General features: G+C 72.0%; 98 protein-coding genes, 1 tRNA gene, 1 other RNA gene and 6 pseudogenes (1 of these 106 only partly in view). 53 read left to right on the plus strand and 53 right to left on the minus strand.

The genetic code is table 11. From position 1 onward, the window contains the following. Positions 1–188: 188 nt before the first annotated feature. On the minus strand, positions 189–2,936 hold the full coding sequence (aceE, locus tag ACZ4NT_RS01870; protein ID WP_121403254.1) for a pyruvate dehydrogenase (acetyl-transferring), homodimeric type: 2,748 nt from the start codon (positions 2,934–2,936) through the stop codon (positions 189–191). Positions 2,937–3,405: 469 nt separating this feature from the next. Here aceE and ACZ4NT_RS01875 point away from each other — a divergent pair, with 469 nt between their 5' ends. The 6 genes from ACZ4NT_RS01875 to ACZ4NT_RS01900 all read left to right on the plus strand — a co-directional run bounded on the left by ACZ4NT_RS01875 (position 3,406) and on the right by ACZ4NT_RS01900 (position 8,086). Continuing rightward, positions 3,406–3,843 carry a DUF3052 domain-containing protein gene (locus ACZ4NT_RS01875; protein WP_183116860.1) on the plus strand — a complete coding sequence of 146 codons (438 nt, stop codon included), beginning with the start codon at positions 3,406–3,408 and terminating at the stop codon, positions 3,841–3,843. Between the two features lie 183 nt (positions 3,844–4,026). After that, positions 4,027–4,485: a peroxiredoxin gene (locus ACZ4NT_RS01880; RefSeq protein ID WP_121403256.1), complete on the plus strand. Its 459-nt coding sequence runs from the start codon at positions 4,027–4,029 to the stop codon at positions 4,483–4,485. 113 nt (positions 4,486–4,598) lie between these two features. Further along, complete coding sequence (locus ACZ4NT_RS01885) at positions 4,599–5,174, plus strand: TerD family protein (protein ID WP_121403257.1); 576 nt, start codon at positions 4,599–4,601, stop codon at positions 5,172–5,174. Between the two features lie 134 nt (positions 5,175–5,308). Further along, entirely contained in the window at positions 5,309–5,884 is a 576-nt protein-coding gene (locus tag ACZ4NT_RS01890; protein WP_121403258.1) for a TerD family protein, read from the plus strand. Positions 5,885–6,002: 118 nt separating this feature from the next. Beyond that, positions 6,003–7,151, plus strand: coding sequence for a DUF475 domain-containing protein (locus ACZ4NT_RS01895; RefSeq protein WP_121403259.1), 1,149 nt, complete (start codon positions 6,003–6,005; stop codon positions 7,149–7,151). Positions 7,152–7,348: 197 nt separating this feature from the next. Then, positions 7,349–8,086 carry a Tellurium resistance gene (locus ACZ4NT_RS01900; RefSeq protein WP_121403260.1) on the plus strand — a complete coding sequence of 246 codons (738 nt, stop codon included), beginning with the start codon at positions 7,349–7,351 and terminating at the stop codon, positions 8,084–8,086. A gap of 100 nt (positions 8,087–8,186) precedes the next feature. On the opposite strand, the gene ACZ4NT_RS01905 is transcribed toward ACZ4NT_RS01900, so the two are convergent. Then, positions 8,187–9,086 carry a TerD family protein gene (locus ACZ4NT_RS01905; RefSeq protein ID WP_121403261.1) on the minus strand — a complete coding sequence of 300 codons (900 nt, stop codon included), beginning with the start codon at positions 9,084–9,086 and terminating at the stop codon, positions 8,187–8,189. 189 nt (positions 9,087–9,275) lie between these two features. On the opposite strand from ACZ4NT_RS01905, the gene ACZ4NT_RS01910 reads away from it, so the two are divergent. From ACZ4NT_RS01910 to ACZ4NT_RS01920, 3 genes are read left to right on the plus strand one after another with little or no spacing between them, the layout of a single operon-like run. Further along, on the plus strand, positions 9,276–10,439 hold the full coding sequence (locus tag ACZ4NT_RS01910) for an HpcH/HpaI aldolase/citrate lyase family protein (RefSeq protein WP_467722697.1): 1,164 nt from the start codon (positions 9,276–9,278) through the stop codon (positions 10,437–10,439). A gap of 58 nt (positions 10,440–10,497) precedes the next feature. Further along, positions 10,498–13,065: a phosphoribosyltransferase gene (locus ACZ4NT_RS01915; RefSeq protein WP_467722699.1), complete on the plus strand. Its 2,568-nt coding sequence runs from the start codon at positions 10,498–10,500 to the stop codon at positions 13,063–13,065. After that, positions 13,065–13,892, plus strand: coding sequence for an HAD family hydrolase (locus tag ACZ4NT_RS01920; protein WP_467722701.1), 828 nt, complete (start codon positions 13,065–13,067; stop codon positions 13,890–13,892). The genes ACZ4NT_RS01915 and ACZ4NT_RS01920 overlap by 1 nt, the downstream gene beginning before the upstream one ends. Here ACZ4NT_RS01920 and ACZ4NT_RS01925 read toward each other — a convergent pair. The 5 genes from ACZ4NT_RS01925 to ACZ4NT_RS01945 all read right to left on the minus strand — a co-directional run bounded on the left by ACZ4NT_RS01925 (position 13,804) and on the right by ACZ4NT_RS01945 (position 18,671). After that, on the minus strand, positions 13,804–14,523 hold the full coding sequence (locus ACZ4NT_RS01925; protein ID WP_467722702.1) for a DedA family protein: 720 nt from the start codon (positions 14,521–14,523) through the stop codon (positions 13,804–13,806). The two genes, ACZ4NT_RS01920 and ACZ4NT_RS01925, sit on opposite strands and share 89 nt — an antisense overlap. 519 nt (positions 14,524–15,042) lie before the next feature. Next, the gene (locus tag ACZ4NT_RS01930; protein ID WP_467722704.1) at positions 15,043–15,267 is read right to left on the minus strand and encodes an FmdB family zinc ribbon protein; all 225 of its coding nucleotides are present in this window, start codon (positions 15,265–15,267) and stop codon (positions 15,043–15,045) included. Positions 15,268–15,442: 175 nt separating this feature from the next. Further along, positions 15,443–16,081 carry a DUF4383 domain-containing protein gene (locus ACZ4NT_RS01935; RefSeq protein WP_121403267.1) on the minus strand — a complete coding sequence of 213 codons (639 nt, stop codon included), beginning with the start codon at positions 16,079–16,081 and terminating at the stop codon, positions 15,443–15,445. A gap of 260 nt (positions 16,082–16,341) precedes the next feature. Next, positions 16,342–17,787, minus strand: coding sequence for a hypothetical protein (locus ACZ4NT_RS01940; RefSeq protein ID WP_467722706.1), 1,446 nt, complete (start codon positions 17,785–17,787; stop codon positions 16,342–16,344). 74 nt (positions 17,788–17,861) lie between these two features. After that, positions 17,862–18,671: a DUF4097 family beta strand repeat-containing protein gene (locus tag ACZ4NT_RS01945; protein ID WP_467722707.1), complete on the minus strand. Its 810-nt coding sequence runs from the start codon at positions 18,669–18,671 to the stop codon at positions 17,862–17,864. A 201-nt stretch (positions 18,672–18,872) separates the two neighbouring features. Here ACZ4NT_RS01945 and ACZ4NT_RS01950 point away from each other — a divergent pair. Then, positions 18,873–18,947, plus strand: a tRNA-Val gene (locus ACZ4NT_RS01950). 67 nt (positions 18,948–19,014) lie between these two features. Here ACZ4NT_RS01950 and ACZ4NT_RS01955 read toward each other — a convergent pair. Then, positions 19,015–19,649: pseudogene (locus ACZ4NT_RS01955) on the minus strand (tyrosine-type recombinase/integrase); the annotation flags it as partial. Between the two features lie 495 nt (positions 19,650–20,144). After that, positions 20,145–20,291 (minus strand): hypothetical protein, encoded by a 147-nt coding sequence (locus tag ACZ4NT_RS01960; RefSeq protein WP_467722709.1) that lies wholly within the window; start codon positions 20,289–20,291, stop codon positions 20,145–20,147. 647 nt (positions 20,292–20,938) lie between these two features. Between ACZ4NT_RS01960 and ACZ4NT_RS01965 the strand changes: the two genes are divergently transcribed. The 6 genes and pseudogenes from ACZ4NT_RS01965 to ACZ4NT_RS01990 all read left to right on the plus strand — a co-directional run. Then, positions 20,939–22,084 carry an SRA domain-containing endonuclease gene (locus ACZ4NT_RS01965; protein WP_467722711.1) on the plus strand — a complete coding sequence of 382 codons (1,146 nt, stop codon included), beginning with the start codon at positions 20,939–20,941 and terminating at the stop codon, positions 22,082–22,084. Positions 22,085–22,179: 95 nt separating this feature from the next. Further along, positions 22,180–23,076: a DUF4365 domain-containing protein gene (locus ACZ4NT_RS01970; protein ID WP_467722713.1), complete on the plus strand. Its 897-nt coding sequence runs from the start codon at positions 22,180–22,182 to the stop codon at positions 23,074–23,076. 184 nt (positions 23,077–23,260) lie between these two features. Continuing rightward, positions 23,261–23,677 carry a hypothetical protein gene (locus ACZ4NT_RS01975; protein WP_467722715.1) on the plus strand — a complete coding sequence of 139 codons (417 nt, stop codon included), beginning with the start codon at positions 23,261–23,263 and terminating at the stop codon, positions 23,675–23,677. Positions 23,678–24,311: 634 nt separating this feature from the next. Further along, positions 24,312–24,405, plus strand: a pseudogene (locus ACZ4NT_RS01980) (IS5/IS1182 family transposase); the annotation flags it as partial. A gap of 515 nt (positions 24,406–24,920) precedes the next feature. After that, on the plus strand, positions 24,921–26,252 hold the full coding sequence (locus ACZ4NT_RS01985) for a hypothetical protein (protein WP_467722717.1): 1,332 nt from the start codon (positions 24,921–24,923) through the stop codon (positions 26,250–26,252). Positions 26,253–26,293: 41 nt separating this feature from the next. After that, positions 26,294–26,441 (plus strand): annotated as a pseudogene (locus ACZ4NT_RS01990) (GntR family transcriptional regulator); the annotation flags it as partial. 766 nt (positions 26,442–27,207) lie between these two features. Here ACZ4NT_RS01990 and ACZ4NT_RS01995 read toward each other — a convergent pair. The 3 genes from ACZ4NT_RS01995 to ACZ4NT_RS02005 all read right to left on the minus strand — a co-directional run bounded on the left by ACZ4NT_RS01995 (position 27,208) and on the right by ACZ4NT_RS02005 (position 29,081). Continuing rightward, positions 27,208–27,744: a hypothetical protein gene (locus ACZ4NT_RS01995; protein ID WP_467722719.1), complete on the minus strand. Its 537-nt coding sequence runs from the start codon at positions 27,742–27,744 to the stop codon at positions 27,208–27,210. A 112-nt stretch (positions 27,745–27,856) separates the two neighbouring features. Then, a complete protein-coding gene (locus tag ACZ4NT_RS02000; RefSeq protein ID WP_467722720.1) occupies positions 27,857–27,961 on the minus strand; it encodes a hypothetical protein in 105 nt (34 codons plus the stop codon). 361 nt (positions 27,962–28,322) lie between these two features. Beyond that, positions 28,323–29,081, minus strand: coding sequence for a DUF6928 family protein (locus ACZ4NT_RS02005; protein ID WP_467722722.1), 759 nt, complete (start codon positions 29,079–29,081; stop codon positions 28,323–28,325). A gap of 237 nt (positions 29,082–29,318) precedes the next feature. On the opposite strand from ACZ4NT_RS02005, the gene ACZ4NT_RS02010 reads away from it, so the two are divergent. Beyond that, complete coding sequence (locus tag ACZ4NT_RS02010; protein ID WP_121403290.1) at positions 29,319–29,792, plus strand: GNAT family N-acetyltransferase; 474 nt, start codon at positions 29,319–29,321, stop codon at positions 29,790–29,792. 187 nt (positions 29,793–29,979) lie between these two features. On the opposite strand, the gene ACZ4NT_RS02015 is transcribed toward ACZ4NT_RS02010, so the two are convergent. After that, entirely contained in the window at positions 29,980–30,321 is a 342-nt protein-coding gene (locus tag ACZ4NT_RS02015) for a hypothetical protein (RefSeq protein ID WP_121403291.1), read from the minus strand. A gap of 305 nt (positions 30,322–30,626) precedes the next feature. On the opposite strand from ACZ4NT_RS02015, the pseudogene ACZ4NT_RS02020 reads away from it, so the two are divergent. Beyond that, positions 30,627–30,815, plus strand: a pseudogene (locus ACZ4NT_RS02020) (isochorismatase family protein); the annotation flags it as partial. 84 nt (positions 30,816–30,899) lie between these two features. Here ACZ4NT_RS02020 and ACZ4NT_RS02025 read toward each other — a convergent pair. Both ACZ4NT_RS02025 and ACZ4NT_RS02030 read right to left on the minus strand, forming a co-directional pair. Further along, on the minus strand, positions 30,900–31,871 hold the full coding sequence (locus ACZ4NT_RS02025; protein WP_121403292.1) for a 2-dehydropantoate 2-reductase: 972 nt from the start codon (positions 31,869–31,871) through the stop codon (positions 30,900–30,902). A gap of 66 nt (positions 31,872–31,937) precedes the next feature. Continuing rightward, entirely contained in the window at positions 31,938–32,708 is a 771-nt protein-coding gene (locus tag ACZ4NT_RS02030; RefSeq protein WP_467722724.1) for an MBL fold metallo-hydrolase, read from the minus strand. A 72-nt stretch (positions 32,709–32,780) separates the two neighbouring features. On the opposite strand from ACZ4NT_RS02030, the gene ACZ4NT_RS02035 reads away from it, so the two are divergent. Continuing rightward, the gene (locus ACZ4NT_RS02035) at positions 32,781–33,005 is read left to right on the plus strand and encodes a DUF2277 domain-containing protein (protein WP_121403294.1); all 225 of its coding nucleotides are present in this window, start codon (positions 32,781–32,783) and stop codon (positions 33,003–33,005) included. Positions 33,006–33,094: 89 nt separating this feature from the next. On the opposite strand, the gene ACZ4NT_RS02040 is transcribed toward ACZ4NT_RS02035, so the two are convergent. The 5 genes from ACZ4NT_RS02040 to ACZ4NT_RS02060 all read right to left on the minus strand — a co-directional run bounded on the left by ACZ4NT_RS02040 (position 33,095) and on the right by ACZ4NT_RS02060 (position 38,946). Then, the gene (locus ACZ4NT_RS02040; protein ID WP_467722726.1) at positions 33,095–33,709 is read right to left on the minus strand and encodes a DedA family protein; all 615 of its coding nucleotides are present in this window, start codon (positions 33,707–33,709) and stop codon (positions 33,095–33,097) included. A 219-nt stretch (positions 33,710–33,928) separates the two neighbouring features. Beyond that, positions 33,929–34,384 (minus strand): DoxX family protein, encoded by a 456-nt coding sequence (locus ACZ4NT_RS02045; RefSeq protein ID WP_467722728.1) that lies wholly within the window; start codon positions 34,382–34,384, stop codon positions 33,929–33,931. Positions 34,385–34,467: 83 nt separating this feature from the next. Beyond that, positions 34,468–36,390: an FAD/NAD(P)-binding protein gene (locus tag ACZ4NT_RS02050; RefSeq protein WP_467722730.1), complete on the minus strand. Its 1,923-nt coding sequence runs from the start codon at positions 36,388–36,390 to the stop codon at positions 34,468–34,470. A 181-nt stretch (positions 36,391–36,571) separates the two neighbouring features. Next, a complete protein-coding gene (locus ACZ4NT_RS02055; RefSeq protein ID WP_121404754.1) occupies positions 36,572–38,221 on the minus strand; it encodes an alkaline phosphatase D family protein in 1,650 nt (549 codons plus the stop codon). An 80-nt stretch (positions 38,222–38,301) separates the two neighbouring features. Then, a complete protein-coding gene (locus tag ACZ4NT_RS02060; RefSeq protein ID WP_121403298.1) occupies positions 38,302–38,946 on the minus strand; it encodes an HNH endonuclease family protein in 645 nt (214 codons plus the stop codon). Between the two features lie 401 nt (positions 38,947–39,347). Here ACZ4NT_RS02060 and ACZ4NT_RS02065 point away from each other — a divergent pair, with 401 nt between their 5' ends. Continuing rightward, the gene (locus tag ACZ4NT_RS02065; protein WP_121403299.1) at positions 39,348–39,929 is read left to right on the plus strand and encodes a TMEM165/GDT1 family protein; all 582 of its coding nucleotides are present in this window, start codon (positions 39,348–39,350) and stop codon (positions 39,927–39,929) included. Between the two features lie 217 nt (positions 39,930–40,146). Continuing rightward, on the plus strand, positions 40,147–40,812 hold the full coding sequence (locus ACZ4NT_RS02070; protein WP_467722733.1) for an HAD-IA family hydrolase: 666 nt from the start codon (positions 40,147–40,149) through the stop codon (positions 40,810–40,812). A 123-nt stretch (positions 40,813–40,935) separates the two neighbouring features. On the opposite strand, the gene ACZ4NT_RS02075 is transcribed toward ACZ4NT_RS02070, so the two are convergent. Then, positions 40,936–41,922 carry a peptidoglycan-binding domain-containing protein gene (locus ACZ4NT_RS02075; RefSeq protein ID WP_467722735.1) on the minus strand — a complete coding sequence of 329 codons (987 nt, stop codon included), beginning with the start codon at positions 41,920–41,922 and terminating at the stop codon, positions 40,936–40,938. Between the two features lie 168 nt (positions 41,923–42,090). Between ACZ4NT_RS02075 and ACZ4NT_RS02080 the strand changes: the two genes are divergently transcribed. Next, positions 42,091–44,157 (plus strand): DHA2 family efflux MFS transporter permease subunit, encoded by a 2,067-nt coding sequence (locus ACZ4NT_RS02080; RefSeq protein ID WP_467722737.1) that lies wholly within the window; start codon positions 42,091–42,093, stop codon positions 44,155–44,157. A gap of 45 nt (positions 44,158–44,202) precedes the next feature. On the opposite strand, the gene ACZ4NT_RS02085 is transcribed toward ACZ4NT_RS02080, so the two are convergent. Next, positions 44,203–44,712: a GNAT family N-acetyltransferase gene (locus tag ACZ4NT_RS02085; protein ID WP_121404755.1), complete on the minus strand. Its 510-nt coding sequence runs from the start codon at positions 44,710–44,712 to the stop codon at positions 44,203–44,205. A gap of 213 nt (positions 44,713–44,925) precedes the next feature. Here ACZ4NT_RS02085 and ACZ4NT_RS02090 point away from each other — a divergent pair, with 213 nt between their 5' ends. Continuing rightward, positions 44,926–45,630: a hypothetical protein gene (locus tag ACZ4NT_RS02090; RefSeq protein WP_121403303.1), complete on the plus strand. Its 705-nt coding sequence runs from the start codon at positions 44,926–44,928 to the stop codon at positions 45,628–45,630. Positions 45,631–45,635: 5 nt separating this feature from the next. Then, entirely contained in the window at positions 45,636–46,496 is an 861-nt protein-coding gene (locus tag ACZ4NT_RS02095; RefSeq protein WP_467722739.1) for a hypothetical protein, read from the plus strand. An 81-nt stretch (positions 46,497–46,577) separates the two neighbouring features. Here the strand turns inward: ACZ4NT_RS02095 and ACZ4NT_RS02100 are convergent, their stop codons facing one another. Beyond that, entirely contained in the window at positions 46,578–46,982 is a 405-nt protein-coding gene (locus ACZ4NT_RS02100; protein WP_467722741.1) for a DnaJ family domain-containing protein, read from the minus strand. Positions 46,983–47,101: 119 nt separating this feature from the next. Here ACZ4NT_RS02100 and ACZ4NT_RS02105 point away from each other — a divergent pair, with 119 nt between their 5' ends. Continuing rightward, positions 47,102–47,497, plus strand: a complete 396-nt coding sequence (locus ACZ4NT_RS02105; RefSeq protein ID WP_121403305.1) for an FHA domain-containing protein — start codon at positions 47,102–47,104, stop codon at positions 47,495–47,497. Positions 47,498–47,502: 5 nt separating this feature from the next. On the opposite strand, the gene ACZ4NT_RS02110 is transcribed toward ACZ4NT_RS02105, so the two are convergent. Both ACZ4NT_RS02110 and proP read right to left on the minus strand, forming a co-directional pair. Next, on the minus strand, positions 47,503–48,174 hold the full coding sequence (locus ACZ4NT_RS02110; RefSeq protein ID WP_121403306.1) for an O-methyltransferase: 672 nt from the start codon (positions 48,172–48,174) through the stop codon (positions 47,503–47,505). A 215-nt stretch (positions 48,175–48,389) separates the two neighbouring features. Beyond that, on the minus strand, positions 48,390–49,781 hold the full coding sequence (proP, locus tag ACZ4NT_RS02115; RefSeq protein WP_467722743.1) for a glycine betaine/L-proline transporter ProP: 1,392 nt from the start codon (positions 49,779–49,781) through the stop codon (positions 48,390–48,392). A 367-nt stretch (positions 49,782–50,148) separates the two neighbouring features. On the opposite strand from proP, the gene ACZ4NT_RS02120 reads away from it, so the two are divergent. Both ACZ4NT_RS02120 and ACZ4NT_RS02125 read left to right on the plus strand, forming a co-directional pair. Next, complete coding sequence (locus tag ACZ4NT_RS02120) at positions 50,149–52,215, plus strand: bifunctional glycosyltransferase 87/phosphatase PAP2 family protein (protein WP_467722745.1); 2,067 nt, start codon at positions 50,149–50,151, stop codon at positions 52,213–52,215. 154 nt (positions 52,216–52,369) lie between these two features. Beyond that, positions 52,370–53,926 (plus strand): glycosyltransferase family 39 protein, encoded by a 1,557-nt coding sequence (locus tag ACZ4NT_RS02125; RefSeq protein ID WP_467722747.1) that lies wholly within the window; start codon positions 52,370–52,372, stop codon positions 53,924–53,926. 154 nt (positions 53,927–54,080) lie between these two features. Here ACZ4NT_RS02125 and ACZ4NT_RS02130 read toward each other — a convergent pair whose 3' ends face one another. Continuing rightward, complete coding sequence (locus ACZ4NT_RS02130; protein ID WP_467722749.1) at positions 54,081–55,325, minus strand: cytochrome P450; 1,245 nt, start codon at positions 55,323–55,325, stop codon at positions 54,081–54,083. A 317-nt stretch (positions 55,326–55,642) separates the two neighbouring features. Between ACZ4NT_RS02130 and ACZ4NT_RS02135 the strand changes: the two genes are divergently transcribed. Then, on the plus strand, positions 55,643–56,812 hold the full coding sequence (locus ACZ4NT_RS02135) for a steroid 3-ketoacyl-CoA thiolase (RefSeq protein ID WP_467722751.1): 1,170 nt from the start codon (positions 55,643–55,645) through the stop codon (positions 56,810–56,812). A 371-nt stretch (positions 56,813–57,183) separates the two neighbouring features. Here ACZ4NT_RS02135 and ACZ4NT_RS02140 read toward each other — a convergent pair whose 3' ends face one another. The 6 genes from ACZ4NT_RS02140 to ACZ4NT_RS02165 all read right to left on the minus strand — a co-directional run bounded on the left by ACZ4NT_RS02140 (position 57,184) and on the right by ACZ4NT_RS02165 (position 63,826). After that, positions 57,184–57,597, minus strand: coding sequence for an aggregation-promoting factor C-terminal-like domain-containing protein (locus ACZ4NT_RS02140; protein WP_121403311.1), 414 nt, complete (start codon positions 57,595–57,597; stop codon positions 57,184–57,186). A gap of 373 nt (positions 57,598–57,970) precedes the next feature. Beyond that, positions 57,971–58,801, minus strand: a complete 831-nt coding sequence (locus ACZ4NT_RS02145) for an ECF transporter S component (protein ID WP_467722753.1) — start codon at positions 58,799–58,801, stop codon at positions 57,971–57,973. Continuing rightward, positions 58,798–60,486: an ABC transporter ATP-binding protein gene (locus ACZ4NT_RS02150; RefSeq protein ID WP_467722755.1), complete on the minus strand. Its 1,689-nt coding sequence runs from the start codon at positions 60,484–60,486 to the stop codon at positions 58,798–58,800. The genes ACZ4NT_RS02145 and ACZ4NT_RS02150 overlap by 4 nt, the downstream gene beginning before the upstream one ends. Beyond that, complete coding sequence (locus ACZ4NT_RS02155) at positions 60,483–61,592, minus strand: CbiQ family ECF transporter T component (protein ID WP_121404757.1); 1,110 nt, start codon at positions 61,590–61,592, stop codon at positions 60,483–60,485. Before ACZ4NT_RS02155 ends, ACZ4NT_RS02150 begins: the two co-directional genes overlap by 4 nt. A gap of 348 nt (positions 61,593–61,940) precedes the next feature. Next, positions 61,941–62,594: an SCO2322 family protein gene (locus tag ACZ4NT_RS02160; RefSeq protein WP_121403314.1), complete on the minus strand. Its 654-nt coding sequence runs from the start codon at positions 62,592–62,594 to the stop codon at positions 61,941–61,943. Beyond that, positions 62,591–63,826 (minus strand): prenyltransferase/squalene oxidase repeat-containing protein, encoded by a 1,236-nt coding sequence (locus tag ACZ4NT_RS02165; protein WP_467722758.1) that lies wholly within the window; start codon positions 63,824–63,826, stop codon positions 62,591–62,593. The genes ACZ4NT_RS02160 and ACZ4NT_RS02165 overlap by 4 nt, the downstream gene beginning before the upstream one ends. 636 nt (positions 63,827–64,462) lie before the next feature. On the opposite strand from ACZ4NT_RS02165, the gene ACZ4NT_RS02170 reads away from it, so the two are divergent. Beyond that, positions 64,463–64,681 (plus strand): phosphotransferase, encoded by a 219-nt coding sequence (locus ACZ4NT_RS02170; protein WP_183116864.1) that lies wholly within the window; start codon positions 64,463–64,465, stop codon positions 64,679–64,681. A 193-nt stretch (positions 64,682–64,874) separates the two neighbouring features. Here ACZ4NT_RS02170 and ACZ4NT_RS02175 read toward each other — a convergent pair whose 3' ends face one another. After that, positions 64,875–65,900: an MBL fold metallo-hydrolase gene (locus ACZ4NT_RS02175; RefSeq protein ID WP_467722760.1), complete on the minus strand. Its 1,026-nt coding sequence runs from the start codon at positions 65,898–65,900 to the stop codon at positions 64,875–64,877. Between the two features lie 201 nt (positions 65,901–66,101). Here ACZ4NT_RS02175 and ACZ4NT_RS02180 point away from each other — a divergent pair, with 201 nt between their 5' ends. Together ACZ4NT_RS02180 and ACZ4NT_RS02185 are read left to right on the plus strand one after the other, a co-directional pair. Then, positions 66,102–67,559, plus strand: coding sequence for an aldehyde dehydrogenase (locus tag ACZ4NT_RS02180; RefSeq protein ID WP_467722762.1), 1,458 nt, complete (start codon positions 66,102–66,104; stop codon positions 67,557–67,559). Positions 67,560–67,561: 2 nt separating this feature from the next. Then, a complete protein-coding gene (locus ACZ4NT_RS02185) occupies positions 67,562–67,795 on the plus strand; it encodes a ferredoxin (RefSeq protein ID WP_121403318.1) in 234 nt (77 codons plus the stop codon). Between the two features lie 41 nt (positions 67,796–67,836). Here the strand turns inward: ACZ4NT_RS02185 and ACZ4NT_RS02190 are convergent, their stop codons facing one another. Next, positions 67,837–68,508 (minus strand): TetR family transcriptional regulator, encoded by a 672-nt coding sequence (locus ACZ4NT_RS02190; protein WP_121403319.1) that lies wholly within the window; start codon positions 68,506–68,508, stop codon positions 67,837–67,839. A 280-nt stretch (positions 68,509–68,788) separates the two neighbouring features. On the opposite strand from ACZ4NT_RS02190, the gene ACZ4NT_RS02195 reads away from it, so the two are divergent. The 3 genes from ACZ4NT_RS02195 to ACZ4NT_RS02205 are packed head-to-tail and all read left to right on the plus strand — an operon-like array spanning position 68,789 to position 72,023. Next, complete coding sequence (locus ACZ4NT_RS02195) at positions 68,789–70,216, plus strand: glycosyltransferase family 4 protein (protein WP_467722764.1); 1,428 nt, start codon at positions 68,789–68,791, stop codon at positions 70,214–70,216. Continuing rightward, positions 70,210–70,956, plus strand: a complete 747-nt coding sequence (locus tag ACZ4NT_RS02200; protein WP_121403321.1) for a class I SAM-dependent methyltransferase — start codon at positions 70,210–70,212, stop codon at positions 70,954–70,956. Before ACZ4NT_RS02195 ends, ACZ4NT_RS02200 begins: the two co-directional genes overlap by 7 nt. Then, positions 70,953–72,023 (plus strand): prenyltransferase/squalene oxidase repeat-containing protein, encoded by a 1,071-nt coding sequence (locus ACZ4NT_RS02205; protein ID WP_121403322.1) that lies wholly within the window; start codon positions 70,953–70,955, stop codon positions 72,021–72,023. Before ACZ4NT_RS02200 ends, ACZ4NT_RS02205 begins: the two co-directional genes overlap by 4 nt. 86 nt (positions 72,024–72,109) lie before the next feature. Here the strand turns inward: ACZ4NT_RS02205 and ACZ4NT_RS02210 are convergent, their stop codons facing one another. Then, entirely contained in the window at positions 72,110–72,403 is a 294-nt protein-coding gene (locus ACZ4NT_RS02210; RefSeq protein ID WP_121403323.1) for a hypothetical protein, read from the minus strand. A 160-nt stretch (positions 72,404–72,563) separates the two neighbouring features. Here ACZ4NT_RS02210 and ACZ4NT_RS02215 point away from each other — a divergent pair, with 160 nt between their 5' ends. After that, complete coding sequence (locus tag ACZ4NT_RS02215; protein ID WP_121403324.1) at positions 72,564–73,112, plus strand: hypothetical protein; 549 nt, start codon at positions 72,564–72,566, stop codon at positions 73,110–73,112. Positions 73,113–73,151: 39 nt separating this feature from the next. On the opposite strand, the gene ACZ4NT_RS02220 is transcribed toward ACZ4NT_RS02215, so the two are convergent. The 5 genes from ACZ4NT_RS02220 to ACZ4NT_RS02240 form a co-directional block, all read right to left on the minus strand. Next, on the minus strand, positions 73,152–74,162 hold the full coding sequence (locus tag ACZ4NT_RS02220) for an LLM class F420-dependent oxidoreductase (RefSeq protein ID WP_121403325.1): 1,011 nt from the start codon (positions 74,160–74,162) through the stop codon (positions 73,152–73,154). A 145-nt stretch (positions 74,163–74,307) separates the two neighbouring features. Further along, entirely contained in the window at positions 74,308–75,132 is an 825-nt protein-coding gene (locus ACZ4NT_RS02225) for a hypothetical protein (protein WP_467722767.1), read from the minus strand. Positions 75,133–75,292: 160 nt separating this feature from the next. Then, positions 75,293–76,279 (minus strand): N-acetylmuramoyl-L-alanine amidase, encoded by a 987-nt coding sequence (locus ACZ4NT_RS02230; RefSeq protein ID WP_467722769.1) that lies wholly within the window; start codon positions 76,277–76,279, stop codon positions 75,293–75,295. A gap of 21 nt (positions 76,280–76,300) precedes the next feature. Further along, positions 76,301–76,951, minus strand: coding sequence for a class I SAM-dependent methyltransferase (locus ACZ4NT_RS02235; protein WP_121403328.1), 651 nt, complete (start codon positions 76,949–76,951; stop codon positions 76,301–76,303). Between the two features lie 141 nt (positions 76,952–77,092). Next, the gene (locus ACZ4NT_RS02240) at positions 77,093–78,838 is read right to left on the minus strand and encodes an MFS transporter (RefSeq protein ID WP_467722772.1); all 1,746 of its coding nucleotides are present in this window, start codon (positions 78,836–78,838) and stop codon (positions 77,093–77,095) included. Positions 78,839–79,082: 244 nt separating this feature from the next. Here ACZ4NT_RS02240 and ACZ4NT_RS02245 point away from each other — a divergent pair, with 244 nt between their 5' ends. The 4 genes from ACZ4NT_RS02245 to ACZ4NT_RS02260 all read left to right on the plus strand — a co-directional run bounded on the left by ACZ4NT_RS02245 (position 79,083) and on the right by ACZ4NT_RS02260 (position 83,279). Then, entirely contained in the window at positions 79,083–80,276 is a 1,194-nt protein-coding gene (locus ACZ4NT_RS02245) for a thiolase C-terminal domain-containing protein (protein ID WP_467722774.1), read from the plus strand. Between the two features lie 137 nt (positions 80,277–80,413). After that, positions 80,414–81,841, plus strand: a complete 1,428-nt coding sequence (locus ACZ4NT_RS02250) for an MFS transporter (protein ID WP_467722775.1) — start codon at positions 80,414–80,416, stop codon at positions 81,839–81,841. An 86-nt stretch (positions 81,842–81,927) separates the two neighbouring features. Beyond that, positions 81,928–82,467 carry a SigE family RNA polymerase sigma factor gene (locus tag ACZ4NT_RS02255; protein WP_121403332.1) on the plus strand — a complete coding sequence of 180 codons (540 nt, stop codon included), beginning with the start codon at positions 81,928–81,930 and terminating at the stop codon, positions 82,465–82,467. 29 nt (positions 82,468–82,496) lie between these two features. Beyond that, the gene (locus ACZ4NT_RS02260; RefSeq protein ID WP_467722777.1) at positions 82,497–83,279 is read left to right on the plus strand and encodes a hypothetical protein; all 783 of its coding nucleotides are present in this window, start codon (positions 82,497–82,499) and stop codon (positions 83,277–83,279) included. 62 nt (positions 83,280–83,341) lie between these two features. Here ACZ4NT_RS02260 and ACZ4NT_RS02265 read toward each other — a convergent pair whose 3' ends face one another. After that, positions 83,342–83,974 (minus strand): response regulator transcription factor, encoded by a 633-nt coding sequence (locus ACZ4NT_RS02265; RefSeq protein WP_121403334.1) that lies wholly within the window; start codon positions 83,972–83,974, stop codon positions 83,342–83,344. 77 nt (positions 83,975–84,051) lie between these two features. Beyond that, positions 84,052–85,323: a sensor histidine kinase gene (locus tag ACZ4NT_RS02270; protein ID WP_467722779.1), complete on the minus strand. Its 1,272-nt coding sequence runs from the start codon at positions 85,321–85,323 to the stop codon at positions 84,052–84,054. A 291-nt stretch (positions 85,324–85,614) separates the two neighbouring features. Here ACZ4NT_RS02270 and ACZ4NT_RS02275 point away from each other — a divergent pair, with 291 nt between their 5' ends. The 3 genes from ACZ4NT_RS02275 to ACZ4NT_RS02285 all read left to right on the plus strand — a co-directional run bounded on the left by ACZ4NT_RS02275 (position 85,615) and on the right by ACZ4NT_RS02285 (position 88,658). Further along, on the plus strand, positions 85,615–86,505 hold the full coding sequence (locus ACZ4NT_RS02275; protein WP_467722781.1) for a MaoC/PaaZ C-terminal domain-containing protein: 891 nt from the start codon (positions 85,615–85,617) through the stop codon (positions 86,503–86,505). A gap of 103 nt (positions 86,506–86,608) precedes the next feature. Then, positions 86,609–87,685, plus strand: a complete 1,077-nt coding sequence (locus tag ACZ4NT_RS02280; protein WP_467722782.1) for a Zn-dependent alcohol dehydrogenase — start codon at positions 86,609–86,611, stop codon at positions 87,683–87,685. Between the two features lie 28 nt (positions 87,686–87,713). Then, positions 87,714–88,658, plus strand: coding sequence for a 3-oxoacyl-ACP reductase (locus ACZ4NT_RS02285; protein ID WP_467722784.1), 945 nt, complete (start codon positions 87,714–87,716; stop codon positions 88,656–88,658). Positions 88,659–88,814: 156 nt separating this feature from the next. Here the strand turns inward: ACZ4NT_RS02285 and ACZ4NT_RS02290 are convergent, their stop codons facing one another. Together ACZ4NT_RS02290 and ACZ4NT_RS02295 are read right to left on the minus strand one after the other, a co-directional pair. Continuing rightward, the gene (locus tag ACZ4NT_RS02290; RefSeq protein ID WP_183116954.1) at positions 88,815–88,985 is read right to left on the minus strand and encodes a hypothetical protein; all 171 of its coding nucleotides are present in this window, start codon (positions 88,983–88,985) and stop codon (positions 88,815–88,817) included. Positions 88,986–90,324: 1,339 nt separating this feature from the next. Then, positions 90,325–91,539, minus strand: a pseudogene (locus ACZ4NT_RS02295) (hypothetical protein); the annotation flags it as partial. A 597-nt stretch (positions 91,540–92,136) separates the two neighbouring features. Between ACZ4NT_RS02295 and ACZ4NT_RS02300 the strand changes: the two are divergent. From ACZ4NT_RS02300 to ACZ4NT_RS02310, 3 genes are read left to right on the plus strand one after another with little or no spacing between them, the layout of a single operon-like run. Next, complete coding sequence (locus ACZ4NT_RS02300) at positions 92,137–92,997, plus strand: Nif3-like dinuclear metal center hexameric protein (protein WP_121403339.1); 861 nt, start codon at positions 92,137–92,139, stop codon at positions 92,995–92,997. Further along, entirely contained in the window at positions 92,994–93,737 is a 744-nt protein-coding gene (locus tag ACZ4NT_RS02305) for a CT398-like coiled coil hairpin domain-containing protein (RefSeq protein ID WP_183116943.1), read from the plus strand. Before ACZ4NT_RS02300 ends, ACZ4NT_RS02305 begins: the two co-directional genes overlap by 4 nt. Positions 93,738–93,747: 10 nt before the next feature. Continuing rightward, entirely contained in the window at positions 93,748–95,379 is a 1,632-nt protein-coding gene (locus ACZ4NT_RS02310; protein ID WP_467722787.1) for a bifunctional RNase H/acid phosphatase, read from the plus strand. A gap of 21 nt (positions 95,380–95,400) precedes the next feature. On the opposite strand, the gene eda is transcribed toward ACZ4NT_RS02310, so the two are convergent. Both eda and yaaA read right to left on the minus strand, forming a co-directional pair. Then, on the minus strand, positions 95,401–96,072 hold the full coding sequence (gene eda / locus ACZ4NT_RS02315) for a bifunctional 4-hydroxy-2-oxoglutarate aldolase/2-dehydro-3-deoxy-phosphogluconate aldolase (RefSeq protein ID WP_467722788.1): 672 nt from the start codon (positions 96,070–96,072) through the stop codon (positions 95,401–95,403). A gap of 69 nt (positions 96,073–96,141) precedes the next feature. Next, positions 96,142–96,942, minus strand: coding sequence for a peroxide stress protein YaaA (gene yaaA / locus ACZ4NT_RS02320; protein ID WP_467722790.1), 801 nt, complete (start codon positions 96,940–96,942; stop codon positions 96,142–96,144). Positions 96,943–97,265: 323 nt separating this feature from the next. Between yaaA and ACZ4NT_RS02325 the strand changes: the two genes are divergently transcribed. The 4 genes and pseudogenes from ACZ4NT_RS02325 (at position 97,266) to rnpB (ending at position 101,016) form a co-directional block, all read left to right on the plus strand. Then, positions 97,266–98,705, plus strand: coding sequence for an RNB domain-containing ribonuclease (locus ACZ4NT_RS02325; RefSeq protein WP_467722792.1), 1,440 nt, complete (start codon positions 97,266–97,268; stop codon positions 98,703–98,705). 115 nt (positions 98,706–98,820) lie between these two features. Beyond that, entirely contained in the window at positions 98,821–99,720 is a 900-nt protein-coding gene (locus ACZ4NT_RS02330) for an AraC family transcriptional regulator (protein ID WP_467722794.1), read from the plus strand. Positions 99,721–99,779: 59 nt separating this feature from the next. Then, positions 99,780–100,496: pseudogene (locus ACZ4NT_RS02335) on the plus strand (DMT family transporter); the annotation flags it as partial. A gap of 118 nt (positions 100,497–100,614) precedes the next feature. Then, positions 100,615–101,016, plus strand: an RNA gene (gene rnpB / locus ACZ4NT_RS02340) — RNase P RNA component class A. 328 nt (positions 101,017–101,344) lie between these two features. On the opposite strand, the gene ACZ4NT_RS02345 is transcribed toward rnpB, so the two are convergent. From ACZ4NT_RS02345 to ACZ4NT_RS02370, 6 genes are all read right to left on the minus strand, one after another. After that, the gene (locus ACZ4NT_RS02345) at positions 101,345–103,249 is read right to left on the minus strand and encodes a DNA/RNA helicase domain-containing protein (protein ID WP_467722796.1); all 1,905 of its coding nucleotides are present in this window, start codon (positions 103,247–103,249) and stop codon (positions 101,345–101,347) included. 135 nt (positions 103,250–103,384) lie between these two features. Beyond that, positions 103,385–105,340, minus strand: a complete 1,956-nt coding sequence (locus ACZ4NT_RS02350; RefSeq protein ID WP_467722798.1) for a DNA/RNA helicase domain-containing protein — start codon at positions 105,338–105,340, stop codon at positions 103,385–103,387. 415 nt (positions 105,341–105,755) lie between these two features. Further along, complete coding sequence (locus ACZ4NT_RS02355) at positions 105,756–106,091, minus strand: hypothetical protein (RefSeq protein ID WP_467722800.1); 336 nt, start codon at positions 106,089–106,091, stop codon at positions 105,756–105,758. A 417-nt stretch (positions 106,092–106,508) separates the two neighbouring features. Continuing rightward, positions 106,509–107,489 carry a DUF3800 domain-containing protein gene (locus ACZ4NT_RS02360; RefSeq protein WP_467722801.1) on the minus strand — a complete coding sequence of 327 codons (981 nt, stop codon included), beginning with the start codon at positions 107,487–107,489 and terminating at the stop codon, positions 106,509–106,511. A gap of 598 nt (positions 107,490–108,087) precedes the next feature. Then, on the minus strand, positions 108,088–108,420 hold the full coding sequence (locus ACZ4NT_RS02365; RefSeq protein WP_121403346.1) for a MazG-like family protein: 333 nt from the start codon (positions 108,418–108,420) through the stop codon (positions 108,088–108,090). A gap of 36 nt (positions 108,421–108,456) precedes the next feature. After that, positions 108,457–109,002: a DoxX family membrane protein gene (locus ACZ4NT_RS02370; protein ID WP_121404758.1), complete on the minus strand. Its 546-nt coding sequence runs from the start codon at positions 109,000–109,002 to the stop codon at positions 108,457–108,459. A gap of 131 nt (positions 109,003–109,133) precedes the next feature. Here ACZ4NT_RS02370 and ACZ4NT_RS02375 point away from each other — a divergent pair, with 131 nt between their 5' ends. From ACZ4NT_RS02375 to ACZ4NT_RS02385, 3 genes are all read left to right on the plus strand, one after another. Further along, the gene (locus ACZ4NT_RS02375; protein WP_121403347.1) at positions 109,134–109,457 is read left to right on the plus strand and encodes a nuclear transport factor 2 family protein; all 324 of its coding nucleotides are present in this window, start codon (positions 109,134–109,136) and stop codon (positions 109,455–109,457) included. Between the two features lie 245 nt (positions 109,458–109,702). Continuing rightward, positions 109,703–109,975, plus strand: coding sequence for a hypothetical protein (locus tag ACZ4NT_RS02380; RefSeq protein WP_467722803.1), 273 nt, complete (start codon positions 109,703–109,705; stop codon positions 109,973–109,975). 335 nt (positions 109,976–110,310) lie between these two features. Then, positions 110,311–111,477 carry a D-alanyl-D-alanine carboxypeptidase family protein gene (locus ACZ4NT_RS02385; protein ID WP_467722805.1) on the plus strand — a complete coding sequence of 389 codons (1,167 nt, stop codon included), beginning with the start codon at positions 110,311–110,313 and terminating at the stop codon, positions 111,475–111,477. Positions 111,478–111,720: 243 nt separating this feature from the next. On the opposite strand, the gene ACZ4NT_RS02390 is transcribed toward ACZ4NT_RS02385, so the two are convergent. Next, positions 111,721–112,479: an SDR family oxidoreductase gene (locus ACZ4NT_RS02390; protein ID WP_121404759.1), complete on the minus strand. Its 759-nt coding sequence runs from the start codon at positions 112,477–112,479 to the stop codon at positions 111,721–111,723. Positions 112,480–112,612: 133 nt separating this feature from the next. Between ACZ4NT_RS02390 and ACZ4NT_RS02395 the strand changes: the two genes are divergently transcribed. Further along, positions 112,613–112,757, plus strand: partial view of an alkaline phosphatase D family protein gene (locus ACZ4NT_RS02395; RefSeq protein ID WP_467722807.1) — the 5' portion only. Its footprint extends 1,511 nt past the window's final position; only the first 145 of its 1,656 coding nucleotides appear in the window; its start codon is at positions 112,613–112,615; the stop codon falls past the right edge of the window.

Below are 112,757 nucleotides of genomic sequence, written 5' to 3' on the forward strand. Positions count from 1 at the left end.
AAGAGAGAACGAAGAGGGTGTTGTTGGGGTGCGCCTCCCCGCGGGACCTGGCGCCATTTTTTCCTGCGTGCCCACGCGGGAAAAAAGGGGGGGGGGGGGGGGCCCCCCCCCCCCCCCCCCCCGCCCGGTCACACCTCGGTCCCCGAACCCGCGGCCCGGCCGCGGGGGAGCGCCGAAGGACGTCCGCCCTACGCGTCGCCCCCGGCCGGCCCCGGGTCCGCCGCGGTGACGTCGAGCAGCTGGTAGCGGTCGATCGCCTGCTTCAGGACCGACCGGTCGACCTTGCCCTCGCGGGCCAGCTCGGTCAGGACGGCCACCACGACCGACTCCGCGTCGATGTGGAAGAAGCGCCGGGCCGCACCCCGCGTGTCCGCGAAGCCGAAGCCGTCCGCGCCCAGCGACTGGTAGGTCCCCGGCACCCAGCGGGCGATCTGGTCCGGCACCGAGCGCATCCAGTCGGAGACCGCCACGAAGGGCCCCTCGGCGCCCGACAGCTTCCGTGTCACGTACGGGACGCGCTGCTCCTCCTCGGGGTGCAGCAGGTTGTGCCGCTCCACCTCGACGGCCTCGCGGCGCAGCTCGTTCCAGGAGGTCGCCGACCAGACGTCCGCCCGGACGTTCCACTCCTCGGCCAGGATCCGCTGCGCCTCCACGGCCCACGGCACGGCGACGCCGGACGCCATGATCTGCGCCGGGATCGAGCCCGCGGTGCCCTCGCTGAAGCGGTGGATGCCCTTGAGGATGCCCTCGACGTCCACGTTCTCCGGCTCGGCCGGGTGCTGGATCGGCTCGTTGTAGACGGTGAGGTAGTAGAAGACGTCCTCGCCGTGCGGGTGCTCCTCGGACGAGCCGTACATCCGGCGCAGACCGTCCTGCACGATGTGCGCGATCTCGAAGCCGTACGCCGGGTCGTACGCCACACAGCCCGGGTTGGTCGAGGCGAGCAGCTGCGAGTGGCCGTCCGCGTGCTGCAGGCCCTCACCGGTCAGCGTCGTCCGGCCCGCGGTCGCGCCCAGCACGAAACCGCGCGCCAGCTGGTCCGCCATCTGCCAGAACTGGTCGCCGGTGCGCTGGAAACCGAACATCGAGTAGAAGACGTAGACCGGGATCAGCGGTTCGCCATGGGTCGCGTACGCCGATCCCGCGGCGATCAGCGAGGCCGTGCAGCCCGCCTCGGAGATGCCGTCGTGCAGCATCTGACCGGTCGGCGACTCCTTGTAGGCGAGGAGCAGCTCCCGGTCCACGGCTTCGTACTGCTGGCCGAGCGGGTTGTAGATCTTCGCGCTCGGGAAGAACGAGTCCATGCCGAAAGTGCGGTACTCGTCGGGCGCGATCAGCACGAACCGCTTGCCGATCTCCTTGTCCCGCATGAGGTCCTTCAGCAGCCGCACGAACGCCATGGTCGTGGCGATCGACTGCTGTCCGGAACCCTTCTTCACACTCGCGTAGGTCTTGTCCTCGGGGAGCTGCAGCGGCTTCGACCGCACCACACGGGTCGGGACGTAACCGCCCAGGCCCTTGCGGCGGTCGTGCATGTACTGGATCTCCTCCGAGTCGCGGCCCGGGTGGTAGTACGGCGGCGCGCCGGACTCCAGCTCCTTGTCGGAGATCGGGATGTGCAGCCGGTCGCGGAAGCCCTTGAGGTCGGCCACCGTCAGCTTCTTCATCTGGTGGGTGGCGTTGCGGCCCTCGAAGTTCGGGCCCAGCGTCCAGCCCTTCACGGTCTGGGCGAGGACCACGGTCGGCTGGCCCTTGTGCGCCTTGGCCGCCGCGAAGGCCGCGTAGACCTTCCGGTGGTCGTGGCCGCCGCGGCCCAGGTGCAGGATCTGGTCGTCCGTCATGTTCTCGACCATGGCGCGCAGCCGGTGGTCGTGACCGAAGAAGTGCTCGCGGATGTAGGCGCCGGTCTCGGTCGCGTACGTCTGGAACTGCCCGTCCGGCGTGGTGTTGAGCTGGTTGACCAGCACGCCGTCGCGGTCCCGCGCCAGCAGCGGGTCCCAGGTGCGGTCCCAGACCAGCTTGATCACGTTCCAGCCGGCGCCCCGGAACTGCGACTCCAGCTCCTGAATGATCTTGCCGTTGCCGCGCACCGGGCCGTCGAGCCGCTGGAGGTTGCAGTTGACGACGAACGTCAGGTTGTCCAGGCCCTCGCGCGCCGCGATCGACAGCTGGCCGAGCGACTCCGGCTCGTCCATCTCGCCGTCCCCGAGGAACGCCCAGACGTGCGACTTGGAGGTCTCCGCGATGCCGCGCGCCTCCATGTAGCGGTTCATGCGCGCCTGGAAGATCGCGCCGAGCGGGCCGAGACCCATGGAGACGGTCGGGAACTCCCAGAAGTCCGGCATCAGCCGCGGGTGGGGGTACGAGGACAGCCCGTACGGAGCCTTCGACTTCTCCTGCCGGAACGCGTCGAGCTGCTGCTCGCTCAGCCGGTCGAGCAGGAAGGCGCGGGCGTAGATGCCCGGGGAGGCGTGCCCCTGGAAGAAGATCTGGTCGCCGCCGTCGCCCTCGTCCTTGCCGCGGAAGAAGTGGTTGAAGCCGACGTCGTAGAGCGAGGCGGAGGACGCGAAGGTGGCGATGTGGCCGCCGACGCCGATGCCCGGACGCTGGGCCCGGGACACCATCACGGCCGCGTTCCAGCGGGTGGCGTTGAGGACTTTGCGCTCGATCTCCTCGTTGCCGGGGAAGAACGGCTCGTCCTTGGTGGCGATGGTGTTGACGTAGTCCGTGCTGCGCATCTCGGGCACGGCCACGCGCTTCTCACGGGCCCGCTCGATCAGCCGCAGCATCAGATAGCGGGCCCGCTCCCGGCCGCGCTCGTCCACGGCGGCGTCGAGGGAGTCGAGCCACTCCTGGGTCTCTTCGGGATCGAAGTCAGGTACCTGACTCGGAAGGCCGCCAATGATGATCGGGTTGCGATCGGATCCGGAAGCCACGCTGTTCCTTCACTGTCAGAGGGCCATTTTTCCCTGGGTTTCCAGGTGTCTGCACCGTTCCCCATCGTGTACCTCGGGAACGCGATCGTCATCTCTACCGAGAGGTAACCATCACGTCTGTCCAGCCCGGTCGGGGCGGGGCGGGTCAAATCGCAACGATACGCCCGGCCCGTCACGCGTTCCGCAAAGCCATTCGACTCCCGTACCCTCGGAGGGTCCCGAAGTCCGCAAACCGGGCAGAAGGGTGTGGTGTGCGTCACCCGGGTCTGTGATTCCATGCCAGGAGTTGCGTCGACACGGCCAGGATCGTCACCGTTTCGGCGGTCTCGGCGGCCGGGTACTTGCGCGATCCGCCCCGCCCGTGTGGACTACGGCCAATGCTTCGCGCACGCGCGTGGCTGAAGACTTCTCCCAGCTCCTGACCGAGCAGGGGGGAGACCCCGACCGAAACATGATCAGGAGGCAACCCGTGAGCGCGACCGCGGACCACGCGGAGGAGAGGACGAACCCTGCCGCCAGGCTGGGGTTCCAGCCCGAGCAGGTGGTCCAGGAGATCGGCTACGACGACGACGTCGACCAGGAGCTCCGCGAGGCCATTGAGGAAGTCATCGGCAGCGAGCTCGTGGATGAGGAGTACGACGACGTCGCCGATGCCGTGGTGCTGTGGTTCCGCGACGAGGACGGCGACCTGACGGATGCGCTGGTGGACGCCACCACGTACATCGAAGAGGGCGGCACGATCCTGCTGCTGACGCCGAAGACGGGCCGTGACGGCTACGTCGAGGCGAGCGACATCGCCGAAGCCGCGACGACCGCGGGTCTGTCCCAGACCAAGACCGTCAGCGTGGGCAAGGACTGGAGCGGCAGCCGGCTGGCCACGCCGAAGGCGGCCAAGTCGAAGCGCTGAACTCCGCTTTTCTCTTCCTCAAGGCAGTACTCGTGCTGCCCGCAGCAACGTGAGTGGGGCCCCCGCCGATCCGAGCCGACGGCGGGGGCCCCATCCATGGGCGGACCGCACCGGGCTCCCCGGTGGATCTCTGCGTAGGCTGGTCGTCACCCGAACAGCCCCCTGGAAGGGATGCGTGTGACTATGGCGATCGAGGTCGGCACCAAGGCCCCGGACTTCGCACTCAAGGACAACCACGGCGCCACCGTGAAGCTGTCCGACTTCCGCGGTGAGAAGAACGTGGTGCTGCTCTTCTACCCATTCGCTTTCACCGGCGTGTGCACCGGCGAGCTGTGCGCCCTGCGCGACGAGCTCCCCCGGTTCACGGACCGCGACACCCAGCTGCTGGCCGTCTCCAACGACTCCATCCACACCCTGCGCGTCTTCGCCGAGCAGGAGGGCCTGGAGTACCCGCTGCTGTCGGACTTCTGGCCGCACGGCGAGGTCTCCCGCGCCTACGGCGTCTTCGACGAGGACAAGGGCTGTGCGGTGCGCGGCACCTTCGTCATCGACAAGGACGGAGTCGTCCAGTGGACCGTCGTCAACGGCCTGCCCGACGCGCGTGACCTGAACGAGTACGTCACGGCGCTCGACACCCTGTGATTCTTCGGTCGCAAGGCCTGCAGGGTACGGGAACCCGTCACTAGGATCGACACGTTGATCCGATACCGAGCACGACGGGGCTCCCCGCCCCTGGACATCATTTGGGAGGAATCGTGGGAGTCAGCCTCAGCAAGGGCGGCAACGTTTCGCTGTCGAAGGAGGCACCCGGCCTGACCGCGGTCATCATCGGTCTGGGGTGGGACGTCCGTACCACCACCGGCACCGACTTCGACCTCGACGCCAGCGCCATCCTGACGAACGCGGAGGGCAAGGTCAGCAGTGACGCCAACTTCGTGTTCTTCAACAACCTGAAGAGCCCGGACGGCTCCGTGGAGCACACCGGCGACAACATCACCGGTGAGGGCGAGGGCGACGACGAGCAGATCAAGGTCAACCTCGCCGCCGTCCCGGCCGACGTGGAGAAGATCGTGTTCCCGGTCTCGATCTACGACGCCGAGAACCGCCAGCAGTCGTTCGGCCAGGTCCGCAACGCGTTCATCCGCGTCGTGAACCAGGCGGGCGAGGCGGAGATCGCGCGCTACGACCTCTCCGAGGACGCCTCGACGGAGACCGCGATGGTCTTCGGCGAGCTCTACCGTCACGGCGCGGAGTGGAAGTTCCGTGCCATCGGCCAGGGGTACGCCTCGGGCCTGCGCGGCATCGCGCAGGACTTCGGCGTGAACGTCTGAGCCGTGCACCGGCCCCTCGGGGCCATGGGCTCACCCGTCCGGCGCCGCACACTTCGAGTGCGGCGCCGGACGCGCTCGACAGCGGCGCCGGACCGCTGGACAACTGAAGTTCGACCTCGGGGAGGACCAGCATCATGGGCGTCACGCTCGCCAAGGGAGGCAATGTCTCCCTCTCCAAGGCCGCACCCAACCTCACGCAGGTGATGGTCGGGCTCGGCTGGGACGCGCGCTCCACCACCGGAGCCCCCTTCGACCTCGACGCCAGCGCGCTGCTGTGCAACGCGGGCCGGGTGCTGGGCGACGAGTGGTTCATCTTCTACAACCAGCTCAAGAGCCCCGACGGCTCGGTGGAGCACACCGGTGACAACCTCACGGGCGAGGGCGAGGGGGACGACGAGTCGATCCTGATCAACCTCTCCAAGGTTCCCGCCACGGTGGACAAGATCGTCTTCCCGGTCTCGATCCACGAGGCGGACAACCGCGGCCAGACCTTCGGCCAGGTCAGCAACGCGTTCATCCGCGTCGTCAACCAGGCCGACGGCCAGGAACTGGCGCGCTACGACCTGAGCGAGGACGCCTCCACGGAGACCGCGATGATCTTCGGCGAGGTCTACCGCTACAACGACGAGTGGAAGTTCCGCGCCGTCGGTCAGGGATACGCGTCCGGTCTGCGGGGCATCGCTCTGGACTTCGGGGTCAACGTCTCCTAGGCGGTAGCGGGGCCCGCCCGCGCCGGCCGCGAGTATGGCGCTCTACACTGCGTGGTCAACGTTAGGTAAAGCCGAGTACGGCGCGGGGGAGACCCGTACATACACGATTGGGTAGCCAGTGCTTCTGAAAACCTTCGGCTGGTCGTTTGCGGTCACCGCACTCGGCCTGGTCGCAGCGGTGCTCTACGGGGGGTGGACCGGCTTCGGCATCGTGGCGATCCTGTCCGTCCTCGAGATCTCGCTGTCCTTCGACAACGCGGTGGTCAACGCCGGGATCCTGAAGAAGATGAGTGCCTTCTGGCAGAAGATCTTCCTCACGGTCGGTGTGCTGATCGCCGTCTTCGGTATGCGACTGGTGTTCCCTGTCGTCATCGTGGCGGTGACCGCCAAGAAGAGCCCGATCGAAGCGGTCAACCTCGCGTTGACCGACAAGGACCAGTACCAGCAGCTGGTCACGGACGCCCACCCGGCGATCGCGGCCTTCGGCGGCATGTTCCTGCTGATGATCTTCCTCGACTTCATCTTCGAGGACCGGGACATCAAGTGGCTGTCCTGGCTCGAGCGGCCGCTGTCCAAGCTCGGCAAGGTCGACATGCTCTCGGTCTGCATCGCGCTGGTCGCCCTGCTGATCACGTCCATGACCTTCGCCGCCCACGCCCACCAGCACGGCGGGGCGCACGCCGACAAGGCGGAGACGGTCCTGATCTCCGGCATCGCCGGCCTGATCACGTACATGGTGGTCGGCGGCCTCTCCGGCTACTTCGAGGACAAGCTCGAAGAAGAGGAGGAGCGCGAGCACGAGGCCGAGGAAGAGGCCCGCAAGACCGGCAAGAAGCCGTCGGCGGTGGTCCTCGCCGGCAAGGCCGCGTTCTTCATGTTCCTCTACCTCGAAGTGCTGGACGCGTCCTTCTCCTTCGACGGTGTGATCGGCGCCTTCGCCATCACCAACGACATCGTGCTGATGGCCCTCGGCCTCGGTATCGGCGCCATGTACGTCCGGTCGCTGACGGTCTACCTGGTCCGCCAGGGCACCCTCGACGACTACGTCTACCTGGAGCACGGCGCGCACTACGCGATCGGCGCCCTCGCCGTGATCCTCCTCGTCACCATCCAGTACGAGATCAACGAGGTCATCACCGGCCTCGTCGGCGTCATCCTGATCGCCTGGTCCTTCTGGTCCTCCGTGCGCCGCAACAAGGCGATCGCCGCGGCCGAGGGAAAAGGCCAGACCTCGGACGAGAAGACTGAGGTCTCGTCCGGGGTGTGACACACACCGGGCCGGGGGATTGGCACCCCGCCCGATGAGGAACGCTCTGTGCGGGGCGGCTTTCGAGGACGGGTCCTCGGTGCCGCCCCGCACGGCATTCACCGTACGGACGGCAGCCGCCCGCACGGAAGCCGTGCCGCGCGGGGCGGCGGACGTCGGGGGCACGGCGTACGAATCAGGCACAGTGGGGGGCGGACATGAGCTTCTGGGAAGACCTGTGGCGCGGACGGTCGACGGACTTCGACTCCGGCAGCGCCTCGACCAACGCCATCGAACTGACCAAACGGCACCGCCAGGTCTCGCTCACCAAACAGGGCGCGGCCACCGGCAACCTGCGCATCAACCTGTCCTGGCGGATGCGCACCTCCGACATCGGCGGGCCCGAGCGCGGCAGCCTGCTGCGCCACCCCTTCCAGGCGTTCAAGCCGGAAGTGGTCCAGGCGCACACCCAGAGCATGGTCAACGTGGACCTCGACCTCGGCTGCATGTACGAGCTCACGGACGGCTCCAAGGGCGTCGTCCAGCCGCTGGGCGGCTTCTTCGGCGAACTCAACGCCCCGCCGTACGTGAAGCTCAGCGGCGACGACCGGTTCGGCTCGGGATCCGGCGAGACGATCTTCGTCAATCTCGACCACCGCGACGACATCAGGCGGCTGCTCGTCTTCGTCTACATCTACGACCAGACGCCCGCCTTCGACCGTACGCATGCCGTCGTCACCCTGTATCCGAGCAACGGTCCCCGGATCGAGATCGGCCTCGACGAACGCCACCCGCAGGCCCGGTCCTGCGCGGTGGTGATGATCGAGAACAACAAGGGCGAGCTGACCGTGCGCCGCGAGGTGAAGTTCGTGTACGGCTTCCAGGCCGAACTGGACCGCCTGTACGGCTGGGGCCTGCAGTGGGGGCGAGGCTACAAGTCGAAGGTCGACCGCTGACCCGCACCGGCCGCCCCGCGCCCGGCCCCGGCGTCCGCCGGGCGAGGGGCACGCCGCGCCGTACCGTGCCGGAGCGGGGCGCGGCCCCTCGGGGCCGGGCTCAGCGCCCGATGAACTGGGGACCCTGCGGAGGCAGCTCGAAATCCGGGTCCGCCACCGGACCCACGGCCTGTGGATAGCCGTACGCGGGCGGCTCGGCGGCCGGGATCTGCGGCTGCGGATACCCGTACCCCGACGGGTCCGTCGGCCGGGCGGCCTGCGGATAGCCGTACGCGGGCTGCCGCGGGGGCTCCGGCGGATAGCCGTAGGCGGGCTGAGACGCCTGCTGGGGCACCGGAGCCGGCTGCTCGGGCGGCAGCGGCACCGACGTCTCGGGCGGGCCGGCCGGTGCCGCCCAGGTCTCGTCCGTGGCGCTCGGGGGCGCCGCCCAGGTGCCCTCGGGCGTGCTCTCCGGCTCCGACTCGTCCACCGAGATCCCGAAATCGGTCGCCAGCCCCTGCAGGCCGTTCGAATAGCCCTCGCCGAGCGCCCGGAACTTCCACCCCTCGCCGCGCCGGTACAGCTCACCGCAGATCAGCGCCGTCTCCGCGCCCGTCTCCGGCTTGATGTCGAAGTACGCCAGCGGCTCGCCGTCCGCGACCGACGCGTCGTACAGCAGGATGCGCAGGTCCCGTACGCGGTCGAAGGTGACGCCGTCCGCCGAGGCGACCAGCAGAATCTGGCCGACCGCGGACTCGACGCCCGCCAGATCCGTCTGGATCGTGTCGGTGAGGCCCTCGGCGACCCGCTTCTTGCCGAGCCGCCAGACCTTGGCCGACGGGTGCCGGGGCTGGTTGTAGAAGACGAAATCCTCGTCGGATCGCACACGACCGTCGGGGCCGAGGAGCAGCGCCGAGGCGTCGACGTCCGGAACGCCCTGCCCGGGCGCCCAGCGCAGCACGGCTCGTACCGCCGTGGCGTCCAGCGGGACGTTCGACCCCTTCAGCATCGCGTGCGTCATGCGGTCATCCTGCCCTCTCGGGCCTGGTCACGACAACGCGGGGTACTCGGCTCCCGCACAGGAACAGTAGGTGCCGGACACAGCTGAGTTACCAGAACTTCATGCTCGCCGGGAACTGTTGACATGGATCTCTACGTACTATTACCGGCCACATCATGTCAGGCCGTCTAGCCGCCACGGGGGAGTCTCATGCGTCATTTCGGGCACGTCGCTCCTCAGGAGCGCCAACGCCTCTTCCACCGGGAGCCGTGCGCCTTCAGCGCCCAGTCCCCGGCCCACGTCCTCGCCGCGGCCCTCGGCGCCACGCTCTACAGCCCCGCCACCCGGCCCCACCTCGCCGACGACATCGTGAAACAGTCCGGGCGCGGTGTGGTCTCCATGGTGCTGTGCCTGGAGGACTCGATCGACGACGCGGAGGTCGCGGACGCCGAGGAGAACCTGGTCAGGCAGTTCACCGACCTCGCCGGACGGCCCGAAGCGGAGGTCCCGCTGCTGTTCGTGCGGGTCCGCGCCCCCGAGCAGATCCCGGACCTCGTCCACCGCCTCGGCCCCGCCGTCCGGCTGCTGTCCGGATTCGTCCTGCCGAAATTCACCGAGGAGCGGGGCACCCCGTTCCTGGAGGCCCTCACCGCCGCCGAGACGGCGAGCGGACGGCGCCTGTTCGCCATGCCCGTCCTGGAATCGCCCGGCCTGCTGCATCTGGAGTCCCGCCGCGAGACCCTGGAAGGCATCTACCGCACGGTCGACAAATACCGCGACAGAGTCCTCGCCCTGCGCCTCGGCGTCACCGACTTCTGCTCCGCCTACGGACTGCGCCGTGCCCCGGACATGACAGCCTACGACGTGCAGATCGTCGCCTCTGTCATCGCCGACGTGGTGAACGTCCTCGGCCGCGCCGACGGCACCGGGTTCACCGTGACCGGGCCCGTCTGGGAGTACTTCCGGCTCCAGGAGCGCATGTTCAAGCCGCAGCTGCGCCGCAGTCCCTTCACCCCCGAGGCCGAGGACCTGCGCACCCTGCTCATCGAGCACGACATGGACGGCCTGCTGCGCGAGATCGCCCTCGACCGCGCCAACGGTCTGCTCGGCAAGACCTGCATCCACCCCTCGCACGTCCTGCCCGTGCACGCGCTGTCCGTCGTCAGTCACGAGGAGTACACGGACGCCCAGGACATCCTGCGGCCCGATCGATGCGGTGGCGGCGTGCTCCGCTCCGCCTACACGAACAAGATGAACGAGGTGAAGCCGCACCGCGCCTGGGCCGAACGCACCCTCCAGCGTGCCGAGGTCTTCGGCGTCGCGAACGAGGACATCGGCTTCGTGGAGCTGCTCGCCGCCGGACTGACCTCCTGACCCGACCGGACCGACCGGACCGACCGGACCGATCCGATCAGCAACCAGCAAGGAATCGATGAACAACGTGGTGTGGACGGGAACCTGGGTCGCGGAGCGGCTCGGGGTCGAACTCGTCGGGGACGAGAAGCTGCACGACCTGCTGGGTCTCGCGCTGCGGCGCAACCCCAAGCGGGCGCACCTCCTCGTGTCCAACGTGCTCGGCAAGCACGTCCCGCAGTCGCCCTCCGTGGTCTACGGGTACGGGTTCGCCCTCGGCCGGCGCGTCCGCGAACTGCTGGGCGAACAGGCGGGCACCTCCGTCGTCCTCGGCTACGCGGAGACCGCCACCGGCCTCGGCCACAGCGTCGCCGACGGCATCGGCGTCGCCCCCTACCTGCACTCCACCCGGCGCTCCGTGCCCGGCGTCGCCCAGGCCGGCGGCTTCGAGGAGTCCCACTCCCACGCCACCTCCCACCTGCTGCTCCCCGAGGACCCGCGCCTGCTGGCCGGCCCCGGACCGCTGGTCCTCGTCGACGACGAGTTCTCCACCGGCAACACCGTGCTCAACACCGTGCGCGCCCTGCACGCGCGCTACCCGCGTGAGCGGTACGTCGTCGTGGCCCTCGTCGACATGCGCTCCGCCGCCGACCTCGGGCGCCTGGAGGACTTCGCCCGCGAGATCGGCGCCCGCGTCGACCTGGTCGCGGCCGCCTCCGGCACCGTCGTCCTCCCGGAGGGCGTCCTGGAGAAGGGGCAGGCACTCGTCGCCGCCCACGAGACGTCCGCCGACGAGTCCGCCGCGGTCGGTTCCGCCGCACCAGGCTCTGCAGCCCCCGGCTCCGGCGCACCAGGCTCTGCCGCACCAGGCTCTGCCGCCCCCGGCTCCGCCGCCCCGGAGCAGGCCCGCGACGCAGTCCGCGTCCCGCTCGACTGGCCGCACGGCGTGCCCGACGGCGGCCGGCACGGATTCACCCCAGAGCACCGAATACGCCTGGAGACCGCGCTGCCCGCCCTGGCCGCCCGGGTCGCCGACGCCCTGCCCGCCGGGGCGCGACGCGTCCTCGTCCTCGGCTTCGAGGAACTGATGTACGCGCCGCTGCGACTCGCCCGCGAGCTGGAACAGATCGTGGACGCCGACGTGCGGTACTCCACCACCACGCGCTCACCGGTCCTCGCCCTCGACGACCCCGGCTACGCGATACGCAGCCGGATCGTCTTCCCCGCCCACGACCACCCGGACGACGGCCCCGGCCCCCGCTACGCCTACAACGTCGCCGGCGCCGGCTTCGACGCCGTCGTCGCGGTCGTCGACTCCACCGCCGACACCCCCGAGCTGCACGCCCCCGACGGACTCCTGGCACAGCTCGCCGCGCACACCCCGGCCGTCCTGCTCGCCGTCGTGCCCTCCCACGTCCCGTCGCGGGCGCCCGGCTCCGGAGCCGCGCCGCACGCGGCCCCGCGGCCGACCGCCACCGAAAGGCCCCTCATGCTCCCCGAGCCCCTCCGCGGCCCCGCCTTCTCCTCGTACCCGCCCGAAGACGTCGGCTGGCTGCTCCAGGACCTCTCGGACGTCCGCCTGGAGGCACCGACCGAGGAGCGCGAGGAGGCCATCCAGAGCGGCGGCGCCCACTACGCGGAGTCGCTGCCCGTGGAGTACCAGCCGAGCGACGCGTACCAGGAGCTCTTCCACGCGGCCCTCGGCACCTCGGCCGCCCGCATCGCCCAGGCCGTCGGCGCCGTCACCGAGCTGGTGCTCGCCGAACGCTCGCCCAGACCCGTCCTGGTCTCCCTCGCCCGCGCCGGCACACCCGTCGGCGTCCTCATGCGCCGCTGGGCCCGGCACCGCCACGGACTCGACCTCCCGCACTACGCCGTCTCCATCGTGCGCGGCCGCGGCATCGACGCCAACGCCCTGCGCTGGCTCGCCGCCCACCACGACCCGGCCGACGTCGTCTTCGTCGACGGCTGGACCGGCAAGGGCGCCATCACCCGCGAACTCGCCCAGGCCATCGAGGAGTTCGAGGCGTCCGACGGCATCACCGGCTTCGACCCGGAGATCGCCGTGCTCGCCGACCCCGGCTCCTGCGTACGCACCTACGGCACCCGCGAGGACTTCCTCATCCCCTCCGCCTGCCTCAACTCGACCGTCTCCGGCCTGATCTCCCGCACGGTCCTGCGCGCCGACCTCGTCGGCGAACACGACTACCACGGCGCGAAGTTCTACCGCGAACTCGCCGGCGCCGACGTCTCCGTCGACTTCCTCGACGCCGTCTCCGCCCACTTCGACCAGGTCACCGAGGCCGTCGACACCCAGGCCAAGGACCTCCTCTCCGCCGACCGCGCGCCCTCCTGGGAAGGCTGGGCCGCCGTCGAGCGGATCAGCGAGGAGTACGGCATCCACGACGTGAACCTCGTCAAGCCAGGCGTCGGCGAGACCACCCGGGTCCTGCTGCGCCGCGTGCCCTGGAAGATCCTGGCCCGCGCCGGGGCGGGCGCCGACCTCGACCATGTGCGCCTGCTCGCCGAACAGCGCGGTGTCCCCGTCGAGGAGGTCGCCGAACTCCCCTACACCTGCGTCGGGTTGATCCACCCCAAGTTCACCCGCGGGGCGACCGGCGCCGACGGCCGGGCGGTGACCTCCTGATGACCTCTCCCCAGGTGCTCGTCGCCAGCGACCTCGACCGCACGCTCATCTACTCCTCGGCCGCCCTGGCCCTCGCCATGCCCGACGCCGAGGCCCCCCGGCTGCTCTGCGTCGAGGTCCACGAGAGCAAGCCGCTGTCGTACCTGACCGAGACCGCCGCCGGCCTCCTCACCGAACTCGGCGAGACCGCGGTCTTCGTCCCCACCACGACCCGCACCCGCAAGCAGTACCAGCGCATCAGCCTGCCCGGCCCCGCCCCGAAGTACGCGATCTGCGCCAACGGCGGCCACCTGCTCGTCGACGGCATCTCCGACCGCGACTGGCACGCGCGGGTCACCGACCGCCTGGCCGACGAGTGCGCCTCCCTCGCCGAGGTGCGCGAACACATGGCCGCCACGTCCGACCCGCTCTGGGTCCGCAAGCACCGCGTCGCCGAGGACCTCTTCGCCTACCTCGTCGTCGAGCGCGAACTGCTCCCCGAGGACTGGGTGAAGGAACTCGCCGTATGGGCCGAGAACCGCGGCTGGACCGTCTCCCTCCAGGGCCGCAAGATCTACGCCGTCCCCAAACCGCTCACCAAGAGCGCGGCGATGCGTGAAGTCGCCCGCCGCACCGGCGCCGACCTCACCCTCGCCGCGGGGGACTCGCTCCTCGACGCCGATCTGCTGCTCGCCGCCGACCGGGGCTGGCGTCCCGGCCACGGCGAACTCGCCGAGGCCGGCTGGACGGGCCCCTCGATCACCGCTCTTCCGGAACTCGGGGTCGCCGCGGGGGAGCGGATTCTCCGGGAGTTCCTCGACGCCTGCGACCGCCCCGGCCGGACCTGAGCAGCCGCAGCCCGACGAAGACGAGCACCGCGAGCGCGGCCGCCGCCAGCACCGCCTTCGAGTACGCGGAGACGACACCCGTGACCTTGGTCCAGTTGTCGCCGAGCAGATAGCCCGCGAGCACGAAGGCGGTGTTCCAGATCGCGCTGCCCAGCGTCGTCAGCCCGAGAAACACGGGCAGCGGCATGCGCTCCACGCCCGCGGGCACGGAGATCAGGCTGCGGAAGACGGGGACCATCCGCCCGAAGAACACGGCCTTCGTGCCGTGCCGCAGGAACCAGGCCTCGGTCCGCTCGACGTCCGCCGCCTTCACCAGCGGCAACCGGGCCGCCATCGCGAGCGTGCGGTCCCGGCCGAGCAGGGCGCCCACGCCGTAGAGGGCGAGCGCGCCGACGACCGAGCCCAGCGTCGTCCACACCAGCACGCCGAGCAGGCTCATCCTGCCGCTGCTCGCCGCGAAACCGGCGAGGGGCAGGATCACCTCGCTGGGCAGCGGTGGGAAGAGGTTCTCCAGCGCGATGGCGAGGCCCGCGCCGGGTGCTCCGAGCGTGGCCATGAGGTCACTGACCCACGAGGGCGCGCCGCCCTGCGCGCGCTCGGCTGCCGTGGTCGCCGCTGCGATGGCTGTCATGGGCCCCACGCTAGGCAACCGAAGCTGAAGAGAGGCTGAGGGCGGTGGGGGTGCGGGGGTGGCCTACGGGTGTTGGCCTGCGGGCGTTGGCCTGCGGGTCTGGGGCAACCGGCGTTGGCCCCACGTCTGTACGTCTACTGGTGTTGGCCTACGGCTGTATGCCTACGCCTGTATGCCTACCGGTGTTGGCTTACGGCTGTACGCCTGTACGCCTGTACGCCTACAAGCCCACCGGCGTTGGCCTACGGTTGTCGGCTGACGCGCGGGGGCTCGTCGCGGGCGGCTCTCAGCGCGCCGGCGTCGGCCCACAGGTGTTGGCCGGGTGGCCTTGGTCAATGGACGTTGGCCTACGGGTGTGGGTCAACCGGCGCTGGCCCGCAAATGTTGACCCGCCGACGCAGGCCCCCGCGAGCCGGTGTTTGCCAATCGGCGCTTGCCAACAGGCGTTTGCCAACCCGTGTTCGCCAACCGGTGTTTGCCGACGTGGGCCTACCGGCGTTGGTCAGCGAGTCGTCCCGATCAGCCGCAGCAACCGCCGCCGCAGCATCCACCGCCACCGCCGCCGCCCGCCCGGGGCGCCGCCGCAGGGGCCGAGGCCGCGCCGCCGACCGCGACGGTCGACAGAAGCTTCACCGTGTCGTCGTGGCCGCCGGGGCAGGCCGCGGGGGCGCCGGACTCCGCCATCGGCCGGCTCAGCTCAAAGGTGTCACCGCAGGTCCGGCAGCGGTATTCGTAGCGAGGCATGCGGACAGGTTAACGGGCTCCGAGTCCCACCGGGAGGCTTACCCGGACCAGGAACCGGGCCCGGGCCCCGGGTGGGTCAAGCGACCCGCACCCGGGCCCCGTACCGGAAGAGAGGCCGGACCGTGGGGAGGCCGCGCCCCACGGGAAGAAGCCGGGCCTCGGGGCCGGCTGGGCCTCAGCCCTTGTGAGGACCGGGGCCGGGGCCCGTGAGGCGCGGGCCGGAGCCGTCCCGGTGGCTGCCGCCCGGCCCGGCGATCCCGCGGGCCCGCTCGGCCGCCTGAATCCGCGACTGCACCCGCTCCTCGGTCTCCGCCTGTTCGGGGTGACGGGAACGCCAGTACGGATTGTCGTGTGGCAGGGCGGAGCCGACTCTCCCGTACATGCCGAAGAACATCAGCATCACGCCCACCACGAAGCTGAACAGCACGTTCGGGATGCGGAAGGCGAGGAAGTTGTTGTCGGTGTCGAGCAGTGCCAGATTCACGAAGCCGCTCAGGATGAACAGGACGCCGACGACCATGTTGAGCGTCGAGGCGAAGTTCCCGCCGATCACCATGCCGACGAAGAGCAGCAGGCCGACGCAGATCGAGATGACACTGAGCGCGCCGTTCGTGCTCAGACCGGCGACCTCGTCCCCGCGGGTGTCGAAGAAGCCGACCTTGTCGATCAGGCCCAGGATGCCGAAAGCGAGCAGCACCAGGCCCATCAGACCGGCGCCGACCCGGTAGAACTTGCTCAGGTGGTGGTCGACCGGAAGGTGTTCGTCGAACCGGATGCGACGCTTGGGCCCGGACTGCACTGCGTGCGTGGCCATGTTCGCCTCCCTCTGCCACTAGCGGAGGTACTGGTAGTCCCCAGGATCCGCCCGGACGGCCGGGACCGGCAACATCAAGCGGCGCGGGCCGCCCGGGACCGGGCCGCGGATCCCAGCGCCCGCAAGGGAAAATCCGGTCATCACTTCCGCACGGGAGGAGTACGACCAGGTCCCCGCCACCGGGACCCTCCACACCGCGCGGCCGGGCCCCCTCACGCCCTGCCAGCGGGACTCCTTACGCCCCGCCAGTGAGAAGCTCCTCACGCTCCGCCGCTGCCCCGCTCCTCACGGATCTGTCCGACCACCGTGGCCACCGTCCGCCGTACGGCCTCCGTCTCGGTGAGGAAGTGCCAGTAGTCGGGATGGCGGCCCTCCAGCTCGCCGACGGCGCGGTCGAGCCGGGCCACCGAGTCGTCGAGGGGGCGGGCGTGGCGCGGATCGGGCGTGTTGCGGCCGGTCATGGCGAGCCGCTGGGCGTCACGGATCGCGAAACGGGTGCGGTCGATCTCGTGCTGGGGGTCCTTCGCGACGGCGTTGAGCCGCTGGAGCCGGTCACCGGCCGCGGAGACGGCCTCGTCGGTATGGTTCAGCAGCGCCCGCACCGTGGACAGCAGCGAGGTCGCGTCCGGCCAGCGCTGGTCGTCGCGTGCCGCCTGCGCCTCCTTCAGCTTCAACTCGGCCTGCCGTACGTTCTCGGCGGCGTGGTCCGGTACGTGCTGCAGGTCCTGCCAGCAGGCGGCCACGAAACGGCGCCGCAGCTCGCTCAGAACCGGTTCGACCTGCCCGGACCGGGTGGTCAGCGCTTCGGCACGGGTCCGCAGCGAGACGAGCCGGTGGTCGATCTCGGCGGCCCGCTCGGGCAGCCGCTGCGCCTCGGCCCGTACGGCCTCGGCCTCGCGTGCGACCCGCTCGGCGCGCTCCAGGGTCTCCGGCACGCCGTGCTGTCCAGCGCCCTGGTTCAGCTTGGTCAGCTCGGGTGCGAGGGTGGCGAGCCGGGCCGCGAGGTCGTCGGCCCTCAGCCGGGTGGCCCGGACGGCGTCCAGGGCGTTGGAGGCCGCGAGCAGGGCCTGGCGGGCGCGCTCGACGGCCGGGGCGAGCCGGGCGAGCTGCGTCTCCGCCTTGCCGAGCAGCGGTTCGAGCCCCCGGGTGAAACGGTCCAGCTCCTGCTTCACCCGGCCCAGTTCGTCCTTGGCGGCGGTCAGTTGGGTGCGGGCCTGGGCGGCGGCGGACGCCTCCAGGTCGTCCCGGTCCAGGTCGTGGGCGTCGACGGCGTTGATGTACTGGTGGCTGGCCTCGTCGATGCGCCGGCCGAGCGCCTCGAAGTCGGACACGGCCCGGCGGGCGGCGGGGGAGTCGTCGACGGCGCGGATGGTCTCTATCGAGATCCGCAGGTCGCGCTGGGCGGTGTCGAGCTCGTAGAAGGCGGCGGCGGCCGCGTCCTTCGCGGCCTGGGCCTCGGCGCGCTGGCCCTCGGAGCGGCCGCCGAACCAGCGCCGGGTCCCGCCGCCCGCGAAGGCGGCGGGCAGGGCGAGAACGGCGAGCAGCGGCAGCGCGACCAGGGTCAGCGCGTCACGCGCGGCCCGGGAGGCGCCGACGGCGCGTGCGGGACCGGCGGCGCGGCCGACCCGGGGACTCGGAGGGCGACGACGTGTCTGCTCCGCACATGGCACAAACGGCGTGTACGGCTGCGAAGGTGTCGCCGTCACATCCCTCTCCCGTGCTGTCATCCGCCCTACCCGGTGTCATTCTCCCACCCGATAGGGACGAACACACGGGCTCATCAGTTCGCGGTTCGTACCGTGACCTTCCCGTCACTGGTGCGGGCGGAGACGACGTGGGCGCTGTCGTCCGCGCGGGGCACCGACACGTGGACGGATCCGTCGTCGCTCTCGGTCGTCACCCGGTAGGTCTCGCGGGGCAGTCCGATCGTGATGGAACCGTCCTGGCTGCGGGACTCCACCAGCTGCGGTACGACGCCCAGTTCGAGCCGTACGGAACCGTCCTCGGTGGTGGCACGCACGCGGCGCGAGTCGACGCCGAGGGCGCTGATGGAACCGTCGGCGCTGTGCAGGTCCAGCGGACCGCTGGAATCCGTCACCCGCACGGAACCGTCGGCCGTACGGATGCTGAGCGGCTTCTCGAAGCCCCGCGCCGTCACGCCACCGTCGCCGTCCTGGACGTCGACCGCGATGCCGCGCGGCACCTCGATCCGGTGCTTGGCGGAGCAGTCGGCGACGACGCCGGAGCACTTCATCCGCAGGACGAGCCGGTCGCCCTTCATGGACCAGGTCACCCTGGGCTCCCCACCCACGACGACGCTCCCCTTGAACCACCGCGTGACCTCGACCCGGTCGGCCTCACCTGAGTCGGCGACCACGAGCTCCAGCGCGGAGTCGTCCGAGTCGACGGTGAGGGTACGGCCGGGCAGGGCGAACGAGCGGTGTTCGGGCTTCTGGTCGTCCTCGGCGTTCGCGCCGCAGGCCGTGGCCGTGGCGACGAGCGCGACGACGGCGGCGACCCCGACCGCCGTCCGGACGCGGCCGGTGCTTCCCGTACTCCGGACACGTGCTGTGCGAACCATGCGGACCATGTGGATCTCCCCCTGCGCGGAACGTCGGCGTGCGCCGGGCCCCTCGGGCACGCTCTTCCGACGCCCTTCGACCGTACGGATCCGGGGCCCCCGGGAGGATCCGGGCCGCTCCCGGATCAGGGGTGGGGATAACCCCCGTCCGGCACCGGATACGGGTTTGCGGGACAGGCCCTCGGGCAATGTAGGCTGTCGACTCGTCCTGGGCGCGTAGCTCAGCGGTAGAGCGCCGCCCTTACAAGGCGGATGTCGGCGGTTCGAAACCGTCCGCGCCCACCAGGAAAAAGGCCCCCAGCCGATCATGGCTGGGGGCCTTTGACATCCAGATCTGACATCAGTGCCGGGACTACTCACGCTGTAGCCGTCGCGTGAGCAGCCGGTCCATATGGCTGACGGCCTCGCGCTGCGTGTCCTGGACGACGTGCGTGTACACGTTCATCGTGACGGCGATCTGACTGTGCCCGAGGATCTCCATCACGACGCGGGGAGCCACACCGGCCGCGGTGAGCAGGGTCGCGCAGCCGTGCCGGGCGTCGTGGAGCCGGATGACCCGAAGGCCGGCGTTCCCAGCGACCCGCGTGAACGAGCGGTAGACGTTGCGAGGCTCGATCGGCCGACCCGTACGCGTGGTGAACACGTAGTCGCTGTCCTCCCAGCGATCACCTGCCCGCTCGCGCATCGCGGCCTGGCGCATCCGCTGGTACCGCAGGGGTGCCACGCACATGGCTGGCAGCGGCAGCACCTGCCGACGGCGCCGCCCCTTGGGATCGTCCTCGTACGCCTCCCCTCCGGCCCGCTGTCGCTGCTTCCGGACCCTGAGCTCGCGCTTGTCGAGGTCGACGTCCTGCCAGCGGAGTCCGATGACCTCCCCGCGACGGAGGCCGAGCGCGATGGAGAGCACGAAGGTCGGTAGAGCGGATCGGGTCGTGCGGCGGTGAGGAAGGCGAGCGTCTCGTCCAGGCTCCAGGGATCAAGAGCCCGCGCACGGCGCGGGCTGGCCCCTGGGGGCGGCCCCCACACGCCTTCGGCGCAGGGGCCGCCCCCTGGGACCGCAGCGAGCGACGGCCCACGAGTAGAGTCCCGAACGGACACGGCCGCGGTTAAAGACGTGCCTCCGGCGGGGGCGCTCCTGCATCCGGGGTGGACGGGGCTCCGTACGCGAGTGCCGGCCGATTGGTGGCGTGCGCAGGGGGCTCCCATCCCGTCTGCCATCGACCCAGGCGGAGCCGAGCAGACGTGGTCCATGGCGTCCAGGTCGTTCGTACAGTGGCGCGCTCCACCTGGACGCCATGGACCACGCCCGCTCCACGGTGTGTGGGTCGACGGCAGACGGGATGGGAGCTGGGGTGAGTGGTGGGTTGAGCAGAGGGCCATGCGGAAGCTGGCGAACCACAGTGGCACCCTCGCTCTCTGGGCTAGCCCCTGTCTTGTTCAGCCTGCCAAGACTTCGGTGCCAGACGCAGCCTGGTGCCGGCACTACTTGCGCAGAAACCCGTGCAGCAGAGTGACGACGGCGGCGGCTGTTCCGAAACCCGCTCCGAGAGCTGGGTGGTTCAAAACCGCGTAGACCGTAAGGGCGCCGATGAGCATGAGCAGAAGAGTGCGCGTGCTGATCTGATTCATCTGTTCCTCCAAGTGGGTGACTTGGAGTCAGCTTGGGTGGCTCTCAACCTCAGTTTACGATTTCTGACAACCTCTCTTGATCTTTTACAGCCTCTGACAGACCATGACGCTAGGTGACATCGAGGCCATGTCATACGGGTAGACAACCAGGGGGTAGCGCGTGGCGCAGTGGCTGAGACCAAAGCTTCCCGAGCCCCCCTTCGGACCTTCAACCGTGAGCTCCACACACTGCATGGCAAGGCGGGGTACCCCTCAGCTCGGAAGCTTTCGTTAGCTGTCGACAAGATCGTCAGCCATACGAACATCCATCACGCCTTTATCAAGCCCGCCTTGCCATCGTGGGGACTGGTCGAAGTAGTTGTCGAGCAGCTAGCCGACATGGCTCGGCCTCGCCTTCCGGCTGAGGCGGAAGTCAATCGCTTCAAGACCCTCTGGGATGAGGCGCATACCTCTGGCTGCTGAACTGCAACCCGAAGACGTTCAAGCTTGACGAATACCGCGGTGCCGGCGAGGTCCTGGACTCGTGGACTATTGCCCGGCACAAGGACGAGGTTGCGGCCGGTGATGAGTTCGTTCTGTGGGTGAGCGGACCTAACGCTGGTGTCGCGGCGTACGGTCACCTCACGGGGTCTTCACAGTACGGGCCGGTGGACGCCCGCTACTGGACCACCGATCCCGGATCGAAGCACTACGTACCCCTCGAAGTCGACAGGTGGCTTGACCTGCGCATCCCTAAGACGCAGCTAGCCAGCGACGCACGCATGGCCGAGGCGACGATCCTTCGCCAGCCCTTCACCAGCAACCCTCACCGCTTGACCACCGACCAGTGGCAGGCCATCCGCGAAGCCATCGAGGTCACCGAGAGCAGCGACCCGGGCTGGCATCTGAACCCGGGCGACACAATCCGTCGCACTGATCTGCACACGCGCTACGGAGGAAGCTCGCAAAACGAGATTTCGCTCTCTGGGACATCGGACAACATCCTCATCTTCACGGCCGCGACCTCGGGTCACCAGCACGGGTACTTCGACACCTGGAACGAGGACGGGACCTTTCACTACACCGGCGAGGGCCAGACCGGCGACCAGAGGATGACCCGAGGCAACAAAGCGATCCTCGAACACCGCGAGACCGGCAAGCGCCTACGCCTCTTCGACGGGGCCCGCGGTACGGTGCGCTACCTCGGTGAGTGGACGCTGGATCAGGAGCAAGCCTTCACGTGGGCGGAAGCTCCAGAGTCAGGAGGCGGCCCCCTGCGGCAGGTCATTCGCTTCCACCTCATCCCCGTACGCGCAACGATCACCGTGCCGGAGGTGGAGGTAGGCCAGAGCTACGTCATCGTAGACGAAGACGTCGCACCCGCGCCGGCAGTCCCGAGCGCGCCAGACCCCGACCTTGTTGGCCGCAACCTGTCGACGCACCGCAGGGTCCAGAACTATCTGGCCCAAGAGGCGAAAGACCGCGGACTGACCGCACTGTCGCCCGGCGCCGCTGACCCCGATTTCGATCTTGCGTGGCGCGACGATCAGGATCGACTCACCGTCTGCGAGGTTAAATCCCTGACGCGTGCCAATGAGGCCCGCCAGCTTCGAGCCGGACTTGGCCAGGTCCTGGACTACAGAGACCAGCTGAGCGTTCGCTCCGCGGACATAGCAACAGTTCTCTGGGTCGAGCGCGAGCCGGCCGAAATCAGGTGGGTCAACCTTTGCTGGCAGGTTGACGTTACGCTCGCCTGGCCTGGCCAGGAGAAAGCGGTCTTCTCCCGTGGCCACGAGGTCGCCGCCCAAGACTGAAATGCGAATCCTCTGCACCTCGGTCCAACCTGAGGCGCCCCCCTCTCACTGGAAGTAATTTCCAGTCGAAATCGTAGGCCAAAAGTGGAGACACGATGCATCGAAAGCCGTCCGCCAAAGTAGCCAGCATCGGTGTAACGCAAACACAACTCGCAATCGAGGCTGAGCTGAGTTGGCTATTCCGTGAGCAGCCAACAGAAGATTTCGGCATTGATGCACACGCCGAGGTCGTTGACGCTGAGCAAGTCAGAGGGCGGCTACTTGCTTTGCAGATCAAGAGCGGTTCTAGCTGGTTCAGAGAACGAAGCGAAGGTGGTTGGTGGTTCCGACCAGATCCTGAACATGTGCAGTACTGGACTAATCACTCCCTGCCTGTCGCGGTAGTGCTGTACCACCCAGAGAGGAAGCTCTGTTACTGGCAGCTAGTTAATCACGAGACACTCAGAGAAACCTCTCGTGGCGGCTGGAAGTTGCTGGTTCCCGAGGCCCAAGTGCTCGACCAGAGCGCCAGGGCTCCGCTCAGCCAGGCCGCAGAGGGCGACCCCTACACTCTCCGGATTCGCGAACTTCAGCTTGCGCGTCCATGGATGCGAATGCTGAACACGGGCATGCGGCTAGTCATCGACATCGAGGAATGGGTCAACAAAACGTCGGGCCGAGGAACAATCACCCTGGGCGTAGACAACGAAGACGGAAAAGACCCGGAACAACTTGCGAGCTGGACTGTGTTTTTGGGTCTGTCTAGCTACGCCGAAGTAGTCCCGAAACTTTTCGCTTGGGCAAACGTAAGCCTTCATCCGGAAACCTATGATGACGCCGAATATGACGACTATCCATACAGCCGTGACGACTGGGACGTTCTGCACCCATACGCGAACGGCGCGGGCGAAGTCGACTTCTATCGGTTCGAATTGACGCTAAACGAGCTGGGTCGATCCTTCCTGATTGTGGATCGATTCGCTACGGAAGGTCTTAGGCAGTTGACTGCGTAGAGAACTCGGCGCTCTCTACGCTGACCTAGGTCCACGATCACCGTACTAGCCTGACCGTTTCTAAGCGCTCAGCCGCACGGTAGTGAGGTCGCCCTTCGAGGTTCAGCCACCATTTCGACTGATTCTGATCGCAACAAAGGATCGCGATCTGTTGCCAGTAAGTGCCGTACGGCACCCTGGACTCATGGGAGTACCTACCGCGCGCACGGCCTTCCGCATCACCTTCACCGAGTTCATACCCGACCCTGACGACGATGACTGCCGACGTCGAGCAACCACGATCCGCGCCGACCGCATCACGTTCGAAGACGAGTACCTGATCCTGTGGGTTGACGACACCGAGCACGGCCGCTTCTCCGTGAACACGATCAAGGCCGTCGAAGTTGCCCAAGTACCTTGCAACAGCCGGCGCGAGGACCCTGACCAACTCCGTGACCGCTACCCGAACTTCGGGAAGGCTTGGACCGCGGACGACGAAGAGAAGCTCCTCACCCTGTACCGCTCCGGGCAGCACAACTACGAGGAACTGGCCGTCGAGTTCGGGCGTCAGCCCAGCGCCATCGTGTCCCGTCTCAAAAAGCTCGGGCTGGAGCATCTGTGACCGAGGCCCAGGACAGGAAAGCGATCCGCGCTGTCGCGCACTTGGCCAACTACGTGCTTTGGGTGCGCGAATGGCCGACGAAGCCAACTTGGCGGGACCGATTCCACCGATACTTCTATCCCGAAGCTTATCGCTTCGACCCAGCCTGCACCCCACCGAGGCCATGGGTGGACCGACCAGCCGGCGCGTACGAGCGGGCGGGGTGGCGGATACGGGTTGCCTATCTCGGCTCCGATATAGCGTTCGAGGTCGAGTACGTAGTATGCGTGCAGTGCAAGATCGGATGGGTCGAGTCGCCATACTCCTACCCCGGCTACGAGCGTCACGGACTCGCCTCAGCCGCACTTCGATCACTGCGAGACGCGTACCCCGGACTGGAGTGGCACACAGGCGGCGGACATTTCCGCGAGTCTGTACCGTTCTGGACCTCGGTCGCTGCGAACGTTCCCGGTGGTTATACGCAGCAAGATCGATGCCTTCATGTGGAGTCGCGGCGCGCACGGTGGCGGCAACTCATGGACTATTTCTGGACGGGTGTCCGTCATGCGACTCACGAGAAGCCTCTGAACTGTGCACTTGTCTGGGACTCAAGGGGCCTCCGGAGCCGTAAACGCAGGTTCGAATCCTGCCGGGGCCAGGCCGGCCGCTGTGGGGCTCACCCGTGCTGCCAGGCCGTGCCCACGACCTCACGGCCGCCCGCACCCCCCGGCTCATCCGGGTCTGCGAACCCCCGGCGTTCCAATCCCTACCGACCGTGTCTACTTGGGCGTCGGCCCCTCGGATGACTATCCGGTCAGAAGCCCACCCCGGCCGCGAGCTGTCGCCGACCCAGCGAACCATCAACCGTGCGCTCATCGCAGCACCGGAGGTAGCTGAACGAGGCGTGGCGCTATTGGCGTCCTGGGGGTCCTCCGATGATCCCGGTGCAGCCCGAATCGAATGTCGTGAGTCGGCCTATCCCGCTCCGTTGCGGATGTCTAGCGGTAGGCATGAGTTGCAGGTCGACACCGGCTGGTATCAGTGCGGTCAGCGCCGTACGCGGGCGTGCCCAAGTTGTCGTAAGTCCGGTGATCACCCCTGGCGCACGCAACAATTTTGGATCGCGCGTGCCTACGATCGGAGTGGACATCCTGGGGGGAAATTCATGACTGATGGTGGCGGCGCTGCTCCTGGTACGACAGGGACGCCCGATGACGGGGATGCAGGCCCGTCTGGGATCATCCCGCCTGAGCCGCCACGGAGCTTGGCCGCCCGATTCGGCAGCATAATGTGGTGGATTCACAGCCGCATCCGCACTTTTGGACGTATCACACTGCTTGTTTATGGCCTGCTACTCGGCTTCGTCGGTTTCGCTGACGTCTATAGCGGGCTAGATTTCGAGGCAAGGACGCTAGGAGTCTTCCTCGTCTTCGCCGCGATACCCATTGTCTGCAGTTGCAGTGCTGCTCTCGCTTCCGGAACACCTGCCCTCTGGCGCCGGTGGGCACCGCTCTCGGCGGATCTGGTTGTCTGCATTGTCAATGGCTGGATCATCTATCGCGTCCAGTCCAACTTCGTATTCCAGCCAATTCTCTCCGTGACCGCCGCGACCGTGACCGGCACCATGATCCTTGCTGTGTTCCTCATTTGGGGGGACGCGCGCGAGAATCCCGAGCCGCCGCTTCAACAGGTTCCGCCGCCGGCGACGTCGTCTAACAGCCAGACGCGTTCATCAATGGTCGCCGCAGCCATCGGTGGAGTCGCTACTGTATTGGCAGCCTGTTTCACTCTCCCCCAGTTCTGGTATTCCGCCCTCCACGAGCCGTCCCAAGAATCGCCGGTCGTACAGGTGGAGGCGAGTATCAAGAGCGTCGAAATGCGCGCTCACGACGTCGAGCTCACAGTGGCTATTACCGTCGAGAATAAGGGGAAGACGCCCGTCACGATGCTCACATCGCTGTACGAGATTACCGGGACGGTGTTGCTGGGGAAGCCGACCCACGACAATCGCGATCCGGCATCAAAGTACAAGGAGATCGTCGGCGGGAACTACGGTTCCGCTGCGCGGGTAAGCCGGAGCACCGAATACTCGGAAGCTGAGCAGATTCAAGTCGGGCCCGTTGGCGAGGACAACGCTTGGATCGGCCCCGATGAGGAAGTCCACGCCACCCTGCTCGCACGTGCCCCCCGAGATTTGGGCTACTCCTTGTACAGGATCTCAGTAGACGTCGCTGTCGCGCGGGCAGACCGTGTGGAGGTTGAGGACGGACCTCATTCGCCTCGCCAGATCAAGTCCTGCATGGGTGCCGACATTGCTGAGGATCGCCGCCCTCTTGCGCACCGGGGTACCTTCGACCGGTTGACGGAAAGCGACAGAGAGCTCGTCACCTACTGGGTTCTCGGCGGCAGTAATGGCTGGAAATCGCCGTGGTGGCCAGAGTTCCCATGGAATGGCGTATCGATCGAGCACACAGGTCACAACTGTGACCATGCCTTGGAACCCGATGACGATGGCCTGGAGGACAACGCAATGGTCGGATGGGCCAGCACCGTAGCTGAAGCATGGAGGCCACAGGAGGAAGATGGCAAGCCGTAAATTTCCTCTCGTCGGATATGTCGGGTTGCACGCTGGTGCTGTCATTTCTGGGCATCCAGAAGGCGGCGCTCGTCCCGCACATCCGGCGGACCTACTACAGCGACGAGGGGGCCCGTGGAGAGGGCGGACATCGTGTCGCCCGCCGCTCACTGCGAGATCGCCTACGAGATCCCGATCGACCGTCCGTAGCGGACGGCCTACTGGACCCGGGGAAGCAGGTCTGCGGGGGTGCCGCGCCTACCTTCGGCGTCGGATGTACCAACCCGCGACCAGCACGATGAGGATGGCAACCACGAATGCCCATACGGTTGTTGCGCCGTGGTACGAACGGTACGCAATCAGAGCAAGCATGATCAGCGGATACCCAAGTCGGGTGGCCTCAGCCAACACACGTCGTCCGTTCCTCTGTCGAATGTGTGTCGAAGGCACCTCACGTCCGCAGTCGTCAGCCGAAGACCGCGAGGTCAGAAGGCGTGCGCCGATGATCCCGCCAAGCGCCTTCTAAGCGCTCGGCCGTTCGGAACGTGCCACAGCCGTGCCACATCGTGCGGTCAACCACGGTCAACGACGGCCCACCACAGTCGAGATACGCCATTCTCCTGGGCTACTGCTACAGCCCGAATGACCTGGGGAACTCCATCACTGGCAACGTCCGCCCTTACAAGGCGGATGTCGGCGGTTCGAAACCGTCCGCGCCCACCAGTCCACGGACACGACCAAGGCCCAGGTCAACCGGTGCTAGGCCGGAGGCCTGGGCCTTGATCTTTCTCGGCGACTTCTCACCGCCGTGCCACTTACAGCGGCGTGCTCGAACCCCTCTGGTCACGCAGATCCGCCGGACCTGGGTGCGGCGTGGTGGCTGATGAGCCTGATGGCGAGGCCGGCCGAGTCAAGAAGCGATCAGGCTCTCGAATCTCCGAGCGCGGCGGCTCCAGGCCGTCATAACAGGCCCTGATCAGGGAATCTGGGGCGCCGCGAGCCGCCATCGCCCGGAATGGCCGGGTGGGAGCGCCAGGTCGCGCCGGACGACCGCGTAATACCCTTCACGCGCGGCGCGCTGGCGATCAAGCATGGCTGACCACATTTCTGGGCTGTATGTCCCGTCTCGAAGGAATCTCTCCATGTCCATGACCACGACGACCCACTCGCGGGCTTTCTCCACCACGTCCGGGCTGCCGAGCATCAACAGTGCTTCCCCGGCCGGATCCCGGTCGGCAGTGGCATCGGCCAATTGAGGCGCGGCCTCCTCAGGCGACAATGGGTGCGGGTGAGGGTCGTTGCCGAGGTGCGCCGCGATCCGGTAGGCCAGAGTGACAGCCTTCTTCAGCGACCGGGCGTAGTCGGCGTAGACCGTCAGCCGCCGTTCCTCCCATCGGGCCGCCTGCTCGCGACGGAAGCGGGCTTGATCGCCGCGCATAACCACCAAGTACGACCCGAGGGCGCCGATCACCACGCCCATCAAGGCGGGCAGCTGTTGTATGAACGCGGACATAGCCACACGCTATAGCGAGGAGACAGAGGCTACTTGACGTCAGAGGGCTTCGCGGGCCACGAACTTGCTGGCTCAGTATGGGTCCGGTATCCCCGTGATCGTTCAACGCGGCCTAGTACCGGGTCAGCAACGCGTCCAGGTGCGTCAGCAGAAGGCCGGCGGAGTCCCGAGCCTCCTCCGGGGCGCCCCGCTTGCAGGCCTCCAGCACTTCGGCCACGTCGCGGCGAAGGATGTGGGCGAGTCGCCTTGCACGAGCACACCGGGGGATCGGCTTACCGGGAGCCGGTGTTCAAGACCGTCGAGGACGCCAGGTGTTCCTCACAGACGGCCCACCAGCTCTCACCGCCCTTGTCCTTGACCCGGACACTCCAGCGGGCGTCCCGTGGGCACGGAGACGCCCACGCGCAGCGCTGCAGGTGAGATCGGGTGCCGACGGCATGCAGATCCGGCGACCAGTCGACCGGCCCTTCCACGATGTCCACGGGAGCATTAAAGCGTGGCAGCGCGGTCGCGCGAGGGCGGATGCGTGCTTAGCTGCCTCCCCGTCCCACGTCGGCTGGGACCGCGCGCTCGCGGGCTCATATGCCGTCGCGTTCGACGAGGGATCCGTCCGGTCCCAGCGTGTAGAACCGCGGTGGCGGCATCGCGGCGAGCGCCCGCCGTCGCTCCGCTTCCCGTTCCGCGGGATCCGGGCCGTGCGGGTCCCGTGGGTGGAATCCGTACAGCTCGATGGCTGCCGCGTCGACGTCACCGGGCTCCGGGAGGCCCTCCCGGATGAAGCCGCAGAGTGCCCGCAGTGCGTCTTCGCCCAGCTCCAAAGGGTGGAACGGCAGGGCGTAGGGCTCGTCCTCCTCGCCGGGCCAGGGGACGATGTCGGCGGGGCGGTCCCCGGCCCAGTAGGGGAGTTCGAAGGGGAGCGGTTCGCCGAGGTTCTCGATGATGCCGCTGTCGGGGGACAGGCTCAGCGAGCGGACCAGGCGTCCGTCCTCCCACACGGCGAACGCCAGCCAGTCGACGACGCTGTGCATCGCGTGCAGGACGAGCCGTCGGCCGGCGCTCGCCGCGACGAGGTGCTCCGGGAGCTGGGAAGGGAAATCGACCATCACCCTCTGGTCGCCGATGACGTCGATGCCCGGCCAGCTGGCCGCATACGCCGTGCCCTCCGGGGGATAGACGCCTTCGTCGAGAACGGCGCCCGCGCACTCCTCGATCTCCCAGCCTGGGTAGAGCCGCCGCATCAGGGCGGTCGTCCGGTCAAGGCGTGCCGCCCCCACCTGTCGCAGCAAGCCCGGCACCTCACCGTCGGCGTACACGAGCAGTCCCGTCTTGGCTCCCAAAGCCCCTCCCCAGAGCAGCCGTTGATGGCGCATGCACCCTAGCCGCGCGCACTGACAAGCGGACGTCCCTCCTCCGGTTCGGGCGGGGGCGGCGGCTGGGGCTGTGAGGGAGCCGGGGTGGACGCCGCCTCGCGCAGCGGTGCTGTGGGACGTCCGAGTCGGGCCGGCGCAGCTGGTTCGGCGGCGGGCCTGGTACCTGGGCGTCGTGCCCGGGGAAGGGCCGCTTAGGGTGCTGCCATGACGCGCGCGCTTCGGCTGGAGGAGATCACTCCGGACAACTTCGACACCGCTGTCGGTCTACGGGTGCGTCCGGACCAGGAGCACCTCGTCGCGCCGGTCATGAAGTCCCTGGCCGAGGCGTACGTGTATCCCGGTGTCGCCTGGCCCCGGCTCATCCTCGACGGCGACCGGGCCGTGGGCTTCCTCATGGGCTTCTTCGACATCGACTGGGCCGGTGACGGAAGCGGAACCGACATCCGCTCCGGTCTCTGGCGGCTCAACATCGCGAGCGGTGAACAGGGCCGGGGATACGGCCGCTTCGCGGTCGAGTCCGTGGCCGCCGAGATCCGCCGTCGGGGCGGCACCCGCCTGATCACCACGTGGCACCCCGGCCCGGACGGCCCCGAGCGCTTCTACCTGGGGCTCGGATTCCGTACGACGGGCGAGACGAGCGGGGGCCAGACGGTCGGGCGGCTGGACCTGCCGACCTGACCCTGGATCAGTCCGGCCGCCACGTCCGCGTCCACCCTCCACGTCGCCGTCCAGCCCCACACCTCCACGTCCGGGCCCGCCACGTCCGCGTCCACTCTCCACGTCGCCGTCCAGCCCCACACCTCCACGTCCGGCCCTTGAAGTCCACGTCCGCGTCCACGCCGCCGGGCCGACTGCCCGGACCGGCTCAGGCCGGGTCGGGGGCGCCGTGGGCGTGCTTCAGGCTGCTTCGGGCGGCGACCCTCTCCGGGGTCGCGACCTCGCCCCAGAAGCGGTGGCAGGTCACGAAGACGGCCAGTTCCCGTTCGCGTTGGCGGAGCTTCTCCACCTCGGCCTGCTCGTCGGCCGTCCAGCCCGGGGACGCGGGGCGTTCCACCTTGCGCCAGCCGGCGCCGTCGCTGAAGCCGTCCAGCGGTTCCACCGACCAGGGGAGCCGCTTGAGCAGGGCCAGGAGCTCCGCCCGGACCTGATGCAGTTCCTCCTGGCCGGCCAGGAGGTCGCTCGGGAAGTCATAGGGGGTCGCTGCCACCCGGCAATGGTACGCCTGTTCGATTTTGGGATGCGAGTTCCTTCGGTGACTTCACGCGAACGGGTGGGCAACCCGTCAGGCGTGGCGCGGAGTTCGCATCCTCCGAACTTGCCCAGGCCGCCCTGTTCAGTTTGAGCCGTGCAGTTCGGACTGGACGGTTTCTCCTGAGGGTTTCGGCGTTGAGTGCGTGAACGGCGACGGCGAGGCGATGGCGCCCTGCTGGAACGGCTCACCCGATCGTGAGCCCGTGCCCCCCCTGCACCCCGCTCGACCCACCCCACGAGCCTCGCCGTGCCCCGGGCGGCAGCATCGGCGTCGAGTCCACCGCGCGAGCCGCCCACGAGCACGGCGACCACGTCACCCTGGCCACCGACGCGATGCCCGACCTCGACGCCGACGCCCACCGCAACAGCGTCGAGCGGATCTTCCCCCGCCTGGGCGAGACGGGCACGACCGCCGAGATCGTCGAGCTGCCGGCCCGGACTCGCGGCTGACCGGCGAGATCGGTGGTCCCCGCGGTCGTGCCCCCCACGGCGCGACCCTGCCCCCGGGAGGGGCTCAGCGGGTCGCGCCACCGCTCATCGCACCGCCCGCGCCAACTCCTCCACCAGTCCCGCGGTCACCGGGACCGGCACCCCGTGACGGTCGGCCGCGCGCAGCAACGCGCCGCCGATCGCGTCCAGTTCGAGGGGGCGGCCCGCCTCCGCGTCGCGTTGCATGGACGACTTGGTGTCGGGCGGGAAGGCGTCGTAGCGGGCGAGGGCCTGCGCCGGGTCCGCCGGGGCGCCGCTCGCGCGGCTGACGGCCGCCGTCTCCTCGACCAGCGCCGTCAACTCCTCGCGGTGCCCCGTGCGCACCTCGCCCAGCGGCAGTCCGTACCGGGTCGTCAGCAGGGCGAAGGGCGCCAGGAACGACATCTTCGCCCACAGCGTCGCCGCCTCGCCGTCCCGGACCCGGACGGCCGGGCCGGCCGCCCGCAAGGCTCCGGCGAGCGCGTCGAGCCGTTCCCGCGCCACCGTGTCCCCGGTCAGGTCGATCTCCGCGAAGGGGCTGCCGTGCTCGATCACTCCGGGGGAGACGCGCGTCGACTCCACGCGGACGACGGCCGGTGCCACCCGGGCGGCTCCGTAGCGGGCGCGCAGTGCCGCGGGGTGTTCGACACCGTTCAGGAACGGTACGACCAGTGCGTGCTCGCCCAGGGCCTGCGGCGGTACGCGGTCCAGCGCCTGGTCGAGTGCCGTGTGCTTGACGGCGATCAGGCAGGCGTCGACCGGTTCGCGCAGCGCGGTGTCCGCCTCGACCGGGGCGGTGAAATCACCGAATGTCCCGCTGTGCACGCGGACGCCGTCGGTGCGCAGGGCCCGTACCGTCGCGTCCCCGGCCAGGCAGATCACCCGGTGTCCGGCCCGCGCCAGCAGCGCCGCCAGGAGCCCGCCCACGCCGCCGGGGCCCAGTACCGCGACCGTCAGCCGGTCCCCGTCCCGGGGGCCCGGGCCGTCCGCGGCCGTCGGGGCGGTCCCGCCCGGGTCCGGGGGCTGGTGCTTCGTCATGGAGTTCCGTCCTCTCGTCGGTCGGCCCCGCAACGGTGGCCGCCTCGGCGTGGATGATCTCAGCCGCTACAGGCGTACGGACGCACCGGGGGCCAACAGGTTCAGCCGGTCCGTGAGTTCGGCCCGCGCGAACGCCTCCTTCAGTGACGCGCCGTCCTCGGTGAAGTGGCCCCAGTGCTCGAAGTGCAGCGGTACGACATGACGGGCGCCGAGGATGCGGGCCGCCTGCGCCGCCGCCTCGCCGGTGAGCGTCAGGGGGGCGTCCGGGACGAGCGGGGTGCGGGCGGCGCCGGCGAAGAGGACGGCCACGTCGAAGGGGCCCAGGCGGCCGGCGATGTCCCGGACGACGTCCAGGGACGCGTTGTCGCCGCTCACGTAGACCCGGGGCAGGCCGTCGCCCGACAGGACGAAGCCGGTGACCTCGCCCACCAGCGGCTCCGAGCCGTCGGGGCCGTGCTGCGCGGGGACCGCGGTCACGCGCAGCACGCCGCCGTCGGGGCGCGGCAGTTCGACGTGTTCCCAGGACGGCAGCGCCCGTACCGGGGCGCCGATGCGGCCGTGGGCCGACGCCGTCGACAGGGCCAGCGGTGAACCCTTCAGATACGTGTGTCCGGACGTGTCGAGGTTGTCCGGATGCTGGTCGTGCGACAGCAGGACGGCGTCCACGGGACCGATCTCCGTCGCCCGGAGGGCCGGGCCCGTCGTCTTCACCGGCGTCCGGGAGCCGACGGGGTACTCGCCGGGAGCGTCGAAGGTCGGGTCGGTCAGCAGGCGGATGCCGCCGATCCCGACGACGGCCGTGGGGCCGCCGACATACGTGATCTCCACAGGGGTCATGTCCCGCACAACCCGCGGGCGACGGGAGCTGTTCCCGGGCCGGAACGGGGGCGTACGCGCGACACTGGACGTATGTGCCGCAGCATCAAGACGCTCCGTCCGCCCGTACTCCCCGAGGAGGCGACCGAGGAGGACATCCGGGCCGCCGCCCTCCAGTACGTCCGCAAGGTGTCCGGGTTCCGGGCGCCGGCCGCGCACAACCGCGAGGTCTTCGACCGTGCCGTGGAGGCTGTCGCCGCCGCGACGGCGGAGTTGCTCGACGGGCTGGAGGTGCGGGGGCAGAAGGCCGCGGGCTGACCGCCGGCCCGGTGACCGTCCGCGTTCCGGGACGGTCCGTGCCGGTCCGTGCCCGGAAAGCGCGGTGCCCGGCGCCCCGGAGGGTGCCGCTACTGCTGCGGAGTGGGGCGGCGGACCACGAACGCGGCCGCCGCGCCGGCGCCGAAGAGGGCCACGAAGGAGACACCCGTCGCCAGCCAGGTGGCGCCGAGCCACTGGCCGCCGAAGTAGCCGAGGGCCACGCTGTACGCGGCCCAGGCGACGCCCGCCAGGATGGACCACGGGAGGAACTCGCGGACGCGGCGGTGGGCGGCGCCCGCGCCGAGCGAGACGACCGAGCGCCCGGCCGGTGCGAAACGGGCGATCACCACCAGAGCGCCGCCGCCCCGCGCCAGGGCGGCGCCGAGACGTTCCTGCGCGCTGGTCAGGCGGCGGGAGCGGGCGATGGCGCGGTCCAGCCGCTCGCCGCCGCGCCAGGCGAGGCGGAACGCCACCATGTCACCGAGCACCGACGCGGTGGCCGCGCACAGGGTGAGGGCGAGGATGTCGGGCACGTCCCGCGGGACCGCCGCCCCCGTCGCGGTGCCCGCCGCGGCCGCCGTGGCCGCCGCGATGACCAGGACGCCGCTGGGCAGCACCGGCAGGAAGACGTCCAGCAGTACGGACACGGCCACGACCGCGTAGATCCATGGGCTGCCGGTCAGCGACCCCACACTTTCAAGCACCGAGCACTCCCCTGGACTCCCCCGTGGGCACGACCACGCCGCGACGTCGGGAGGAGCGGCAGGGCGGCCTGTGACAGCCATACAGCGTACGCCTGAGCTGTGACAGGAGATCCACGGGGGGCTCATGTGTTCGCCACACCATGTTCACCCGGCTGCCCCGCCGGGCGACGCGCGTGCCCGCCCCCGGCCGGGGGCGGGCGCCGTGCTGCCGGGTCCGGGTCAGGCCGCGACCGGCCGCTGGCCGGCGGCGTCCCTGTCCTCGGCGGCCGGCGAGGTCCGGCCGGCGAGGAGGCGGTCGAGGCCCAGGGCGCCCGAGCCGGTGAAGACCAGCAGGAACAGGGACCAGCAGAACAGCGCGGAGAGCTCCCCGCCGTTCTGCAGGGGCCACAGGGCCGACGGCTGGTGGACGTCGAAGTAGGCGTACGCCATCGAGCCCGACGAGACGAAGGCCGCCGCGCGGGTGCCGAGGCCGAGCAGGACGAGGGCGCCGCCGACGAGCTGGATCACGGCCGCGTACCAACCGGGCCAGGTGCCGGCGGGGACGGAGCCGCCGCCCGCCGCGCCGCCGAGGACGCCGAAGAGGGAGGCGGCACCGTGGCAGGCGAAGAGCAGGCCGACGACGATCCGGAACAGGCCGATCGCGTACGGCTGGGCGCTGTTGAGGCGTCCGGTCATGTGGGGGGACTCCTTCGGTCGGACCGGTCCGCGGACGGACCGGTCTCGGGGACGGAACCGAGCGAGTCACAGGTTAGGTGTGCCTAATCAATGCTTGCAAGTTCAACATCAGGCCACCGTTCCGCTTCCGTTTGCCGTTCCGTTTCGGGCGCCGCCGCACGTAGGGCCGCCCGCGCCACCGCGTCGGCGTCCGACAGCGTGACCGAATCCACCCCCGGCCTGGCGCCGGCCGCGGTCACCCAGTGCACGCCCTCCGTGGGCACCCCGAAGGCGAACCTCCGTGCGTGTGGCTGCCCTTGACGATCCATCAGGCGATACGGGCGCGGTGTCACGTCGAGGCCTCCGGTGACGTACCCGTCGACCGCGTGCGGGCGGCACTGCCCCGTCCTCAGCAGGTGGGCGAGGAGTTCGTCGGCGGTCCGCCGCAGGTCCGGTTCCGGCAGCCGGGCCTCGATCAGGGCGGTCGCGCGGACGGCCGAGCCCGGCACGTCGGGGGAGTGGGCGATCCAGGCCCCGTCCTCGGCCCGTATCTCCGTCCGCGGGCCGACCACGTCCAGGACGCCCGCCTCGACGAGTGCGGTCATCTCCTCGATGCGGCGGCGGGGCGGTCCGATGGAGAGGAAGGCGTTGAGCGGGGTGTACCAGCGGTCCAGGTGGTCCCGGCGCGAGGTGCCCGGCAGCCCGCCGTGGTCCACGACCAGGCGCAGCTCGTTGCGCAGGTCGCGCAGCACGTCGAGGGCGGCCTTCAACGGTCCGTCGACGTTGCCGAGTCCGGCCTGGGCCGCGTCCTCCCGCAGATGCGCGAGCAGCCAGTCGCGCCAGGAGCGGGGCCCGGGGAAGGACCGTGCGGCGTACGGGCGGGACAGCCGGTCCCAGGACCAGCGGTCGGCGTGCGCCACCCCGAACTCGTCGAGCACCGTGCTCTCTTGCCGGCTGCCGTGCGGGGCGCCGACGAAGCGGTCGCGGAAGTGCGCCGGGGCGGGGCGGCCCCGCTGCCGCAACAGGCCCTCGTAGTAGACGGTTTCGACCTCCTTGGCGACCAACGGCCATATCTCGCCGAGGAAGTCCGGCGCGTCACCGGCGTCGGCGCGCGTGCGGAAGCGGGCGATCACCTCCTGCGTGAGGAGCAGCGGAACGTGACGGCCGTACGGGCCCTTCGCGTTGTCGCCGCGGGCCTGGTGGGGGATGCCCCGGCGGGACCCGGCGTACAGGCGGGGCTCGTCGCCCGAGGCCCGGTAGGCGAGACCCCGGGCCGTCCGCTCGAAGCGGCCGCCGCGTCCCGTCGTCAACAGGGCCATGTGGTCGAAGAAGTTGAGGCCGAGCCCGCGCAGGAGCACCGGCTCGCCGGGAGCGAGCGGGGACAGGTCGACATCGGCCGGATTGGCGGGCGGGACGTGGCGCAGCCCGTGCCGCCCGGCGTACTCGGTCAGGTGCCGGAGCCCGGGGTCGGCGAGCACCGGCAGGTGGCCCTGGGCGAGGACCACGGCCGACAGGCCCGCGAGGGTGCGGCCGGTGGAGAGCGCGACCGTCTGGCGGCCGTCGGGTCCGTCGTCGAGACGGACGGCACGGGCGGTGTGCGTCTCGACGCGCACGCAGGCCGGCGCGGTGCGGACCGCCTCGGCGAAGACCCAGGCGAGGTAACGGCCGTACTGCGCACGTGTGGGATACGCGTCGGGGCCGGGGCCGTCCTCGGCGGCGCGACCTGCGGCCCAGGTGTGCAGGCTGGGTCCGGGACGCACCGGGCCCGCGCAGGCGACGCTCTCGTCGGTGAAGAGGGTCACCTGGGACGCGACGGTGTTCATCAGCAGTTCGGCCGGCTGGTCGGTCCGCCAGACCCGGCCGGGGCCGGGCGGCGCCGGGTCGATCACATGGACCGTGAGGCGCGCCCCCGGCGGGAGCAACTCGGGGGCGGAGGCGCACAGACGCTCCAGGACGCTGGTGCCGCGCGGTCCCGCGCCGATCAGGGCGACGGAGGCGGACGCGGCGTCCGCGGGTGCTGCAGGCAAGGGGGTGACTCCCGGGCGTGGGGGGCGCAAGGGCAGCAGACCGCCCGCCGGAAGCGGACGGTCCGCCTCATCATGCCGTCGTGCGGTGCGCGAGCCGAGCCGGGAGCGAGGAGTCGGCGCCGGGTGTGGGATGCCTCACGGGCATCCCGGACAACGCACCCGGCAACCGTCCCCAATGGGCCTATCGGGGGGCGAGTCGGGACTCCTCCACCGTCGTCAGCCGGACCCTGTCGCCGTTGACGGCCTGGGCCTGTTCGAGACGCAGCCGGGCCTCGCGCCCGTGCAGCGTCAGCGTCATCAGCTGGTTGCCGAACCAGGGCCCGCCCGTCCTGCGCCAGTCCACGGCGGGCCGGCCCTGCCGTCCGTGCCGCGAGAGCAGCCGTCCGATGGCACGCCCCGTCCGGCTCCAGCCGAAGCGGAAGCCGAGCCGCATCGACATCGGGATGGAGTTGTGGACCGGCGAGCAGGTCAGCTGCAGGACACGGGCGTCCGGCGCGGCCTCGGCGGGCCACGTGGGCTCGGCGACGTACGCGTGGTGCACGTCCCCGGAGAGCACCAGCACCGTCGCCGGGGCCTCGTCGCCGCTCCCCGCCTCCGCGATCAGCTGCCGCAGCGCCTCGAAGGAATCGGGGAAAGCCGCCCAGTGCTCCAAGTCGGCCTTCCTGCGCACCTTTTCGCCGATGCGGGCCCAGCGGGCCCCCCGCTCGCCCCGGCACACGCCGGCGTTCCACGTCTCGGCGTCGTGGATGAGATGCGGGAGCAGCCAGGGCAGCGAGGTGCCGATGAGGAGGTGGTCGTAGGTGTCGCGGCGGTCCATCACCTGCTCGCGCAGCCACTGCTCCTCGCCCGTGTCGAGCATCGAGCGCCGGTCCTCCTCCAGGACCCGGGCCGCGCGGGAGTCCAGCATCACCACGCGGACGCGGCCGAAGTCGCGGCGGTAGCTCCAGCGGACGGAGGCGAAGTCGGCGTCGGCCCGGGCGGCGTGGTCCCGCAGGACGTCCGTGCCGTCGGGGGTCTCGCGGACGGCGGCCCAGAGCGGGTCGGCGTCCAGCTCGGCGGGGGAGAGGTTGCCGAGGTGCTGATGGACCCAGTACGACATCAGGCCGCCCAGGATGCGTTCGCGCCACCAGGACGTGGCACGGATGTCGGCGAGCCAGGACGCGCTCGTGTTCCAGTCGTCGATGACGTCGTGGTCGTCGAAGATCATGCAACTGGGGACGGTGGACAGCAGCCAGCGGATCTCGGGGTCCCGCCACGATTCGTGGTAGAGGCGGGTGTACTCCTCGTAGTCGGCGACCTGTTCGCCCGGTGGCTCGTCGAGGTCGCGGCGGGAGGAGATCCAGCGGCGGGTGGAGTCGGACGTCTCGTCCGCGTACACCTGGTCGCCCAGCAGGAGGAGCACGTCGGGCCGGTCGGCCTCCGGGGTGTTCGCGAGGCGTTCGGCGAGCGTGTCCAGGGCGTCGGGGCCCACCGGGTCCTTCTCGTCGCCGGGCGGGGCGGCCCAGCGGCAGGAACCGAAGGTGACCCGCACGCTGTCCCCGCTGTCGCGGTCGAGGGTGCGGATGACCGGGGGCGGGAAGGGCGAGTCGGGCAGCGGCCAGACGGGTGTGCCGTCCAGCAGCAGTTCGTACGTCGACGCCGTACCCGGTTCCAGGCCGGTGAGCACCACCAGGGCGTAGTGGTGGCCGGCGATCTGGAACGTCCGCGCCTCGCCTCCGGCACCCTTGGCGCACCGGATCTCGGCGGTGCACGGGCGGCTCGTCTCGACCCACACGGTCGCGGACGAGTCGTCGACAAACCTGAGCAGGGGGCCCAGGAGCAGCTCTGACACGGCGATCACCTTCCTCCGTCGCCCCGTACGGTACGGAACGACGGAGGCGGGCGACAGTGCCGGGGGGAAGTGGCGGGCTCTCAGCAGCCGCTGAGCACCGAGGACAGCTTGGACTTCTCCGCGCTGTCCACCGAGAGGTTGTAGTAGTACTTCACCTGGACCCAGGCGCGTACGTAGGTGCAGGCGTAGGCCGTCCGCGAGGGCATCCAGGTGGCCGGGTCCTGGTCGCCCTTGGCCTGGTTCACGTTGTCGGTGACGGCGATGAGCTGGGGGCGCGTCAGGTCGTTGGCGAAGGCCTGGCGCTGCGCGGTGGTCCAGTTGTCCGCCCCCGAGTCCCAGGCCTCGGCCAGCGGCACCAGGTGGTCGATGTCCAGGTCGGACGCGGCGGTCCAGGTCGCGCCGTCGTAGACGGAGTACCAGCTGCCCTTGGTGGCCGCGCAGGCCGAGTCGGTGACGACGTTCGTGCCGTCGCGCTTGAGGACCGTCTCGCGGGTGTTGCACGCCCCGCTGATGGTGATCCAGTGCGGGAAGAGGTCGCGGTTGTATCCGGTGCGGTCCTCGGTCGCGACGGTGAGCGAGGCGAGGTAGCTGCGGGCGGTGGCGGCGCTGACCGGGGTCGGCAGTGCGGCGGAGGCGGTCGGGCTGTTGAAAATCCCTGCCATGGCTATCAGACCGGTGACGGCTGCGAGTATGCTCAGCCGTCGACGCGCGTAGACCTTTGGCATGCGAACTCCCATGGGGTGAGGGGCCGTTGGAGCGAGCGAGCACATGCTTGCGGCGTCTTGTTTCCGGGAGATGTGCGTCGGGTGAGAAGCTAGTGACGCGTACATGACAAAGCAAGGGTTGTGACGGGACCAAAGGCCCTACGGGGTGCGCGCGGCCGTCGCGTAGGATGGACGGCGCAGAAGGGGAGTAGCTCTTCGCCGGACCGTCGACATACTGCTCAGCTCGCCTGAGCCGGCGCCCGGAGGCAGGCCTCGTTCCAGAGGCCGGCCAGCGAGACCTTCGGCAAGCAGTGCACCGCCCGTGCGTCCTCGTGCGGGTGTCCGCGTGTGCTGCCGTGCCGAGGTGTCGCAGCGCAGTTCACAGCACTCTCGGTGGGGCGGCCCCGACCGATTGAGGAACATTGATCAGCTTCAGCGTGATGGCGCTCGTCTTCGGCGTCGTCTTCCTGGCCGAGCTGCCGGACAAGACCGCGCTCGCCGGACTCGTACTCGGCACGCGCTACCGCGCCTCGTACGTCTTCGCCGGTGTCGCCGCGGCCTTCGCCCTCCATGTGGCGCTCGCCGTCGCGGCGGGCAGCGTGCTGACCCTGCTGCCGCAGCAGATCCTGCACGCGGTCACCGGCGTGCTCTTCCTGGGCGGCGCCGCGGTGCTGCTGATGAAGAAGGACGAGGACGAGGAGGAGGTCCGCAAGCCCGAGAACCAGACCTTCTGGAAGGTCTCGGGAGCCGGCTTCATGCTCATCCTGGTCGCCGAGTTCGGCGACCTCACCCAGATCATGACGGCGAACCTCGCCGCACGGTACGACGACCCGCTCTCCGTCGGCCTGGGCGCGGTCCTCGCGCTGTGGGCGGTGGCCGGGCTCGGCATCGTGGGCGGCAAGGCCCTGATGAAGCGGGTGCCGCTCTCGCTCATCACCAAGATCGCGGCCCTGCTCATGCTGGCGCTCGGTGTGTGGAGCCTGTACGAGGCGGTGGCGGGATGAGCCGGCCGCGTCGGGCCGTCGTCCCCCTTCCGGGCCTCCGTTCCGGCCCTCCGGGCCGGTGCGCGGAGAACGCCCTGGTCAGGGGCGGTGGCGTGAAGGGCCTCTTGTTTTGTATCGTGAAGGAACAAAGTGGCTCCCGCCCGCACTCCCTGACCGGCGGGCGGGGCCGCCTTGTCCCCGGGGGCCGCGCGCGGCTCCCTCTTCCGCGTTTTGGAGCATGCCGATGACGGCCACCACCGTTCTGACCGCCCGCGCCCTCCTGCTCGACATGGACGGCACCCTCGTCAACTCCGACGCCGTGGTCGAGCGCTGCTGGCGGCGCTGGGCCGACCGGCACGGGCTCGACGGGGACGAGGTCATGAAGGTCGTCCACGGACGCCAGGGCTACGCCTCGATGGCGGTCCTGCTCCCGCACCGGCCCATGGAGCAGAACCACGCGGACAACGCCCGCATGCTCGCCGAGGAGACCGCCGACATGGACGGCGTCCTCGAGGTGCCGGGCGCCGCCGCGTTCCTCGCCTCGCTCGCCGGGCTCCCGCACGCACTGGTGACCTCCGCCGACGTGGGCCTGTCCGGCGCGCGGATGGCCGCCGCGGGGCTGGAGCTGCCCGAGCTGCGGATCACCGCCGAGTCGGTCGGCGCGAGCAAGCCGGACCCCGAGGGCTTCCTCAAGGGCGCCGCCGAACTGGGCGTCGCGCCCGAGGACTGTGTCGTCTTCGAGGACTCCGGGGCCGGTATCGCCGCGGGCAAGGCCGCCGGGATGCGGGTCGTCGGGGTGGGGCCCCGGGCCGCCGTCCACCGGCCCGACGCCCTGGTCGACGACCTCACCCGGGTCCGGGTCGAGGCCGTGGCGGACGGATCGATCCGGCTGCACATCGGCTGAGACGGCACCCCCCCCGCGACGTGGCGTGGCCGGACGGCCGGCGGTGCCGGTGTCCGGCCACGCGTGTCCGGCGTGTGCGGAGTCGATGCGTCCCCCCGGGGTGAACCCCGGGCGTTCCCCCGGTCAGGGTTCCGACGTCTCCGACTCCAGACGGGTCCGGGTGGCCGCGCCGTACACGCCCCACTCGTCGGCGCCGATCCCGCGGGCCCACTGGTAGCGGCGTACGGCGTCCTCGACCTGGCGGCCGAAGTTGCCGTTGATCTCACTGTTGTACAGGGCCAACTGCCGCAGCCGGAGCTGGAGTTCGGCGACCTCGGGGCCCTTGTCGCCGCGCCTGAGGATCTCGGCGCGGAGTTCGTCGGGAGCGTCGGACGGGGGCCGCACCGTGCCGGTGGCGCGCGCGGTCGTCGGGGTCTCCTCGGGGCTCTTCGACCGGGACGGGGTCGCCGACGGGCTCGCCGACGAGGCCGAGGGCGAGGGGCTCGCGCTCTCCGACGCCGAAGGGCCGGCCGAGGCGGACGGCGCCGACGACGTGCTCCGGGCCGGCGACGAGGCGGCCCCGGCCGACGGCTTCTGCGGCACGCTCACCCGGCCGGCGTCCGGCAGCGCGCCGTCCCGTTCGGGTGTGTCGTACGAGAGCACGCCGCTCGCCAGCCCTGCGGCGGCGACGACGGCCACGACGGCGCCGGCCACCACCAGCAGCGCGGTACGGCGGCGCCGCGGCCGCTCACCGGCCGGCGGCTCGGTGGCGGGCCCGGGTGCCGGGTCCTGGAACAGCCGGACGTCCTCCGGCGCGGGCGCCACCGCCTTCAGCGGCATCGTCCGTTCGGCGGGCTCCTCCGGGGGCAGGGGCAGCGCCCGCGCGGCCGGCGGCTCGGCACCGGCGGCGTCCGCGCCCACGGCACCGCCGTCGGCGTCCCGGGACGCCTTGCCGAGTTCCACGTAGGGGCGGATGCGCAGCGGGTCGAAGTCCTCCGCCGCGGCGGCCTCCGCCGTACGGGCGTCGCGCAGCGCGTCCGACGCCCGCCGCCCGCAGGCGCAGGACGGCGTACCGTCCGGCTCCCGGCGCGTTCCGCACTCCGGGCAGACGTGCCCCATGGATCCGCTCACGTGTGGTCCCTCCCCCTCACGACCTCCAGAGAGTATCCAGACCTTCTTCACAGGGTGTTCCCGGTCCCCCCGGGATTCCGGGCCCCGGCGAGGACTCAACAGGCCATAAGCGGTCACACCGACCACGATGGAGGGAGACCGAGACGTCGGGGCCCCTGGGAGGTCCGTATGACCGGCGACGCGCAGGGCACGGACGCGGCCGTGGCGGACGGGAGCCCGTCCACCGAGGAGCATGTGCACGGCAGCGTTCTCGTGTCGATCGGCGCCCTGCTGCTCGGCATGCTGCTGGCGGCGCTCGACCAGACGATCGTGTCGACCGCCCTGCCGACCATCGTCAGCGAACTCGGCGGTCTGGAGCACCTGTCCTGGGTCGTCACCGCGTATCTGCTCGCCTCGACGGCGGCGACCCCCCTGTGGGGCAAGCTCGGCGACCAGTACGGCCGCAAGAAGCTGTTCCAGGCGGCGATCGTGATCTTCCTGATCGGGTCCGCGCTGTGCGGCATGGCGCAGAACATGCCGCAGCTCATCGGCTTCCGCGCGCTCCAGGGGCTGGGGGGCGGCGGGCTGATGGTGCTGTCCATGGCGATCGTCGGCGACCTCGTGTCGCCCCGCGAACGCGGCAAGTACCAGGGGCTGTTCGGTGCGGTCTTCGGTGCGACCAGTGTCCTCGGGCCGCTGCTCGGCGGGCTCTTCACCGAGCACCTGAGCTGGCGCTGGGTCTTCTACGTCAACCTGCCCGTCGGCGTGGTCGCCCTCGCCGTGATCGCCACGGCCCTGCACATCCCGCACCGCGCCGCCCGCCATGTCATCGACTACCTGGGCACGCTGCTCATCGCCGCGGTCGCGACCTGCCTGATCCTGGTCGCCTCGCTCGGCGGGACCACGTGGGGCTGGAGCTCGCCGCAGCTCATCGGGTGCGCCGTGCTCGCCGTGGTGCTGGCGGTGGCCTTCGTCGCCGTGGAGCGCAGAGCGGCCGAACCGGTCCTGCCGCTGAAGCTGTTCCGCATCCGCACCTTCACGCTCGCGGCCGTCATCAGCTTCGTCGTCGGCTTCGCCATGTTCGGCGCGATGACCTATCTGCCGACCTTCCTCCAGGTCGTCCAGGGCGTCTCGCCGACCCTGTCCGGCGTGCACATGCTGCCGATGGTGTTCGGCCTGCTGATCTCCTCGACCCTCTCCGGCCAGATTGTCAGCCGCACCGGCCGCTGGAAGGTGTTCCCGGTCGCGGGCACGGCGATCACGGCGCTCGGACTGCTCCTGCTGCACCAGCTCGACGAGAACAGCGGCACCGGCGAGATGAGCGCGTACTTCTTCGTCTTCGGTCTGGGACTCGGACTGGTCATGCAGGTCCTGGTGCTGATCGTGCAGAACGCGGTCGGTTACGAGGACCTCGGGGTCGCCACCTCGGGCGCCACCTTCTTCCGCTCGATCGGCGCCTCGTTCGGCGTCGCCATCTTCGGCACCGTGTTCGCGAGCCGGCTGGGCGACAAGCTGACCGCCGCGCTGAGCGGACGGCAGCTTCCCGGCGGTCTCGGTGTCGACAGCCTCAAGGCCGACCCGAAGGGCATCGCCGAGCTCCCCTCCTCGCTGCGGACACCCGTCCTGCACGCGTACGCCTCGGCGATCACCGACGTGTTCCTGTACGCCGTCCCGGTCGCGCTGGTCGGGTTTCTGCTCGCCTGGTTCCTGCGCGAGGACCGGCTGCGGGTCTCCGTCACGGCACCGGACGCCACCCAGACGCTGGCCAGCAACCCGGTCGAGCGGTCCTCGCACGACGAGGTCTGCCGGGCCCTGTCGGTCCTCGGGTCCCGCGAGGGGCGGCGCGAGATCTACGAGAAGATCACCGCACGGGCGGGCTACGACCTGCTCCCCGCCACGAGCTGGCTGCTGCTGCGCATCAGACGGCACGGCAGGGAGGAACCGGCAGTGCTCGCCGAGCACAGCGCGGTGCCGCTGGACATCGTGATGGCCGCGGCCCGCCAGGCCGAGGGGGGCGGCCTCGCCCGCCGCGAGGGAGTCGAGCTGCTGCTCACCGACGAAGGCCGCGAGGTCGCCGCGGGGCTGGCCCGGGCCCGCGAGGAGTCCCTGGCGGAGCTGCTCGGCGACTGGTGGGGACCGGACCGCCCCACCGACCTGGTCCGGCTGGTCGAGGAACTCAACGCCGAGCTGTGCGGCTCCGACCAGGAGCGCCCGCAAGGTCCGACGGAACGGGACCACAGCCGGGTGGTGGCCTGACGCTCCCCGGACCGGCCGGCGCCTCGTCCGCTCCCGGGGGCGACGTCAGGCCGGCAGCTTCTTCGTGAACCAGTGCTCCGCGTACTCCTCGTCGTTGTGCCGCTCCGTCTCCTGGTACCCGAGGCGCGCGTACAGGGCCCGGGCCGCCGTCAGGTCGCTGCGGGTGTCGAGCACGATCCGCTCGGCGCCGAGCGCGCGGGCCGCGTCCTCGGCGGCACCCACCAGGAGCGCGGCACCGCCCAGCCCGCGCCGCTCCTCCCGGAGGAAGACCCGCTTCAGCTCGGCCGTCGTCGCGTCCGTCATCCGCACGCCCGCGGTGCCGGCCGGTTCGCCCTCGTACCGTGCCAGCAGCAGCGTGCCGCGGGGCGGCGCCAGGTAGTCCCCGCGGTCGGCGGCGATCTCCCGTTCCAGCTCGGCGGGGTCGGTGCGGTGCCCCTCGTGCAGCAGGTACCAGCGGTCGCTGACCTCCGTGTAGTACGCCCGCCAGAGCGCCGCGGCGGCGGGCGAGTCGAAGGGCTCCGGTGCGACGGTCCAGGCGGAGGGCGTACGGGTCATGCCGGTCATTGTCGCGGCGTCCCGCACCCCGGCCGCAAGCGATTAAGGCCCGCGGACGGGCGCTCCGGGCCGGCGCCCCGGGGGGCGAGGGGCGCGTCGTGCCGGTGGGACCGGTCGCCGGGACCGCGGGGCCGGGCGCCGTTTGAGGAGCGGCTTTCGCGGCAACCCGGACGAAGAACCGGCCCGTTGGGTCGAAAACTTCGGAAGGCACCCATGTCCACAGGCGTGATCATCGCTTTGATCGTGATCGTGGCGGCCGTGGCCCTTGTCGCGGCCGTCCTGACTCTTCTCGCCCGCAGGCCGCAGGGCGGGCGCAGCCTCCAGCGTCGCTTCGGGCCCGAGTACGACCGTGCCGTCGCCCGGCACGACGGAGACACCCGGGCCGCCGAACGCGACCTCACCGAGCGGGTGAAGCGGCACGGTTCGCTCCGCGAGCAGCCGCTGGAGCCCGCGGCGCGCGAGCAGTACGCGGCCCGCTGGGCCGCCGTCCAGGAGCGCTTCGTCGACTCGCCGCGCGAAGCGGTGGCCGAGGCGGACCGGCTGCTCGGCGAGGTGGCCGGGGCCCGGGGTTTCCCCGACCACGGCCGCTACGAGGAGCAGCTCGAGGCGCTCTCCGTGCACCACGCCCACCACGTCCACGGATACCGGCGGGTGCACAGCGCGGCGCACACACGTGCCGACGGCGCCACCGGGAACGGCACCGGCACGGAGGAGCTGCGTGAGGCCCTGATCGAGGCCCGCGCCCTCTTCGAGGAGCTGGTGACACCTGCCCGCAAGGACGAGGTCCGCCACCGCGCGGACACCGACGCCGGCACCGACGGTGCGAGGACGACCGCCGAGCAGTCGGACACGGCTCGTACCGGCACCCGCACTCACGTGCCGTGGACCTTCAACCGGCGCCACGCGAAGGGAAGTTGACGAAAATGGCAGATGTGACACGAGGCGAGGGCGCGGAGCGCCGGGGGACGGTCCGAGGGTCCGAGGGCCCGGGCGCCGACGTCACCGCGCCCGGAACGCCCGACCGTGAGGGACGGCTGGACCCCAAGGGCGTGGGCGACGCCGCCACCGGCCGGGAGACCGCCGACGCCCGGGAGACGGCCGCGGCGCGCGAGTCCGCCGGTGTACCGGGCGGCACGCCCGGCACCAGCCCCGGGACGGGCGCGCAGGGCGCGGGGACGGCTCCCCGCGGTGACGGACTCGGCGCCGGGGCGGACCGCGGGAGCGCGGCGACCGCCTGGCGCGAGGGCTCCGGCGAAACCGGGGCGGGCTCCGTGACGGGCACCGGCGAGCGCGCCGGGGCGGCGGGCGAGGGCCGGACCAGGACGCCGCACGAGGGTGCGGGCATTCCGGCGGCCGACGGCGGCCGCACGACGGGTGAGGGTCTCGGCCGTACGGAGGGCGAGGGCCTCACCGGCAAGGCGCGCGGCACCGCCGCGGCGGCCCGCGAGGGCGTCGGCGGAACGGCGCGTGCGGGCACCCACGAGGAGGGCCGCGGCAGCGGTGCTCCGCTGCTGCCGCACGAGGAGAGCGACAAGCTCGCCCTGCGGCTCCAGCACGCCGTCGGCGGGTTCGTCGACGAGCCCCGGGCGTCCGTGGAGGAGGCCGACCACGTCCTGGAGGAGGTCGCCGCGCGGTTCACCGACGCGATCACCCAGCGGCGCCGCACGCTCCGGTCCTCCTGGCAGTCCGCAGGCGAGGGCAAGGGCACGGCCACCGACACCGAGCAGCTGCGGCTGGCCCTGCGGGACTACCGCGAGATGACGGAGCGGCTGCTGCACAGCTGAGCGCGCCGCGCACCACGCACGGCGGACGAGGAGGCCGCGTCCCGGACCATGTTCCGGGACGCGGCCTCGGTCGTGCGGCGGTCAGCTCTCCCGGCGCTCACGCCAGTCGCGGACGATCGCCTCGACGTCGTACGGCTTGAGGCCGAGCGGCGGACCCGGCGGCGGCTTGAACATGATCTCGCGGATCTTGGCGTTGACGTCCTCGACGATCCGCCGCACGGCCCGCTCCGAGGGGGCCGCCGCTGCCGCCACGAGAGCGTCCTCGGCCTCCTTGCGCAGGGCCAGCGTGGGCGGCAGCACCGACAGGCCCTCGCGGGCCATCTTCTGCTTGACCCACCACAGTTCGTCGTACGGAGCGTCGGTGACCGCCGGCAGGGGCCGGCCGGCACCCGCGAGTTCGGTGAACTCCCCGCGCGCCTCCTCCTCGCGGATCTGCTTGTCGACCCAGGACTCGAAGCTGACACCAGGTGGCTTTCGCTCGGTCATGCGTCCATTGTGCCGGACGCCACCCGGCCGCTCCCGTGGCGAATTATCATGCGGCGGCGGTGCGTCGACGACGCCTCGCGCAGGGACGGACGGACAGCTGAGCCTCTTAAGGAGCGCACGTGCTCGAACTCACCATGGCCTCGGTCTCCGGGGCGGACGCCGGGGCGACGGCCGGCATGCTGATGGCCGACGCGCCCAGCGACCCGGGCGCCGTGCTGCGGGTGGGCAGGGACAAGGCCGTGTGCCGGCTGGCGACGCCCGACGACTGGCTGTTCGTCTCGCGGGTCCACCTGGAGTTCCTGTGCGGGCCGGACGGCACCTGGCAGGTGACCTGGCTGCGCGGTTCGCATCCCGACCCCTCGTCCGAGGTGCGCCTGACGCTGGCCGGCCTGCCGCCGCAGGCGCTCCCGTACGGCGGGACGGCCAGGCTGCCCGGCGGCGGGTCCGGCGAACTGGTCATCCAGGACCGCACCGGCCCGCGCAGCGTGAACGTCGGCTTCTACCACGAGGCCTGACCCGGTCAGGCCAGCACGTGGGCCAGCGCGAAGCCGTCGTAGCCCTTGCTGCCCACGGTCTGGACGGCGGTGCCGCTCAACTTCGGGTGCGCGGCGATCAGTTCGAGGGCGGCCCGGGTGCCCCGGACGCTCGGGTCGGCGCTGCCCGCGTCGGTGACCTTCCCGCCGCGCACCACGTTGTCGAGGACGATCAGGCTGCCGGGGCGGGTGAGCTCGACGGCCCACTCGACGTAGTGCGGGTTGTTGACCTTGTCCGCGTCGATGAAGACGAGGTCGAACGGCTCGGGGTGTTCGGCGGCGAGCGCGGGGAGCGACTCCAGAGCGGGGCCCGTACGGACCTCGGCGAGCGTACCGAGACCGGCGCGCGCGAGATTGCGGCGGGCGACCTCGGCGTGCGCCGCGTCGTATTCGAGGGTGACCAGCCGGCCGTCGGCGGGGAGCGCGCGGCCCAGCCAGATCGTGCTGTAGCCGCCGAGCGTGCCGATCTCCAGGATGCGCCGGGCGCCCTGGACCCGGGCGAGGAGCTGGAGGAGCTTGCCCTGGTTGGGTGCGACGTTGATGGCGGGGAGCCCGGCGGCGTCGCTGTCGGCCAGCGCGGCCGTCAGCGCCTCGTCGGGTGGGCAGAGGAGTTCGGTGAAGTAGTCGTCGACCGCGTCCCAGACCCGAGCCTCGCTCATGCACCACGCCTTTCGTGCGCCTAGTTAGACGACCTAACTAGATCCTGAGGCGAATCTAGCGGCGTGCCGGGCCGTTGTCAGCGTCCTTTTCCGGTGCGGCCCGTCCCGGTACGCCGATCGGTTCCCGGGACGGGCACCGGCGGCGGGGAGGCGCCGGGCGGTACCGCGGATCGGGGTGCCCGGCTCCGTGGGGCCGCGCACCCGCTCGCGGGGCGTCAGCGCTCGGCGGGCTCCACGGACGGGGCCGAACCGGGCAGCGGGCGGCCCGCCGACTCGGCCGTGAACCACACCGCCACGCCACCGATCACGGCGGCGGCCATCATGTAGTAGGCGGGCATCATCATGTTCCCGGTCGCCCCGATGAGGGCGGTGACCACCAGCGGGGTGGTCCCGCCGAACAGCGAGACGGAGACGTTGAAGCCGATGGAGAGCGAGCCGTAGCGGACCTTCGTCGGGAACAGCGCGGGCAGCGCCGCGGGCATCGCCGAGGTGAAGCAGACCAGGAGCAGGCCGAGCGCGCCCATGCCGAGCGCGACCGCGAGCAGGCTGCCCTGGCGGATCAGCAGGACGGCCGGGACGGACAGCGCGAGGAAGCCCAGGCAGCCGGCGGCGATCACCGGTCGTCGGCCCACCCGGTCGGTCAGCGCGCCCGCGAAGGGCTGCACCGCCATCATCAGCGCCATCACACCGAGCACGACCAGCAGGCCGTGCGTCTCGTCGTACTTCAGCTCGCTGGTCAGATAGCTCGGCATGTACGACAGCAGCATGTAGTCGGTGACGTTGAAGACCAGGACCAGCCCCACGCAGAGCAGCAGCGCCTTCCACTGGCCCGCGACCATCTCGCGCAGCGGGACCTTCGGGCGGTCGTGCTCCTTCTTCGAGGCCTTGGCCAGCTCCGCCGCGAACGCGGGCGTCTCCTCCAGCCGCATCCGCAGATAGAGGCCGATGATCCCCATCGGGCCCGCGATCAGGAACGGGACGCGCCAGCCCCAGGAGAGCAGGTCCTCGGCGGAGAGCAGGGCGGTCATCACGGTCACCAGGCCCGCGCCGCCGATGTAACCGGCCAGCGTGCCGAACTCCAGCCAGCTGCCGAAGAAGCCGCGCCGGCGGTCGGGCGCGTACTCGGCGATGAAGGTGGAGGCTCCGGCGTACTCGCCACCGGTCGAGAAGCCCTGGACCAGCCGGGCGACGAGCAGCAGCAGGGGCGCGCCGACACCCAGGGTCGCGTACGACGGGATGAGGCCGATCGTGAAGGTACCCGCCGCCATCATGATCATCGTGAGGGCGAGGACCTTCTGGCGGCCGACCCGGTCGCCGAGCGGTCCGAAGACCATGCCGCCGAGGGGGCGCACCAGGAAGGCCGCGGCGAAGGCGCCGAAGGTGGAGAGCAGCTGCGCGGTCGGACTGCCCGACGGGAAGAACACCTTGCCCAGCGTCACCGCGATGTAGCTGTAGACGCCGAAGTCGAACCACTCCATCGCGTTGCCCAGCGCGGCGGCCTTCACGGCGCGCCTGACCAGGGCCGGGTCGGTCACGGTGACCCCCGCCCGGTCGGGGCCCGGAGGTGCGGCGGAGGGGACGGGAGTGAGGGGGGTGACGGTCGGCAAGGTTCCGCTCGCCTGCCTTTCGACGGGGACAGGGACACGGCCCGGTCGCAGCGGGCCGAAAAACGACCATAGGTGCAGGTCTCACCCTTACGTGTGGTGCACGACCGGCCGCGCACCGCGCATGAACGGCGCATAAGCAGGCAGGACGGCGGCGCGGGGACCGGTCTGCGGGGCGACCGCCTGTGACCTTTGTCGCGCAAGCGGGAGGAACCGGACTCCGGGCGCACTATCGTCATCCGGACAAATGCGGCGCAGTTGCCCGGCGGAGCCGAGCCCGACTGCGTCTTTCCCGGGGGCGGTGCGAGGCCCACGGGGGTGCGGACAGGGACAGACCGGCGGGACCGACCGGGCGGGAGGCAGACGCGGCGTGGCGAATGCGGAGCACGGAGGACGGTCGGGAGATGCCTTCGGACCTGGGACGACCGGGACCACGGGAGCACGGCTGGAGGCGGCCCGCGCGGGCCTCTGGCTGATCGTCGCCGTGCTGGCCGTACGCCAGCTCGTCGCCGTCCTCGGCACCCCCCGGGGCGAGCGGCTGACCGACCTGGAGACCTGGGTCGGCCCCCACGGCGTCCTGCACGTGAAGGGGTCCCTCTACGACTCGACCCGGTTCACCGGCACCCCTTTCGCGGGACTCGTCCTCAAGCCCCTCACTCGTTCGGCTGAACAAGCGCTGGGCTGGGGCTGGACCTTCGCCACGCTGCTGCTGGTGGTCGCGCTCGGCCTCGTCGTGGCGCGCGCCCTGCCGCCGCCGGTGACCGGACGCACCCGGCTGCTCGCCGCGCCCGTCGCGATCAGCCTGCTGATGCTGTCGCTGCCGGTGCGCAACACCCTCCACCTCGGCCAGACCAGCGTCATGCCGGTCCTGCTCGTCCTCCTCGGCTGCTTCGCCGTACGCGGGCAGCGCGCGAGCGGAGTGCTGATCGGCCTCGGCGCGGCCCTCCAGCCGACCGTGCTGCTCTTCACCCCGCTGCTGTGGTGCACCGGACGCAGACGGGCCGCCCTCTCCGCCGGTGCCACGTTCGCCGCCTGCACCGGGCTCGCCCTGGCCGCGCTGCCGCACGACTCGTCCACGTACTGGGTGCACCACCTGGCGGGTGCCGGGCTCGGCGGCCCCGCCGACGGCCTCGCCAACCAGTCCCTGCACGGCGCGCTGCTGCGCCTCGGCCCGACGGGGCCGCCGGAGATCGGCCTCTTCCTGGTCCTCGGTGCGGCGGTCGCCGTCGTCGGCCTGCGCCGTGCCGTGCGGTACGCCCGCGACGGCCAGCTGCTGCTCGCCGTGGCGATCACCGGCTGCGTCGCCGTCGCCGTGTCGCCCACGACCTGGCAGCACCAGCTGCTCTGGGTGCTGCTCGTGGTGGTCGGCCGGGTCGGGCGCAAGGCCGCGGACCGGTACGTGTGGCCGGTGACCGTCGTCCTGGTGATGACGCTGCCCGCGCCGATACTGCTGCCGAATCTGACGGTGCTCCACCCGCTGCAGGAGAACGTGGTGCTGCTGGCCGCGCTGGCCGCCGCCTGCGCCGTCCCGTTCCTGCCCCTCGGCTCCCCCTCCCACCGGGCCCCGGCCGGCACCGGGCACCCGGCTCCGCTGCCCTCCCGGCCCCGCGGGGTCCCGCTGCTGCCGTTCCCCGGCCGGCTGCCGACCCGGCCGAACCTGCTGCTCGAACTGCTCCTGATCCGGGTCGGCTACGCCGCGTACCAGCAGGTCAGGCTGGCCGCGACCGGCGGGACCAACGCGGGCGGCCGGGGCCTGGCCGAGCACCACGGCGACCAGATCCTCGCCTTGGAGCGGGCCCTGCGCCTCGACGTCGAACTCGGCGTCAACCACGCCGTCGTGACGGTCGACTGGCTGCGGGCCTTCTTCGACTTCTACTACACGTCGTTCCACTTCGTCGTCCCGCTGACCGTCCTCGGGGTCCTCTACGCCCGCCGTCCCGCCGACTACCGCTGGGCCCGCTCGGCGCTCGGCTTCGCGACCCTGCTCGCACTCGTCGGGTTCTGGCTCTACCCGCTCGCCCCACCGAGGCTGATGCCGGGACTGGGCGTCGTCGACACGGTCCACGGGGTGCAGGACTTCTCCCGGCCGGACTACGGCACGCTCACCGCGCTCACCAACCAGTACGCGGCGATGCCCTCGCTGCACTTCGGCTGGTCGCTGTGGTGCGGTGTCGTGGTGGTCGTCCTCGCCCGCACCCGGTGGATGAAGGCGTTCGGCACGCTCCACCCGCTGTGCACGCTGGCCGCCATCGTCGCCACCGGCAACCACTGGGTACTGGACGCGGCCGGCGGGGCGCTGGTGGTGGCGGCGGGGTTCGGTCTGACCCATCTGCTGTCCGGGCCCCGGACCGCCGTCCCGCCCGGCGGGGGGAGCGCGCCGGGGCGGCCCGGGACGGAGGACGCCCGACGGCTCCGGCGCGAGCGCTCCCGGCCGTGAGCGGGCGGACACGACACGCCCGACTGCCGTGCGGGCGGAGGCAGTTCGCGGCGCGGTGCGGGAGGAGACCGGCGGTCCGCCGCCTACAGTGACGGGGTCCGTGGCGGGGCGCCCCCCGTGTTCCGGTGTGTGCAGGAGCCGAGGAGGGGTGTGCGTGGCCATCGGGAGAGCCGGAACGGAGGCGGCTCCGGAGGCACCGGCGCGCGACCCGGGCGGCCGGACGCGGGTATCCGCGCGCGTGTTCGTGCTCGTCTCGCTCGGCGCGCTGGCCCTCAACCTCGCCGGGGTGTCCCGCGGCGGCTCGATGTGGCGCGACGAGTCCGTCACCCACCAGGTCGCCCATCGCAGTCTCGCCGGCATCCGGGGACTGCTGCACCACGCGGACGCGGTGCACGGCGCCTACTACTTCCTCATGCACGCGGTGTTCTCCGTCTGGGACGGCGGGCTCCTGGCGCTGCGGCTCCCCTCGGTGGTGGCGTCCAGTGTCTGCGCCGGAATCGTCGCCGTCCTGGGGACGAGGATGTCCGGAGCGCGCGCCGGGGCGCTCGCCGGGGCGGCCTTCGCGCTGACCCCGGTGGTCCAGATGTACGCCCAGGAAGGGCGGTCGTACGCGCTCGTCGCGGCCTTCGTGGCGCTGGCCACGTATCTGCTCGTCGTGGGGCTGCGGCGGCCCGCCCCGGCCGTGTGGACGGCGTACGGCGCCTCGGTGGTCGTCGCGTCGTACCTGCACGAGTTCGCCTTCCTGTGCCTCCTGGCGCACGGGGTGACGATGTCCGTCTCCGCCGTCCCCCAGGAGGTGCGGCGCCGGTGGGCGGTCGCGGCGGCGGGGGCGGCCGCCGCCGTGCTGCCGCTCGGCGCCGTGACCCTCGGCCAGTCCCAGCAGGTCTCCTGGATCGGCATGCCCACGCCGCGCGACTGGCTCGTCATCGGCGTCACGGCGCTGATCGGCGTGACCGGGGCCAGGACGGCCCCGCGGGGACACCGCGCGTCCGGCGTGGGACTGCCCGAGCTGGCCCTGCCGCTGCTGCTCGTCCCCACCGCGGCCCTGCTCCTCGCGTCCCTGCACGACCCCGTCTACCTGGACCGGTACGTCCTGTACTCCAACATCGGGCTGGCCCTGCTGGTGGCGGGCGGCCTCGAAGGCCTGGCGGCACGCCCGCCCGGCCCGGGACGGCGCCGCCGCGCGGTGGGCGGCCCCGTGGCGCTGTGGACCGCGGTGGCCCTCCTCGTGGCCGCGCTCGTCCCCGTCACCTGGCAGATGCGCACCCCCGGCAGCCGCAAGGACGATGTCACCGAGATCGCCGCGGCCGTGGCGGCGATGTCCTCCGAGGGGGACGGTCTGCTGTTCATGCCCGCGCGGCGGCGGGAGTGGGCCCTGTCCCGTCCGCGCGAGTACCGCGGGCTGGACGATCTCGCGTTGCGCGAGTCGCCGGTGGCCTCGCGGACCCTCGAAGGCGTCGAACTGCCCGCGGACGCCGTCCTCCGGCGCATCCTGGGCCGCTCCCGCGTCGTCGCCCTCATGGACCCGCCGGGTCAGCCGCTGGACGGCTTTCCGCACGAGGCGGTCAAACGCTCGGTGCTGGCGCGCTACTTCGTCGAGTGCGAGCGCCGTCGGGCCAAGGGCGCGCAGATCGTCCTGTACGCCCGCCCGGGGCGCTGCCACCTGCCGGGGACGCGCACGAGCGGTCCGTCCGCACCCGCCGGCCGGTGAGCCCGCCGGCCGGGGCGGCCCGGGCCGGCCGGGCCGGGGAGACAGGGGCGGGCGTGGGGTGTCCCTGCCTCCCCGGGGCCGGGCCGGCGGTGCCGGGAGGACGCCGGTCCGGTCGCTCGGAGGTGCCGCCCGGCGGGATCCGGACGGCACCTCCCTACGCGTGGGTGACCCGCAGCTCCTTGACGCCGTTCAGCCAGGCGGAGCGCAGCCGGCGCGGGTCACCGGCGATGCGCAGGTCCGGCATCGCGTCGGCGATGGCGCGGAACATCAGGTCGATCTCCAGGGTGGCCAGGGACTTCCCGAGGCAGAAGTGCGGGCCGCCCCCGCCGAAGCCGAGGTGCGGATTCGGGTCTCGGGTGATGTCGAAGACCTCGGGGCGGTCGAAGACCTCCGGGTCGTTGTTGGCCGAGGAGTAGAAGATGCCGACGCGGTCGCCCTTCCTGATGCGGCTGCCGCCCAGTTCGACGTCCTGGGTCGCCGTGCGCTGGAAGGAGACCACGGGCGTGGCCCAGCGCACGATCTCCTCTGCGGTGGTGGCCGGCCGCTCGCTCTTGTAGAGCTCCCACTGGTCGGGGTGGGTGAGGAAGGCGTGCATGCCGTGGGTGATGGCGTTGCGGGTCGTCTCGTTGCCCGCGACGGCCAGCACCAGGACGAAGAAGCCGAACTCGTCGGAGGCCAGGTTGCCCTCGTCCTCGGCCGCGACCAGCTTGGTGACGATGTCCTCGGCCGGGCACTGCTTGCGGTCGACGGCCATGTTCATCGCGTACGAGATGAGTTCGGTGGCGGACTCGGCGCCGACCTCCTCGGTGATCGCGAACTCCGGGTCGTCGTAGGAGATCATCTTGTTGGACCAGTCGAAGAGTTTCGCCCGGTCGTCCTGCGGGACGCCGATCAGCTCGGCGATCGCCTGCAGGGGCAGCTCGCTGGCGACCTGGGTGACGAAGTCGAAGGTGCCGTCCGGCCCCGGGTTCGCGAGCGCCCGCTCGACGATCCGGCCCGCCCGGGTGCGCAGGGCGTCCTCCAGGGCGCGGATCGCTCGCGGGGTGAATCCGCGCTGCACGATCTGCCGGACCCGGGTGTGCTCCGGCGGGTCCATGTTCAGCAGAATGAGCCGCTGCACCTCGATCTGCTCGCGCTGGATGCGGTCGTTGAAGCGGATGATGGCGGTGTTGACCCAGGAGGAGAAGAGCTCGGGGTGCGTGGAGACGTACTTGACGTCCGCGTGCCGCGTGACGGCCCAATAGCCGTCGTCGTCGAAGCCGGCGATGCCGGGCCGCTGCGGGACCCAGTGGACCGGTTCGACCCGGCGCAGCTCGGCGAACTCCGGGTGGGGCACGCGGTGGTGCAGCACATCGGGGTCGGTGAAGTCGAACCCGTCGGGCAGCGCTGGACAGGGCATCGGCAACTCCAGGTCTCGCGCGTACTGCGGTGAACGGCCGGATTCTGACGGCCCATCAGAAGCCGGCGAGTGCCGTGACGGTAGTAACGGGTTCTACAAGTGGCAAGGGGTGCGGCACCGTCAATTGCGTGCGGGACTCGTGCAGATCACGACTTCGGGGACTGCACGACCCTTGCGGCCCGGACCCTCGGCTCCGCAGACTGCACGCAGAACTAGAACGCGTACTAGTTCAGCGTGGCGGGTGGCCGGGACGCCCGCGCCGCGCGGGTGAGCAGGGCCCAGGTCCGCCGGGCAGGCCCTTAGGAGAGGACGACCCCATGGCCGCGGAACCCGTGATCGTCGAAGCCGTACGCACCCCCATCGGCAAGCGCGGCGGCGCGCTCGCCAATCTGCATCCCGCCTATCTCCTGGGCGAGACCTATCGTGAGCTCCTCGGCCGCACCGGCATCCACGCCGACTGCGTCGAGCAGATCGTCGGCGGCACGGTGACCCACGCCGGCGAGCAGTCCATGAACCCCGCGCGCACCGCCTGGCTCACCATGGGCCTGCCCTACGAGACCGCGGCGACGACGGTCGACTGCCAGTGCGGGTCCTCGCAGCAGGCCTCGCACATGGTCGCCAATATGATCGCCGCGGGCGTGATCGACATCGGCATCAGCTGCGGAGTCGAGGCGATGTCCCGCGTGCCGCTGGGCTCGGGGTCCAAGCACGGACCGGGGAAGCCCTTCCCCGAGGAGTCGAACGTCGACCTGCCGAACCAGTTCGAGGCGGCGGAACGCATCGCGCGGCACCGCGGGCTGACCCGCGAGAACGTGGACTCGCTCGGTCTCATCTCCCAGGAGCGGGCCGCGAACGCCTGGTCCGAGGAGCGCTTCAAGCGCGAGACCTTCGCCGTGCAGGTGCCCACCACCGAGGAGGAGCAGGGGGCCGGGCAGGGCATGTGGCGCCTGGTCGACCGGGACGAGGGGCTGCGGGACACCACCATGGAGGGCCTGGCGCGGCTGAAGCCGGTGATGCCGACCGCCGTGCACACCGCGGGCAACTCCTCCCAGATCTCCGACGGCGCGTGTGCCCTGATGTGGGCGTCCAAGCGGATGGCGCGGGCGCTGAAGCTGCGTCCGCGGGCCCGCATCGTCGCCCAGGCGCTGGTGGGCGCCGATCCGCACTACCACCTGGACGGTCCGATCGACGCGACGCGGGCGGTGCTGGGCAAGGCGGGCATGTCCCTCAAGGACATCGACCTCGTCGAGATCAACGAGGCCTTCGCGTCCGTGGTGCTGAGCTGGGCGCAGGTCTTCGAGCAGGACCTGGAGAAGGTCAACGTCAACGGCGGCGCGATCGCCCTCGGGCATCCGGTCGGGGCGACGGGGGCACGGCTGATCACCACGGCTCTGCACGAACTGGAGCGCCGGGACAAGGAGTTCGCGCTCATCACGATGTGCGCGGGCGGCGCGCTGTCCACCGGGACGATCATCCAGCGGCTGTGAGGCGGGCCGGGCCGTGCCGCGGAGCCGGGTGCGGGGGCGAGGCTCACCGGCGCCGTGGGGCGTGACGCGGGGTGCCGGGCGCGGGGGAGAGGGCGTGGCCGTCTGCGCTCGGGCGCCCGCGGACGCGCGGCGCGTCCGCGCTCCGGCGTCCACGGACGAGGAGCGCCTCGACACCCCGGCGTCCACGGACGTGCGGCGCCCCACCGCCCGCCTCCGTGGACGGTCGGCGAGCCGGTCTCCCCGGCCTCGGCGCATGGCGAAGGCGGCGGCCCGGGGATCAAGGGCCGCCGCCTTCGCGTACGGGGGGTGCCGGTGGCGCCGCGTCGCGGGCGCGCGCGTCCGGTGGGACGTCGTGGTCCCGGTGGGGCCGGTCAGTACCAGCCGTGGCTCTGCCAGAAGTTCCAGGCGCCGACCGGGCTGCCGTAGCGGTCGTTCATGTAGTCCAGACCCCACTTGATCTGGGTCTCGGCGCTGGTCTTCCAGTCGGAGCCCTTGGTGGCCATCTTGTTGCCGGGCAGGGCCTGGACCAGGCCGTAGGCGCCGGACGAGGAGTTCGTGGCGGTGACGTTCCAGTCGCTCTCGTGCTCGACGATCTTGCTGAACGCGTTGTACTGCGCGGCGTCCGGGATCATCTTGTGCGCGATCGACTGCGCGGAGGAGGCCGAGGTGGTCGCGGCGTGGGCGGGAGCCGCGGCGAACACCATGCCGGTCGCGGCGGCGGCCACGGCGGCGGTCGTGAGGGCCTTCTTCGGGGAGGCGATGCGGCGGATGACGGAGACGGACACGAAGCACCTTTTCGTCGGGGGCGGGGAGTGCGCCGGCAGGCCGGACCGCACGGAGGCGGCGGGCATACGGCGGCGCCGCGGCCCGGGAGGGCACGTCGGCGCCTGGCGACTCATCCAGAGAAACAGGCCCGGCAGGCGTCCGCAATGACCCCTTTTACTAGTGGTGGTCGCATGCGGGGGAGAAGTGCCTTCTGTGATCGGGCTCTCAAACGGCAGGTCAGAGAGCTGGGCGACGCGTGCATGTCAGCCGTTTCCGCTACGGCCCGGCTTCGTAGAGGACCAACGTCCTGTGGGCCGGCTCACTCCCGGGGTGACCGAGCGTGCGCGGGCGTCACCGAGCGCGGCCGGCGGATGTGACCCGCGCCTCGGCGGGTCAGGGCCGGAAGGTGACCGGGGTCTCGAAGGCGGCCCGCCGGGTGGCCCGGCGCAGCGCCCTGAGGAGGGGGGCGCCGAGGGTGAGGGTCAGGACGACGGTCACGACGGCCCGCCCCAGGTCCCAGCCGAGCGAGGTGGTCACGCAGTAGGCGAGGAACCGTACGAGGTTGGCGTGCAGGGAGTCGTGCGGATCGAAGGCGACGCTGGAGGCCAGGGTGCCCAGGAAAGGCCAGCCCATCAGGTTCATGACGGTGCCGTACGCGAAGGCGGCGAGGCAGCCGTACGCGGCGAGCATCGCCAGCTCGCCCCGCCCGCGCAGCCGGTCGGGACCCGGCAGCAGCCCGGCCCCCATCGTGAACCACCCCATGGCGAGCATCTGGAACGGCATCCACGGCCCCACCCCGCCGGTGAGCAGGGCGGACGCGAACATGGTCACGGACCCGAGGACGAAGCCGAAGCCGGGGCCGAGCACCCGGCCGCTGAGCACCAGCAGGAAGAACATCGGCTCGATCCCGGCGGTCCCGGCCCCGATCGGCCGCAGTGCGGCACCGGTCGCCGCCAGCACGCCGAGCATGGCGACCGCCTTGGGGCCGAGCCCGGACTCGGAGATCGTCGCGGCGACGACCGCGACCAGCAGCACGAGAAGGCCGGCGAAGAGCCAGGGCGCGTCCTGGGCGTGCGCGTTCACCTGGGAGTCCGGTCCGGCCAGGAGCGGCCAGCCGAACCCGGCCACGCCCACCGCGCTGACCAGGACGAGGGCGGCGACCGAGCGGGGGCCGAGCCGGACGGCGCGGGCCTGCGGCCGGCCGGCGGCCTCGGACCCGGTCACGCGAGGGCCCCCCGGACCTCGGCGACGGTGAGCCAGCGCTGCGGCGCCAGGATCTTGGTCACCTGCGGGGCGAAGGAGGGGGAGGCGACGACCACCTCGGCCGTGGGGCCGTCGGCGACGACCTCCCCGTCGGCGAGGATCACCACCCGGTGGGCGATCTCCGCGGCGAGCTCCACGTCGTGGGTGGCCAGCACGATGGCGTGACCGGCCGCGGCCAGCGCGCGCAGCACGGCGACCAGCCGGGCCTTCGCCGCGTAGTCGAGGCCGCGGGTCGGCTCGTCGAGCAGCAGCAGGGGCGGGCGCGCGGTCAGCACGACGGCCAGGGCCAGCGCCAGCCGCTGCCCCTCCGACAGGTCCCGGGGATGCGTGTCGTCGCCGATGCCCGGGAGCAGTTCGCCCACCAGGCCGCGGCAGGTGCCGGACTCGGCGCCCGCGTCCTGGTCGGCGGCCGTGCACTCCGCGGCCACCGTGTCGGCGTACAGCAGATCCCGTGGTTCCTGGGGGACGAGACCGACCTGGCGCACGAGGTCGCGCGGCGCGGTGCGGTGCGGCACCGACCCGCCGACCCGCACCGATCCCGCGGACGGCTCGACCAGGCCGACGAGTGCGGAGAGCAGGGTCGACTTCCCGGCGCCGTTGCGGCCCATCAGGGCGATGGTCTCCCCGGGGGCGGCCGTCAGGTCCACCCGCCGCAGCGCTTCCACGCGGCCCCTGCGGACTCCGAGACCCCGCACGGACGCCGCGACCGGAGCGGCCGGCGCGTGAGGAGTCCGCGTGCGCAGGAACCGGGGGCGGCGGGCGGCGGGCCCCGGGCCGGGTGCGTCCGGCGCCGTCCCCGGTGCCGGAACCGCGCGGACGGCCGGGGGGAGCGCCGCGAGCCGGTCCCGCAGGGCGCCGGCCGTCCGGCGGGCGTCGCGCACGGTCAGCGGAAGCGGGGACCAGCCGGCGAACCGGCCCAGCTCCACCACGGGCGGACACACCGGGGAGACGGCCATCACCTCGGCCGGGGTGCCGAGGACCGGTGCGGCCCCCGGGGCGGGCAGCAGGACGACCCGGTCCGCGTACTGGACGACCCGCTCCAGCCGGTGCTCGGCCAGGAACACCGTCGTACCAAGGTCGTGGACGAGCCGCTGGAGGACGGCGAGGACCTCCTCGGCGGCGGCGGGGTCCAGGGCGGACGTCGGCTCGTCGAGGACCAGCACCTGGGGGTGCGGGGTGAGCACCGAACCGATGGCGACCCGCTGCTGCTGGCCGCCGGACAGGGTGGCGATGGGGCGGTCGCGCAGGTCGGCCAGCCCCAGCAGGTCCAGGGTCTCCTCGACGCGGCGGCGCATCACGGCCGGGGCCAGGCCCAGCGACTCCATCCCGTAGGCCAGTTCGTCCTCGACCGTGTCCGTGACGAAGTGGGACAGCGGGTCCTGGCCCACTGTGCCCACGACGTCCGCCAGTTCGCGCGGCTTGTGGGTGCGGGTGTCCCGCCCGGCGACGGTGACGCGGCCCCGCAGGGTGCCGCCCGTGAAGTGCGGCACCAGACCGCCGACCGCGCCCAGCACGGTCGACTTGCCGACCCCCGACGGGCCCGCCAGCAGGACCAGTTCGCCCTCCGGGACCTCGAAGTCCAGGCCCCGGACGGTAGGCTCCGCCGCCCCTTCGTACGTCACCGAGACGTCCGCGAAGCGGATCATGAGGACTCCTTCGGGGTCGGCGCGAGGACGGCGGGCAGCAGTCCGAGCAGGATCGCGGCGGCGGGCCACAGCGGCAGGGCGGGGGCGGTCAGCGGCACGATCCCGGGGTGCATCGCCGCCGGGTCGCGCGCGCCGGCCAGGATCAGCAGACCGGCCACCGCGACCCCGGAGGCCGAGACCAGCCAGGCCCGCACGCCCCAGACGTCCGGCCGGTAGCGCGTGCGCAGGGAGCGGCGGCCGCCCAGCCACAGGCCGCCGAGCGCCGCGGCCAGCCCGGTGAGCAGCACGGGCAGTCCGTAGCTCGCGCCCTCGGCGGTCAGCACGCCGTACGTGCCCCCGCAGACGCCGAGCAGACCGCCCAGGGTGAGGGCGGAGGTGGTGCGGCGGACCGCGGCCGGGACCTCGGCGGTCCGTCCGTAGCCGCGCGCGTCCATCGCCGCCGCCAGGGCGACGGAGCGTTCCAACGCGCCTTCCAGGACCGGGAGTCCGACGTGCAGCAGCCCCCGCAGGCCCCGGTCGGGGCGACCGCGCAGCCGGCGTGCCGCGCGCAGCCGCTGGACGTCGGCGATCAGGTTCGGCGCGAACGTCAGCGCGACGACGACGGCGACGCCCGCCTCGTACAGCGCGCCCGGCAGCGACTTGAGCAGCCGCGCCGGGTTCGCGAGCGCGTTCGCCGCCCCCACGCAGATGAGCAGGGTGGCCAGCTTCAGGCCGTCGTACAGGGCGAAGACCAGGCCTTCGGCGGTGACCCGGCCGCCGATGCGGACCCCCTGTGCCCAGCCGGGCAGGGGTACCTCGGGCAGCGTGAGGACGACCTGCGTACCCGGGACCGGGGAGCCGAGGAACACGGCGAAGGCCAGGCGGATGGTCAGGACGGCGAGGGCGAGCTTCACGAAGGCGCCGTACGAACGGGCCCAGGGCGCGTCGGTCCGGCGGGCGGCCACGACGTAGCCGGCCACGCCGATGAGCAGGGCGAGGAGGAGCGGGTTGGTGGTACGGGAGGCGGCGGTGCCCAGGCCCAGGGCCCAGATCCACCAGGCGCCCGGGTGCAGGGCGTTGCCGCGGTGCGCCACCGGGGACAGGTGCCGCCGGGGCCGGGGCAGCACGCCCGGCCGACGCGGACGGCCTCCGAGGGCGTTCCGGTCCTTCCCGGCCCCGGCACCCAGGCGCGTCGGATCGCCGAGGTCCTCCTGGGTCCGCTCGCCGCGCGGGCCCCACCGCGCCGGTCCGCGGAGGGCCTCCCGGTCCTCGGTGACGGCACCCCGGCGCTTCGGGTCGCCGGGGAGGCCCGGGTTCCGTTCGGTGCGGGGGGTCCGCTGTTCCGGTTCGGCGACGGCGTCCGCGGCCCGTCCGGGCCGGGGCGGGGTGCGGCCGTCCCCGGGCGGGGGCGAAGGGGCGCCCGTGGGGGGAACGGGACGGCCGTTCTCGTCCGTCGTCAAAGGTCCCACCTCACATCAGTCCCGGCGGCGCCGGGCCTGCCAGACCGCCGCCGCCCCCAGGACCGCCACCGCCGCGAGACCGGCGAGCAGGCCGACCGACGGGCCGGAGTCGGTGGAGCCGGACCCGGACGCGGACCCGGGCCGGGCGGAGGCGCGCGGTTCGCCGGCCGCGACCGGTTCGCCGCAGCCGGTCCGCGGATAGGCCGCGATGGCGCACAGCAGCGCGTTGCCGTCGTAGCGCAGCGGCTTCGCGACGGCGGCGAGCGCCTCGGCCGTCGTCGCGTCGGTGCGCACCCGCGCACAGGCGGTGCGGGGGCGCGGCGGTGTCTCACCGGACGGCGCGTCCGCGGCCGTACCGAAGTCGAGGACGAGGGCGATCCGCTTCCGGCCGTCCCGCGCGGGTGTGCCGGCGCAGATCGAGGAGAAGTCGGCGTCGCCGCGCGGCTTCGCCGCCCGCGAGGAGTCCTCGCTCACCGCGAACCGGAAGCCCTGCACGTCGCCGTCGGACGGCCGCGCGGTCGACGGCCCCTGCGTGGCGTACGCCCACGCGCCGTCCGTCAGGTCCCAGAACGACCAGTAGCGGTAGCCGACGGCCTGGGCCTGCCCGGCCCCGCCGAGCACGAGGAGCAGCACGGCGAGGACCGAGGCGACGGCACCGCGCCGGTTCACAGCTGCTGCTTCCTGTTGCGGCCGCTGATCAGGAAGCCCACGCCGATACCGGCGACCAGGCCCACACCGACGATCCACCAGACGCCGAGCCCGCTGTCCTCGTCACTGTCCTTCTTCTTGTCGCCGGCGGCGTCCGAGCGCTCGGCGGCCTCGGCCGCCGGGCCGGTCGCGCCGAGGCGCTCGACCAGATCGGTCCCGCCGAAGGCGCGCGGGTCGGTTCCCGTGGCGTGCGCCGCGAAGATCAGCTGCGCGTACGCGGCGGGCCCGGAGTTCGCCGCCCACGCCGCGGACTTCTTCTCCAGCCAGGCGAGGGGCTTCTTCGTGGCGTCGGTCCGGCCCGCGGCGGCGAGCGCGACGACCGCGTCGGCGGTGTTGCCGTAGTCGGGCTGGTCCTTGGCGCCGGGCATCGCCGACTTCAGGTACGGGGTGCCGTGCAGGGTGTCGGCGAGGTGGGCCGCGCCGTTGCGGGCCGCGTCCCCGGCCGTCGGCGGCTCGGCGTCCGTGCACGCCGTCCCGCCCGAGGCCCGGCCCGCCGTCGTCGCGAAGCCCTTGCCGAGGGCGCCCAGCACACCGGCCGCGGTGGCGTCCTCGTTGGCCGCGAGCGCCCCCTTCTTGTCCGGCTGGTAGGCGAAGGCCCCGCCGCCGTCCTCGTCGCAGGGGATCGCCAGCTTCACCAGGGCGTCGTACGGGGTCCTGCCGTCCCGGGAGACGTCCCCGGGCTTCCGGCCCGCGGCGGCGAGCGCGCCGGTCACCACGGAGGTCGAGTTCGCGTCGCTGGCGCCGCCCGCGGTGAAGCCCCAGCCGCCGTCCTTGTTCTGCGCGGACTTCAGCCAGGCGACGGCCTTGTCCGTCTCGGCGCCGTGGCCGCCGAGCGCGGCGAGCGCCTGCACGGCGGCGGCGGTGCTGTTGGTGTCCACCATCGTCTTGGCGTCGCACTTCGCGGACGCGTCGGCGCGGTACGGGGCGAAGGCGCCGTTCGCGCACTGCTGTCCGGTGAGCCAGTCGACGGCCTTGGCGGCGGGCTTCACACCGACCGTGTGCTGGGCGAGCAGCGCGAGCGACTGCCGCCAGACACCGTCGTATTCGGGGTCGGTGGAGCCGTAGAGGCCGGAGGGGATCGCCTGCGACGGCGACGCGGACGGGGACGAGTCGTCGGCGAGGGCGGCGGGTGCGACCGCCGTACCGATCACTGCGGTGACGGCCAGTACCGCGGCGCTGCGGCGAACAATCATGACTCTCCCTGCGGGGAGCCGGGCAGCACCGGGCACGCTGGAGTACCGGGTGGCTCCGGCTCCGTATCCCTCGACGGTGCCGGCCAGCGGCGGGCTGCCGATGGCACGAGCCGGTCACGTCCCGCGCGAGGCGATCCGGCTCACCGTCCTGCGGACGGTTCACGGTTGCGGGTCAGCGCCGGAATTGCACCGGCTTCCCCCCGTACGGGTGTGATGACGACGCGCTCACTCTACCGGCCCGCCGGCGGCCGTCCCGAGGCCCACCTGTGCGGAGCCCGCGGGCGGCTCCGCGGACCCGGTGGGTTCCGCCCACGGCGACGACGGCGAGGCTGCTCGGTTCCGGGCGGACGGCGGACGTGTACGCGATCGACGGGGCGTGGGCGCTGCGCCGCTACCGGGACGGCTTCGGGGACGCGGTGGCCGGGGCCGTGCCGACGGAGCACGTGCGCGCACCCGGCTGTCCCGTGCCGGAGCCGCGGCGGGCCACCCGTTCCGAGCTGGTGGTGGGGCGGGTGTCCGGCCCCACCGTGCCGGCGGCGTACGCCGCCGGACTGCTGGAGCCGCGGGAGGCCGGTCTGCTCCTGGCGCGGCTGCTGCTCGGTCTGCGCGCGCTGCCCGCCTGTCCCCCGACCCCGCGTGCGCATCCCGCATCTCGACCCGCACCCCGACAACGTGATGCTCACTCCGGACGGCCCGCGGGTCATCGACCGGGCGAACGCCGAGGAGGGTCCGCCCGGTCTGGACCGGGGCATGTCCTGCGTGATCCTCGCGCACGTCGCGTCGGCCGCGAACCCGTCACCGCAGCCGCCCGCGCGACGCCGGCGGCCCTGCTGGAGGGGAACGCGGCGCAACTGACGGAGGAGGGGCTGACCGAGGCACGCGCGCGCCGGGAAGCCGACCCCACGATGAGCCCCCCGCGAGGTGGAACTCCTCGCCGAAGCCGAGCAGTCGGTGCGCGCCCTGGCCCGCCGACCCGGGCGCGACCGGGACCGCGGGGAGCGCGCGCAGGGCGGGGAGCCGGACCCGGTTCCCGCCGGGACCGCGCCGCTCACACGGCCACGTACGTCACGGGCTCGCTGCCCGGTAGGGTCTCCGCCCGCCCCAGTTTCACCAGCCTGCGCACATGGGCCTCGGCCTCGGAGACGGCGATGTTCCGCGAGGCGTACGGGATCCGGTCCCAGGGGCGGTTCCACTCCATGCGCTCGGCCAACTGCCAGGCGGTGAGCGGGACGCGGAGCAGACCGAGGAGCCCGGTGAGCCGCTCCTCGTGGTGGTCGAGCAGGGCCCGTACGCGCGCGGGTGCGTCGGTGAACGCGTACTGGTGGGCGGGGAGTACCTCGGCGGCGCCGAGGCGGCCCACCCGCTCCAGGGAGTCGAGGTAGTCGCCGAGCGGATCGGTGACCGTGGCGTCGTCCGGGTCCTCGTAGAGGCCGATGTGCGGGGTGATCTCCGGCAGCAGGTGGTCGCCGGAGAACAGGCGCCCCCGGCCGGGGAGTTGCGCCGGATGGTCCTCCTCCAGGTGCAGGCAGACGTGGCCCGGCGTGTGGCCGGGCGTCCAGATCGCGCGCAGCCTGCGGCCGGGCAGGTCGAGCAGGTCGCCGGGGGCGATCTCGCGGTCGGGGAGGGCGGGGGAGAAGCCGGGGAACCGGCGGGGGCGGGCGGTGCGCAGCGGCGCGACGTGTTCCTCGGGCGCCCCGGCCGCGGCGAGCTTGTCCGCCATGTACGTGAACCACAACTCGGGCCGGTACTCGCGCATCCGCCGGACGACGGAGGCGTCCGCGGCGTGCATGGCGATCCAGGCGCCGGACGCCTCCCGCACCGACGCGGACAGTCCGTGGTGGTCGGGGTGGTGGTGGGTGACGACCACCCCGTGGATCTCGGCGACGGAGGTGCCGCAGGCCGTGAGCCCGGCGGCCAGGACGTCGAGGGAGGCGGGGTCGTCCCAGCCCGTGTCGATCAGGACGGGCCCGCGGTCGGTGTCCACGACGTACACCAGGGTGTGGCCGAGGGGGTTGTCCGGGAGGGGGACCCTGATGGACCGTACGCCACCGCCGTGATCGGTCACCTGCGCCATGGGCTTCCACCAATCGCCGTGTTCCGGTCACTATAACTAGAACCAGTTCCAATGGGAGCCCGAGCAGACCGTCCCGGTGCCGCTTCCGTCCGGCGGGGCCACCGGGACCTCGTGCGCTCCGTGGACTCCGTGGGCGGGAACTGGTATCAGTTCTCGTATCTGATGACTCGTCAGAGAGCGTCCTCCGGGGAGGCAGTCGCCATGACCGAGCTCGTGGAACACGGACAGCTGTTCATAGGCGGGGAGTTGACGGACCCCCTGGGCAAGGACGTCATCGAGGTGGTCTCGCCCCACACGGAGGAGGTCATCGGGCGCGTCCCGCACGCCTCGGCGCCGGACGTCGACCGGGCCGTCGCCGCCGCGCGCCGGGCGTTCGACGAGGGGCCCTGGCCGCGGATGACGCTCGACGAGAGGATCGAGGTCGTCGCCCGGATCAAAGACGGGATCGCCCTGCGGCACGAGGAGATCGCCCGGGTGATCTCCTCCGAGAACGGCTCCCCCTACTCCTGGAGCGTCCTCGCGCAGGCGCTCGGCGCGATGATGGTCTGGGACGCGGCGATCACCGTCGCCCGGGACTTCGTCCACGAGGAGGCACGGGACGGCGTCCTCGGAAGAATCCTCGTCCGGCGCGAGCCGGTGGGCGTGGTCGCGGCCGTGGTGCCGTGGAACGTGCCGCAGTTCGTGGCTGCCGCCAAGCTCGCCCCCGCACTGCTGACCGGCTGCACGGTCGTCCTCAAGCCGTCCCCCGAATCCCCCCTGGACGCCTATCTGCTCGGCGAGATCGCACGGGAGGCGGGCCTGCCCGAGGGGGTCCTGTCGATCCTTCCGGCGGACCGCGAGGTGAGCGAGTACCTGGTCGGGCATCCCGGCGTCGACAAGGTCTCCTTCACCGGGTCGGTGGCCGCCGGTCGGCGGGTCATGGAGGTGGCGTCGCGCCGTCTCACGCGCGTGACGCTGGAGTTGGGCGGCAAGTCGGCGGCCGTCGTGCTGCCGGACGCCGACCTCGCCACGGCCGTCCCCGGGATCGTCTCGGCGGCGTGGATGAACAACGGCCAGGCGTGCGTGGCGCAGACCCGGATCCTCGTGCCGCGCTCGCGCTACGACGAGTTCGCGGACGCCTTCGCCACGGCGGCGGGCGAACTCGTGGTCGGCGACCCGCTGGACCCGGCGACGCAGGTGGGGCCGCTGGTCGCCAGGCGCCAGCAGCAGCGCAGCCTCGACTACATCCGCATCGGCCAGGAGGAGGGCGCCAAGATCCTCACCGGCGGCGGCCGTCCGCCCGGCCTGGAACGCGGCTGGTACGTGGAGCCGACCCTGTTCGGCGACGTCGACAACTCGATGCGCGTCGCCCGCGAGGAGATCTTCGGCCCCGTCATCTGCCTGCTCCCGTACGGCGACGAGGCCGAGGCCGTGAAGATCGCCAACGACTCGGAGTACGGGCTGAGCGGCAGCGTCTGGACGACCGACGTGGAGAAGGGCATCGACGTGGCCCGCCGGGTCCGTACCGGCACCTACTCCGTGAACACCTTCAGCCTCGACATGCTCGGCCCCTTCGGCGGCTACAAGAACTCCGGCCTGGGCCGGGAGTTCGGCCCCGAGGGCTACGGCGAGTACCTGGAACACAAGATGATCCACCTCCCGGCCGGCTGGGAGGCGTAGGGATGGGAGACCGCTGGCACGTCGAGGTCGACCGTTCCGTCTGCATCGGCTCCGCCCAGTGCACCCACCTCGCCGCCGACGCCTTCCGTCTCGACGCCGCCCGCCAGTCCCACCCCGTCGAACCGGACACCGACGCCCACGAGAAGGTCCTGGAGGCGGCGGAGGGCTGCCCGGTCGAGGCGATCACGATCACCCTCCTGAACTCGGGCGAGCCGGTGTTCCCTCCCGAGGAGTGAGCCCCCGGCCTCCCCGGGGACCCGGCGCGGCGTCCGTGCGCCTACCGCGTCCCCCCGGCCTCCGTCAGGTCGATCAGGCGGCAGACCGTCTCGATGTCGATCTTGACCTGGGCGATGGAGGCGCGGCCGGAGAGCCAGGTGATGAGGGCGGAGTGCCAGGTGTGCTCGATGACGCGGACCGCGGAGAGCTGCGCCGGGGTGGGGTCGTCCAGACCCATCGCATCCAGGATGATCACCGTGGTCTGGCGGGAGACCTGGTCGACCTCCGGACTGACGCTCCGGTCCGCGAAGGTCAGCGCGCGGACCATGGCGTCCGCCAGGTGCGGCTCCCGCTGCAGCGCCCGGAAGGCCCGCATCAGCGTCTCCGCGACACGTTCGGCCGCGGTGTCCCCGGCCGGCGGCTTCTTGCGGAGGGTGCCGTGCATGTGCTCCAGCTGGTCCTGCATGGTGGCGACCAGCAGATGGACCTTGGAGGGGAAGTAGCGGTACAGCGTGCCCAGCGCGACCTGCGAGGACTCCGCGACCTCGCGCATCTGCACCGCGTCGAAGCCGCCCCGGCTGGCCAGCTGCGCGCTCGCGTGCAGGATGCGCCGGCGGCGCGCCTCCTGGCGCTCGGTCAGCGGGGGCGAGGCGGGCTGCGCGGCGGCGCGCGGGTTCGCGGGTCGCGCGGCGTCCCGCGCGGTGGTGGCATCCGCCTTGGCTTCCGCAGGCATAAGTCCCGTTCCATGACATTCAGCGAGGGGGAGCGAGGAGTCAGCATGGCAGGGCGCCGGACATTCCCCAAGCTCTCGGCTCCGCCCGAACAGGGCGGCTGCCTGCGCGAGTCGGTCGACCGGGCCACTCCGTCGTGGCGTGAATCACCTGATCCACCGCTCACACCGGCCCTACCTGCCGGTAGATTCAGTGCTCCTTGAACGATCAAGTCTGAAACTTGTTCTAGATTAGCGTCCCGGCGTAATCTCGCGGGACAGTGCAGGCAGAAGGGGGCCGTAAGTGACCGCTGAGGCCATGGAGGCGGGTCCCCAGGAGGACCCTGCCGCCGACGGCGGCCGAGCCCTGCGCATCGCGCTCCTCACGTACAAGGGAAACCCCTTCTGCGGCGGCCAGGGCGTGTACGTACGGCACCTCTCGCGCGAGCTCGCCCGCCTGGGCCACCGCGTCGAGGTCATCGGCTCCCAGCCCTACCCCGTGCTCGACGAGGGCGAGGACCTGCGCGGGCTCTCCCTCACCGAGCTGCCCAGCCTCGACCTGTACCGCCAGCCCGACCCCTTTCGCACCCCCGGCCGCGGCGAGTACCGGGACTGGATCGACGCCCTGGAGGTCGGCACCATGTGGACCGGCGGCTTCCCGGAGCCGCTGACCTTCTCGCTCCGCGCCCGGCGCCATCTGCGCGCCCGCCGCGGCGACTTCGACGTCGTGCACGACAACCAGACGCTCGGCTACGGACTGCTGGGCGAGGTGGGCGCCCCGCTGGTGACGACCATCCACCACCCCATCACCGTGGACCGCCGACTGGAGCTGGACGCCGCCCAGGGCCGGCGCCGCCGCGCCTCCGTCCGCCGCTGGTACGCCTTCACCCGCATGCAGAAGCGCGTCGCACGCCGGCTGCCGTCCGTGCTCACCGTCTCCGGCACCTCGCGCCAGGAGATCATGGACCACCTCGGCGTACGCGGCGACCGCATCCACGTCGTCCACATCGGCGCCGACACCGACCTCTTCTCACCCGATCCCTCGGTGCCGCAGGTGCCCGGCCGGATCGTCACGACGTCCAGCGCGGACGTCCCGCTCAAGGGCCTCGTCTTCCTCGTCGAGGCGCTCGCGAAGGTGCGCGCCGAGCACCCCGCCGCCCATCTCGTCGTCGTCGGCAGACGGGCCGAGGACGGCCCCGTCGCCCAGGCCATCGAGCGCTACGGCCTCGAAGGCTGCGTCGAGTTCGTCAAGGGCATCTCGGACGCCGAACTCGTCGACCTCGTACGGTCGGCCGAGGTCGCCTGCGTGCCCTCCCTGTACGAGGGGTTCTCGCTCCCCGCCGCCGAGGCCATGGCGACGGGCACCCCGCTCGTGGCCACAACCGGCGGGGCGATCCCCGAGGTCGCGGGCCCCGACGGCGAGACGTGCCTCGCGGTGCCGCCCGGCGACGCCGGCGCCCTGGCCGCCGCCCTCGGCCGGGTCCTCGGCGACCCCGCCCTGCGCGTCCGGCTCGGCCGGGCCGGCCGGGACCGGGTGCTGCGCCGCTTCACCTGGGCCCGGGCCGCCGAGGGCACCGTGGCCCGCTACCGCGAGGCGATCGCCGCCGCGGGCTCCTCCCCGAGGCCGCCCGCCGTCGCCGCCCCCGTCCGCGCCGCCGTCGCGGCGGACCGGGGCGCCGCCTCCGCGCCCCCCGTAGACACCCTCGATCGCGAAAGCAGGGCCACGTGCTGACCGTCGACTTCTCCCGGTTCCCGCTCGCCCCGGGAGACCGCGTCCTGGACCTCGGCTGCGGGGCCGGCCGGCACGCGTTCGAGTGCTACCGGCGCGGCGCCCAGGTCGTCGCGCTGGACCAGAACGGCGAGGAGATCCGCGAGGTCGCCAAGTGGTTCGCGGCGATGAAGGAGGCCGGCGAGGCCCCGGCGGGCGCCACCGCGACGGCCATGGAGGGCGACGCCCTCGCGCTGCCGTTCCCCGACGAGTCCTTCGACGTCGTGATCATCTCCGAGGTCATGGAGCACATCCCGGACGACAAGGGCGTCCTCGCGGAGATGGTCCGGGTGCTGCGGCCGGGCGGCCGCATCGCGATCACCGTCCCGCGCTACGGCCCCGAGAAGGTCTGCTGGACCCTGTCCGACGCCTACCACGAGGTCGAGGGCGGCCACATCCGCATCTACAAGGCGGACGAGCTGCTGGCCAAGATGCGCGGGGCCGGGCTCAAGCCGTACGGCACCCACCACGCGCACGCGCTGCACTCCCCGTACTGGTGGCTGAAGTGCGCGTTCGGCGTCGACAACGACAAGGCGCTGCCGGTGCGGGCGTACCACAAGCTGCTGGTCTGGGACATCATGAAGAAGCCGCTCGCCACCCGGGTCGCCGAGCAGGCGCTGAACCCGCTGATCGGCAAGAGCTTCGTGGCGTACGCGACCAAGCCCCACCTGCCCGCCGACTCCGCCGCGGTGGACGCTTCGTGACGACGCCCCGGACAGAACACCTCGTCCTGCCCGGGGTCCTCACCGCGGAGGAGGCCGCCGCCACGGTGCGCGGGATCCTCGCGGTGCAGCGCCCGGACGGCGCCATCCCGTGGTTCCGCGGCCACCACCTGGACCCGTGGGACCACACCGAGGCGGCCATGGCCCTCGACGCGGCCGGGGAGCACGAGGCGGCGGAGCGCGCCTACGAGTGGCTCGCCCGGCACCAGAACCCGGACGGCTCCTGGTTCGCCGCGTACACGGACGGGAACCACGACGAGGTCACCGACCGCGGCCGGGAGACGAACTTCTGCGCCTACATCGCCGTCGGTGTCTGGCACCACTACCTGGCCACCGGCGACGACACGTTCCTGGACCGGATGTGGCCCGCGGTCTTCGCGGCCGTGGAGTGGGTGCTGCGGCTCCAGCAGCCCGGCGGGCAGATCGGCTGGAAGCGCGAGGACGACGGCACCCCCGTGAACGACGCCCTGCTGACCGGCAGTTCGTCGATCCACCACGCGCTGCGCTGCGCGCTCGCCATCGCCGAGCAGCGTGAAGAGCCGCAGCCCGACTGGGAGTTGGCGGTCGGAGCGCTGCGGCACGCCATCCGCAGGCACCCGGAGCGGTTCCTCGACAAGGCCCGCTACTCGATGGACTGGTACTACCCGGTGCTGGGCGGCGCGCTGACCGGCACCGAGGCCAAGTCCCGTATAGAGGAGGGCTGGGACCGCTTCGTCGTGCCCGGCTTCGGTGTGCGCTGCGTGGTCCCCAACCCGTGGGTGACCGGCGGCGAGTCGGCCGAACTCGCCCTGGCCCTCTGGGTCGTGGGGGAGTCCGACCGCGCCCTGGAGATCCTCCAGTCCATCCAGCACCTGCGCGATCCGGGGACCGGCCTGTACTGGACGGGATACGTCTTCGAGGACGGCGCGGTCTGGCCCGAGGAACTCACCACCTGGACGGCCGGTTCGCTGCTCCTCGCGGTGGCCGCGCTCGGCGGTGACGAACCGACCTGTGCGGTCTTCGGCGGCGAACGCCTGCCCGCCGGCCTGGACCCGGACTGCTGCAGGTAACAGGCGCGGGGACGACGGAGGGCCGGCCCGGGGGCGGCGGAGTGCCGCCCCCGGACCGGCCCTGGTGACCGGCGGAGAGAGCCGGATCAGTGCCGGTGCATGCGGTTGGCGATCGCGTGCCCGATGAACAGGTACACGACGGCCGCCAGACCGTAGCCCGCGACCACGCGGGCCCATGCCTCGTCGAAGGTGAACAGGTCACGTGACCAGCCGGCCAGCACGGCTGCCACGTCATGCACGAACTGCACCAGGTCGTTGGCGCGGTTCGCGTCCAGGAGATACATCAGGATCCAGAGCCCGAGGATGACGGCCATGATGTCCGCGACGATCGCGATGACCGTCCCCGCCTGGTTGGAACCGTTGCGATATCGAGGGGACATGTCCTTCTGATGGCCCCGAATCCCTGTTTGAAACCTGGCGGGAATCCGGGCCGGTACCCGAACGGATTCGCCCGGCTGGCGCAGCCGCCGGGGCGGGGTGAGGCTGCCGGAAGAGCCGTCCGCTCCTGGGCCCCGGGAGGCAGTTCACCCGGAGGTCCCCGTGCCCGTGCCCGCCCGCCGCCTGCTCCCGGCGCTCACCCTCACCTGTGCCCTGCTCGCCGGCACGACCGCGTGCGGCGGAACGGACGACGACACCGCCACCGCCTCGGCGACGCCCAGTCCCACCGGCTCCGCGGAGAAGCAGAAGTTCGCCAAGACGCGCTTCGTGGCGAACGCGGGCCTCGCGGCGGGCGCCACCTACCAGTGGATCGTCAAGCCCTGGCGGGCCGGCACCTTCAAGAAGGGTGCGGACGGCCGCAGGACCGCGCTGGTCAAGGCGGGGCTCGCGGGTGCCTTCACCTACAACCGGCTCAAGGCCGCCCGCAGGAACGCCGAGGGCGACCCCACGCTCGCCAAGGCCGTCGCCCCGCTCACCGCGGGTATCGACGCGCTGAAGGACCTGCCCTCGAAGCTGCGCAACGGCGACTCGGCGGACGCGGCCGCCGGCTCCTTCGACGACATCGTCAACAAGGTGAAGGACGCCGGGAAGAGCGCGGGCGCCGAGGTGACGGACCAGGTGCCCTCGGTGTCCCAGCTGTCGGGCGGCTGATCCCCGTCCCGGGTGGCTGCGGGAACGGCCGCGCACACCTCAGGAGTTGAGCTCGGCCAGCACCCGCAGGGTGTGCGGGTCCGGCGTCAGCAGCAGCAGGTCCGTCACCGGACCCTTGCGCCACAACTCCAGCCGCTCGGCGATGCGTTCACGCGGTCCGACCAGGGAGATCTCGTCGGCGAAGGCGTCGGGGACGGCCCGGACCGCCTCCTCGCGGCGCCCCGCGAGGAACAGCTCCTGGATGCGGCGGGCCTCCTCGGCGAAGCCCATCCGGGCCATCAGGTCGGCGTGGAAGTTGCGGGCGGCGTGCCCCATGCCGCCGATGTAGAACCCGAGCATCGCCTTCACGGGCAGCAGCCCCTCGGCGACGTCGTCGCAGACCCGGGCCCGGGCCATGGGCGCCACGAGGAAGCCGTCGCCGGCCTCCGCGAGCGAGTCCTCGTACACCCGGGTCCGCATCGGCGACCAGTACAACGGCAGCCAGCCGTCGGCGATCCGGGTCGTCTGCGCGATGTTCCTCGGACCCTCGGCGCCCAGCAGGACGGGCAGTCCGGCGCGCAGCGGGTGGGTGATCGGCTTCAGCGCCTTGCCGGTGCCCGTCCCGTCCGGTCCCCGGTACGGGAGGCCGTGGAAGCGTCCGTCGAGGGTGACGGGAGCCTCCCGCCTGAGGACCTGCCGTACGACGTCGACGTACTCACGGGTCGCGGTGAGCGGCGACTTCGGGAACGGGCGGCCGTACCAGCCCTCCACGACCTGCGGCCCCGACAGGCCGAGACCGAGCAGCACGCGCCCGCCGGACAGGTGGTCCAGGGTCAGGGCGTGCATCGCGGTCGTGGTGGGGGAGCGCGCGGCCATCTGCGCGACGGCGGTGCCCAGCCGGATACGGGAGGTGCGGGCGGCGATCCAGGTGAGCGGGGTGAACGCGTCGGAACCCCAGGACTCGGCGGTCCACACGGAGTGGTAGCCGAGCCGCTCGGCCTCCTGCGCCAGTGTCAGGTGGTCCGCGGAGGGGCCGCGGCCCCAGTAGCCGAGTGCGAGACCGAGCCGCACGACCCCTCCCCTGCCCGTTGACCGGCGACCCATCAACCGCGTTGCCAGGCAGTTAAATTGATGGGGCGTCAGAAATTGATCGGAGGGTGACTGTACGACAACGGCCCCCCGCCCGGAAGGGCGAGGGGCCGTGCGGGACCGGAGGTCAGCCGCGCTGGATGCCCGTCGTGTCCTGCAGGACACCGCGACGGCCGTCCTGCGTCTGCGCGACCAGGCTCGGGCCGCGCTGTTCGACGGCCAGGTACCAGGTACCGGGCGCCAGTTCGGCGATCGGCGACGGCGAGCCGTCCTCGGCGTACAGCGGACGCGCCACCGGAACCGCGAACCAGAACGGCGAGAAGTCCCCGCCGGACTGCTGCGCGGCCGGGGCCTGCGGCGCCTGCGGCTGACCGCCCTGCGGCTGACCGCCGTACGGCTGGGGCTGCTGGGGCTGCTGCGGCTGTCCGCCGTAGGGCTGACCCGGCTGCTGGGCGCCCGGGTAGCCGTAACCGCCCTGCGGCTGACCGCCGTAGGGCTGCGGGGTGGGGCGGGGAGCGCCGACGAGGGCGGCGCTCAGGGCGGGCACGAGCGGCGTGGCGATCGCGGCGGCGGCCAGGACCAGGGCGGCGATCAGCCCGAGGATGAGCCCGGCGCCGGTGTCGACCCCGGAGTCGAAGTCGTCGAACGCGCCCAGCGGGTCGATGATCGTCCAGAACGAGGTCCATGCGGCGAAGAGCGTCAGAGCCACCCCGAGCTGACCGAGGTCGAGCCCGATGACCTTGCGCTGCTGCGGCAGCCCCCGGGCGATGACGATCAGTGCCGCACCGACGATACCGCCGACGTACATGCTCATCACGAGGCCCAGGTTGTCCCAGGCGTTGGGGATGTCACTGCCGGAGCCGTCGAACGTGTCGAGGAACGAGGCGACGAACAGCAGTACCGCTGCTCCGATCACCACGCCGTCGCCTCTAGTGAGGGAGCGGATATTCACTTCAGGTCCTTCGTAGTCGTCTCGTCGTCATCGGTGGAGGCATCGCTGTCACCATGTCGCCGTCAGGCCGCGGTGTGAAGCGCGGGGGTGGCCCCTCATCGTAGGGACGACACTATCGCCCGTTCGATCAGGGTGTCCGGCGGGACCGGTGTGCTGATCCCTACCCGTGCAGGAAACTCACGATTCCCTCAGAGATCCCCCGTGCTGCCTTCTGCCGCCACGTCTCACTGGTCAGCTGTGCCGCGTCCTTGCTATCGCGCATGTTGCCGCACTCGATGAACACCTTGGGAACCGTTGACAGATTGAGACCGCCGAGATCCTCACGTGTGACGAGCCCGGTGCCCCCGCCGATGTAGTTGGAGGGCGCGCTGCCCGTGGCCCGTACGAAGTTGCCCGCGATGCGCTCGCCCAGATCGCGCGAGGGCGCGACGATCGGGCGGGTGTCCGCCGCCCCCGCGTGCACCGCGCCGGGGAGGATCACGTGGAAGCCGCGGTTGCCGGCGGCCGAGCCGTCCGCGTGGATCGACACCACCGCGTCGGCGTGCGCCTTGTTGCCGATCCGGGCCCGCTCGTCGACGCACGGGCCCCACGGGCGGTCGCCGTCCTGGGTGAACTCGACCGTGGCGCCCTGCTCCTGGAGCAGCGTGCGCATCCGGCGCGCCACGTCGAGCGTGAACGTGGCTTCCGTGTAACCCGCGTTGGTCGACGTGCCCGTGGTGTCGCACTCCTTGCGGTTCGTGCCGATGTCCACCTGGCGGCTGATCTCGGACGTGTGCCGGAAGTTGCCGGAATTGTGGCCCGGGTCGATCACGACCACCTTGCCCTTGAGGGGGCCGGACGCGGCGGGCCGCGAGGCGGAGGCCTTGGGCCCGGACGGCGTGCCCGGCTCGTCGTCGCCGTGCCGCTTGCCGTCGTCCTTCCCGGACGCCGTGGGCACCCGGGGCGCGGGGGACAGGGAGGGCGCGGAGGAGGAGGCCGTGGGGCCCGCGGTGCCGGACTCGTCACCGCCCCCCGGATCGCCCACCGCCTGCCACACCAGCCAGCCCGCCAGGGCGCCGGGCACCAGTGCGGCCACGGCGACGGTCAGCGGGCCGCGCCGGGAGCGGCGGGGGCGGGGAGGCTCGAAGTCAGGACCTGCGTACGACACGTAGCGACTCTAATCGCGCGCTCAGATCCCTGCTCCCGTTCGCCGCAGGACGCGCAGCGAGTCGGTGGCCGAGACCTCGGTGAACGCGCCGGACTCCAGTGCCCTGAGGTACACGCGGTAGGGCGCCTGGCCGGTGAACTCGTCGGCCGGGTCCGGGAACACGTCGTGGATCACCAGCAGCCCGCCGTCGGCCACGTGGGGCGCCCAGCCCTCGTAGTCGCCGCCCGCGTGCTCGTCGGTGTGGCCGCCGTCGACGAAGACGAGGCCCAGGGGTGCCCGCCACAGCGCGGCGATCTGCGGCGAGCGGCCGACGATCGCCACCACGTGGTCCTCCAGGCCGGCCCGGTGCAGGGTGCGGCGGAACGTCGGCAGCGTGTCCATCCGGCCGACCTCGGGGTCGACCGTCTCCGGGTCGTGGTACTCCCAGCCCGGCTGCTGCTCCTCGCTGCCCCGGTGGTGGTCGACGGTGACCGCCGTGACCCCGGCCTCGCGGGCCGCGTCCGCGAGCAGGACGGTGGAGCGCCCGCAGTAGGTGCCGACCTCCAGCAGCGGCAGCCCCAGCCGGCCCGCCTCGACCGCGGCCGCGTACAGCGCCAGTCCTTCGCCGACGGGCATGAACCCCTTCGCGGCCTCGAAGGCGGCAAGGATCTCCGGCTTGGGTGCCGCGGGCATGGGGGTCCTCCGTCGTGTACGAGCCTCTGGGCGCCCCATGGTGCCCCACGCCCGGTACCGGCCGGCGGGCGCCCCATGCCCCGAGCGCGCGTCACCCCCGCCGCGGGTGCGACGGGGGTGCGGGGTGCGGGACGGGTCCGGTCAGGCCGGGACGCCCGCGTTCTCGCCCGGGAGCGCGAGGTCGACCTCGACCGGACGGTCGTCGCCGGCGTGCGTCGCCGAGGAGGCGAGCGGACCGTGGCCCGCGGCCCTGGCCGCCAGGACGTACGCGCCCCCGGCCGGCACGGCCAGCGCGTAGTCGCCGTCCCCGGAGGTGAGGGTGGCGCCCGCCTGCCGTCCGCGGCGGTCGATCAGCGTCACCTTGGCCCGGGCCACCGGGACACCGGCGGCGTCCAGCACCCGGCCGCGGAAGCCGCCGAGCACCTCGTGGGCCCGCTCCAGCGCGGCGTCCTCCTCGCTGCTGGCCCGCAGCTGCGGCCGCGTCGCGCTGCGCTGCCCGGGCAGGAACAGCGCCATGAGCAGGCCGACGGCCACCGCGCCGGCCGCGATCATGAAGGACACCCGGAAGCCGTGCAGGGTCGGGACCGCGACGCCTCCGACGTGGTTCGCGGTGTTGGCGAGCACCATGCCGATCACGGCGCTCGACACCGACGTGCCGATGGAACGCATCAGGGTGTTGAGTCCGTTGGCCGCACCGGTCTCCGAGGCGGGCACGGAGCCGATGATCAGTGCGGGCAGCGAGGAGTACGCCAGACCGATGCCGGCGCCCAGGACCACCGAGACGACGATGGTCTGCCAGGCGGCGCTCATCAGGCCGAGGCCCGCGCCGTAGCCGACCGCGATGATCAGCATGCCGATGATCAGCGTGACCTTGGGGCCGTACTTCGCCGAGAGCCGGGCGTAGACGGGCGCCGTGAACATCATCGTCAGGCCGAGGGGCGCCACGCACAGACCCGCGACGACCATCGACTGGCCGAGGCCGTAGCCGGTGGACGTGGGCAGCTGCAGGAGCTGCGGCAGGACGAGGGAGACGGCGTAGAAGGCGACGCCGACCATGATCGAGGCCAGGTTGGTGAAGAGAACCGAGCGGCGGGCGGTGGTGCGCAGGTCGACCAGCGGAGCCTTGACGCGCAGCTCCATCACGCCCCACAGGACGAGGACGACGGCCGCGGCGGCGAACAGGCCGAGCGTGGTGCCGGAGGACCAGCCCCAGTCGCTGCCCTTGGTGATCGGCAGCAGGAAGAGGACCAGGCCCGCGGAGAGGCCGAGGGCGCCGAACACGTCGAAGCTGCCGGGGGCGCGCATCGGGGACTCCGGCACGACGGCGAGGGTCAGCACGATCGACGCGACGCCGAGGCCCGCGGAGAGGAAGAAGAGCGCGTGCCAGTCGGCGTGCTCGGCGACCAGGGCGGCGAGGGGCAGCGCGAGTCCGCCGCCGACGCCGATCGAGGAGCTCATCAGGGCCATCGCCGAGCCGAGCTTTTCGCGGGGCAGCTCGTCGCGCATCAGGCCGATGCCGAGCGGGATCGCGCCCATCGCGAAGCCCTGGAGGGCGCGGCCCACGATCATCACGAGCAGTTCGCTGGTGAAACCGCAGACCAGCGAGCCGACCACCATCACGGCCAGGCTGGTGAGCAGCATGCGCCGCTTGCCGTACAGGTCGCCGAGGCGGCCCATGATCGGGGTGGCCACCGCTCCCGCGAGCAGGGTCGCGGTCAGCACCCAGGTGGCATTGCTGGGTGCGGTGCCCAGCAGCTCCGGCAGGTCCTTGATGACCGGGACGAGCAGGGTCTGCATCACCGCGACAACGATGCCCGCGAAGGCCAGGACCGGCACGATCGCGCCGCTCGGCCTCCGGGTGGGCTGGTCGGTCGTCGTGTGCGTCATCGCGTGGGGCCTCCAGGCCGGGAAGGGGAGCGGGGACGGTGATCCGCGCGGGATACGTGCAGGGTGAACCCCGTGTGCCCGAGCAACTATTCCGATGCTTTGGCGTACTAACGAATCCTTGACCCTTCCATGGGGATCTGACCTGTCGTCAGAATGGAACCTGTTCTAGTCTGGCCCGCACCTCGGGCCCGGCCGTGCGCGCGCCGCAGGGCCCCGGGCCTTCCCAGGGACGGAGAGGGATTACATGAAGGCGTACGTCGTCGGGGTCGGGATGACGAGGTTCGAGAAGCCCGAGACCCGGGAGTGGCCGTACTGGGACATGGCGCGGGAGGCGGGCGGGGCCGCACTCGCCGACGCCGGGATCACCTACGCGGACGTGCAGCAGGTACCCGTGGGCTTCTGCTTCCAGGCCTCGACGGCCGGTCAGCGGGCCGCGTACGAACTGGGCCTGACCGGCGTGCCCGTCTACAACGTGAGCAACAACTGCGCGACCGGATCGACCGCGCTGATGCTGGCCCGGCAGTTCGTCGAGGGCGGCGTCTCGGACTGCGTCCTGGCGCTCGGCTTCGAGAAGATGAAGCGGGGAGCGCTCGGCGGCGGCTCCGACGGCGGCGACTTCGCCACCTCGCCGGTCGCCCGGCACTACGGGATCATGGCGGCCCGGCACGGCTTCGAGGCCACCCCGCCCACCGCGCAGATCTTCGGGGACGCGGCGCGCGAGCACATGGACGAGTACGGCACCACCGAGGCGCAGCTCGCGGCCGTCGCCGCGAAGAACCACCGGCACTCGGCCGGCAACCCGTACGCCCAGTTCCGGGACGTGTACACGGTCGACGAGATCCTCGCCGCGCGGACCGTCCACCGGCCGCTCACCAAGCTCCAGTCCTCGCCGACCTCGGACGGAGCGGCCGCCGCCGTGGTCGTCTCCGAGCGCTTCGCCGAGCGCCACGATCTGGGCGGGCAGGCCGTCGAGATCGTCGCCCAGGCGATGACCACCGACACGGACGAGTCCTTCGCCTCGGGCTCCTGCATCGACGTCGTCGGGCAGCCGATGTCCCGGGAGGCGGCCCGCCGGGTCTACGAGAGCTCCGGGCTCGGCATCGAGGACGTCGACGTCGTGGAGCTGCACGACTGCTTCTCCGTCAACGAGCTGCTGACGTACGAGGCGCTCGGCATGTGCGGACCGGGGGAGTCCGGCCCCCTCGTCGAGTCCGGGGCCACGACGTACGGCGGGCGCTGGGTGGTGAACCCGTCGGGCGGGCTGATCTCCAAGGGGCACCCCCTGGGCGCGACGGGAATCGCGCAGGTGGCCGAGCTGAGCTGGCAGCTGCGGGGGCGGGCGGGCGCCCGCCAGGTGCCCGGAGCGCGGGTCGGACTGGCCCACAACATCGGACTCGGCGGGGCCGCGGTGGTCACGCTGCTGCGGGCGGCGGGGTGAGCGGACGCGTCGCCTGACGGCACCGCGCGCAACCGGACACCGACCGGGTCCGCGGACCTGGGGGTCCGCGCAGGTCCGCGGACCGAGCCGCACGTGGAGCGAAATCCCGATGCAAGGGGCGTAACGCGGTTGAGAGCATGACACCCATGCTCCGAGCCGCCGAAGCCACCCGCCCCGCCCCCCGCTCCACCCCGCCCCTGTGGACGGTCGTCGCGCTCGCCTGCGCCGGGCAGTTCCTCGTCGTGCTCGACGTGTCCGTCGTCAACGTCGCCCTGCCGTCCATGCGCGCCGACCTGGGACTGAGCGCGCCGGGGCTGCAGTGGGTCGTGAACGCCTACGCGATCGCCTTCGCCGGGTTCATGCTGCTCGGCGGGCGGGCCGGCGACCTGTACGGGCGCAAGCGGATGTTCCTCGTCGGGCTCGCCCTCTTCACGCTCGCCTCGGTGACCGGCGGCCTGGCCCAGCAGGAGTGGCAGCTGCTGGCGGCGCGGGCGGTGCAGGGACTGGGGGCGGCCGTGCTGGCACCCTCGACGCTGACGATCGTCACCTCGACCGTCCCGGAGGGGGCGGCACGCGCGCGTGCCATCGCGACCTGGACCGCGGTCGGCGCCGGCGGCGGCGCGGCGGGCGGACTCGTCGGCGGACTGCTCGTGGACGGCCTGTCGTGGCGGTGGGTCCTGCTCATCAACGTGCCGGTCGGCGCGGTCGTCCTCGCCGGGGCCGGCCGGTGGCTGGTGGAGAGCCGGGCCGGTGACGGGCGCCGCCTCGACCTGCCCGGAGCGCTGCTGGTCACGGCGGGCCTCGCCACGCTCGCGTACGGGATCGTGCAGACCGAGGCGGCGGGGTGGACCTCGGCCGCCACCCTCGTGCCGCTGTGCGCCGGGCTCGCCCTGATCGCCCTCTTCCTGGCCGTCGAGGCGCGGACCCGCGAGCCGCTGATGCCGCTGAAGCTGTTCCGGGCGCGGGCGGTGTCCTCGGCGAACGCCGCCATGTTCCTGTGCGGTTCCGCGATGTTCTGCATGTGGTTCTTCATGACGCTGTACGCGCAGAACGTCCTCGGCTACTCGCCGCTGGACGCCGGACTCGCGCTCGTGCCCAGTTCGCTCGCGGTGGTCCTCGGCTCGAAACTGGCCCCCCGTCTCATGCCGGCGGCCGGGGCGCGCACCGTGGCCGTCCTCGGCACCCTGGTGGCCGCGGCGGGCTTCGCCTGGCAGTCGGCGATGACGGCCGACGGGCCGTACCTCACCTCCGTCCTGCTCCCCGGCGTCCTGATGATGGCGGGCGCGGGCCTCTCCGCGACCCCGCTGGCCGCCCTCGCCACCTCGGGCGCCGAGGCCGGGGACGCCGGGCTGGTGTCGGGCCTCGTCAACACCTCGCGGACGATGGGCGGCTCGCTCGGTCTCGCCGTCATGTCGACCATCGCGGCGGCCCGTACGGCGGGCGGCGGTTCGGCTCAGGCGCTGACCGCCGGGTACGCCCTGGCGTTCCGCACCGGCGCGGTCGTCCTGCTCGGGGGTGCGGCGCTGATGCTGCTGTGGCTGCCGCGGCGGACCTCCGCCACCTGAGGATTCCCGCGGGCGGAGTCCTCCCGGCGCGTCGGGGCAACGGAATCCGTGCCCCGTGGACTCCTTCTGACATCTAGGAGGTGCCCATGGGGGATCGGAAGCAGGCTCGGGACGAGGAGTTCCAGAGCTTCGTGATCGGCCGCTGGCCACGGCTGATGCGTACGGCATTTCTCCTCACGGGGGAGCAGCACGCGGCGGAGGACCTGGTCCAGACGACGCTGGAGCAGACGTATGTGGCCTGGCGCAGGGTCGGTTCGGCCGACGACCCGGACGCTTACGTGCGGCGCATGATGGTCAACGCGCACGCCCGCAGGCACCGCAGGCGCCTCAAGGAGTTCCTGGCGCCCCGGGACGACACGGGACTCGGTCGGGAGCTGCCCGACACCGGCGACCGCATCGCCCAGGCGGACGACCGCGGCGCCCTGCTCACGGCCCTGGCCCAACTGCCGCCGCGCCAGCGGGAAGCGGTGGTGCTGCGCTACTGGGAGGACCTCAGCGAGAGCCGGACGGCCGAGGCGATGGGCTGCTCGGTGGGAGCGGTGAAGAGCAACGCGGCCAAGGGGATCGCGAAACTCCGCGCCATACCGGGCCTCGCCGGAATGGTGACGGACGGAGGGCGGAAGTGATGAGCGCGGACCGGGAGACGAGTCACGACATGACGCACAGGGACATCGCCCTTCTGCTGGCCGACGCCGCGGACGACGTCGAGATCGGCATAGCCCCCTACCAGTCGGTGGTGCGCGGCGGGCGGCGCCGCAAGGCGCGCCGGTGGGCCCTGGCCGCCGCCGCGGCCCTGGTGATCGCCGGTTCGACCGGCACGCTCGCGCTGGCGGGCGGGACGGGCGCCGACGGCGGGCGGGTGGAGCCGGCGGCGACCCGGCCGACCACCGACCGGCATGTGTTCGAGCCGCGGACGACCACCTTGGCGCGGGGGACCGACGCCGGCCGGGACTGGTCGGTCACCTTCGCCCGGTGGGAGGCGCCCCGGGACCGCGTGGAGGCGGCCCGGCAGCTGAAGCTGATGAAGCGGGCCGGCACGGAGCCCGCCGGCGTGCACGAGGCCGCCGAACTGACCGGCCGGGACTGGTTCTTCGTCGTCCTGCTCGTGGGTGACGAGCCGCCCCGTGCGGTGGTGCAGGGAGAGTCCGAGCGGAGCGGTGACACCTTGAGGGGCAAGGACCTGGAGGCGTACGCGATGCCGCTGCGCGGGGGCGGCGCCGACCGGCTCGTCGTCGGTGAGGTCGCCACCACCGCCCGGAGCGCGGAGGTCACCTGGGACGACGGCTCGACGGCCCGGGTCGGCCGGGCGGCCCCGGGCACCGGGTTCACCTCCGGCTTCGAGTCCCTGATCCGCCGGACGGAGGGCTCCCGCTCCGACTGGTTCGTGTGCCTGGCCCCTCAGGGCCGGAGCTATCAGTCGGCAGCGGTGACGAAGTGAGGGCGCGCACGGGGGCGCCTCCCGCCGCGTCCGGCCCGCCGGGGCCGTCCGTGGCGTGGGCTTCAGAGCCAGCCCTGGTGCCGGGCCTCCCGGAGCGCCTCCATGCGGTTGCGGGTGCCCGTCTTGCCGATGGCGGAGGAGAGGTAGTTGCGGACCGTGGACTCGGAGAGGTGGAGCCGGTCGGCGATGTCGGCGACGGTGGCGCCGTCCACGGAGGCGCCGAGGACGTCGCACTCGCGGCCGGTGAGCGGACTGGGCCCCGCGCTCAGCGCGGCCGCGGCCAGCGCCGGATCGATCACCGTCTCCCCGGTCAGCACCCGGCGGATCGCGGCGGCGAGTTCCTCGACGGGACCGTCCTTGACCAGGAAACCCGCGGCTCCCGCCTCCATCGCCCGTCGCAGATACCCGGGCCGGCCGAAGGTGGTGAGGATCAGCACCCGGCAGTCGGGCGCCTGCGTCCGCAGCTCCGCCGCGGCGTCCAGCCCGCTCATCCCCGGCAACTCGATGTCCAGCAGGGCGACGTCGGGCCGGTGCGTCAGGACCGCGTCGACGATCACGTCCCCGGTGCCGACCTGGGCCACGACGTCGAGATCCGGCTCCATCCCGAGGAGCAGGGCGAGCGCGCCCCGCATCATGCCCTGGTCCTCGGCGAGCAGCACTCTGACGGACTTCGCGGGACGGTGGTCCCGGGGCATCTCGTTCACGGGGCCAGGGTAGAGGCCCCCATGGACCGGCGCGCCCAGGGCGTGCGGTCCGCGGGGCGCCGCCGGGTTCATCCCGGCACCGTGACGGGCCGCGGCGCCTCGTCGGCCCCGAGGGGGAGCTCCGCCGTCACCAGGAACCCGCCCCGCGGACCGGGACCCGCCTCCAGGAGGCCGCCGGCCGTGGCGAGGCGCTCGGTGAGCCCCTTCAGACCGGTGCCGCCGACGCCGCCGCTGCGGGACGCGCCCCCGGTGCCGTCGTCGGTGCCGGTGCCCGTGCCGTCGTCGGTGACCCGGAGAGAGACGCGGTCGGGCGTCCCCTCGACGGTGATCTCGCAGCGGGCGGCGCCGCTGTGGCGCATCACGTTGGTGACCGCCTCACGGACGACCCAGCCCAGCAGGGCCTCGATGCGGGGGACGAGGGGAGGACCCGACAGCCGGACCACCGGTTCGACGCCCGCGGCGGACAGCGCCGAGCGGGCGCGGTCCAGCTCCGTCGCCAGACTCCCCTCGCGGTAGCCGGTGACCGCCTCGCGGATCTCCGTGAGGGCCTGACGGCCGACCGACTCGATGTCGCCGATCTGCGCGAGCGAGGCCTCCAGGTCGCGGGGGGCGAGCCGGCGGGCCGCCTCCGACTTCACGACGATCACCGAGAGCGTGTGCCCCAGCAGGTCGTGCAGGTCACGCGAGAAGCGCAGCCGTTCCTGCTCCACCGCGCGGCGGGCCAGCTCCTCGCGCGCGGAGCGCAGTTCGCGGACCGTCTCGGCCAGGGAGAGGATCGCCGCCGTCACCATCGTCGACAGGAACGTGCCGTACGCGACGTTCACCGCGCTCCAGCCGTCCCGGAGCCCGGCCACCGCCGCCGCGACCGCGGTCAGGCCGAGTCCCGTCACCCCGAGCCGGCGGCCCCGTACGGTCGCGCCCGCGGCCAGCCCGAGCAGCGGGAAGAACAGCAGCCAGCTGCCCCCGTACCCGAGGGCGAGACCGCAGGTGACCGCGCCCAGCACGACCAGCGCCAGCCGGGTGGAGAGCGCCTCGCGCTTCTCCTTCACGAAGGCGCGGAACACCACGAAGATGTAGAGGGAGTTGAAGGTCAGCAGGCCCGCGCCGCCGATCCAGGGATTGCTGGTCTCGTCCTGGAAGAGGTTCGAGAAGGAGCCCATGCCCATCAGCAGCCAGGGCAGCAGGGTGAAGCCGCTCGGTGGCGGCCCCACCTCGGGCAGGCCCTCCGCCTCCCGGCCGCCCCGCCCGCCGCCATCGGCGCACTCGGCGCCGGCCTTCCGCCCCCGGCGGGCCGACCGCCGGAGGGACGGCCGGCAGGTGGTTCCGCTCATCCGGTTCATGGTGCGCTCCCCCGTCTCGGTGTCCTGGCCACGACGGTACGCAGGCTGGGGCGAGGGCGGCAGAGGCGCTTGTACGGCGTCCGGCGGGACAAATGTCACGGGTCCCTTGCCGCCCGCTCCTGACGTACTGTCAGGAGCCTTCACAAGTCCTGGGCGCTGGGCTATACAGGGGGGCGCCGGACTGGAACGCGTTCTAGAACGGGCGGGTTCCCCGGCCCGGTGTCGACCTCGGTGCGGCCGACGGTGCGGACGGCCGCGCCGAGGTCTTACGCGCTAGCCATCAGGAGCCCCATGCCCATTGACGCCGCCAAGGCCGTCGCCGCCGAGCCCCGGACCGCCGAGATCGCCTGGGGCCACCAGGACGTCCTGCTCTACCACCTCGGAGTCGGTGCGGGCGTCCCGGCCACGGACCCCGGCGAACTGCGCTACACCCTGGAGTCCCGGCTGCACGTCCTGCCGAGCTTCGCCACCGTCGCCGGCGCCGGCTCGCCGGGCGTGATCGGCGGCCTCTCCATGCCGGGCGTCGAGGTCGACCTCGCCCACGTCCTGCACGGCGGCCAGAGTGTCGAACTGCACCGCCCCATCCCGGCCGAGGGCAGCGCGGTCGCCACCTCGCGGATCGCCGCCGTGTACGACAAGGGCAAGGCCGCGATCCTCGTCCTGCGCACCGAGGCCGCCGACGCCGAGGGCCCGCTGTGGACGAACGACGCCGAGATCTACGTACGCGGGGAGGGCGGGTTCGGCGGCGACCGTGGCCCCTCCACCCGCCCGGCGGCACCCCAGGGGCCGCCGGACACCGTCGTGGAGCGACCCGTCCGTGAGGACCAGGCCCTGCTCTACCGGCTCTCCGGCGACTGGAACCCGCTGCACGCCGACCCCGAGTTCGCCCGGCTCGCCGGGTTCGACCGGCCGATCCTGCACGGCCTGTGCACGTACGGGATGACCCTCAAGGCCGTCGTCGACACCGAGCTCGCCGGGGACGTGGCCCGGGTCCGCTCCTACCGCACGCGCTTCGCCGGAGTGGTCTTCCCCGGCGAGACCCTGCGCATCCGCATGTGGCGGCAGGAGGACGGCGTCCGGGTGTCGGTGACGTCGGCCGAACGGGACGAGGCACCGGTCCTCGCCGACACCGTCGTCACGTACGACACCCCGGCCGGTCCCGGCGCCCCGGCCCGCCCCTGAGACCCCGCCGGACCCGCCCGGCCCGCGACCCCGTCCGCATCCCCCTACGCCCCGCCCGTTCCGCCCGTACCTCCGTGACGTTCTTCCCGAGGGGAGCCGCACCATGCGCGCAGCCGTACTGCACGAGATCGGCCAGGACAAGCTCGACGTCCTCGAGGACGTCGAGACGGTGGGCTTCGGCCCCGGGAAGGTGCGGATCCGGGTCCGGGCCACCGGGCTGTGCCACTCGGACCTGTCGGCGATGAGCGGAGTCCTGCCGCAGCCGGCGCCCTTCGTGCCCGGCCACGAGGGCGCCGGCGAGATCATCGAGGTCGGCGAGGGCGTGAACCGTGTCAAGGCGGGCGACCGCGTCGTCGTCTGCTGGCTGCCGGCCTGCGGTACCTGTCCCGCCTGCCGGCGGGGCCAGACCGAGCTGTGCCTGGCCGGATTCATGAACGCCGGCACGCCCAACTTCCGGCGTCCCGGCGGCGACGTCTTCGGCTTCGCCGGCACCGGCACCTTCACCGAGGAGGTCGTGGTGGACGCGGGCTGCGCCGTGCCGATCCCGGACGACGTCCCCTTCGACATCGCCGCCCTCATCGGCTGCGGCGTCACCACCGGCCTCGGTGCGGCACTCAACACCGCCGACGTCGAGGCCGGTTCGTCGGTCGCCGTCATCGGCTGCGGCGGAGTCGGCATCTCGGCGATCCAGGGCGCGCGGCTCAAGGGCGCGGCGGAGATCGTCGCCGTCGATCCGGTCGCGTCGCGCCGGGAGTCCGCGCTCCGGTTCGGCGCCACGAGGGCGGTCTCGCCCGACGAGCTGCCCGACGCCAAGCAGCAGGTGACCGCCGGTGAGGGCTTCGACTACGTCTTCGAGGTCGTCGGCCGGTCCGCCACCGCACGCACCGCGTACGAGAACACCCGGCGCGGCGGCACGCTGGTCGTCGTGGGCGCGGGCGCCATGGACGACTTCCTCCAGCTCAACATGTTCGAGCTGTTCTTCGACGAGAAGCGCATCCTGCCGTCCATGTACGGGGGCGGTGACGTGCTGCGCTCCTACGAGCGGACCGTCGCCCTGTGGCGGGCCGGCCGCATCGACCTGGAGGGCCTGATCACGCACCGGGTGCCGCTCGCCGACATCAACGAGGCCCTGGACCAGATGCGCACCGGCACCGCCCTGCGCACCTGCATCGAGATCTGACCTACCGTCACCCGACTCGAGGAGCGCGATGGCACTGCCACTGGAAGGGCTCACCGCGATCGTCACCGGCGCCGGGCGCGGGCTGGGGCGGGCGGAGGCACGGGAACTCGCCCGCCTCGGCGCGGCCGTCGTCGTCAACGACTACGGACAGCCCGGCCGGGACGGCTCCGGGGAGGCGTCGGCCACCCCCGCGGAGGAGGTCGCCGCCGAGATCGACGCCGCGGGCGGGACGGCCGTCGCCCACACCGGGGACGTCTCCGACCACGAACAGGCTCGTGAGCTCGTGGAGTCGGCCGTCTCCCGGTTCGGCAAGCTGGACATCCTGGTCAACAACGCGGGCATCCTGCGCGACCGGATGATCTTCTCCATGTCGGAGGAGGAGTGGGACTCGGTCGTCCGGGTCCATCTGAAGGGCCACTTCAACACGACACACTTCGCCTCGGTCCACTGGCGCCGGCGCTCCAAGTCGGCCGGCGGTCCGGTGTACGGGCGGATCGTGAACACCTCCTCCGAGGCCTTCCTCGCGGGCTCGGCCGGGCAGCCCAACTACGCCGCGGCGAAGGGCGGAATCGTCGGACTGACCACCTCCACGGCCCTGGCCCTGGCGAAGTACGGCGTGACGGCGAACGTGATCTGCCCGCGCGCCCGCACCCGTATGACGGAGGACGTCTTCGCCGGCCTCGCCCGGCCCGAGGCCGGACCCGACCCGCTGGCGCCCGAGCATGTCGCCCCGCTGGTCGGCTACTTGGCCTCACCGGCCGCGGCCCGCGTCAACGGGCAGCTCCTCGTCGTGCACGGAGGGATGGTCGCGATCGTCGAACGCCCGCGGGTCGCCGCCAAGTTCGACACCGCGAAGGACGTCTTCACGTACGACGAGCTGGACGCGCTGCTCACCCCGCACTACGCCGACCGCCCGGAGGGCGAGACCTTCGCGGCGGTGGAGGTCCTGGGGCTCAAGCGCGACGGCGGGTGACCCGACCCGGCCTCCTGCGCACCCGGCGCGGCGGAGCCGTGCCGGGACTGAAGTACCGGCCCCGGACCCCGGGGACACGGAACGGCCTCGCCGTCGTGGGACGGGCGAGGCCGTTGCGCGTACGTCACCGCCGGCGTCCGGCGGTCCGGCATCCCGTCAGGACGCCGTGCCCTGCTCCCCGGACGGCCTGCGGTGACGGCCACGGGGGGCCGCCTGTCCGTCCTGGGCGGAGACGGGACCCCGGTGCTTGCCGTGGCCCTGGTCGGACTGCGCCACGGACCCCCGGGGGTCGGTTGCCGCCATCTCCGTCTTCTGTGCGTTGCTCATCGGAAGAGTTCACCCCGTCAACAAGATCCTTTACAGCCGGGCGAGTCTAACCGGCGACCACAGGACGCTGACCGGCGGCCACGGCCTCCCCGCCGTCGGTCGCCCGCTCCTCGCCGGCGCCGGTCTCGACGGTCGTCCCGACGGCGACCCACACCACGGGTTCCGGTTCCGCCGGGCCCTGCTGGACCGGACTCGGCACCGGAGGGGTGGCCGCCGTGAGACCGCCGGAAGCCTCGGCCTCCGGCAGGGGTGCGCGGGAGGCCTGCGCGACGGGGATCCAGGTGGGGGGCAGCGGGGCGGCCGTTCGGCCGGCGGGGGCGGGGGACGGGTCGGGGGTGCCGGGCAGGGGCGCGCGGGAGGCCTGGGCGACGGGGATCCAGGTGGGGGGCCGGTGGCCGGCCGGTCGGTCGGCGGGGGCGGGCGCGGGGGCGGGGGCTGCTTCGGGGGTGCCGGTCCCGGGGGACGGTTTCCCGTCGGAGGTGTCCGTCGTCGGCGCCACCCGGATCCAGACGGCCGGTTCCCCGCCGGGGTCCGGGGCGGAGAGGTCTGCGAGGGAGACGGGCGGGACCACCGGGCCCGGTGCGGCGGCCCGGGTCGGCGAGACGGGGACGACCGGCAGGACGGGCGTGAAGATCGGGCTTGACGTGACGGGCGTGACGGGCGTGGCCGTCGGGTCCGACGTCAGGCCCGGCGTGGCCGGCGTGACGGCGGGGTCCGGGGTTCCCGCCGCGACGACGGCGCCGTGCTCCGTCGTGACCGGTGCGGCTGGACGTTCCCCCGTCGTGACCGGTGCGGCTCGATGCGTGGGGGCGGCCGTGGGCGTCTCCTCGGGCCGCTCCTCGTCGAGCCCGACGGTCGGACGCGGGTCCGCGAGTCCCGCCGTGCGCAAGGCCGTCGCCTGCGTCGGTGCGTGCTGCGCCGGGGGTGTCGCCTCGGCGTCTCCCGGTCCCGGCGTCGCGTCCGCACCCTCCCTCGCAGGCGCCGCGGCCCGTACCGCCGCCGGGTGCGGCTGCGGTGCGAACCCCGCCGCGGGTGTCTCCCGGGTGTCTCCCGTCGCCCCGGGAGCCGCGGGCGGCATGGCCGCCCCCGCAGCCGGGTCCGTCACCGCATGCCAGGTCAGGAGCCCGGTCGAGGAGGTCTCGCCGGATACCTCCGGGGTGGTCTCGGTGCCCCGGCCCCGCGTACCCGGCAGGGCGCTCGTGCCGCCCGGGGGCCCGGCCACCGGCCCCGTGTCCGCACGGAAAGGGCTCACCTGCCCCGCGCCGGCCGACTCCGCCGCGGGGGCCGTCGGCCTCCCCGCGACGGGAGGGGACGGTCGCTTCCTCGGCGGGCGGGTGCGGCCGGTGAGCGGGGCCTGCTGGAGCGGCACGGGACGGAGCGCCGTCGGCTCCGTCGGCTCGGGAGCGGCCGACGGCTCCGCGGCCCACGCCGCCTCCGGCCCGGCGTCCGCTGCCGGTGCCGTCACGGCAGCCGCACCTCCTGCGTCCCGGGTCCGCGCGGGCGCGGCCGTCCGGGCCACCCCGCAGGCCACCGTGCCGGTCGTGTACGGCAGTTGCAGCACCCCGTCCCGGGTCCACAGGCCCGTACCCGCCAGCCACCCCTCGGGCGCCGCGAGATGGTGGACCTGCCGGTCGGCGGGCCGCCAGATCCCCACCCAGGTGCCCGCCGCGCCGTCGATCCGCAGCGCCACCGCGCAGCTCTCCGGCGTCAGCACCTGACCCGGCTGGATCGCGAAGGGGGTCACCGAGCAGTCCGTCATCCGCAGCGCCTCCGGGAAGCGGACCGGCAGCGTGCTCCCCAGTACGCCCCAGCCCAACCGGTCGTACCCCGGCGAGGGCGCGTCGGAGCGGATCAGCAGCAGCCCGCTGTCGGGGTCCGCGAGCAGCAGCCGGTCGTTGCTCCGCTCGGCGATCTGCAGCAGCGGCGACACCTCGCCGCCGCGCTCCAGGTCGACCACGACGGCCTTGGTCCGCCCGGCCGTCTCCTGGTCCAGCGCGAGCAGCCGCTCCGTACCGTCCAGCCAGACGCCTCCCGAACAGCGTCCGGGGACCTCGGCAAGATGTTCGGGCCCGAATGCGCCGCCAGCGACCAGCCACACGGCCGTCGAGTGCCGGCCGACGGCGAGGGCGTACGCGCGCTCGCCGCCCGGCGCGGGGGGCAGCAGCCGCAGCCGGGTGCCCTCGTCGGGACACTCCACGGCACCGAGCGGCAGCTCCCCGGTCGCGGGGCCGGTCGGGTACAGCAGCGAGAACGCGTGCCGCCCGTCCACCACGCGATGGATCAGCACGCGCCCGTCGGTCATCGGCAGCACCTCGGTGCCGGGCTCCTCGGGCTGGTTGCCGGGCAGCGGCACGGCGTACGGCTCGGGTCCGTCGAGCGTCCAGCGCTCCGGGAACCAGGACTCGCCGTCACGGGCGAGGCGTGCGCCGTAGCTTCCGTCAGCGGTGATCACGCATCCGGGCCGCTGGGCCCGCTCGTTCCCGTCCGCCGCGGACGATGGGGGTCCCCCCTGCGCGGGTGAAGTCGCGGGCTGGGGAGAGGCACAGGCCGTCATCGTTCGGTCACCTCCGGCGACGAAGCTAGTTTTCGCACGCACAGACGTGGGACCGGCGAGCAGCCGCTTCACACATAAGGGTGGCCCTGCCGCGATTCGCCTGAGGAAACGGGGACGCCTGTGCTGAGCGGGGGAGCGGGCGGCCCGCACGGAGGGCGTCCGCCGGCCGTCGCGGGGGTCCGCCGCGGCCGCCGCCCGGGGTGGCCCGCGGGGTGGCCGTCGAGCGGGGGTCGGTGGTTGCCCGGGGCGGTCCGCGGGCCGTCGTGGGTGAGCTGAGCGGCGGCGCTCGGGGGCGGCGTCCGCCGGTCGTCGTAGGACCGGCCCGGTTCGCCGCCGGCGGCCGCGCGCCCGTCGTCCCGGAGCCCGCCTCGGCCGCCGCTCGCCCCCCCCCGCGGTCCGGCGCGGACCTCCCGCGGGCCGCGGCCCGCTCCGCCCGGGGTGTGCGCCGCCCTCGCCCGCCCACTCGCCCTCCGGCACTCCCCTCACGGCCGAACGGCGGCCGGGGCGACCGGGGGCGGGCGGCCCGACGCGTCACCGTGACCGTTCAGGTGCCCCGCGACCGGTCGGGCAGGGACGTGAGCCAGGTAGCCTTTCCCCGTGCCCCGTCTGTCTGAAGTCATCGCCGCGCTCGACACTCTCTGGCCGCCCGGGAGGGCCGAGGCCTGGGACGCGGTCGGCACGGTCTGCGGCGACCCGGACCAGGACGTCTCCCGGGTGCTGTTCGCCGTCGATCCGGTGCAGGACATCGTCGACGAGGCGGTGAAGCTGGGGGCCGGCCTGCTGGTCACCCACCACCCGCTCTACCTGCGCGGGACGCACACGGTCGCGGCGACGCACTTCAAGGGCCGGGTCGTCCACACGCTCATCAAGAACGACATCGCCCTGCACGTCGCGCACACCAACGCCGACCGGGCGGACCCGGGTGTCTCGGACGCCCTCGCCGGGGCGCTGGACCTGCGCGTCGTACGGCCCCTCGTACCGGACCCGGCCGATCCGGAGGGCCGCCAGGGCCTGGGGCGCGTCTGCGAACTGGACCACCCGCTGACCGTCCGCGACTTCGCCGCCCGCGCCGCCGAGCGGCTGCCCGCCACCGCGCAGGGCATCCGCGTCGCGGGCGACCCCGACGCGCTCGTACGGACCGTCGCCGTCAGCGGCGGCTCCGGCGACAGCCTCTTCGACGCGGTGCGTGCCGCCGGCGTCGACGCCTTCCTCACCGCGGACCTGCGCCACCACCCGGCGTCGGAGTTCGTGGCGGACGGCACCCACAGTCCTCTCGCGCTGCTCGACGCGGCGCACTGGGCCACCGAGTGGCCCTGGTGCGAGCTGGCCGCCGCCCAGCTCGACGAGATTTCCGACCGTCACGGATGGGGACTCCGCGTCCACGTCTCCCGGACGGTCACCGACCCCTGGACCGCCCACGCGGCCTCACCGCACACATCCACAGGAGCCCCCAACTGAACGCCGCGCCCGCCGACCAGATCCGACTCCTCGACGTCCAGTCCCTCGACGCCCGCCTGCAGCAGCTGGCGCACCGGCGCAGGTCGCTGCCCGAGCACGCCGAGATCGAGTCGCTGAACAAGGACCTCGTCCAGCTGCGCGACCTGCTCGTCGCCGCCCAGACCGAGGAGAGCGACTGCGCCCGCGAGCAGACCAAGGCGGAGCAGGACGTCGACCAGGTGCGCCAGCGCGCCGCCCGCGACCAGAAGCGCCTGGACTCGGGTGCCGTGTCGTCCCCCAAGGACCTGGAGAACCTCCAGCGCGAGATCACCTCCCTCGCCAAGCGGCAGGGTGACCTGGAGGACGTCGTCCTCGAGGTCATGGAGCGCCGCGAGTCCGCCCAGGAGCGGGTCGCCGAGCTGACCGAGCGCGTGTCCTCCGTCCAGTCGAAGATCGACGACGCGACGGGCCGCCGCGACGCCGCGTTCGAGGAGATCGACGGCGAGGCGTCCTCGGTGACGAAGGAGCGCGAGGTCGTCGCGGGCTCCGTCCCCGACGACCTCCTGAAGCTCTACGACAAGCTCCGCCAGCAGCAGGGCGGCGTCGGTGCGGCCCGGCTGTACCAGCGCCGCTGCGAGGGCTGCCGGCTGGAGCTCAACATCACCGAGGTCAACGAGGTCAAGGCGGCCTCCCCGGACACCGTGCTGCGCTGCGAGAACTGCCGTCGCATCCTGGTGCGCACGTCCGAGTCCGGCCTGTAGGGACATACGGGTGCGGGAGTTCATCGTCGAGGCCGACGGCGGTTCCCGGGGCAACCCGGGACCCGCGGGGTACGGCGCCGTGGTGATCGACGCGACGACGGGGGAGACCCTGGCGGAGGCCGCCGAGTTCCTCGGCGTCGCCACGAACAACGTGGCGGAGTACCGGGGCCTGGTCGCGGGTCTGCGCGCCGTCCGTGAGCTGGACCCGGCCGCCTCCGTCCGCGTCCGCATGGACTCCAAGCTCGTCGTCGAGCAGATGTCGGGCCGCTGGGAGATCAAGCACCCCGACATGCGGCCTCTCGCGGCCGAGGCGGCGCGGATCCTGCCCGCCTCCCAGGTCACCTACGAGTGGATCCCGCGCGAGCGGAACAAGCACGCGGACCGGCTCGCCAACGAGGCGATGGACGCGGGCAAGCGGGGCGAGCAGTGGTCGGCGGCCCGTTCGACGGCCGACCTCGCGGCGCGCGCGGCGAGGACCGCGGCGCCCGAACCCTCCGGCCCGCCCGGCGACGCGGCGGCGGGCGCGGCGAGGGCTCGCGCCGCGCTCTCCCGGGCCCCTGCGACGTCGCCGACCTCCGCCGTGGCGCCCGCGCCGGCCCCGACCACCTCGGTCACGCCGACCGCTGACGCGTCGGTCGCCCCGGCCACCTCGGTCACGCCGACCGCTGACGCGTCGGTCGCCCCGGCCACCTCGGTCACGCCGACCGCCGATGCGTCGGTCGCCCCGGCCACCTCGGTCACGCCGACCGCCGATGCGTCGGTCGCCCCGGCTGCGGCCGGACCGGAGGCCTCGCCCGCGCCCGGACGGGAGACCTCGGCGGCGCCCGGCCACGACCTCCGTGCGGACGCCGACGAGACACGAACCGCCGCGGACGCAAGTGCCCCCGCCGGAACTCCCGCCGATGAGCGGGCCCCCGCCGGGCCTCCCGCCCGTGAGCGGGCCGCCGCCGACGTGCGTGCCGCGCGGAACGTGGCCGGGGCGACGGCTGCCGCCGGCCCCGCCGCGCCCCCCGACCTGGGAGCCCCCGCCACCTTCGTCCTGCTGCGGCACGGGGAGACGCCGCTGACGCCGCAGAAGCGGTTCTCGGGGAGCGGGGGAAGCGATCCGTCGCTGTCGGACGTGGGGCGGCACCAGGCCCGCCGGGTCGCCGCGGCACTCGCCGCGCGCGGCACGATCGAGGCGATCGTGTCGTCACCGCTCGCCCGGTGCCGGGAGACCGCGGGGTTCGTCGCAGCCCGCCTCGGGCTGGACGTCGCCGTCGAGGACGGCCTGCGCGAGACCGACTTCGGGGCGTGGGAGGGCCTGACCTTCGGGGAGGTGCGCGCGCGCCACCCCGAGGACCTCGACGCCTGGCTGCATTCCGCGGAGGCCGAACCGACCGGCGGCGGCGAGAGTTTCGAGGCCGTGGCGCGCCGGGTCGCCGCGACCCGGGACAAGCTCCTCGCCTCGTACGCCGGCCGCACGGTGCTGCTCGTCTCGCACGTGACGCCCGTCAAGACGCTCGTACGACTGGCCCTGGGCGCCCCGCCCGAGTCCCTGTTCCGCATAGAGCTGTCGGCGGCCTCGCTGTCGGCGCTGGCGTACTACGCCGACGGGAACGCCAGCCTGCGGCTGCTGAACGACACCTCGCACCTGCGCTGAGCGGCGCGGGCCCGCCCGCACTCAGCAGGGGCGCAGCGCCGCCGCCTCGCGCGCCAGCGCCTCCACCCGTGCCCAGTCCCGGGCCGCCACCGCGTCCCCCGGAAGCATCCAACTGCCGCCGACGCAGCCGACGTTGGGCAGTGACAGGTACTCCGGCGCGGACGCGAGGCCGATGCCGCCCGTGGGGCAGAACCGGGCCTGCGGAAGGGGTCCGGCGAGCGACCTGAGGTAGGCGGTGCCGCCCGCGGCCTGCGCCGGGAAGAACTTCATCTCGCGTATGCCGCGCTCCAGCAGGGCGACCACCTCCGACGTGGTCGACACCCCCGGCAGGAACGGCACCCCCGACGCCTGCATCGCCGCCAGCAGGACGTCCGTCCAGCCGGGGCTGACCAGGAAGCGGGCGCCCGCCGCGACGGCGTCCCCGACCTGTCCCGGGGAGAGCACCGTGCCCGCGCCGACCACCGCCCCCGGCACCTCGGCCGCGATCGCGCGGATCGCGTCCGTCGCGGCGGGCGTCCGCAGCGTCACCTCGATCGCCGGCAGCCCGCCCGCGACGAGCGCCCGCGCCAGCGGTACGGCGTCGGCGGCGTCCTCGACGACCACCACGGGGACGACGGGAGCGAGGTCCAGCACGGAGCCGACCGGGGGGAGGTGTCCGGGGGCAGGCGGCGGCGAGGGCAGCGGCGAGGTCATGGCCTCATCCTGCCCGGCGCGTGCATCATGCGCAAAGGTCGTTGCGTATGATGCAACGACTGGGGAAGGTCAGTGGATCTCCGTGACCACCACGTCCAGATTCCAGGTTCGGCCCGCCGTCGCGGGCGCCTGCGGCTCCACCGCGTACCCGAGGTCCCGCAGCGCGTCCACCAACTCGGCCGGATTCCCCGGCGCGGCGCCCGTGGCGAGCAGACTGCGGACGATCCGGCCCTTCGTCGCCTTGTTGAAGTGGCTGACGACGGAACGCTTCTCGACCCCGTCGACCCACTGCGCGTGCAGCACCCGGACCGTCGCCGTCCGTCCGGCGACCTCGCCCTTCGGCTTCCAGGCGCTCGCGTACGCCGACGACCGCAGGTCGAGGACCAGCCCGGACCCCGCCGCCTCGGGGAGCACCTCGGCCATCGGCGTCCGCCAGCAGGCGCCCAGCGCTCCGAGCCCCGGCAGCTTCACGCCCATCGAGCAGCGGTAGGAGGGAATCCGGTCCGTCACCCGGACCGCGCCCCACAGCCCCGAGAACACGAGCAGCGACCGCGCGGCGCGCCGCTTGGCCGTCGCGTCCAGGGAGGCCAGGTCCAGGGCGTCGTACAGCACCCCGGTGTAGATCTCGCCGGCCGGCCGTGTCCCGGCCGTCCGCAGGGCCGTGTTCTTCGCGACCTCGCCGCGCAGCCCCTCGCTCAGGCCGAGTACCTCGCGCGCCTTCTCCTCGTCCGCCGAGCAGAGTTCGACCAGCTCGTCGAGGACCGCCCGACGGGTCTCGGTGAGCCCCGGAAGGGACAGCGAGTCCAGCCGGAGAGCGGTGCCCCGGCCGGACGGGGCCTTTCCCTCGGAGGGCGGCAGCAGGACGAGCACGGTGGTTTCTCCTCACGGTGGGGTGGCCCGGCGCCAGGGTACGGGGTGCCACGAGGCCGCCGGCCCACCCGGGGCACCACCCGGGACCCCCGCCCCGGACCGTGCGTCCACCCGCCGGGGGCGCCGCCTCGCACCGCCCGACCGCGCTTCCGGGGCGCCACCCCGGACGGCCCGCCTGCTGCTCCTGGGGGCCGGTCCCGGACCGTGCGTCCACCCGCCGGGGGCGCCGTCCCGCACCCCAGGGGGACCGCCCGGCCCCGTCCGTGACCCGGTAAGCAGCCTCCCGTACGCCGTCCGCACGGATTTCTGCCTACGCTCGCTCCATGCCCCGCCGTCACATACGTGTCACCGGCGCAGCCGAGGCCCCGCTGCGGGCCGCGCTGCGCGCACTGCGCACCGAACTCGACGTGCCCGAGACCTTCCCGCCCGGTGTCCTCGCCGACGCCGAGCGGGCCGCCGCGGCGCCGCGGCTGCCGTCCCACGACGCGACGGACGTGCCGCTGTTCACCATCGACCCGCCCGCCTCCACCGACCTCGACCAGGCCATGCACCTGTCGCGCCGGCCCGGCGGGTACCGCGTCCGGTACGCGATCGCGGACGTCGCCGCGTTCGTCGACCCCGGCAGCGCCCTGGACGCCGAGGCCCACCGCCGGGTCATGACGCTCTACTTCCCCGACGAGCGGGTGCCGCTGCACCCGCCGCTGCTCTCCGAGGGGGCGGCCAGCCTGCTGCCCGGCCAGGTCCGCCCGGCCGTCCTCTGGACGATCGACCTGGACGCGGACGGCCGTACCGAGTCCACCGACGTGCGCCGCGCCCTCGTCCGCAGCCGCGCCCGGCTCGACTACGCGCACGTGCAGAAACAGCTCGACGACGGGACGGCGGAGGAACCGCTCGCCCTCCTGAAGACGATCGGCCTGCTGCGCGAGCGGCTGGAGGTGGAGCGGGGCGGCATCTCCCTCGGCGTCCCCGAGCAGGAGATCGTCGAGGAGGACCACACCTACCGGCTCGCCTACCGTGCCTCCCTCCCCGCCGACGGCTGGAACGCGCAGATCTCCCTGCTCACCGGCATGGCCGCGGCCGACCTCATGCTCGCCCACGGCACCGGCGTCCTGCGCACCCTCCCGGCGGCACCCGACGGCGCGGTCGGCCGGCTGCGCCGCACGGCGAAGGCGCTGCGCATCGACTGGCCCCACCACGTCTCGTACGCGCAGCTGATCCGGTCACTCGACGCGCACCTCCCGCACCACGCGGCCTTCCTCCAGGAGTGCACCACCCTCCTGCGCGGCGCGGGCTACACCGTCTTCCGCGACGGCGCGCTCCCCGGCCTCACCTCGCACGCCGCCGTCGCCGCGCCCTACGCCCACTGCACCGCCCCGCTGCGCCGTCTCGTCGACCGCTACGCCGCCGAGATCTGCCTCGCCGCCGCGGCCGGCCGGACACCCCCGGAATGGGTGCTCGCCGCCCTCGACGGACTTCCCGGCGAGATGGCCGAGGGCACCCGGCGGGCCGGCACCGTGGAGCGCGAGTGCGTGGACGTCGTCGAGGCCGCCCTGCTCAAGGACCGGGTCGGGGACCTCTTCGACGCCTGCGTGGTGGACGTCAAGGAGCGTGAATCCACCGTCGGCACCGTCCAGGTGGAGGACCCGGCGGTCGTCGCCCGCATCGAGGGCGGCACGGCGCCGCTGCCGCTGGGGGAGCGCCTGCGGGTCCGGCTCACTCGGGCGGACCCGGGAACGTCGAAGGTGACCTTCACGCCCGCCTGACCACCCGCACACCGGGCCCTTCCCCGGGCATAGAGCGGGGCGGCCGGGCGTTGCCCACCTGCAGAGCGCCGGCGAGCGCCTGGGGAGCCCCTGCGGGGATTCGGGAGGGAGACCGGTGGGCGGGACGGAAGAGGCCCGGTGGACCCGGGCCACCCTCGGCCGGGACGGACCGCGCCTCGACCTGCTCACGGCACGCTTCGACCGGCACCGCTACGCCCCGCACGCCCACGAGGAGTTCACCGTCGGCGTCTGCGTCGGCGGCACCGAGGTCATCGACTACCGCGGCGGCCGGATCCGCACCGGCCCGGGCTCCATCGTCGTCCTCGCCCCCGGAGAGGTGCACACCGGAGGCCCCGCGGCCTGCGACGGTTACGCCTACCGCGCCCTCTACCCGGACGCGTCCCTCCTCGCCGAGGGCACCCTCTCCCCGCCCCACTTCCGCGAACCCCTGCTGGACGACCCCGAGCTGGCCGCGGCCCTGCGCACGGCGCACACCGAACTCAGCGCCCACCCCGACCCCTTGGAGGCCGAGTCCCGCCTCCCGTGGCTGCTCACCGCCCTCGCCCGCCGCCACTCCACCGCCCGCCGGACCGGCGACACCGTGCCGGGCGCGGGCGCCGTCGCCCTCTCCGTCCGCGACCGGCTCGCGGACGAACTGCTGGCCCCGCCGTCCCTCGCCGACCTCGCGGCCGACCTCGGCCTGTCCCGCTACCAGCTCCTGCGCGCCTTCCGTACGACCATGGGAATGCCGCCGTACGCCTGGCTGGCGCAGCACCGGGTCGCCCGCGCGCGGGGCCTGCTGGAGGCCGGGCGCCGCCCCGCCGAGGTGGCCGGCCTGGTGGGCTTCGCGGACCAGGCGCACCTGACGCGCTGGTTCCGCAGGGTGCTGGGGGTGACCCCCGCGGCGTACCGGGCGAGCGTGGCGCCGACGGCTCGGAGCGGGCGGGCGCCCTCCCCGGCCCGCAACAGCGTTCAAGACACCGTGCCGCACGGGGGCCGACACTCGTCCGCATGACTGCACGCGGCTGGCTCCTGTTCTCCCTGATGGGAGTCCTCTGGGGCATCCCCTATCTGATGATCAAGGTGGCGGTGGACGGAGTGTCCCCGTCGATGGTCGTCTTCACGCGCTGTGCGCTCGGCGCGGCCCTGCTCCTGCCCTTCGCGCTGCGGCAGGGCGGCCTGCTCACCGTCGTACGGGCCCACTGGCGTCCCATGCTGGCGTTCGCCTGCATCGAGATCGTCGGCCCCTGGTGGACCCTGACGGACGCGGAGCGCCATCTGTCCAGTTCCACGGCGGGGCTGCTGATCGCGGGCGTCCCGATCGCCGGCGTGGTCCTGGCCCGCCTCTTCGGCGACACCGAACGGCTCGGCGCCCGCCGCGGCGTGGGTCTCGCCCTCGGGCTCGCGGGCGTCGCGACGCTGACCGTCCCGCATCTGACCGGTGGCGACGCGCGGTCGCTGGCGGAGGTCCTGCTGACGGTGATCGGCTACGCCACCGCGCCGCTGATCATGGCGCGTCACCTCAAGCAGGTCCCGACGCTCCAGCTGATCGCCCCGTGCCTGCTGCTCGCGACGGCCGTGTACGCCCCGGCGGCGGCCGTGACCTGGCCGTCCTCGGTCCCGTCGGCGCCGGTCCTGGCCTCGCTCGCGGGCCTGGGCGTCATCTGCACGGCCCTCGCCTTCGTGGTCTTCCTCGAACTGATCCGCGAGACCGGTCCGACCCGCGCGGTCGTCTTCACGTACGTCAATCCGGCGGTGGCGGTGGCGGCCGGGGTGCTGTTCCTGGACGAGTCCCTGACCCCGGCGGTCGGCGCCGCGTTCGCGCTCATCCTGGCGGGCTCGTTCCTGGCGACGGCGGCCCCGGGACGGCGGGCGTCCGCCCGCCCGGTAGCATGGCGGATACGGCAGACGAGCCGGGCGGACGGCCGCGTGGAGGCCCTTGTGGACCTCCCCGAGGAACGTCCGGGCTCCACAGGGCAGGGTGGTGGCTAACGGCCACCCGGGGTGACCCGCGGGACAGTGCCACAGAAAACAGACCGCCGGGGACCTCGGTCCCCGGTAAGGGTGAAACGGTGGTGTAAGAGACCACCAGCGCCTGAGGTGACTCAGGCGGCTAGGTAAACCCCACCCGGAGCAAGGTCAAAAGGAGACACCCCGGTGTCTCTGCGCGGACGTTCGAGGGCTGCCCGCCCGAGTCCGCGGGTAGACCGCACGAGGCCGGCGGCAACGCCGGCCCTAGATGGATGGCCGTCTCCCCGGCCGCCGCGAGGCAGCCGGGCGACAGAACCCGGCGTACAGCCCGACTCGTCTGCCGCCATGGCCGCTGATCAGCGAACATGCTGGTCAGAACATCTTTCTGCCGGACCAGAATGAAAGTAGCCGTAGGGCGCGGCGGTGGAGATTGGCGTTCTCGGGGCCTGACCTGAGGCAAGCGACCTCTGCCCTGGAGTATTCGGGCTCCGCCACGATGACCGAGCAGCCTACGAAGTTCTGGCCAACGGGTACCTCCTTGACAGCTCTGCTTAGTCCAAAGGCACTACGGAGCGAGTTACATATGGCAATCGATCCAGTGGACCGCACTCGTGACAGGCGGGAAAAATCATCCCGTGGTTGCGGCCGTAGCAGTTGACCTAATGGCACTATCCCGCGCTGAGAGCCGTGGCAGTTGATCTCCCAGGCTTCACCAGCTCACGCAGTTTCGCCCGGGTCTCCGGGTCCGTCGAGTAGATGGCTGTGCCGACCATGCCACGTGTCAAGAGCACCTTGTACGTGTTGCGGATCAACCGATCCACGTCGATGTCCGATGCCGCAGTCTTGCCGTTGCCCTTCCGCAAGGCGGGGTCCTTGGAAGCGGCCCGGTCGACAACCCAGCCGTTCTCCCGCCAGACGAGGTCGGGCCCGATGATCACACCGCTCCAGTCGTACTCGAAGCCCTGCGCCGTGTAGACGCAGCCGACTTGGCCGAAGCCCGCAGGGTCAGTGGCCCAGAGCGCTGATGGCGGTGCGCCCATGATCGACCGCTCACCCTTGAGGTTCCATGGCCGGCCCCAGTCGCCGATCTGAACATCGAGGGGAAGCGGCTCACCGGGCTTGGCATCCGACCAGCGCCAACAGAACCCGGCTGACAACCTGGCCCCGTATCCCTTCGACTGCTTTTCCTCCAGAAGGGCTTCCAATTCCTCCGGAGAATCGACGACATCGAGCTGCATCCGACCATCGGGCTCCCATACGACGGCCTCGTCGCCCTCCAGCCCCAGCAGCCGTACGACCCACCGCAGGTACGCCTCGCTCCCTCCACAGCGGAACTGGCTGTCCAGTTCCACCACCCGGCACTGCAGGTCCTTCTGCGCAGCCGCTGCCTTGATCTCCTCGACGGTCCCCGTCTCCCCGGGCCGTACAACCTGGTGCTGGTCCAGGAGGAAGACGGGCACGCGGGCCACGTCGATCAGTTCCTCAAGCTGCCGCTTACCGGTGCGTTGCGCCGCCGGAGTGAAGCGGCTGGCAGACGTCTCCCGCACGCGATGGGCTTCGTCGCACACCAGCACGTCCAGGCTGTTCCGCTTGGCGGTCACGAAACTGTTGAAGTACTTGAAGAGGTCCCGCACTTCGGGCTTCCGCGCGCCGGCCACCTTGCGCATGGTCTTCGTGAATGACTGTGAGCCGGTCGCGTGCAGAGCGGGGACTCCACGCCGGTACAGGTCCCCGAGGAGCGACAGGGCGATCACACTCTTGCCGGTTCCCGGCCCGCCCGTGATGATCACAACCTCTTTGTGATCAGCCTCGTGCGCTCGCTCGACGGCCTTCAGGACGGTCTCGTACGCCACACGCTGCTCATCGAGAAGGACGAACTGCTCCCGCTCGCGGACCTCCTGTGCCGCGACGGCCATCAACTGCTTCGAAGGCTGGACCTTGGCGAGCAACAACTCGTCGGCTGCCTTGGCTCCGGATGCGGCGCTCAGCTTCGACTGCAAGTATGCGAGGAAGTCCCCGCGCCGGTCCGCTGTGAACATGCGGCCGCGCTCACTGAGTTCGACTTCGTCGAGGCCGGACACGCCGAACGCGGTTGCGTTGTGAAGGTAGGCAACGCCCGAAATCCGCTCAGGATGCTGGGCCAGTGCCCCGTTGAAGGCGACGAGGTAGTCGCAGTAACCGCGCACCTGCTCAATGGGGTTGAGGACGGGATGGGAGTAGTCGTCCAGGATGCACAGCAGAGGATCATCATCGTCGGGGTGAGCCTCGCTCCACTGCTTGAGCTCAACGACGACATACGAGGGCTCACCGGTCCGGGGATGGACTCCGGCGAGAACCGCATCGGCCCGCTTGCTGGTCAACGGCAGCCCGTACTCCAGCAGCACCTCCACCTGACCGAGCCCTGCGTCGAGCAGCACGTCGGTGAGTGCCGGGATGCTCCGGTCCCAGGAGCGTGTCTCTGCCATGCTCGGCCTGTACCCGTGCACCCGAGTGAACTGCTCGGTGAGATACAGGCCCAGCGATCCTTCGAGACGGCGGGCGGCGACCGCGGTGGCGGAGTCACGGAACAGCAAGAAAATGCCCCCAGGCAGCACGAAGTATCTCGCGCGGGTGGGGGCATGTCCTGAGGCGGAAGCCCGGCGGGCCGCAATGACGATTGATCGAATGCTACCGAACGGGCTGCCGGGAGAACTGGCGGAATAGCGTCGTCACGGGCTGACAATCTTGCGCATCTGCTTGGGGAGTGGATGCTGCACCGAGGTGATCACATGCCCGCGCAGAGCGTCCCGCGTGGCCTCGTCCGTCGAGTAGATCACCACGCCCATGATTCCGCGGGTCAGCAGGACGTGGTAGGCGTTACGGACACAGCGGTCGATATCGGCCTCGTCGATCGTCCTGGGCCGCAGCTCCGGGTCACGGGTGGCGGTCCGGTCGACGACGAAGCGGCCCTCACGCCAGACGAGATCCGGGCCGATGATCACGCCCACCCAGTCGAACTCGAAGGTCTGGGCGGTGTAGACGCAACCGACCTGCCCGGTACCCCGCGGGTCGGTAGCCCAGAAGTCGGCATCGGGTGCGCCTTCCACGGCATGGCCGCTCTTCACGTTCCAGGGCTGCTGCCAACCGTCGATGGTGACGTCCGCGACCAGCGCGCCGTTCTCGTCCGGATTGCTCCAAGGCCAGCAGAAACCGGCGACGGTTCGCGTGGTCGCCCCTGTGAGTCGTTGCCCCTCAAGGAAGTCCGTCATTTCCTGCGGGGAGTCGGCGAGGTGAACCTGCATCCGCCCGTCGGGCACCCAGACCTGTGGGGTGTGCACGCCCACGCTGAGCAGTTTCAGCACCCAGTCCCGGTAGTAGGCGCTTCCCTGGGCCCGGAACATGCCGCCGAGGTCGATGAGGGTATGCCGAAGCCCCAACGCCTTCGCGCGTTCGATCAAGTACTCGGCCGTGCCGACCTCGCCGGGGCGAAGGGACTGCCAGTCGTCGAGCAGGAAGACGGGGACACGCGACGCCTCTATGATCTCGTCGGCTTGGGGGCGAGCGTTCTCACGCTCTTCGCGGGGCGTGTACCGGTCGACGGAGTGGCGACGAATGCGGTGTGCTTCGTCGCAGATGACGACGTCACAACTGTCCGGCGGCAGCTTCTTCAGCTGGTTGAAGTAGGTGAACAGCCGCGTGGCTTCCTTCTTCAGCTTTCCCTTCATGCCGCGCGGCGCGTTCTGCGCGTAGGTCTCGCGAAGGGTCAGGGTGAGCGCCTTGGCCCCCGAGGCGTGAATGACGTTCCAGCCGGCCTGGTCGAGGGTGCGCCGGAGTTCGAGCGCGATGGCACTCTTGCCGCTGCCCGGCCCGCCCCGGACGATGATGACTTCCTTGGTGCCGCCCTCGTGGACCCGTCGCACCGCCTCGTGTACGTCCTGGTGCGCCAACTCCTGCTCGTCCAGCAGCTGGAAGCGCTCCGGCGGTCCCATACGCGTGGGGAGGTTGACGTCGGCGATCTTCGGCGGATCGTACTCAGGGGAGTCGATCAGCACCTGGGCGGCCTCTCCACCCGGCAGCGCGGCCAACCGCGCACCCAGCATTCTCCGGAACGGCTCGAGCCGGTCCATGGTGTAGAGCCGTCCGTGCTCGCTCTCCGGAAGCTTGAAAAGCTCTCGCACGTCATCGTCGTGAGCGTTGTGCATCAGCACGGCTCCGACGACGCTCTCGGGCTTACCGCGCAGAGCGGCTTTGTACTGCACCAGGTAGTCGCAGTACTTCTGCACCTGCCGGACCGGATGCAGTTTCCAGTTGGCGAAGCCGAGATCGACGGCGACCGACCGCTTCGGGTGCACGGTGGCGGAACGTTGCTGCTTCAGCTCGATCAACACGTACGAGGGTGCGCCGCTGCCCGGGTGCACGCCGGCCAGGAGCACGTCCACATCGGCGTCGGTGTGCGGAAGCCCGAACTCTATGAACACCTCCACCTGACCAAGACCTCGCTCGACGAGGGCATTGATCACCGGAGGCAGACTGTTCTCCCAGGCCTCGACAAGACCATTCGCCGGAGGCGTCCCCTCCTGATCCTTGCCCTTCTTCCGCTTGTGCTTGTCCTTGTAGGCCAGGATCAGCCGTTCGGTCAGCGGACGATGAGCCGTTCCAGGTTGGCGCTTGACCTCTTCGGCCAACGAGGCAGCAGATTCCCGGAGCAGATAGGACGACAAGGACTTCCCCCACGGCACGCCGAATCCCTTGCGGGTGGAGGCATGTCCTGGGAAGCGGAAGCCTGGCGGGCCGCGATGACAGCGAGCAACGTTAGCTCGATTCGGAGCCGTGGGGGCAAGATCGAGCCAGGGGCCCCAAGCAAGCATGGGGAGGGAGATAATCGCTGAGAGGTAAGGTCGGCCGGAAGATTTTAGGCCCGCTTCACGGGTCCGCTGCCGCGCATCGAACCGGTGGTCTTCCTCTCCTCCCCGGATCTGGAGAGCCGCCTCGACGACGTCCAGCGCATCCGGGTTTTCGGCAGAGATGACGGCGCGAGCGGGCTGCCACCTATCTGGCAGGACTTCCTGGGACTGCCGCCGGACCGGCCGGAGCGTCGCATCACCCAGGAGTTCTCAAGCCAGCACCTGCCTCGGCCGGTTGGCCGAGCGGGTCGACGGACTGGTGCAAGAGGAGGGCCGGGTACGGATCCACCTCGTCGGCCAGCAGCCGGACGAGTCGGTCAAGCGTGCAATCGAGCGCGCTGCACGTCGCGAGTACCAGGTGCTCCAGGGCATCACGCACCGGGGCATCTCGGCGGCGGTCGAGATCCGCGACCACGAAGCGGGCCCGGCGATCCTCTTCCGCCACCACAAGACCGACCTCCGTCTCGACCAGTACCTGGCCACGCTTGGCGGCAGACGCGGCCCCGAGATGCGTCTGGACCTGGTGCGGCAACTCGCAGAGGCCGTACGCCCACAGCCGCTCGCTCTACCATCGTGCGCTTGCCGCACGCTCCGTCTATGTCAGCGCCCGCTCGGACGGCTCCGGCCCCGAGCTGCGGATCACCGACTGGCAGACCGCGGCACGGGACGTCGACACGAACGCGACCCTGCTGCGCTCCCTCGGCAACGCCGCTTTCGACGTCGGCCTCATCGAGGACGCCGCACAGGTCTACCTCGCCCCGGAGAGCGAGCAGCCCTACGCGGATCCGGCCGGCCTGGGCGCGGTCTCCGTACGGCCTTGCCACGCCGTCTCGCCGAAGCGACGCTGGCGGCGAGGCTGGCCGATCTGGAAGGGGCCGCCGCAGTACTCAAGGAACCGGTCCAGTTCAGCACCATGGTCGGCTGAGCGGCCGGCTACTCGGCACGAACGCTACATTGCAGGAGAGGCCGGTGCGGGGGCCGTGGCAGCGGTGGCGAGGTCGAGAGGAGAGTCCTGCCCGGGGATGCCCACGCCGGGCGCGGTCACGGCCGTGACCGTTGGCGCGAACAGCTTGCCCGCTGACTGATGCCCGCGTGCATCTGAGACGACGATCCCGCCCGTCCACTTGCCCGTTGGTGCCTGATAGCGGTGCTGGAGTTTTCCGAGACGGGGGCAGTGCCGGTCTCGCACCTCGACGAACCCCGGATGACAGTGAACATTGCCGGCCAGGTCACCGGCGTAGGTCACGGCGGCCGACGGAGCCAGTACGGCGCTCACCAGGAGATCGGCGATCTGTAGACCCAAGTGCGTGTCACTGTGGCCGAAGACCGGAGACTCGGGAAGGTGGGGCATCGGGTCGCCACCCTTGGCGAACTTTCTGGTCGTCACACAGTGCACGTTGCCGACGTTGTCGCTGGGATTGCGACTGTCCAGCACAGCGATGCCGCTGCTGGAGCGTTCAGCGAGATAGTGCTCGAAGTTTGCGCACAGAGTGGTCACCGAAGCCGCGTACATGGCCGTGTCGTCGTTGACGACACCGTCCTGCTTCACCCAAATGCGAGCCATGACCCTGCAGTCGCGACGTTCCAAGATAGTCAGGAGATGATCGAGGAATCCGTGCGCCATACGCCGTTGGTTGCGCCCCGGTCGACGGAAGGACTTGCGTATCGTCTCGCCCTTGATCTCATGGTGGACGACCTGACTCAACGCGGGCACCTTGCGCAGTTCCGGCCGGAACTGCTTCTTGAGGGCGATGAAGTCCCAGGCGAGGCCCTTGATCTGGCTCTCGGGCACAGTGAATCCGCCGATGACCATGACCGGAACGGAGTCGGCCACGCCGGGGTTGAGGACCTGCCCGGTCCCGGACTCATCGAGATAACACAGGTGCAAGACCTTCCCCCTGGGTGCACAAACAGCTATGGCCGACCCCAAATCCTTGGGGGACGGCCATAGGAGGTTCCACGCCGAGCGGAGCTCGGTCGCAGAGTGGTGTTCGTTCTGAGGCGCAGCGTAGTGGAGTCCGCTTGTGACGGGCAATCACGGCGCGGCCGGGACCGGGATGAAGGACAGTTTCGCGCCACCATGCACCGCCACCACATAGTGAAGGCTGGCGAATTGGGAGCGAGGGCTGTGAGAGGTCAAGGCTGACAGAGACGGGTCGGCACAGTCGTCGTGTTCCGCGTCTCCTGCGAGGGCTGATCCCATAACCTTCGAACCCTGCTGCACCTTGACCCATCCTCGCGATAGGGCGCGCAGCTCTCCAAGAGGTGGGGCGCATCAGCGTTTTACGTAGCCGTCAACGTAGCCCTAGGATTCGGCGCCCGGCATATTAGTGCAGGTCGCAGTGCTGCGGTGACTCCCCCCGGCGTACAGCCCGACTCGTCTGCGGCTCAGGTCCCTGACCTGCGAGGCGTCCGCTCCCGTACGCCTTCCGGGCCTCGCGGGGGAGAACACGTCCCGTTGGACGTGCAGCCCGGCCCCTCTCACCGGCGTCGCCGAGCGGCCCGCCGAGCCCTGGCCGGCGTGGCGGTCAGGCGGGCCCCACCGACCGCTCCCGCACTTTTCTCAGGTGCGCCGAGAAGACCTCCCGGGCGTCCGGGCTCAGGGTGCGCAGGGCCACCAGGGCCGTGATGACGACGTCGCAGAGTTCGGCGCGGACGTCGTCCCAGGTGTGGCTCGCGCCCTTGCGCGGGTTCTGGCCCGTCGCGCCGATCACCGCCTGCGCGACCTCGCCGACCTCCTCCGACAGCTTCAGCATCCGCAGCAGGAGGCCCTCGCGGGCGTCGTGCGTGCGATGGTCGTCCAGCCAGGCGTGCAGGAGGTCGATCGTGCCCCAGAGGTCCTCGACAGCGCTGTCAGCCATGGGAGTCAGTCTCCCCCGGCGGGAGCGCGGCGACGCCTACTCCTCGAACAGGGGGTCCTGTTCGCCCTCCGCCGCCCGCCGTACCCGGTTGTTGCGGGTGCCGACCACGGCCAGCGCCGCCGCCGCGGTCACCGCGAGCGCGGCCGGCACCATCCAGCCGCGGTTGACGGTGTGGCCGAGCAGATGGTCCAGCGACAGCCGGCCCGGCCCCGTCACGGCGAGGCCGGCCGCGGTCAGGCCCAGCGTCGCGGCGTACTCGTAGCCGCCGCTCTGCGCGAAGAACCCGTTCGGCGTGTGCACCGCCGCCGCGCCCGCCATCGCACCGGCCGCCGCGGCGCCCGCCGCGGGTGTGGCCAGGCCCAGCGCCAGCAGGGTGCCGCCGCCGGCCTCGGCGAGGCCCGCCGCCGTCGCGCTGGCCTTTCCGGGCGCGTACCCCATGGACTCCATGGCCGCGGCGGTCCCGGAGATTCCGCCTCCGCCGAACCATCCGAACAGTTTCTGCGCGCCGTGCGCGGCGAGTACTCCGCCCGTGCCCAGACGGAGCAGCAGCAGTCCCAGGTCGCTTCGGTCGTAACAGGTCACCATGACTCCAAGGGCAGACAGCGGCATGAGTCCCTCCCGCGTCTCCAGCCTGGCACCGATCGCCCGCCGCCGACGGGCCCGCGCGGCCGTACGGGTGGCGCCCGCCCGGGACCGGTGTGAGTCTGACTGGCATGACGATTCAGGTGACCAAGCTCAGCGACCCGGCCGTCCGGGCCTTCGTCAGTGCCGTGAACGCCCACGACCGCGAGGCCTTCAGGGCCGTCCTCACCGCGGACGCCACCATGGCCGACGACGGGTCCGACCGCGACCTCGCCGACTGGACCGACCGGGAGATCTTCTCCTCGCACGGCCACATGGAGGTCGACAACGAGTCCAACGGCGGCCGTTCGCTCCTCGCCCGGTACAGCAACGACACCTGGGGCGAGATGAAGACGCGGTGGACCTTCGTCGTCGAGGACGGCCGGATCTCCCGGTTCGAGACCGGTCAGGCCTGACCCGCCGGCGGACGGGCGGGCCGCGTACGACCGAGACGGCGGGCGCTCCGGGGGCGCCCGGTGCCCGGCGCCGCCCCGATCCGCGTACGCCGCCGACGTCGCCCTGTCCCCGCCGCCTGGTTGCCCGCGGGGACGCCCTGCTGCTGCGTGGTCGAGGAGTTGGCCTTGCCCTGCGTGAAGACTTGAGGGTCTGGCCGCCTTGCGTCATCACGCGGTCCGAGCTCTGTGTCGAGCCGCTGCCCGACTTGGCGCCGAAGTCGAACTTCGGTCTGCCGGTGGAGTTCCCGGAGGGCGCCGCCACGGCCTTGGTGACCGTCATGTCGGTGCCGAGCCCGTACAGCGACTTCAGGACCTTGCCCTGCGCCTGCTGCATGCCGGCCGACACCGAGTCGACGGTGATCGCCATGGGTCTGGCGCTCGGTATCGCGCTCGATGCCAAAACTCCCGTTCCCCAAAGGTTCTTGGCGCCCGCTGTGGGCGCGGCCACAAGCCACGGAGAAAGCCTTGAGCGGACCTGAGGAAAGGGTGTGCCGGGGCTGAGAATGCGGGGTCCGGAATCAGAATTCGCCAAGACGGCGCATTCCCGTGCGGGGGAGGGCGTACGCCCAGGAAGGCCCTGCTGACCGGGGGTCGGCAGCCCTTCGGGAAAGGCCTCCCCGGCGGCTGCCGGACAGGTCGGTGCGCACGTTCCGGGCGCCCGTTCCGCGGGGCGGTGCGGGCCCTTCGGCGGACCGCTCGGACGGCCTTTCCGCACGGTCGGTGCGGGTGCCTTTGCCGTGCCTTTGGGAGCAGCATGCCCTCCCTTTGTGACCCCGCCGCGCGGCGCCGCGCAGGCGCTTTGTACGGTCCCGGGATGCGCGATTCCTCTCGGCTCACCCGCCGTGCCGCTCTCGGCCTCGCCGCCGCCGTTCCGCTGACCGCCGCCGCACCCGCCTCCGCCGCCGCCACGATCGGCGGCGAGCGGCTGGGGCGTGCCGGGGTCCAGGTGAGCGGCGCCTCGGGACTGCCCGAACTCACCGCCCGTGCCTGGCTGATCGCCGATCACGAGAGCGGACAGGTGCTCGCCTCGTACCGCGCGCACCGGCGCCTGGCGCCCGCGTCCACCCTGAAGATGCTCTTCGCCGACACGGTGCTGGAGAAGTTCGAGCGGACCGACCGGTACAGGGTGACCGACGCCGACCTGGCCGCGATCCCGGCGGGCTCCAGCCTGGTCGGCATCCGGCCCGGAATCACGTACACCGTCGAGCAGTTGTGGCTCGGGGTCTTTCTGCGCTCGGGCAACGACGCGGTGCACGTGCTCAGCCGCATGAACGGCGGGATCGCCGGGACCGTGGCCTCGATGCAGGCCAAGGCCGCGGATCTGCAGGCCCTGGACACCCATGTGGTCAGCCCCGACGGGTTCGACCACAAGGGGCAGCTCTCCTCCGCCTACGACCTGACGCTCTTCGCCCGGCACGGCCTGCACGACCCCGACTTCCGGGCCTACTGCGCGACGCGCACCGCCGACTTCCCGGCGGGCGGGAAGAAGACCTTCCAGATCCAGAACACCGACCGCCTGCTGACGGGCGCCTGGGGGATGGAGACGTACAAGGGTCTGATCGGGGTGAAGAACGGCTACACCAGCCATGCCGGCAACACCTTCACCGGGGCGGCGACCCGTGACGGACGCACGCTCCTGGTCACCGTGCTGCATCCGAAGAGCGGGGGCAACGGCGTCTACGAGGAGACGGCCGCCCTGCTCGACTGGGGTTTCGCGCACGCGGGGAAGGCCCGGCCCGTGGGCGTCCTGGTCGACCCGGTCAGCGAGGGCGGCGCGAGTCCCGCGGCGACCAGGAAGCCCGTCAGGGCCGCGGCGGGCGCCCCTGCCTCTCACGCGGAGGGCACCTCGTCCTGGGGCCTGGCCGGCGGGACGGCCGGAGCGCTCGCGCTGCTGGCGGGCGGCGCCTACGCGTGGCGCCGCCGCAGAGACGACCGGGCGGTCGAGGGCGCGGACGGGGCGGAGGGCGGGCCCGGGGCCTGATCTGCGGGCGGCCGTCCCGGGTCCGTGCACAGCCTCGCAAGCGAGGCCCACCCCTGCCGGACCGCGGAACGGCCGCCGCCTCCCCCTCGGTGCGGCTGCGGGCGTCCTGTCCTCCACATGTGAAGACACGGTGGAGAAATGCGTGAGGAAGAGTAGAGCATAAGCTCCTCACCGGCCGCCATGGGTGCGGACGTACAACTTCCGTTTGTGCGGATCGAGTCGTCGCCCGACGCGGCCCCGGTATCAGCCGCGACCCACGTACGGCATGGCCGTCGCCAGCACCGTGGCGAACTGCACGTTCGCCTCCAGGGGGAGTTCGGCCATGTGCCGTACCGTGCGGGCCACGTCGGCCACGTCCATCACGGGCTCGACCGCGAGTTCACCGTTGGCCTGCAGGGTGCCGGTCCGCATCCGCTCGGTCATGTCGGTGGCCGCGTTCCCGATGTCGATCTGCCCCACCGCGATCCGGTACGGGCGCCCGTCCAGGGAGAGCGCCTTGGTCAGTCCGGTCAGGGCGTGCTTGGTCGCCGTGTAGGCGACCGACTGCGGACGGGGCGTGTGCGCGGAGATCGAGCCGTTGTTGATGATCCGCCCGCCCTGCGGATCCTGCTCCTTCATCTGCCGGTACGCCGCCTGCGCGCACAGGAAGGCCCCGTTGAGGTTGGTGTCCACCACGTGCCGCCAGGCGTCGTAGGGCAGTTCCTCGACCGGGACGCCGCCGGGGCCGAACGTGCCTGCGTTGTTGAAGAGCAGGTCCAGGCGGCCGAAGCGGTCGCGGACGGCGGCGAAGAGGGCCGCCACGTCGTCGGGGTCCGAGACGTCCGTCCGCAGCACCAGCGAGGGGGCCCCGGGGGCGAGCGCCGCCGTGTCCCGCAGCGTTTCGGCACGGCGCCCCGCGAGCGCCACCGACCAGCCCGTGCGCAGCAGTTCCACGGCGACCGCGCGGCCGATGCCGGAGCCCGCCCCGGTCACCACAGCGGTCTTCGTTTGCATGGCATTCATGGCCCCGCAGCGTACGGGAGGGTCCGCCATCCGGAACTCATCCATCCGCCATCTGGCTGTTGTGTACGCGACAGGCCAGCGTCGACCCTGGCCACTCCAATGCCTCGTACAACCACCGTCAGGGGAGGGCCAGATGACACCCGCAGCCCATCAGCCACCGCACGCCCCGTCCCGGCACGCAGCCGAACTGCGCGCCGCCGCCCGGCACATCGGACGCCGCCGCTTCCTCACCGTCACGGGCGCGGCCGCCGCACTCGCCTTCGCCGTCGAGCTGCCGG

This window comes from Streptomyces sp. NPDC026417 (assembly GCF_055567695.1).

What these genes read in the sequence shown, in the direction of transcription:
- ACZ4NT_RS01880 (WP_121403256.1), top strand. Translation starts at nt 4,027, where the DNA reads ATGGCGATCGAGGTCGGCACCAAGGCCCCGGACTTCGCACTCAAGGAC.
- ACZ4NT_RS01890 (WP_121403258.1), top strand. Translation starts at nt 5,309, where the DNA reads ATGGGCGTCACGCTCGCCAAGGGAGGCAATGTCTCCCTCTCCAAGGCC.
- ACZ4NT_RS01900 (WP_121403260.1), top strand. Translation starts at nt 7,349, where the DNA reads ATGAGCTTCTGGGAAGACCTGTGGCGCGGACGGTCGACGGACTTCGAC.
- ACZ4NT_RS01905 (WP_121403261.1), bottom strand. Translation starts at nt 9,086, where the DNA reads ATGACGCACGCGATGCTGAAGGGGTCGAACGTCCCGCTGGACGCCACG.
- ACZ4NT_RS01910 (WP_467722697.1), top strand. Translation starts at nt 9,276, where the DNA reads ATGCGTCATTTCGGGCACGTCGCTCCTCAGGAGCGCCAACGCCTCTTC.
- ACZ4NT_RS01915 (WP_467722699.1), top strand. Translation starts at nt 10,498, where the DNA reads ATGAACAACGTGGTGTGGACGGGAACCTGGGTCGCGGAGCGGCTCGGG.
- ACZ4NT_RS01920 (WP_467722701.1), top strand. Translation starts at nt 13,065, where the DNA reads ATGACCTCTCCCCAGGTGCTCGTCGCCAGCGACCTCGACCGCACGCTC.
- ACZ4NT_RS01925 (WP_467722702.1), bottom strand. Translation starts at nt 14,523, where the DNA reads ATGACAGCCATCGCAGCGGCGACCACGGCAGCCGAGCGCGCGCAGGGC.
- ACZ4NT_RS01930 (WP_467722704.1), bottom strand. Translation starts at nt 15,267, where the DNA reads ATGCCTCGCTACGAATACCGCTGCCGGACCTGCGGTGACACCTTTGAG.
- ACZ4NT_RS01935 (WP_121403267.1), bottom strand. Translation starts at nt 16,081, where the DNA reads ATGGCCACGCACGCAGTGCAGTCCGGGCCCAAGCGTCGCATCCGGTTC.
- ACZ4NT_RS01945 (WP_467722707.1), bottom strand. Translation starts at nt 18,671, where the DNA reads ATGGTCCGCATGGTTCGCACAGCACGTGTCCGGAGTACGGGAAGCACC.
- ACZ4NT_RS01960 (WP_467722709.1), bottom strand. Translation starts at nt 20,291, where the DNA reads ATGAATCAGATCAGCACGCGCACTCTTCTGCTCATGCTCATCGGCGCC.
- ACZ4NT_RS01970 (WP_467722713.1), top strand. Translation starts at nt 22,180, where the DNA reads ATGCATCGAAAGCCGTCCGCCAAAGTAGCCAGCATCGGTGTAACGCAA.
- ACZ4NT_RS01975 (WP_467722715.1), top strand. Translation starts at nt 23,261, where the DNA reads ATGGGAGTACCTACCGCGCGCACGGCCTTCCGCATCACCTTCACCGAG.
- ACZ4NT_RS01995 (WP_467722719.1), bottom strand. Translation starts at nt 27,744, where the DNA reads ATGTCCGCGTTCATACAACAGCTGCCCGCCTTGATGGGCGTGGTGATC.
- ACZ4NT_RS02010 (WP_121403290.1), top strand. Translation starts at nt 29,319, where the DNA reads ATGACGCGCGCGCTTCGGCTGGAGGAGATCACTCCGGACAACTTCGAC.
- ACZ4NT_RS02025 (WP_121403292.1), bottom strand. Translation starts at nt 31,871, where the DNA reads ATGACGAAGCACCAGCCCCCGGACCCGGGCGGGACCGCCCCGACGGCC.
- ACZ4NT_RS02030 (WP_467722724.1), bottom strand. Translation starts at nt 32,708, where the DNA reads ATGACCCCTGTGGAGATCACGTATGTCGGCGGCCCCACGGCCGTCGTC.
- ACZ4NT_RS02035 (WP_121403294.1), top strand. Translation starts at nt 32,781, where the DNA reads ATGTGCCGCAGCATCAAGACGCTCCGTCCGCCCGTACTCCCCGAGGAG.
- ACZ4NT_RS02045 (WP_467722728.1), bottom strand. Translation starts at nt 34,384, where the DNA reads ATGACCGGACGCCTCAACAGCGCCCAGCCGTACGCGATCGGCCTGTTC.
- ACZ4NT_RS02060 (WP_121403298.1), bottom strand. Translation starts at nt 38,946, where the DNA reads ATGCCAAAGGTCTACGCGCGTCGACGGCTGAGCATACTCGCAGCCGTC.
- ACZ4NT_RS02070 (WP_467722733.1), top strand. Translation starts at nt 40,147, where the DNA reads ATGCCGATGACGGCCACCACCGTTCTGACCGCCCGCGCCCTCCTGCTC.
- ACZ4NT_RS02080 (WP_467722737.1), top strand. Translation starts at nt 42,091, where the DNA reads ATGACCGGCGACGCGCAGGGCACGGACGCGGCCGTGGCGGACGGGAGC.
- ACZ4NT_RS02085 (WP_121404755.1), bottom strand. Translation starts at nt 44,712, where the DNA reads ATGACCCGTACGCCCTCCGCCTGGACCGTCGCACCGGAGCCCTTCGAC.
- ACZ4NT_RS02090 (WP_121403303.1), top strand. Translation starts at nt 44,926, where the DNA reads ATGTCCACAGGCGTGATCATCGCTTTGATCGTGATCGTGGCGGCCGTG.
- ACZ4NT_RS02095 (WP_467722739.1), top strand. Translation starts at nt 45,636, where the DNA reads ATGGCAGATGTGACACGAGGCGAGGGCGCGGAGCGCCGGGGGACGGTC.
- ACZ4NT_RS02100 (WP_467722741.1), bottom strand. Translation starts at nt 46,982, where the DNA reads ATGACCGAGCGAAAGCCACCTGGTGTCAGCTTCGAGTCCTGGGTCGAC.
- ACZ4NT_RS02110 (WP_121403306.1), bottom strand. Translation starts at nt 48,174, where the DNA reads ATGAGCGAGGCTCGGGTCTGGGACGCGGTCGACGACTACTTCACCGAA.
- ACZ4NT_RS02130 (WP_467722749.1), bottom strand. Translation starts at nt 55,325, where the DNA reads ATGCCCTGTCCAGCGCTGCCCGACGGGTTCGACTTCACCGACCCCGAT.
- ACZ4NT_RS02135 (WP_467722751.1), top strand. Translation starts at nt 55,643, where the DNA reads ATGGCCGCGGAACCCGTGATCGTCGAAGCCGTACGCACCCCCATCGGC.
- ACZ4NT_RS02150 (WP_467722755.1), bottom strand. Translation starts at nt 60,486, where the DNA reads ATGATCCGCTTCGCGGACGTCTCGGTGACGTACGAAGGGGCGGCGGAG.
- ACZ4NT_RS02165 (WP_467722758.1), bottom strand. Translation starts at nt 63,826, where the DNA reads ATGATTGTTCGCCGCAGCGCCGCGGTACTGGCCGTCACCGCAGTGATC.
- ACZ4NT_RS02175 (WP_467722760.1), bottom strand. Translation starts at nt 65,900, where the DNA reads ATGGCGCAGGTGACCGATCACGGCGGTGGCGTACGGTCCATCAGGGTC.
- ACZ4NT_RS02180 (WP_467722762.1), top strand. Translation starts at nt 66,102, where the DNA reads ATGACCGAGCTCGTGGAACACGGACAGCTGTTCATAGGCGGGGAGTTG.
- ACZ4NT_RS02185 (WP_121403318.1), top strand. Translation starts at nt 67,562, where the DNA reads ATGGGAGACCGCTGGCACGTCGAGGTCGACCGTTCCGTCTGCATCGGC.
- ACZ4NT_RS02190 (WP_121403319.1), bottom strand. Translation starts at nt 68,508, where the DNA reads ATGCCTGCGGAAGCCAAGGCGGATGCCACCACCGCGCGGGACGCCGCG.
- ACZ4NT_RS02210 (WP_121403323.1), bottom strand. Translation starts at nt 72,403, where the DNA reads ATGTCCCCTCGATATCGCAACGGTTCCAACCAGGCGGGGACGGTCATC.
- ACZ4NT_RS02235 (WP_121403328.1), bottom strand. Translation starts at nt 76,951, where the DNA reads ATGCCCGCGGCACCCAAGCCGGAGATCCTTGCCGCCTTCGAGGCCGCG.
- ACZ4NT_RS02240 (WP_467722772.1), bottom strand. Translation starts at nt 78,838, where the DNA reads ATGACGCACACGACGACCGACCAGCCCACCCGGAGGCCGAGCGGCGCG.
- ACZ4NT_RS02245 (WP_467722774.1), top strand. Translation starts at nt 79,083, where the DNA reads ATGAAGGCGTACGTCGTCGGGGTCGGGATGACGAGGTTCGAGAAGCCC.
- ACZ4NT_RS02250 (WP_467722775.1), top strand. Translation starts at nt 80,414, where the DNA reads ATGACACCCATGCTCCGAGCCGCCGAAGCCACCCGCCCCGCCCCCCGC.
- ACZ4NT_RS02255 (WP_121403332.1), top strand. Translation starts at nt 81,928, where the DNA reads ATGGGGGATCGGAAGCAGGCTCGGGACGAGGAGTTCCAGAGCTTCGTG.
- ACZ4NT_RS02260 (WP_467722777.1), top strand. Translation starts at nt 82,497, where the DNA reads ATGACGCACAGGGACATCGCCCTTCTGCTGGCCGACGCCGCGGACGAC.
- ACZ4NT_RS02265 (WP_121403334.1), bottom strand. Translation starts at nt 83,974, where the DNA reads ATGCCCCGGGACCACCGTCCCGCGAAGTCCGTCAGAGTGCTGCTCGCC.
- ACZ4NT_RS02270 (WP_467722779.1), bottom strand. Translation starts at nt 85,323, where the DNA reads ATGAACCGGATGAGCGGAACCACCTGCCGGCCGTCCCTCCGGCGGTCG.
- ACZ4NT_RS02275 (WP_467722781.1), top strand. Translation starts at nt 85,615, where the DNA reads ATGCCCATTGACGCCGCCAAGGCCGTCGCCGCCGAGCCCCGGACCGCC.
- ACZ4NT_RS02280 (WP_467722782.1), top strand. Translation starts at nt 86,609, where the DNA reads ATGCGCGCAGCCGTACTGCACGAGATCGGCCAGGACAAGCTCGACGTC.
- ACZ4NT_RS02285 (WP_467722784.1), top strand. Translation starts at nt 87,714, where the DNA reads ATGGCACTGCCACTGGAAGGGCTCACCGCGATCGTCACCGGCGCCGGG.
- ACZ4NT_RS02290 (WP_183116954.1), bottom strand. Translation starts at nt 88,985, where the DNA reads ATGAGCAACGCACAGAAGACGGAGATGGCGGCAACCGACCCCCGGGGG.
- eda (WP_467722788.1), bottom strand. Translation starts at nt 96,072, where the DNA reads ATGACCTCGCCGCTGCCCTCGCCGCCGCCTGCCCCCGGACACCTCCCC.
- ACZ4NT_RS02325 (WP_467722792.1), top strand. Translation starts at nt 97,266, where the DNA reads ATGCCCCGCCGTCACATACGTGTCACCGGCGCAGCCGAGGCCCCGCTG.
- ACZ4NT_RS02365 (WP_121403346.1), bottom strand. Translation starts at nt 108,420, where the DNA reads ATGGCTGACAGCGCTGTCGAGGACCTCTGGGGCACGATCGACCTCCTG.
- ACZ4NT_RS02375 (WP_121403347.1), top strand. Translation starts at nt 109,134, where the DNA reads ATGACGATTCAGGTGACCAAGCTCAGCGACCCGGCCGTCCGGGCCTTC.
- ACZ4NT_RS02385 (WP_467722805.1), top strand. Translation starts at nt 110,311, where the DNA reads ATGCGCGATTCCTCTCGGCTCACCCGCCGTGCCGCTCTCGGCCTCGCC.
- ACZ4NT_RS02390 (WP_121404759.1), bottom strand. Translation starts at nt 112,479, where the DNA reads ATGAATGCCATGCAAACGAAGACCGCTGTGGTGACCGGGGCGGGCTCC.